Source organism: Peptoniphilus ovalis, from assembly GCF_018919265.1.
Classification (GTDB): domain Bacteria; phylum Bacillota; class Clostridia; order Tissierellales; family Peptoniphilaceae; genus Peptoniphilus_A; species Peptoniphilus_A ovalis.
Genome location: NZ_JAHLQO010000006.1, coordinates 57,672 through 173,014, shown reverse-complemented (window position 1 = coordinate 173,014; position 115,343 = coordinate 57,672). Strand labels below are relative to the sequence as shown.

The window sequence follows — 115,343 nt, the reverse complement described above, 5'->3', positions numbered from 1 at the left end:
CCCTAGAAGAATTAGATATTAAAAAAACACTAGAAGATATTTCAAATCTCCCAGTGCATGAAGGCGCAAAAAAATATTATAGAGAAGTTGGTATATTAAATTAAAAAGGCTTAGCAGAATTAACTGCTAAGTCTTTTTTAACTCATATATTTTTTTACAGTATATCTCTTTGCAATATAAATTGAGATGATAATTAAAACTAATCCAATTGGAACTGTTAGAAGTGGTTTACCAATTACTCCTTGAATTAAAAATGCAAGTGCAGAACATAATCCAGCTAAAAGTGCGTAAGGAAGCTGACTTGATACATGGGCTATGTGATCGCATCCTGCTCCTGCTGATGAAAGTATTGTCGTATCAGATATTGGTGAGCAGTGGTCTCCAAATACTGAGCCTGAGAAAATTGCCGCAAGAACTATTGGTAAGAAGTGCATGTGGTCTGTGTGCTGTAAAATTGGTACCATAATTGGAATTAGTATTCCAAATGTTCCCCAAGCTGTTCCAGTTGAGAAAGATAAAAACGCACCGACTACAAAAATAATTGCAGGAAGTATCCACATTGGCATTGTAGAATTTGTAATAAGTGATGCAATATAAGATCCAGTGTTAAGATATTCATCACTTGTTATTCCACCAATTGTCCAAGCAAGAGTAAGAATTACAATTGCAGAAAGCATTGTCTTCATTCCTTCAACTATTCCCTTCATAAAAGCATCAAAAGTTAAAAGCTTTCTAGGAATGTAAAGTACAAAAGAAATTATAATTCCAGCAAAAGATCCAATAACTAGAGATAAATTTACATTCGCATCTCCAAAAGCAGTTGCTGCATTAACTCCTTCAAAGAATCCACCAGTCTTAAGCATCATTGTAATAGTAACTCCAATAAGAACTACTATTGGAATAATTAAATCAAATACCTTACCATTTTTTGAATACTCATATCCTACTTCTTCACTTTCAATTATTTTTGAAGTATCGTTAAGTTCATATTTTTCCATAACTCCAATTTCAATATCAGAAAAGGAAAAATATAAAATCATAAATAAAGTTAAAAGTACATAAGCATTCATTGGAATAGTACTTAAAAATACATTCATTGGATTTGCAACGCCTGTGTCTCCAATTACTGCAACAACTGAAGCAGCCCACGAAGAAACTGGTGCTATAATACAAACTGGAGCAGCAGTAGAGTCAATGATGTGTGCAAGCTTTGCTCTAGAAACTTTATTTTCATCAATAATTGGCTTCATTACAGCACCAACTGTTAAACAGTTAAAATAATCGTCTATAAATATAATCATTCCTAAGAATGCTGTTGCTAGCTTAGCAGATTTTTTACTTTTTATTCTCTTACTTGCCCACTTACCATAGGCAAATGATCCTCCTGCCATATTCATAACCATAACAAGCGAACCAAGCATTGCCAGAAACACTATCATTAAAGCATTATCGCCTAGTTTTGTCCCCATTAGTTCAAAAACAGTTTCAAGTGCTGCGATAATATTTCCGCCTGTGAAAATTAGTCCTCCGGATATAATTCCAATTAAAAGTGAAGTTATTACTTCTTTAGTTATAAGTGCCAGAGCAATTGCAACTATTGGAGGAACTATTGTCAAAATTCCAAATTCCATTAAAAACTCCTTAAAATATATTTAATTAAGAATTGCGCATGTCAATTCTATAATCATCCATAACTTCTGAAAAAATTTCTGCACTTGAAAGAGGTGTATAAGTAATAGTATTGGCACCTGCTTCAATTGTCTCTAAAATATGTTCATCAGTGTGACCACCTGTTGCAATTATTGGAAATTCATTTCCAACAATACTTCTTGCATATTTTACAAGTTCAGCAGTTTTCTTGCCGCCGGCAATGTTTAATACCTTTGCTCCTGCCTCAACTTTTCCTTCAATATCATCGTATTTTGTAATAACAGAAGCGATTACTGCAACATCTAAACTTTCTGAAATAAGTTTAATATTTTCATTAGTCATTGGCGCATTTACTACAACTCCTGCAGCTCCCATAAGCTCTGCTTGAAGTCCAATGTTTACTGCACGAATGCCTGATGTAGTGCCACCACCAATTCCTACAAAAACTGGCACTGATGCCACTTCCATTATTGCAGAAATAATTTTTAGCTGAGGTGTGAAGGGATATACAGACATAATTCCTTGAGCATTATTGTTAACTATTATTGGAATGTCATTTGTAAAAAGAAGCGATTTAATTCTCTTTCCCATAAAATTAATTCCACTTGCTCTATAAGTTACTTCGGGCACAGAAACTTGTCTCTTTCTAAGATTTGTCTCAATAGTTGGAACAAATTTCTTTTTCTTTTCTAAATTTTCATTTCCCATATAATGCCTCCCTAATCTCTAATTTTAATATACTCTATTATATATATAATTTTTAATTTTTCAAATTAATTATACATTTAAATATAATTTATCTTTTTTGTAGTAAACTTGCAATATAAAATTATATATGTTATAGTTGTAATCAATTAAATGAAAATTTCAGTTTTTAGAGAGGCTGCGACTTTTATCAGTAGGTTTCGAAAGGAAGAGTCGCCGAAGGTTTAGTACCTGGGTATGCAGAGAATATCTGTATAACTGTCACAGAAAAATGCCCAATTTTTTGTTGTGTGCTCTAGATTCTGAGGGCAAGAGATAGTTTTTTATAACCATGAGTCTTTTGCTCATGGTTTTTTTGTATATAAGGAGTTTTTAATGAAATTATTTGGAAATTTAAAAGTTAGTGATTCTAATTTAAAAATCCACGACTATTCAATGAATGAGTTAAAGGAAAAGTTTGGCACTCCCCTTTACATAATCGATGAAGATTATTTTAGAGAGAGAATTAAAGCTTACAGAGATACTTTCAAATCTGAAAAATTTGAGACAAATATTTTATACGCTTCTAAAGCAAATTTAAATATTTACATTTCAAATATCTGTGCAGATGAAAATATCTCAATGGATGCAGTATCAGGCGGAGAAATTTTTACAATTTCTAAATCAAATATGGATTTAGATAAAATTTACTTCCACGGAAATAATAAGCTTAAAAAGGAAATCGAACTGGCAGTAGAAGTTGGAGTTGGGACAATTGTAATTGATAATGTATCTGAAATTACTAGACTTGAAGATGTTTTAAAAGAAAAAAATAAAACTCAAAAAGTTTTATTAAGAGTAAATCCTGGAATTGATGCTCATACTCACGAATACATCTCAACTTCTAAAAATGATTCAAAGTTTGGGCTTTCAATTTTCTCAGATGATATTTTTGAAATTATTAAAAGAATTGACGACTCAGAATTTTTAGATTTTAAAGGAATTCATGCACATATTGGATCTCAAGTATTTAGAGAAGATTCCTTCTTTGACGAGGCAAAGGTGATGATAGACTTTGCAAAAGAAGTTTGCGATAAGGGAATTGATATCTCAGAAATTAATCTCGGCGGAGGGTTTGGAATTTACTACACAGAAGAAGACACTCCATTTAATTTAGAAAAATTCCTTAAAAACTATATTGAATTTTTAGAAAATTATTTAGAAGAAGTTAATCTTGAAATAGAAAAAGTTACAATTGAGCCTGGAAGAAGCTTAATTGCAAACTGCGGCCACACACTTTATACAATAGACACTATAAAGAAAACTTATGGTGGCAAAAACTTTTTATTTATAGATGGCGGCATGACAGATAATATTAGGCCTGCACTGTATGGTGCAAAATATGAGGGAGCAATTACTTCTAAAGTTGATAATGACAAAGAAGAAGTTTATACAGTTGCTGGTAAATGCTGTGAAAGTGGAGACATAATAATTAAAGACATAAAGCTTCCAGTAGCAGATGAAGGAGATTTATTCTTAGTATCTTCAACTGGTGCCTATGGATATTCAATGTCATCAAATTACAATAGAGTTGAAAAACCTGCAATGATTTCTGTTACAAAAGATGAAGTCAAGGAAATTGTTAAGAGAGAAACTTACGAAGATTTAATTAGAAATGATTTAAGGGAGGATAAATGAACAATGTTGTCATGAAGTTTGGCGGATCATCTGTTGCTGATGCTGAAAAAATTAAAAAAGTCGCCAAAATTCTTGTTAAGAAAAAGAATAATTTAAAAAATGTAGTCTGCGTTGTCTCAGCAATGGGAGATACAACTGATGAGCTAATCGAAAAGGCAAAGACAATTTCAGAAAATCCTTCTACGAGAGAACTGGATATGATTTTATCCACTGGAGAGCTTATTTCCTCTTCCCTACTTGCAATGGCAGTTCAAGAACTTGGAGAAAAAGCAATTGCCCTAACTGGAGAACAAGCAGGATTTAAAACTTATGGAAGACATGGATTTTCAAAAATCTTAGATGTTGACACTACGCTAATCGAAGAAAAATTAAAACATGGATACATTGTAATTGTCGCAGGATTCCAAGGAAGAAATGAATCGGGAGACATTACAACTCTAGGCAGAGGCGGCTCTGATACATCAGCTGTTGCCCTTGCAGCGAAACTTTCTTGCGATGCTGAAATTTATACAGATGTTGAAGGAATATATTCAGTTGACCCAAGATTTTATAAAGATGCAAAAAAACTCGACCACATCTCCTATGAAGAGACAATGGAGATGGCTCATTTAGGAGCGAAGGTAATCGACCCAAGAGCAGTAGAGCTTGCTCAAAAGTATGGAGTGAGAATGTATATTGCACTTAATACTGCCGATGTGCTTGGAACAATAATTGATAAGGAGGATCTTGTGGAACAAAGTATTATTAGATCAGTTTCTGCAGTTGATGGAATTCTACTTGTAACTAAAAAACTTGTAGACCAAAGTATTGCAGACTTATTTTCAGAACTTGCAAACGAAGAAATTAACATAGATGTCATAAATGAGACATTAATTGACGGAGAGAAATATGTTTCCTTTACTTCCCTAGTTGAGGAGAAAAATAAAATAGAAAATATTTCAGAAGATTTTTCATTTATTGAAAATGTGTCAAAAGTTTCTCTTATTGGAAATGCAATGAGAAACGAAAGCGGTGTAGCTGCAAGAATATTTAATGTACTAAATGCGAATAATGTAAAATTTTATCAAGTCTCCACCTCAGAAATTTCTGTATCAATAATTGTGGACACTCAAGATAAAAATAAAGTAATGGAACTTTTCATTAGAGAATTTAATTTATAGGAGGAATAAAAATGACTGTATTTACTGGAAGCGGAGTTGCTATTGTAACACCATTTTTTGAAAATGGAGATATTAATTACGAAAACTTTGGAAAGATTATTGATTTTCAGTTAGAAAATAAAACAGATGCACTTATAGTTGCTGGTACAACTGGCGAAGCATCAACTATGACTGACGAAGAGCAAAGAGATGTCATTAAATACGCTGTAGAGCGTGTCAATGGAAGAGTTCCTGTAATTGCTGGAGCTGGTTCAAATAACACTGATCACGGTATAAATCTTTCTAAGATGTGTGAAGAAGCTGGAGCCGATGCACTTCTTCAAGTTACACCTTACTATAACAAGACTTCTCAAAGAGGACTAATTGAGCACTATAAGAAAATTGCTGAAAATGTAAATATTCCAATTATTCTTTATGCAGTGCCTGGTAGAACGGCAATGCCAATTGCACCAGAAACTGTTTTAGAACTTTCAAAAATCAAAAACATTGTAGGACTTAAAGATGCAACTGGAGATTTGTCCTATGCTGCAAAAGTTCGTTCATTAGTTGGGTTTGACTTTGACATTTATTCAGGTAATGATGATGTAACTATTCCTTTAATGAGTATTGGTGCTAAGGGAGTTATCTCTGTAATAGCAAATATTTATCCAGAAGAAGTTCACAATATGGTAACTGATTATTTAAATGGTGAAACTGAAAAAGCTGCAAGAACTCAAATCGAACTTAAAGAATTAAATGACGCACTTTTTGTTGAACCAAATCCAATTCCAGTTAAGGCAGCAATGAATATTATGGGAATGGACGAAGGTCATTTGAGACTTCCACTTTTTGAAGCATCTGATGAAACTAAGAAAAGACTTGAAAAAATTATAGGTGAAAGAAAATGAAAGTTTTTATAGTTGGAATAACTGGCGCAATGGGCAAAACTATTTGCAACTCAGCTGATGATTATGAAGTTGTAGGTGGTTATTCAATTGAGGAAGATTTAGAAAATAATATTTACAATGACTTTAATAAAGTTGATGTTGATTTTGATGTAATAATTGATTTTTCAAATAAAAATGTAGTCGATGACACAATTAACTTTGCAGTTAAAAATAAAAAGCCACTTGTCGAAGCTACTACAGGACTAAGCGATGAGACTTTTAAAAAATTAGAAGAAGCTTCAAAGGAAATTGCAATTATTCAATCAGGCAATTATTCCATTGGAGTTAACGCAATGGAAAGTATTGCAGAAATTATGGCAAAAATGCTAAAAGATTTTGACATTGAAATTATTGAATCACATCACAATCAAAAAGTCGATGCCCCTTCTGGTACTGCGAGAATGCTAATTGATGCAGTTAAAAAAGAAAGAGATTTAAATGAAGTTTATGACAGACATGATCTTCATGAAAAGAGAAAGCCTAATGATATCGGCGTTCACACAATTAGAGCAGGCTCCATTGTTGGAGAACATACTTTAATTTTTGCAAAAGATGATGAAGTTTTAGAACTAACTCACAGAGCAGGTTCAAAAAATATTTTTGCCAAGGGAGCAATTAAAGCTGCAAGATTTTTAATTGGCAAAGAACCTGGTCGCTATGATTTTAAAGAGTTATTGAAATAATCATGGAGGAAAAAAGATGAATATAGGAATTGTAGGATATGGAAATTTAGGAAAAGCAGTCAGAGGTCTTTTAGAAAAAGAAAATAAAAATATTGTAAAAATATTTACAAGAAGAGATCCAGCAAGTTTTGGAGACAAAGTTTTTGAATCTCTTGATAATTTATTAGACTATAAAGACAAAATTGATGTACTATTTTTAACACTTGGATCAGCAACTGATATTCCTGAGCTTGCTCCACAAATAATTGAAAATTTTAACACAATTGATGCCTACGACAATCACGCACATATTCCTGAATACTTTGAAAAAATGAATGAAATTGCAAAAAATAATAATAAAGTTGCATTTATCTCAACAGGTTGGGACCCAGGTTTGTTCTCACTTAATAGACTTATGGGAGAAGCTGTACTAAGAGATGGATACACTAATACTTTCTGGGGCAAAGGCGTGAGCCAAGGCCACTCCGATGCTGTTAGAAGAATTAAAGGCGTTAAAAAAGCTGTTCAATACACAATTTCAAAAGAAGAAATTATTGAAAATATTAAAGATGCCGACAAATCATATGCATCCTATGAAGGACACGACAGACTTTGCTATGTAGTTTGCGACAAAGATGATGAAGAAAGAATTAGAGATGAAATAGTTAATATGGAAGATTATTTCAAACCATATCACACTGATGTTAAATTTATCTCTGATGAAGAATTTGAAAAAAATCATAGAGCAATGCCTCACGGAGGTCATGTAATTAGAACTGGAAATACATTAAATGGCAACAGGGAAATGTATAAATTTACACTTGAACTTGATTCAAATCCTGAATTTACAGCTTCAGTTATGATAATGGCAGCAAATGCAGTTGCTAATTATGTTGTAAACAAAAATTACGGAGCTCACACAAATCTTGACACTCCACCATATTATTATCTAGGATGTGCTCACGAAGAAGCAATTTCAAAATATCTATAAATTTCTAGCCTTAATCAATTTAGATTAGGGCTTTTTATTTTGATTTTACAAATTTGTGCTATACTTAAATTAAATATTTGTGGAGGGTGAAAAGATGCTTCCTAATTTAAAAAGATTTGGTTTTGAGTTTGAAGATTGTAATGATAAAAAGGCTTATTCCATTTATCATAAAGATAAACCTTTAAAACTAAGTTCAGATATGATAAAAATTTTAGAATACCTTCTTTGGTATGTGCCAAATATTAATTCCATTCAGTCACCAAAAAATGAGCTGACATCTTCAATTAATTTTGATAACTTTGTCTTTGGGATTATAAAAAATTATATGAATTTAAAAAATATTGATATTGCTTTTTTAGATTATATAGACAGTGATATTGTGAAGTTTTACGAAGATGAAATTTGCACTTATTCACAGAAATTAATTCTAACAAGACAAGAAAATGAAAGTAAAACTGATTCTCTTCTTCGCCATATTAGAAATTCCATTGCACATGGACATTTTAATGTTGTGGAAGATATGTTAATTGGATTTGATTATAAGACTGTTAAAAATAATGCAGAAGAATGCACTGCAATATTTAAAATCTTTCCACAGAATTTACTTAGAGGCCTATCAAGTTTAAATGATGAAGTAACTGCAGAAAAACTTGCACAAATTGCCCTTCAAAGAACTGGATACGAAGTGGAAAGTTTTAGAAATACAAATTTAGATTATCACTTTGATTATTATGTAAAAAAGAAAAACAAGAGATACGCACTAGAAATTAAAAAATATAACGACCTTGAAGTGCTGCCTGAAAAAGAAGTCGAAGAACTTGTTGAGAAATTTTCAGGAGTATATGAAAACATCACTCCAGTATTATTTATCAACACTTCCCTTCTTAAGAAAGAAACTAAGATGAAATTAAAAGATGAAAATGTAATTATCTTAGATGTTAAAAATATAATGAAGATGCTAGATAATAGAGATATTTTGGCAGAAATTGATGAGTAAGGGATTTTTTAATCCCTTATATTTTTGTCATTAAATAAATTGAAACTGCCATTCCTATAAAATTTGCAAGATAAAAAATACTCTTTCTAGTTTTGTGTCTAAAGATTTGCATTCCAGCAAAGCCACCAAAACCTGCTATGAGAGAAAATGTCAAAAGAGTTTTCTCTGAAATTCTATAAAAATCAAACTTAGCTTTAAATTTATCAAGTCCATAGGCTAAAAAATTAATCACATTTAATATTATAACTGTAAAAAATATACTATCTTCCATAAAATCACCATGTTTATTATACAATATTTAGAAATATTTTTCCTAGCTATGGTATTATATTTTAAAAGGAGTAAATATGTTTGTTTTAAAAAATGTTAAATTCAAGGAAATTTTAGATATTGATTATTTAGAAATTCCAGATGATAAAATCACTTTGATTATTGGACAAAGTGGAAGCGGAAAGTCCACTCTTCTTAAACTTTTAAATATTTTAATAAGTCCTGATGATGGAGAAATTTTTTATAATAAAAAAAATTTAAATGATGTAGATGTAATAAGACACAGAAGAGAAGTTTTAATGCTTCCACAAAATCCCACAATATTTAATGGGAGTATCTTGGATAATTTTAAACTTGCCTTTAATTATCAAGGTAAAAAAATTCCATGGGAAGAAGAGATAAGTAAAGAACTTTTAAATTTAAATTTAGATAAAAGCCTTTCAGAAGATGCCACAAAATTATCTGGCGGAGAAAAGCAAAAGCTTCAAGCTGCAAGAGGTCTTTTATTAAAACCCAAAGTAATTCTTTTAGATGAGCCAACTTCAGCATTAGATAGAGAAAACGAAGATGAAGTTATTGAAAAGATAATAGAAAATGCAAATAAAAATAATATCAAGCTAATAATGGTCACTCATTCAAATTATTTGCAAGAAAAGTATTGCGATAATATTATTAGGCTTAGTAATGGGAGGGTTGTAAAGTGAGAGGAATAATTAATTTATCCATAGTTCAGCTTCTTTGTGCTTATTTCTTTATACTTCTAGTCTTAGGTCTTGTTAGATATAAGGGAATTAATCGTGAAAAGGACATTTTAATTTCCTGCTTTCGAATGACTATTCAACTTAGTCTCGTTGGATATATTTTAATTTATATTTTTGATAATCCATTTCCCTTCATTACACTTGTGATAATTTTAGTGATGGAGATATTTTCAATTTATACTATTATAAAAAGATTGAAGCATAAAGTTTCAAGAGAGTTTAAAAATATTATTGCACTCTCAGTTCTTCTAGGTACTACAACTTGTTTGTTTTATTTCTTGTTTATTGTAATAAGAATAAAGCCATGGTATGATCCGCAGTACTTTATTCCAATTTCAGGAATGCTACTTGGAAACTCCATGACTGCCATTGCCCTTGGAGCAAATAATCTTCTTGAACAAATGAATTCCAAAAGAGATTTTATTGAAGGTGCATTAATCTTAGGTGCAACGCCTAAAGAAGCTTCAAAGGAAATTGTAGGTTCAAGTTTTGATTCGGCACTAACTCCTACTATTAATTCAATGCTTGGTATGGGCATTGTATTTCTTCCTGGAATGATGACAGGACAAATATTATCAGGCACTTCTCCAGTTACGGCAATCTCATATCAAATTGCAGTTATGCTTGGAATACTTGGATCAGTTTCACTTTCATCATTTATAATAATTGAATTTGGTTACAGGACATTTTTTAACGATAAAGCACAATTAAAATAAAAAATCTTCCCAATTAAATTTTGGGAAGAATTATTTTTACTATACTACCTTGAGGGCTATTGTCTAATATTTCAATACTGCCCTCTAATTTTTTTACAATATTTTTTGTAAGATTAAGTCCTATTCCATATCCTCCAGTTTTTCTGTTCCTTGATGGATCAACTCTATAAAATAATTCAAAGACTTTTTTCTTATCTTCATCTGAAAGTCCAATTCCAGTATCTTTTACCTGGAATACATAATATTTGTCATCTTCATTAAAATCAAATTCAACACTTCCACCGCATACATTATATAAAATTGCATTCTTACCAATGTTGTATAATATTCTTTGAAGGAGTATGTCGTTAGATTTTATTATTTTTGAAGGAATATTTGAATTAATCTCGATATTTTTATCATCTGCCATATCTTCTAAATCAAAAACTATTTCATCAACAAGATCAGCAATATCAAATTCAGAAAGCCTTAAGTTCTCTCTCCTGTTTAAGAATAATAATGATTCAATAATTTTTGAAATCCTATCGATACTTTCATCAAAATTATTTAAAAGAGCATTTAAATTTTCATCATCACCCTTAGATTTCATCTTATATAAATCAAGCTGCGATTTCATTATAGAGATTGGAGTGTTTAGCTCGTGAGCAATACTTGATGAAAGAGATTTTTCTCTCTCATATCCAAGATAAATCTTGTCAATGGAATTTTGAAATGCTCTAGAGAGTTCTTCAATTTCCACAGATTCACCTTCCATGTATATACTTTCGAAGCTTTTTAAGTTATCAATGTCAATTTCCATAGCTCTGTTTTTTAATTCTTGAAGTGGTTTTAAAATTCTCCAAATTATATATAGATAAATTAAAGATCCTATTATAATCGTGCAAGTTATTACTATAAGAGAGAAATTTCTCATCTCTTTAGTTGATTTTAACTTTGCATCTTCAATTATTACTAGAAAATTTTCGTCATCTCCATAGGTCTCTTTTTCCATGACAAAATCTTCGCCAAGTTCAAAAATCATCTTTTCTTGATATTTTCCAATTATAAAATTTGATGTGGCAGTCATTATAACAAAAATTAAAATAACTGAAAATAAAAGTTTAAAAATTATAGTATTCTTTATTTTATTCATCTTTGTCGCTTAATATATAGCCCTTACCTATTTCATTTAGAATAATATTTTTACCAAGTTTACTTTTTAATTTCTTGCGTAGAGCTGACATATGGACTCTTACAACATTGGAAAATGAATCTATTTCATCTCCCCACACATGCTCCATCAGCTCCTCTGACGATATAAATCTATTGTTGTTTAAAAATAAATATTCTAAAATTCCACTTTCCTTTGAAGTGAGTTTTAACTCTTCACCATCAATATAAAAACTTCTCTTAGTGCTGTCAAAGGTAACTCCATTTATTTCCATGATGTTATCAGTTATAGTAGTCTTTCTTCTTAAAAGAGATCTAATTCTTGCTTTTAATTCTTGGAAGTGAAATGGCTTTAAGACATAATCATTTGCTCCCAAATCAAGACCTTTCACTCTATTTTCAACATCAGAAATTGCAGTAAGCATTATAATATTTACGCTACTATTTACTTCTCTGATTTCTTTTAAAATTTCAAAGCCATCTTTATTTGGAAGATTAATATCCAAGATTATTAAATCATAATCATTTGTGCATGCCATAAAGCTTCCCTCTTCTCCATCATTTGCGGTGTCTACGACATAGCCAGAGATTTCCAATCCTTCTTTAATTGATTTTAAGAGTTTTTCTTCATCTTCAACAACTAAAATTCTCATTTAACTCGCTTCCATATTTCATGATAAACTTTGAAGTCTTTATCTTTTATCTCAGTTTTATCTATAAGTTCAAATTCATCAAATTTAGGGATGAATGTATCTGCTCCTTCAACAACTGTGTCAACTCTTGTGACGATTAACTCATCTAATCTATCCCAAAGTATATTTACAATTGCCGCTCCACCAATTACAAAAATTTCTTTGTCTTCAAAGTTTTCAAGCAGCTCATCTAATTGTTCTTCAGAATTTACATAATATAAATCTTTTTTATTTTCTTTTTTACTTCTTGTAAAGACAACAGAAATTCTGTCTGGAAGTTGTCTTCCTATTGCTTCAAAAGTAATTCTTCCCATTATAACTACATTTCCAGTAGTGTATTCTCTAAACATGGAAAGGTCATTATCAATATATAGAATCTGATCTCCATCCTTTGCAATTGCATTATTATTATCCACCAAAATTAATAATTTCATAATTCACCTCATAAAAAAGTGCACTATATAAATTATTTTACAATTTATCATAGTGCACATACTGGTACTAAAGAGGGGACTTGAACCCCTATGGTGTTGCCACCGCCAGATTTTGAGTCTGGTGCGTCTGCCAATTCCGCCACTCTAGCATAAAGAAAAAAAGAAGTGTCATAAGACACTTCAAAATATTGTGGGGTGGATAGTGGGAATCGAACCCACGATCTTCAGGACCACAATCTGACGCCTTAACCAGCTAGGCCATACCCACCACGAACAATAAATATATCTTATCAGATTTAAAAATTATTGTCAATAATATTTTACATTTCTTCTAGCATTTTTTTAAGATTAACAAGTGCACGAGATCTGTGACTAATGGCATTTTTTTCTTCTGAATTCATTTCTGCAAAGGTCTTGTCATATCCCTTTGGCATAAAGATTGAGTCATAACCAAAGCCATTGTCTCCTCTTTCTTCTTCGATAATTTCTCCTTCACAAACTCCTTCTATAGGAATTATGTTTTTCTTTGAATCAATTAATACAATTTGTGTCTTAAAGTAAGCTGATCTATCTTCTTTATCCTTTAAATTATTTAGAAGTTTTTCTCTATTTTTTGCATCATCATGCTCTGATGCATATCTTGCTGAATGAACTCCTGGATCGCCATTAAGTGCATTTACAAAGAGTCCAGTATCATCAGCTAAAACTGCGATGTCAACTTTTTCTGCAATTGCCTCTGCCTTTTTAAGTGCATTTCCATATAATGTGTCTGCATCTTCTACAACTTCAAAGTCCAGTCCTTCTACATCAGATTTTGCAAGAATTTCTACATCTAAATCCTTAAGTATTTCTCTTATTTCTTTTAATTTATTTTTGTTGTCAGTGGATAATAATATTTTTTTCATATAGACCTCAAATATAATCTTCTACAATTTCATAATATTTAAAAATGTCAGAAATTCCTACTTTTGCATCTTCTAAGAACTTATTTAATTCATCAATTGAAAATGTATCTCTCTCGCCTGTTCCTTGAATTTCAATAATTTCAAAATTGTCATTCATTACTACATTTAAGTCAACATCGGCATTGGAATCTTCTTTAAAGTCCAAATCAACTAAATTTATTCCTCCAACTTTTCCAACGCTAATTGCTCCAACTTTACAGATAAGAGGATTTTCTTCTATCTTTTTGTCTTTTAAATATTTTTTAATCGCAATTTCAAGTGCAATGTATGAACCTGTAATTGAAGTAGTTCTAGTTCCTCCATCGGCAGAAATTACATCGCAGTCAATCCAGATTGTCCTCTCGCCAATTTTATCTAAATCAATACATGCTCTTAGTGATCTTCCTATTAATCTTGAAATCTCGCTGCTTCTTCCATCAAGTTTTCCCCTAGATATATCTCTAACTTTTCTAGTAGGAGTTGATCCTGGAAGCATAGAGTATTCACAAGAAAGCCATCCCTTATTCTTTCCTCTTAAAAAAAGTGGGACTTTATTTTCAATCATTACAGTGCATATAACTTTTGTATTTCCACATTCAATTAACACCGAACCATCTGGATGATCCAGATAATTTGGTGTTATTTTAATTTCCCTTATTTCGTTATTTTGTCTATCTTCTCTCATACTACCCTTCTCACTTAACTACATAATTGTCAATATAATTATCTATTCCATTATATAATCCATTGACTAATTTATCAATGTAATCAGGGTCTTTTAATTTTTCAAGCTCAGCTCTATTAGACACGAATCCAAGCTCAACAAGAGCAGATACATTTTTTGTTTTATTTAAAACTATAAGAGCAGGTCTATTTTTAATTCCTCTATTAGATGCCCCAGTTTCTTTTATAAGTGCATTTTGAAGACATTGTGCAAAACTCTTTTGCACAGTTTCCTTAATCTGAATATTTTTTTCAGATGCGTAAAGTACCTCTATACCATTTGGGCTTTCTTTGTTAGAACTGTTAAAATGAATTGATAAGAATATATCAGCTTCATTGTCGTTTGAAAGTGCAGCTCTATCAAGAAGTTTAACATATTCATCTCTATTTCTAGTGATTATTACATCTAAATCTTCTCTTGATTTAAGTTTTTCATATAATTTTTCTCCAACTTGAAGATTTAAATCTTTCTCGTAAGTTTTATTATCAACTGCAATGGCTCCTGAATCCTTTCCGCCATGACCAGGGTCAATTACAATTTTTAATTTGCCATCGCTATAAATTTTATCTTTTATAACTCTTTTTTCTTTAACTTTTACATCATCTAAATCAAGTTCAGCTTCATCAAAAACGCTTTTGACATTTCCCTTTTGAATCTTGTTATTGATTTTTTCAGTTTCTTTTTCTTCTACATTTGATTGATAGTAGTTTTGTTTTGAATTAGTTGGCTCGTTAATAATAGATTGAATTTTCTTTTCTTCTGCAACAGTTTTTGCTTGATTCTTTGTATTACTATTTGAATTTTTTGTATTATCTTCTGTTATAGATTTAGCCTTAACAGTTGTTATTTCTGCTCTTACTGCATCATTATTCCAATCTACATCATATCCAAAAGTTTCTGAAATAAATCTAAGTGGAACCATTGTCTTAGTTTCTTTTCTTGGAGAGCTGTAAAGTGTAAGTTGAGGCACTTGATCCTTGTCAACTTTAGTATTTTTGCCATCAATTTTTACATCTTTACTATTTATTTTCATTTGAATAGCTTTGCCATTTAATGTAATAGTGACGCTCTTATCCTTATTATTCCAGTCAACTTTAGCTCCAATACTTTCAGTTACTTCACGAATAGGAACAAAAGTCCTTCCTTCTTTTATATATGGTTTGAATTCTGATTTTATTTCTTTTCTGTCAACTGTAACTCCAGCTTCTCTTACTTTATAAGTATTATTATTAATTCGCACATTAAAAAAATCTTTTGCAAAAACTGGCTGTAATAGCAAAATCATTGATAATGGAATTATTTTTAATAGTTTTTTCATATTTTCACCCAAGTAGAGTTTATAGTTTTTTAATAAAATTGTCAATATTGTAACTAATTTGTAACAATTATATAACACTATAAAGTTCATCAGATCCTGGCTCTTCTAGAATTATCTCTTCTCCGCCCTTAAATACAATTGCTTTTTTGTCTTCAATGACTTCACCAACTCTTGTAACTTTGATATTTTCTCTTTCCATTTCTTCTTTAAATCTTTCAAAGTCATCTTTATCAAAAACCATTAGCATACTTCCACTGGAAATTAATTTGCAACAGTCAATGTTATAGAAGTCTTCAATTTTTTTTGTTAAGTTTAAAATTGGAAAGTCTTTGTAATTTGATTTAATACCATGATTAATGGCAATGGAAGTTTCCCAAAGTGCTCCATAAATTCCGCCTTCTGTAATATCGTGCATATGCCTTACATTGTATTTCGAAGCAATTTTTGATTCTTTTAAAACAGAAATCTCTTCGTGAAGTTCTAAAGCAATTTTTCTTTCCTCTTCATTTAAATGATTTCTAAATTCTTCCACATCTGATGCGATAATGCTTGTTCCTTCAAGTCCAATGTATTTAGAAACTGCCACTACATCTCCTGGTTTTATCTCTTCAATCTTAGGTCTATTTTCTTCTTTTACCCTTCCAATTACAGTAGTAGAAAGTAAAATTTTTGTAACTGCATCAGTTACTTCAGTGTGCCCACCAACAATATCTATACTTAATCTATTGCAAGTTTCATTGGCATCTCTAATAATCTCATCAAGCTCATCTATTGTAGTGCTTGGAGGTAAAAGGATTGTAAGCAGAACTCCCACAGGATCTGCACATTGACAAGCCACATCATTCACTGAAACATTTATTGCAATTGAGCCAATATTTTTTGAAGCACCTGTGATTGGGTCTGTTGAAGTAACTATTAAGTCTCCACCAAAGTCTAGAACTGCATTGTCTATTCCCGTTCCACCATTTATTAAAACTTCATCTCTATTCGAAGTAATATTATCAAATACATATTTTTCTAAATCTTTACTTTTTATTTTGCCTATTTCCATTGTGCACCCCTTTGTAAAAATTTTACTATCATTTGATTTGTATTTCAAATTTATTAAATCCATTTTCCATGTACATATTCTTTGATAAAATTTTATAGTCCTTAAATTTTTTCTTTAGATAATTTTCATCAATTACAATTCCTCTAACAATCATCCTTCCATTTTCAAAGGAATAATTTGTAAAGACTAAATCTTTGTCTTCTAGTTTTTGAATTTCATTTACATAATCTAAGAAGATTTTATTTTTATCTTGATAAATATCACTGGAATTATCTTTTACTTCTGAGACTTCACTTTGAACTTCTGGAATTAAATTTATTTTATTATTTATTTCATTGATTCTAAAAAAGCTAAAAATTAAAATTACCAAAATTCCTATTGGAAATATGAAATTTATATAATTTAATTTTTTCTTCTCTTTCTTTTTATTGCTTTTATATTTAAAAATAGATTTTTCATCAATTATTTTGTAATTTATATTAGTGTAGTTTTCTATTAAATCTTTAATAATACTTGAATCAGAAATTTTTCCATATATTTTAATTTCATCTTCTCCTGCAAAGTTTTCAATTTTATATAAATCATCCATAAAGAAATTTTCAAATTTAAGGAAAAAGTCATCCTCTATTTTGTTTTCTTCTAGATCATATTTTCTATTTATAATATTTGACGCATTTTTCTCTTCAAGATTATTATCAATAATTAAATTTTCTGTATTTTTATTATAATTTTTTTCAAATTCATAAATCTGGCCATCTCTTATTTCTGTTAGAATTACATAATAAGCAGCAATTTCTGCAAATTTTCCATCTTGTGAAATTAGAAATGGCTCTGGAATTATTTCATAATTTTTAAAATCTTGTTTTTCTAAAATTTCTTTAAATTCTCTTATAAATAATAAAGGCATTAAATCAATGGAAATCTCGAGACCATTTTCTTTTTCATTTTCTCTGTGAAAAATCTCATAATCATCTAAATTAAAATCTCCATAGTCTTCTAATTCTAACTTTAAAAAATCATTTATTTCCTCTGATTTAATTTTTGGAATCTTGTAATTAATATGTATAATCTCAGATGAGTCCAATGTCAAAACCACTTTATCATCTTTTTTAATCTCTAGATCATCAACTGCTTTTTTAAATTTATAATAAAAATGATGATAATCTAAAATATTACCATCTCTAAAAATTTTAAAAGGCATGGAATATTTATTGGAGTTTGAATCACTGATAATTTCCATATATCCGTCTTTTATTCTAATTATATATTTATTTTTCTCAAACATAACTCACCTGTAAAAAATCAAAAAATATAAAATTGACATACTCATATAAGGTCCAAAGGCAATCTCATCTTTTGGAGTTTTTCTTTTCATTAGAATCAAAATTATTGAAATAATTGCTGCAAATATAAAAGAGTTTTTAAAAATTATAAAAGCTTCGAGATTGTTTATTGCAAAAAGTCCCAAGATGAAGCCAAAGAAAACATCTCCTAAACCCATCATTTTTGTCACAAAATAAATAATAAAAAATATTGCAAATAATATAGCTCCATATTTTAATGTAGTTACTATGTTAATTCCAAGAAATAGATTGTATAAAACCGCAAAAATTAATAAAATTATTAAATCAATATTGTGAATATATCCAGTTTTTAAATCAACAAGACCGATAAATATTAGAACAACCGAAATTAAAATTGCAAAAATTGTTAAAATAGAAAATCCATATTTATAGAAAAATACTAACGCCAATGTTGATGACAAAAGTTCAGTTATAAATTTATCTAAACCAATTTTAGATTTGCAATTTGAACATCTTCCTTTTAAAAATAAATAAGAAAAAACTGGAATCATTTCATAACATTTTAAAACTTTATTGCAATTATCACATTTTGATCTTGATATTAAAAAGTTTTCACCCTTTTCTCTTCTAGTTACAAAAACATGATAGAAAGAAGAAATACTTCCTCCTATCATGAATATGCAAAAAAATATTAAAATTTCTATTAAATTATTGCTCATTGTCAGAAACCAATGAATCGCCAGAAACTTTAACAAGTCCAGGAGAAACTGTTACATCTCCACTTTGATCAACACTTACAGAAAAACTACTTCCTTGTCCAAGTGCTCTTGCAGGCTTTGGCATTTTCTTACCTTCAAGATAAGGTGTTATGTTCTCTGTAGAAACAGAAGTAGCCTCAGGATTATCAATTAAATATAAAATTGCTGCATTTTTAATTACCTTGACATTTGAATTATGAGTGGCCGCTTGTGCTGCAAGATTGGTATTGCTGTATCTCATAGCTGCAATAGAAATTAATATTGCAATAATCGCAATTACAATAACTAATTCGAGTAGGGTAAAACCCCTGTGTTTCTTTGTTTTCATTTCTCCTCCTAAAATTGATTTACCATGTCAAAAATTGGCAGTGCAATTGACAGAACTATAAAACCTACAAAAATGGACAATATTATAATTAATATAGGTCCCAATATTCCAAGAAATCTTTTATTTTGATTTTCCAATTCATCTTCATAGAATTTAGACATCTCTTTAAAGATTTCTCGTAAACTTGATGATTCTTCTCCCACCCGAATCATTGAAATTAAAATTTGTGGGAAAATTTCAGTTTCTTTTAAACTTTTCCAAAAGGCTTCTCCTGATTTGATTTTCTGAAGTACATTTTTATATTTATCCTTTAATATTAAATTTTTCTCCATGGAGCTTAATATTTCTAAACTCCTATCAACAGTAAGTCCTGAATTTAACAATAAATTCATATTAAAAGTAAAGTTAAGTGTCTCAATCATTTTATAATAATTAGATTTTAGTAGAATTTTATGATAATTTTCAGTCTTCTTTTTATAAAGATAATAAAATATTATAAGAAATATGAGTAAAAATAAAATCAAAAAAATATAATTTTCATATATAAAATTTGATAGTGCAATAATTATCCTAGTAGGGAATGGCAAAATATTGTCATTGTACTGAAAAATTTCTGTAAAGCTAGGTATTACATTTATTATCAGAAAATTTATTATAAGTATCGAAGTGATGAGTAGGATTATTGGATAAGAAAGTGCATTTATAATTTTGCTCCTATTATCTCTACTCCTAAAATAATAATTTGATAGGTTTTCAAAAATTTTATCTAAGCTTGAGGTATTCTCTCCCACATAAACCATTTTTGTAACTAGATTTGGAAAGGCACCAGAAATTTCCATAGAAGCTGAAAGAGCCATTCCACTTCTTAAATTTTCAAGCACTTCTTTTAAAACTCTACTCTTATCTTTTTTAAACTGAGAGCTTAAAATGTCAAAGGATTTTTCAACATTTATTCCAGATCCAATAAGTAGGCTTAGCTGCTTAAATAATAAAAATAAATCTTTGTAATTAAATTTAGTTCTTACTTTAAAAGAATTTGTGGATTCAATATTTTCTTCAATTTTTATAGGCCTTAGGCCTTGTCTTTTAATTTTATCCTTGGCATCTTCGAGTTTTTCTGCATCAATATTATTTACAATTACCTTGTCACCACTTAGAGCTTTGTATTTAAAAATCATATTTCACCTACTGTGTGAATGTTTTTGTAAAATTCTTCGAAAGTAGTTTCACCTACTTCAATTAATTTAAGAATTTCAGAAGATAGTGTATTCATCCCCTTATCTATTGCAACTTTTTTAATTTTATTAATGCTAGATTTATTTGTAATCATCTCTTTTATTTCACTATCAACAATCATTATTTCAAAAACTGCAATTCTTCCAAGATAACCGCTGTTGCAATGTGAGCATCCAACCGCTCTATAGACATATTCACTACCTAAAATTGGATTTGTATTTTTAATCTTTTCTTTGCAATGGGGACATAATTTTCTTATCAGTCTTTGAGAAATTACTCCAATTAGCCCTGCTGAAACTAAATACGGCTCAATCCCCATATCCACAAGTCTTCCAATTGATGCAGGTGAACTTTCTGTATGTAATGTAGATAAAACTAAGTGGCCTGTTATAGATGAAGAAATTGCAATATGAGCTGTGTCTTTATTTCTAATTTCTCCAATCATTATCTTGTCTGGATCCATTCTTAAAATTGCCTTTAGACCTTTCTCAAAACTAAGTCCAGTGTTAGGATTAACCTCGATTTGATTAATTCCATCAATTTTGTATTCTATAGGATCTTCAATTGTCATTATGTTAATATTTTTATTTTGGATTTTTCTAAGAATAGTATAAAGTGTTGAAGTTTTTCCTGAACTTGTCGGTCCACAAATTAAAATTAAACCAGATGGCTGACTTATTAAGTTAATAACTTTATCCAAGTTATCTCCATAAAGTCCAATTCCTTCAGGTGTGTAAGAAATTCTCTGAATATCTAAAATCCTAAGGACAATTTTCTCTCCACTTCCCGTTGGAGTAGTTGCAACTCTTATGTCGATGTCATCATCATTAAATTTAAATGTAAACCTACCATCTTGAGGTAGTCTCTTTTCAGAAATATCTAGTCCTGATAGAATTTTAACTCTAGTAACAAGATGTGGAAATATGGATAGTGGCAGCTCAAATAATTCTTCTAGAGAACCGTCAACTCTAATTCTAACCCTAATATTTGAAAATCGGGGTTCAATATGTATATCACTAGCTGATTTTTCAATGCTTTCAGATAAAATGAGATTGAGAACTCTAACTGCAGGTGAGTCCTCTTTCTCTTCATCATAATCTGAGGTTTCAATATCACTGTATTTGGAATTAATATCAGTGATAATGCTACTTCTCAAATCATTTTTATAAATCTCATCTAAAGAATTGTTAATTTCATCAGCTGTTGAAATTTTAAATTTAATATCTTTCTTTAATTTATTTCTAAGATTATATCTAAGCAATTCATCATCTCTTAGTGATAAAAATAAAATATAATCTGAAGTCTCAGAAATTGGGGCGATGAAATTTTTCCTGCAATAATTTTCGCCTAATTTTTCTATATTTAAAGAAAGTTTATTCATTGTCTTCTCTCCTATAATCGCATGTGTTGTTGCTACATTTGATTATTTTTTTATTTCTTGAATTAGTTTCTGTTAAAATTTCGCCGCATTTTGGACATTTTTCGGCAATCGGCTTGTTCCATGACACAAAATCACAATCTGGATAATTGCTGCAGCCAAAAAACTTTCTTCCTTTTTTACTTCTCTTGACAACAATTTCTCCGTCTTTACATTTTGGACATTTAACATCTATTTTTTCCACTAAAGGTTTTGTGTTTCTACATTCTGGAAAACCTGGGCAAGCTAAGAATTTTCCATATCTTCCCATTTTTATAACCATGTTTCTGCCACATTTGTCGCAAATCACATCTGTTACTGGGTCGGATATTTCAACCTTTTCAATATTTTCATAGGCCTTATCTAAATCTTCTTTTAAATTTCCGTAGAAAGATCTTACAAGATTTTTCCAAGGTTTTTCTCCAGCTGCAATTTTATCCAGTTCGTCTTCCATGTGCGCAGTGAAATCTTTATCCACTAAATCGTCAAAGTTTTCAACTAGTAATTCATTTACTGTGAGTCCAAGCTCAGTTGGAACAAATTTCTTTTCTTCAAGTACTACATAATATCTACTTTGAAGAGTTGAAATAGTTGGTGAATAAGTTGAAGGTCTGCCAATTCCAAGGTCTTCAAGTTCTTTAATAAGCGAAGCTTCGTTATATCTTGGAGGTGGATTTGTAAAGTGTTGCTCTTTTACAATATCTTTAAATTTTAAGACTTGACCCTTCTCTAGTTCAGGAATTTCATTTTGTTTTTCATAATTATAATCATAAACTTTTAAAAATCCATCAAAGATAAGAGTTGAACCTGAAATTCTAAAATATTCAATATTAGATAAAATATCTGCAGAAATTGTATCGTATTCTGCATTAGCCATAAGTGATGCTACGAATCTGCTCCATATTAGTGAATAAAGTTTGAATTGATCCTTTGAAAGTGAATCCTTAATTGAATAAGGAGTTTTGAAAACATCTGTAGGTCTAATACATTCGTGAGCGTCTTGAATTTTTTCATTTTTCTTAGCACTGCTTTTCTTAGCACTTCCAAGATATTTTTCCCCATAAGATTTTTCAATAAAGTTAAGAGCTGCATTTTTTGCATCAGCAGAAATTCTAGTAGAGTCAGTTCTCATGTAAGTTATAAGACCTACAGAGCCTTCTTTAGGAATATTTACACCTTCGTATAAACTTTGCGCAACCATCATAGTCTTTTTTGTAGAGAAATTGATTCTTCTTGATCCCTCTTGTTGCATAGTTGAAGTTGTAAAAGGTTTAGGAGCTTTTCTGCTTCTCTTTCCCTTTTTTATTTCATCTACAATGAATTTATCCCTATCTATATTTGAAATAACTTCATCTGCTTCTTTTTCAGATTTAAGTTCATTCTTTTTTAATTTTCCATTTTCTTTTCTACCGTAATAGTTAACTAAGACTTTTCTTCTTCCAGCCCTTAAGTCTGCATCAATTGTCCAGTATTCTTCAGGGACAAAGTCGTTTATTTCTTCTTCTCTATCGCAAATTAGTTTAAGAACAACAGATTGCACACGACCTGCTGAAAGTCCGGCCTTTACCTTTTTCCAAAGAAGTGGCGAAATCTTATACCCTGCAAGTCTATCGAGCTCACGCCTAGCTTGCTGAGCATCAACTAAATCCATGTCAATTTCCCTAGGATTTTTAATTTCTCTTTTAACAGTATCCTTTGTAATTTCATTAAAAGTTACTCTAATTTTATCATCAGGATCCATTTGAAGAATGTGAGCCAAATGCCATGATATGGCTTCTCCTTCTCTATCGGGGTCGGTTGCTAGTATTACATTATCAGCTTTTTTTGCTTCTTTTTTTATTTCATTGATTAGTGGACCTTTCCCATATATATTCATATATTGCGGTTCAAAATCATTTTCTATATCAATACCTAATTTAGATTTTGGTAAATCCCTAACATGGCCAACAGAAGCAATTACATTGTAATTTCTTCCGAGCATCTTTTTTATTGTCTTTGCCTTAGTCGGCGACTCAACAATCACAAGATTCTTTGCCAAATTTACATCTCCTTCTATTTTAAAATTTGAAATTCATTCATAGAAATCTTTTCAATTATTCCCTTTAATTCAAGTTTGGTCAGTGTCTTATTTATATAAAATACATCATTATTTAAATTATTGCAAATATCATTGGCTGAATTTATACCCTTTTGAATGAGATTATAAATCACAAGCTCATCTGCATCTAAATTTATTATCTCATTTTCCTTATTATCTTCAGTTATATCTGGATAAAATGTCAAAATATCTTCTATATCAATTAGTGGCATTGCTCCATCTCTTATTAATTTATTTGTACCCACAGAATAAATTGAGTTTATATTTCCTGGAATTGCAAAAACTTCCTTGCCCTGTTCTGCAGCAAGTCTTGCAGTTATTAAACTTCCGCTCTTATCTTTTGCTTCTGCAATTACAACGGCTTTTGATAAACCCGAGATAATTCTATTTCTCATGGGGAAAGTATATGTATTTGCTTGCTTTCCAAGTGGAAACTCACTTATTACTGCTCCCTTTTCAATAATTTCTTCATAGAGCCTTTGATTGCTCTTAGGATAAGGCACATCAACTCCAGTCCCTAAAACTGCGACAGTGTATAAATTATTATCAAGAGCTCTTCTGTGAGAAATTGAATCAATACCATAGGCCATTCCACTGACAATAGTAAAATCATAAGCACTTAAATCGTCAATAATTTTATTAACTGCAACTTTTCCATAGGATGAGTGAGATCTTGCGCCCACAAAGGCTATGGGATTGTGAAGTTTTAATTCGCCCCTAATGTATAAAACTGAAGGTGGATCTTCGATTAGTCTTAAACTTTCAGGATATTCTTCATCTAGCACAGTGATAATATTAATATCTTTTTTTATACATTCTTCACTTACTTTTTCAATTATTAACTCAAATTTATCCATACATTCTTCTAATTTTTTTTGACTTCTAGGCACAAGCACCTTCTCTTCATGAAAATCTATTTTAGAAAAATCTTCAAGAGGAATTTCATTGTCTAGCAAATGATCTAAAATCTTTAGAGAATTCTCGCTGCTAAAGCCTATGGAATTTAGAAAAATTAAAAAATTTCTTTCATTCATATTAATTACCCCAGTATTTTGAGCCCATAGTTCTGTATTGAATACTTTCAAGCAAGTGATCTTCTTTTATTTTATCTGAATTATCCATATCAGCAATTGTCCTAGCAATCTTTAAAATTTTATTGTAAGTTCTTGCAGACATGGAGTATTTTTTATAAGCCATTTCTAAAATTTTCTTAGAGCTTGAATCTAGCTCGCAGTATTTTTTAATTTCCTTTTCTGGAATTTCAGAATTGTATTTATAGGATTTTTCTTTAAATCTGTCCTTTTGAATTTCACGCACATGTTTAACTCTTTCTCTAATAACTGCTGAACTTTCTCCAACCCTATCAGAAGAAATATCGTCGTATTGAACTTCTTCAACTTCAAGATGGATGTCAATTCTATCTAAAAGTGGATGTGAAATTTTAGATAAGTATCTTTGAATTTCGTATGGACTGCAATTGCATTCATGTATTTTAGAGTTGTGATATCCGCAAGGACATGGATTAAGAGCAACTATTAAAATAAAATCACAAGGATACTTAACATTTGCGTTAGCGCGAGATATAGTAATTTCCTTAGATTCCATAGGTTGTCTTAAAACTTCTAAGACTGATTTAGAAAATTCTGGCAGTTCATCTAAAAACAGCACTCCCTTATTTGCAAGTGAAATTTCTCCAGGTCTTGGAATTTTTCCTCCTCCAATTAATGAAACTGCTGATGCAGTGTGATGTGGTGCTCTAAATGGAGGCTTTGTTATTAGAGATTTGTCATCTAAAATTCCTGAAATTGAATAAATCTTTGTAACTTCTATTGCTTCTTCAAAGTCAAGTTCTGGAAGTATTGTTGGAAATCTCTTGGCAGCCATAGTCTTGCCTGAACCAGGCGAGCCTAAAATTAAAATATTTGATTTCGCACAGGCAGATATTTCCATTGCTCTTTTTAAATTTTCCTGTCCCTTAATGTCTGAAAAATCTATATCAAAAGAAACTTTCTCTCTCTTTAAATTTCCAAAGCATCTTTCTATTTGGCTTTCACCCTTAATAAATGAGATAACTTGTTCAAGAGTGTTTGCAGGATATATTTCAACATCTGAAATTATTGAACATTCATGCCTATTTTCGTAAGGAACTATAAATTTTCTATATCCCCTTTCCCTCATGGAAATAATCATTGGCAATGCCCCTTGAATTTTATTAATCTTTCCATCAAGTGTTAGCTCGCCTAAAAATACATAGGAAGAATAATCCATGTCAAGGTTTTCATCGCAGCTTAAAATAGCAACTGCTATGGGAAGGTCTAAATGGGACCCATCTTTTCTAAGATTTGCAGGAGCTAAATTTATAGTTATATTTTTATTTGGAAATGTGTATCCGGAATTTCTTATTGCCGATTTGACTCTTTCTGTAGATTCTCTAACTGCAGTTTCTGCAAGACCTACAAGACTAATTCTCGGCATTCCATTTGAAAGGTCAACTTCAACATCAACTGGATATCCTTCAAGCCCAGTGAGTGTACATGTTTTTGTGCAAGAATACATAAGTCCTCCTATAATTAAGTGTTAATTATATTCTAACATGAATTATGAAAATATTTTCATAAATTTTATATTTCTTTAATTTATTTGTTTTATTATGATAAAATTGTTTTGAGATGATTTTATGAATTTTAAAAGATATTTTAAAGATGTTGGTTTTATATTAATATTATCTGTAATTATTTTCTCTATTACTCATATTTTATTAAATCTTACTTCAGAAAAAGAAATTTTTACAAAAAACTTTAAAAGATTTGGAATCGATATTGAAGAGATTGAGCCTAATAAGATAATAGAAATAGAAAATAAAGAAGATAAGTATCATATTTATAAATATATTTTAGATGAATATAAATCTAAAGATATAAAAAATCAAATGGAAAATAATATGAATTTAATTTCTTATAGCTTTAAGGAATTTGAAAACAAAGTTGAATTTAAAAACTTTTCAGAACTGTTAATTTCAAAAGATAAATATGAATGGAATTTAATTTTTAATAACTCACCTAGATTTTATATTTTATTTCTTTCTAATGAAAATTCATATTACTATAATCTCGCCATTTTAATAGAAGATAAAAATATTATTTATTTTGTAAACTGATTTTAACTCTTCTTTAAGTTGTACTTTTACTTATTGTAAATAAATATAAATTTTTTAAACTATACTTGACAGATGTACTTTAAAAGAGTAAATATTATATATAATAAGTTTATTGATAATCATTATTTAAAGGAGAATAAATATGTCAAAAATAATAGTAATCGGAGCTAATCATGCAGGTACTGCTGCTATTAACACTCTGTTAGCAAATTATAAAGAAAATAACGAAATTATTGTATTTGATAAGAATTCAAATATAAGCTTTTTAGGTTGTGGGATGGCATTATGGATAGGTCATCAAATCGATGGGCCTGAGGGACTTTTCTACTCAAGTAAAGAGAAGCTTGAAGAGGCTGGAGCTAAAATACATATGAATAGTCCAGTTGATAGAATTGATTTTGAAAATAAAATAGTCTATGCAACTTTAGATGATGGTACTAAGGTAGAAGAATCTTATGACAAAATTATTTTAGCTACTGGTTCTCTTCCAATAATTCCTAATATTCCAGGAAAAGATTTAGAAAATGTAATGCAAGTTAAATTATATCAAAATGCTCAAGCAGTTATTGAAAAATTAAAAAATCCACACATTCAAAACATAACTGTTGTAGGTGCAGGTTATATTGGAGTAGAATTAGCAGAGGCTTTCCAAAGATGTGGCAAAACTGTAAGAGTAATTGATCAAGCTGACACTTGCTTATCAAGTTATTATGATCATGAATTTACAAATCTTATGAGGGATAATTTAGCATCTCATAATATTGAACTTCAATTTGGTCAAAGAGTAACAGAAATAAGAGGCAATGGAAAGGTTGAAAAAATTATCACTGATAAGGGCGAATATTATACTGATATGGTAATACTATCAATTGGATTTAGACCTAATAATGCTCTTGGAAAAGATGATATAGAATTATTTAAAAATGGTGCCTACCTTGTAAATAATAGACAAGAAACAAATTTAAAAGATGTTTATGCAGTTGGAGATTGTGCTACTATTTATAACAATGCAATTGATGAAACTTCTTATATTGCTTTGGCTACTAATGCAGTTAGAACTGGTATAGTTGCTGCTCATAATGCTGGTGGAACAAAGCTAGAATTAAATGGTGTTCAAGGATCAAATGGTATTTGTATTTATGATTTAAAAATGATTTCAACTGGTATTACTTTAGAAAAAGCTAAAAGTTTAGGTATAGATGCAGAATCTACTGACTTTGAAGATTTACAAAAACCTGCATTTATTAAAGCTGATAATTCTAAAGTTAAAATAAGAATTGTATATGATAAGAAGACAAGAGTTGTTTTAGGTGCACAAATGGCTTCTAACTATGATATATCTATGGGAATTCACATGTTCTCACTTGCTATTCAAGAAAAAGTAACTATTGATAAACTTGCACTTACAGATATTTTCTTCTTACCACATTTTAATCAACCATATAATTATATAACTATGGCTGCTGTGCAAGCTACAACAAAGAAAATCCAAAGTGATGCAAATACAGAATATATCATGAATATTTTTCAAAAATATACTGATGTAAAAGATTTGGATTTAGAGAAAATTAAAAATATAATAACTAAATATATTTAAGAGAAATCCAGCAACTAATATTGCTGGATTTTTTATGCAAATTTATGCTTATTTTTAATTAATACTACTCCACCAATAAGAACAAGAGTCTAACATTTATCATACTAGACTCTTTTTCCTTATTTATCCTTATATATCTCTGTCAAGAAATTATCTTCTTTTTCTATAAATTCTCTTTTCACAAGCTCTTCTAAATTATTTTTCATATCGTCATAACTTAAATTGTCGCCTGTCTTTGTATTGTAATTAATAAGAGAAGCGTTAATATTTGAAGTGTCAATTGGCAAGAATTCTTTCACCTTTAAATAAAAATCTTCATACTGCTCATCGTCATGACTTGTAAGCTCATCAAATGGGTTTTCAGTGTGAGGTGATACTGTATTTGCAGCTCTAATTCTTACAAAGGAAGTCCTTCCCTTCTTAGATGATGAAATAAAAACATCTCCAGAGCTTAAATAAGGTAGTCTTTTAGTTTCATCAACAGAAAGGTCTGTTTCTTCTTTTATGGTATCAATATCTGATGCTCTAACTGTTCTAAAAATAAGTTTTGTGTTTAGCTGAGCAGTTATTGTCTCATCAAGAAGTGTAGGCCTTTGTGTAGCCAAAATTAAAAATACTCCATACTTTCTTCCTTCTTGTGATACTTCACGAAGTATGCTCTTTGACGGCGTGTCATATCCTTTAGGTGCAAAGTTGTGCGCTTCATCTGTAATAATTACAAATGGCGGGAAATAATCTGCTTTTACATTATTTCTATTTAGTTCATCTCTATATTCTTTTCTCAAATAATATAATTTTGAAAGAAGATAAGTTGAAAATACATTTATAATTCTCGTTGAGCCTTGAAGCACAACTAATTTTCTTCTCTTTAGTAAATCTAAAATCTCATCAATGTTTCTTGAGAAAATTCCTTCATTGGAAAGATTGATAAGCCTCCACAAAACTCCTCTAACAGACATTGAGTTGCAAGTTTTGTCGTATCTTTCGTAGACATCAAGTACCATTTCAAGTCTTTGTGCTCTTTCAGGCTCTGGCTCCATTGCAATTTCCTGCTCAATTTTTTCCTTTGATCCAATTTCTTGACCCTCAAGAAGCATTTCAAGTCTATTTTTAAAACTGTCAAAACTTGATCCTTTCTTAAGCATTAGGTCGATTACATTTTTCATTGAATCTGTAAGAGGAGATGCTGCATTTAATAAATTTTTAAGGTCTGATTTTTGCAAATCTTGAAATTTAATTCCGCAGTCAATTCCAATTTCTAGACATTTGAAATAATCCTTGTAATCAAATTCTGAAATTTCTGAATTAGTTGAAAAATCCATTTCATAATGAGGATCCATTACAACTGCAGGAACTCCTTTTTCCATTAACTCTTCTAAAATTACTCTAAGACCAAAACTCTTACCACTACCACTTCCTCCAAAAACTCCTATATGAGGATAGTTGTGCATTGAGCGGTAATCAAATAAATATGGCAGCTCTCTTTGATTTATAAAACTCTCATTTTCAAAAGTATAGAAAATATCTTTAAAAACATCTTCCATATCTTCTGCAATATTATCAGTATTTTTAATTGAGCCAAGCACAAGAGATTTAGAAGGAAGTGAATCAATTAAAAAGCTTTTAATCTCATGAAATTTTGGAGTTCTAAGATCACTTCCAGTAATTGGAGGATATAAAAGCTCTTCAAAAAATCTAAGCTTTCCTATATAAACTGTCTCATCAGAAACATCGTATCCCATATTTCCAAGAGATGCCAGCACATCGGAGTCAATGAAATCTCCTCCCATATCAAGGGGAATAAATCTGTTAAAAGTCTTCGCATCAACAATTTCTCCAATTATATCTCCTTGAACTGGATCTTCAACTATTAAAAATTCATTGTTTCTAAAATTTTTATCCTTTGAACCCACATAGACTTCTCTAGTAGTTGTTATTCCAAGTACTTTCATTTTTCCTCCTATAATGTTCTCTTATCTCTTTCAGAAATAAAAAATCTCTCATAAACATCTCTGTCTAAGTATTCTTCAAGCATCATCTTTAAAATCTCATCAGTAATTTTTACATCTTTGTCCACAATGTCAAGCCATAGCGGCACTCCCCTTGAATTGTGAGGAGTCAGAGTGTAGATTAAATTACAAATTTCATCAAGGTATTCCTCTTGAGTGTCTAGTATATCAATTCCCGTTGCTCCCGGAAAGCTTGAAGTCCTCATAAAAGCAGAAGAAAATCCCTCGCCCAATTCATTTTCGATATACTTTTTATTGATTTCGTTATTGATAATAATTGCCTCACCAATATTTAGTCTATTAAATAAAATTTCTCTGTCATAAATTCCTGTGTCAAGCTCTAACTTTCTTGAAATTACATTGGTTTTAATGTCCTTGATAACTCCAAATAAAATAATATTTTTCCTCTCGCAAACTTCTCTTAACTCTCTAAATAAATCCAAGCAGTTAATTTTATATCTAATAAATCCGCCATCCATCATTAGATAATCTAAATCATAAGTGTCAATGAATTCCAAAGCAGTTTGGATTTCTATACTTGCAAGAAGTCTTTGAGACATATTTTTGTCCTCTTCTGAGGGCATAAGTGTTGGCGTGTAGACATCAGTTTTATAAAGCTCACTTCCGTCAGTGGACTTTGCAAGGCCTTGAAAAATTTCTATAAAGTGAGGAAATGCTCCTCCTGCTCTATTGTTAGACCCATCTACTCCTACAGTTTTTTTATACTTATTCATTTCACACTTATCAAGTTTTCTAAGCTTTATAAGTCTTCCTATTTCAAATTTTAATTTATTTCTAAAATCTTCTTTGCCAATTTTAAAAATTGGATTGTACTTTTCCTTTAAGCCAATATTTACTCCCTGAAGTTGTTCCCTAAGTTCCTGTAAATCAATCATAATTCCAAACTCTCCTTGTAAACTTCATTTTTTGAAAGTCCATATTTTTTAGAAACTTCTTTAACTGCCTTAGATTTTGTGAGTCCCTTTTCAATTTCTTCTATTAATAAGGCTTTTATGTCGTAAATCAATTCTTCATCATTGCCGCTTACTACAATTACAAATTCGCCCTTTTCTGTAATTTCTCCTTCTAAGATTTCAGAAATATTTCCACGAATTGTCTCCTCAAAAACTTTTGTAATCTCGCGGGAAATTGAAATCTTTCTGTCACCAAAAACTTCTAGCATATCTTCTAAAAAATCTCTCACTCTATGAGGTGATTCGTAGAAAATTAAAGTGAATTTTAAATCCTTTAAAGATTCGAACTCCTTTTTTCTTGATGAGGATTTGTTTCCAGTAAATCCATAAAATGTGAAGTGCTCTGTATCAAGTCCAGAAAGCACAAGTGCAGTTAGCGCCGCATTTGCACCAGGTAAAACTCTAAATTCAATATTTTCTTCAATTAATTTTTTTACAAGAACTTCTCCAGGATCGCTTATCCCTGGCATTCCCGCATCAGTTACAATTGCTATGTCTTTATCTTTAATTTCTAAAATTTTATCAGACATATAGCTTTCATTGAATTTGTGATAAGTTTCAAGCTTTGCCTTTATGTCGTAGTGGTTTAAAAGTTTAATTGTAACTCTTGTGTCCTCTGCAAAAACTATATCCACAGATTTTAAAATTTCAATTGTCCTAAGAGTTATATCTCCCAAATTTCCTATGGGAGTTGGGCAAAAATAAATCATATAAGCACCTCATTTGCATAGACTTTCTGCATCTCTTCTGTGTAATTATCTTTCTCTCTTATGTAAAAATCTAAAAACTCGTTTCCAAAGTTACCTTGCTTCTTTGCAATAATTATAGAATTTTTAGCTTCTTTTTCCCTATTTCCATGAATATTTATAATATGCTTAACTCTAAGACCTTTCTCGTTAATTTTATAAATCAGTTCTGCTAGTCTAAAGGTAGGAAAAATTATATAAAGATTTCCCGAGTTTTTAAGTAAATATTTTACAATTTCTAGGGATTTCTCAATATTGAAGTCATGTTTTGCAATTATTTTATTTTCAGAAAAAATCTCATAATTGTAATATGGCGGATTAAATACAATAGAGTCAAAAGAATTTGTCTTAAATTTATCTCTTAAATTAAAAATATCCTCATTTAGAATTTTAATTTTATATTCTAAATCATTAGCACGCACTGATTTTTCAAAATAATCTAATACTTTTTTATTAATATCAACTGAATAAATTTCTTCATATCTATTAACAAGTCTTAAACTTAAAATGCCCGTTCCACATCCTAAGTCCATTAACTTTTTATTTGGCTTTACAAAAGAAGACAAAATCAGTGAATCAGTTGTGTATTTAAATTCATCTTCTCCTTGATAAATTGTATATTCTGTACCAGGAACTTTGTCTAATTTCATATTTCTCCCTTTAAAACTTTTATAGCTTCTGTGTATTTATTTGCCGCATCTCTTCTTAATGATTCAGTTGCAGTATCTGAAAGTCTTCCGCCATCCATTAAGTCTTCAAGCTTTACAACATCATATATTAAACCTCTTCCGCCGTGATATCTATTGACCATTGTTGGATAAACTCCGTATTCAACTAATTTTGTGACATTGGAATTTAAATCTTTTTCCACAATTAATTTTACAAAAACTCCAGTCTCAACACCTTTTTTCTTTAAATTTACAACTCTTTGGTTTGAAAGTGCATTCCCCATGGAGTATATTGTGAAAAACTTTTTATTATCTCTATCCTCAACTTCATATCTTTGAAGAACATGGGGATGTGAGCCAAGAATTATATCTGCACCAGCTTGCTGCATATTGTCCTTTAAGAAAATTTGTCTTTCAGTTGGTCTAAATTGATATTCATTTCCCCAGTGAGGATAGACAATGACAATATCAGATTTTGCTTTTAAATTGGATATATCAGTCATAAAGTCTTGCCCAAAGGTGTTTACGCTGTATTCTCTTCCATTCATTAAAGAATCCATGCCATTTAAAGTGTCTGTAAAAGAAATAAATCCAATTTTTATTCCATTTTTCTCAATTACAATTCCCTTATCGACACTATCTTCTTTTAAAGTCCCGAAAACTTCCATTCCACTTTCTTTAATGTGATTTATCGTCTCATGAACACCATCGATTCCAGTGTCAAGGGCATGATTATTTGATGTTGAAAGTACATCAAAGCCTACATTTTTTAGTGAATAAATACTCTCCTTTGGAAAATTAAAAAGTGGAAAGCCTGAGAGAGCCCTGTTAGAATTTACAGAGCCTTCAAAATTTGCAACTGCAATATCTACACTTTTTATTTCCCCAGAAATATTGTTAAAAATTGGAGTGAAGTCATAAGAATTTTCCACCGCGTAATTTTTTACAATAGGTCTGTGAAAAATCATATCTCCCATAGCAAAAATTTCAACTCGAGATTTTTGTGGAATTTCTTTTTTATCTTTTTTATTTGGTGTAATCTCTTTTTTATTTTCAATAATTTCTTTCTTATTTCCCATAATATTGTTATAATTCGAACCTATTATAAAAAGTCCAGCAGTCAGAACTAAAATTACAAAGGAAATAAAAATATATTTAAAATTTTTCATCTCTCTACCTTACTAAATTCACATCCGCAATAATCTTGTCTATACATGTTAAATTCATCAGTTAGCTCAACTGATCTCTTAAAACCATTTTTCTTTTTAAAATCTGAATAAAGATATTTTACTCCAATTTTTTTTGAAATATCTTCGCCAATTTTATTTAAAATTTGAGAATCCTTGTGAGGCGAAATGGAAAGTGTAGTAGTAAAATAATCGTAATTATTTTCCTTGGAATACTCTGCTGCTCTTTCCATCCTCTGTCTGTAGCACTTAAAGCATCTTGCTCCGCCTTCTTCGTACTCTTCAAATCCCTTAATATAATCTAGAAATTCATCGTGATTGTATTTAACCACCTCTACTCCTATTTTATCATCTAAATCTAAATATTTTACCAAATCCTTCTGTTCATCAGCACGTCTGTAAAATTCAGAAGAAGAATCAATATTTGGATTGTAATAAAAAATATCCATATCAAAATACTCATTAATTCTTTCTAAGACTGCAGATGAGCATGGACCGCAACATGAGTGAAGAAGAAGTCTTGGTTTATTCTCTAAATCTATCTTTTTTATAATTTTTTCCATTTCTAGATTGTAATTAATCTTATTCACATAAATCACCTAAAAAATTAGACTAGCTAGGCTAGTCTGTAAATTTTCTTTTATTTCCAAAATAATATATTAAAGCTCCAAAAATTAAAAGTAAAATACTTACAATTTGAGAAACTCTAAAACTTCCAATGTAAAGAGAATCTGTCCTCATTCCTTCTATTATAAATCTTGCCGCTCCATAAACCATCATATAAACTGCAAATAATTGTCCTTCAAACTTTTGCTTCTTAGATAAGAAGAAATACAAAAATATAAAGAGTAAAAAGTTTACAAAAGATTCGTAGAAAAATGTAGGATGAACTTTAACTCCATCTACTACAATTGCCCAGGGCACATCGGTAGGACCACCATGAGCCTCTCCATTAAAGAAATTACCCCATCTGCCTATGGACTGAGCAAGAGCAAGTCCTGGTGCAACACAATCTGCAAGTGTTGCAAACTTAATATTTTTGATTTTACAAAACACATAGACAGTTAAAGCACCCGCAATAATTCCTCCATAAATTGCAAGTCCACCATTTCGTATGGCAAAAATTTCGTTTAAGTGCTTACTATAATAATCCCATTCAAAGGATACATAATAAAGCCTTGCACCAATTACTCCAATTAAAACTGCAATAAGACCTATATCGTAGGAAACTCCTTCATAAAGTCCATTTTTATAATTTTTCTTTTGAGCCATCTTTTCTAAAATTGTAATTGCAAGATAAACTCCAAGGGCAATTAGAATTCCATACCACCTTACTTCAATTCCAAAAATTGAAAAGGCCACAGGATTTATGTTCATAGGTTTTTACTTTCTTTAACTATTTCTACTCCTGCAGAAACACCAAGTCTGTCTGCTCCTGCATCTATCATTTCTTTAGCTTTTTTATAATCTCTAATTCCGCCACTTGCTTTAACCTTTACCTTATCTGATACTGATTTTCTCATAAGTGCTACATCGTCTACATCAGCACCTGATGTTGAAAAGCCTGTAGAAGTTTTAATAAAGTCAGCACCAGCACTTTCAGAAATTTTAGAAGCTTTTTCAACTTCTTCCTTAGTCAATAGACAGTTTTCTAAAATTACTTTAAGTAGTGCATCTCTTTCGTGGCATGCTTTTGCAATTTCTCTAATTTCTTCTTCTACTTCTGTAAATTTTCCTGATTTAATATAGCCAATATTTATAACCATATCAATTTCATCTGCGCCTTTTTCAATTGCATCAATTGCTTCAAAGACCTTAGTTTCTTTTGTGTTTGCTCCCAGTGGAAATCCAATAACTGTACAAACCTTAGTGTTTGAATTTTTAAGAAGCTCAGAGCATTTTTCTACCCAAGTTGGATTTACACATACTGAATAAAAATCATATTCCTTAGCTTCTTGGACTAATTTTTCAATTTGTTCTTCAGTTGATTCTGGCTTTAGTAGTGTATGGTCGATAATTCTATTTATTTCCATTAATCTCTCTCCCATGAAGTGTAAACATCTTGAACATCATCATTATCTTCAAGAACATCAATTAATTTTTCCATATTTTTAATATCTTCTTCATCAGTTAAGCTTGCAGTTGTTTGAGGAATATAAGTTATATCAGATTCAATGAAACTATAACCATCATCTTCAAGTGACTTTCTAACATTGTGATAATCATCAACTGAAGTTAAGATTTCAAAGGCTTCTCCTCTGTCGATTACATCTTCTGCACCATAATCAATTGCAGAAAGTGTAAACTCATCTTCATCTAGTCCTTCTTTTTCAACACCAAGTTGTCCCTTTTGATCAAACATAAAAGATACACATCCAGGTTGACCAAGATTTCCACTGTATTTATCAAAAGCGTGACGAATTTCTGGAGCAGTTCTATTTCTATTGTCTGTAAGACATTTAACCATTACTGCAACTCCACCTGGACCATAACCTTCATAAGTAATTTCTTCAAAGTTATCATCACTATCAGCACCGCCTGCTTTTGCAATTGCTCTATCAATGTTGTCATTAGGCATATTTTCTGCCTTTGCCTTATCAATTGCAACCTTAAGAGATGGATTGTAATCTGGATCAAGTCCACCTTCCTTAGCTGCTACAGTAATTTGTCTTGCAAGTTTAGTAAAAATTTTACCTCTCTTAGCATCTTCCTTGCCTTTTTTATTTTTAATATTGTTCCACTTTGAGTGTCCTGACATATAATCACCTTTCTATTTATATAAATTAATAAAATCTAATTTTTGCATATAGATTATTATATTACATAAACTTTCAAAAGGTCAATACCATGGGCTTTCAAATAAAACTGATATCTTTTACTATTGCTTAATTATATTTCTTATTTAATAAAAATGGAGTATAAAAAATTACTGATGTTAATACTGATACAATTAAGAATCCTTTAGTAAAAATAAAATCTTGATTACTACCTGTACTCAACAGATTTGCCATAAACATATTATGCATAAGATGAATAAATGTCACTATAATGACACTTCTACTTTCCATATAAATTAGTCCCAATACTATTCCAAAAGTAATACAGAATATGGTAATTTCTATACTTGCAAAAACGCTCTCTAAACCGTTATAAAATATCAGACCATACAATGGTATATGAAACAAGCCCCATATGAAACCAGTTATTAAAACTCCTCTTCTTTTTCCAAAAAGTGATTGCAACCTTGTTTGTAAAAAATACCTCCATCCATATTCTTCGCCCATCGTAAATATAAAATTAGAAATTGTACTTACTAATCCTACCGTAAATACTCCTATTACCCTGCTGAAAAGATCATTAAAATCAATTTCTGATGTATAATAATAACCCATTATACCCAATCTAAACACATCTAATATAATTACGACAATGGCCCATTTAATTAACACACCTAAATTAAATTTTCCTTTTAAGACTTTGTTATCAATTGTAAGTATATAAAGGCTAACTGCCCAACCTAAATATACAACGTAATCTATATTATTAAAAACTTTTTCAGAAAAAAATGACAATATGTAAAATGTTATAAATAATATAGAATATAATATGTATATTAAACTTAATTTATCTTTAAACAAATCTTTTAACTTAAAATTTTTTTCTAACAAAAATACAACTGCCGCAGGGATTAAGCTCCCAATAAGTGTTATAATTCCTACCTTTTCTATATTATAAAAAAACTTTCCTGTAATATCTACCAAAAGACTCAGTAAAATAACTATACTCGTGAAATAAACTGTCTCTTTTTTTATGTTCATATTAAATCCCTCTTTTTTATTACTATTAATAGATATCTTAGATATTCCCTTAAATATAATATCTATTACAAAATAAATTAAAAACCAAATTACTACTTCATAAATTAAGTTTAGGTTACAAAACTTTCCATAATTAAAACTACTATTCAAGTAATGAATGCAATTAACAGTCCACTATTTTTATTCATGTCTAGCCCCCTTTAATTATTATTGTTAAAATCTTTATTTAGCATTTTATAATTTTATTATAGTACAATGTTTTTTTTTTCAATTTTTTTATGTATTTACTTAAAAAAAATAGAGACCCGTCATTTCGAGTCTCAAAAACTTTAAATAGAATTTATCTTATATTAATTTGAATCCTTGTTCTTTAAAGGCCTTTTTTATTTCTCTTTCATGTTCTGCGTTTCTAGTTTCGCATTTTATATTTAATACGCAAGAGAATATTTCGTTAGGTTTTTCTGAAGTGTTGTAATCAACTCTAACTACATTTGCTCCATGATCTGCAATAATTTTAGAAACTGCTACAAGTTCACCTGGTTTATCTGAAAGTTCAATGTTTAAAGTTGTGTTTCTTCCAGATTTTACAAGTCCTCTTGAAATAATTCTTGATAAAATATTTACATCAATATTTCCACCTGATAGAAGTGCAACTGTCTTTTTGCCATCTACATCAACTTTGCCATGCTTAATAGCTGCAAAACTTACAGCACCTGAGCCCTCACACATTAGCTTTTGCTTTTCAAGTAGTTCAAGAACTGCAGATGCAATTTCATCTTCTGAAACTGTTACAATTTCATCTACATATTCTTTTACAAATTCAAATGTAAGCTCTCCAGGTTTTTTTACAGCAATACCATCTGCAAAGGTGTTTACAGTATCGAGGTCTGCAATTTTTCCTTCTTCTATTGATTTTTTCATTGAGGCTGCATTTTCTGCTTCTACTCCGATAATTTTTGTATCTGGCTTTAAAGACTTAATTAAAAATGCAATGCCGCTAATTAGTCCGCCGCCACCTATTGGAACAATAACAGCTTCAACATCTACAAGTTGATCAAGTATTTCAAGACCAAGTGTTGCTTGTCCTGCAATTACATCAATGTCGTCAAAGGCATGGATAAAAGTTTTGTTGTGCTTTTTGTTATACTCTTGAGAAGCTTGGAAGGCTTCATCGTAATTATTGCCTTCAAGGATGACTTCTGCACCGTAAGACCTTGTTGCTTCAACTTTTGAAAGTGGTGCATGCTCTGGCATAAAAATTGTTGCTGGTATTCCAAGTTTCTTACAAGTTAGGGCGACTCCTTGTGCGTGATTACCTGCAGAAGTTGCTACAACTCCTCTTTCTTTTTCTTCCTTGGAAAGCTTTGAAATTTTATTGTATGCTCCTCTAAGTTTAAAAGATCCAGTTCTTTGTAAGTTTTCAGTCTTAAGATAAATATTTTCTCCAAGATTTTCTGCATGGATTAAGTCTGTTTTTCTTACAATGGTCTTTAATTTAAAGGCCGCATTGTAGACAGAGTCTATTGTGAGATTTTTTGTCATTCTAGGACTGCCCCCTTGTCTGAACTTGAAACAAGTCTTCTATATCTATCAAGCCATCCGCTTACTTTATTTGTTTCCATTGGTGTGAAGTTTTCCATTCTATTTTTAAATTCTTCATCAGAAATTTTTAGATTAATGGAATAATTTGGGATATCAATTTCAATTATATCGCCTTCTTCTATTATCCCAATTGCTCCACCAAGTGCAGCTTCTGGCGAAACATGTCCTATTGAAGCACCTCTTGAAGCTCCAGAGAATCTGCCGTCTGTAATAAGAGCTACAGATTTATCAAGCTTCATACCTGCAAGTGCAGATGTAGGATTAAGCATTTCTCTCATTCCTGGTCCACCTTTAGGTCCTTCATATCTTATGACAACTACATCGCCTTCTTTTATATCTCCACCATAGATTGCCTTTATTGCATCGTCTTCAGAGTTAAATACTCTTGCTGGTCCTGAGTGAGTAAGCATTTTTTCATCGACTGCTGAACGCTTAACAACTGCACCCTTTTCTGCAATATTTCCAAATAATATTGCAAGTCCACCTACTTCTGAATAAGGATTGTCTAAAGTTCTAATTACTTCTTTATTTTTTATTTCTGCATTTTTAATATTTTCAGAAAGTTTCTTTCCAGTTACTGTAATTACATCAGTGTCTAAGAAATCTTTTTTAGTTAATTCTTTTTGAACTGCTGCAATTCCACCACTTAAATATAGGTCTTCCATGTGATGAGGTCCTGCTGGAGCAAGATGACAAAGGTTTGGCACCTTTTCACTTACTTCATTAAATAAATTTAAATCAACATCAAGTCCTGCTTCATGTGCTATTGCGAGGAGGTGAAGCACTGTATTTGTTGAACAACCAAGAGCCATATCACAAGCAAGAGCATTTCTAACTGATTTATTTGTGATGATATCTTTAATTCTTATGTCCTCTTTAAGAAGTTCCATAATTTGAAAACCTGATTCTTTTGCAAGTCTATATCTTTCAGAATAAACTGCTGGAGTCGTTCCATTTCCTGGAAGAGCAAGACCTATTGCTTCTGATAGACAGTTCATTGAATTTGCAGTATACATCCCTGCGCAAGATCCACAAGTTGGACATACTGCCTTTTCAATTTCATAAAGCTCTTCATCACTTAATAAATTTGCCTTGTTTGCACCTACTGCTTCAAAAGCAGATGATAATGAAAGTTCTCTGCCGGAAGCTTTGCCAGCAAGCATTGGTCCACCACTGACTAAAATTGTAGGAAGATTAAGTCTAAGAGCTCCCATTATCATCCCCGGAACAATTTTGTCACAATTAGGCACAAGTACTAGGGCGTCAAATCCATGTGCAATTGCCATGGATTCAACACTGTCTGCTATAAGTTCTCTACTTGGAAGTGAATATTTCATTCCAACATGTCCCATAGCAATACCATCACATACTCCAATTGAAGGAATCAGAATTGGAGTTCCACCATTCATTAAAACTCCAGTTTTAACTGCATCTGAAACCTTGTCTAAGTACATGTGACCTGGAACAATTTCGCTATAAGCAGAAACTACTCCAACAAGAGGTCTATTTAATTGTTCTTTGGTGTATCCAAGAGCGTAGAAAAGAGACCTATTAGGTGCTCTTTCCACTCCTCTAACTACATTATCACTGTTTAAGTTCATTTTTCCTCCCTAATCCTTTGATTAATTTATCTAATCTAATTGCTCAGTTTACTTTTTTAACCAAGTCATCATTCCTCTAAGTTCGCTACCTACTTCTTCTAATTGATGTTCTGATTCTCTTCTTCTAGTTGTAAGGAAGTTGATTTTTCTTCCTGATGAGAATTCTGTCATGAATTCACTTGCAAATTTACCTGACTGAATGTCTTCAAGTATTCCCTTCATATTTTCTCTAGTTTCTTTGCCGATTACTTTTTTACCTGCGTGATAGTCTCCGTATTCAGCTGTATTAGAAATTGAATTTCTCATGTTTGCAAATCCACCTTCAACTATCATATCAACGATAAGTTTCATTTCGTGAATACATTCGAAGTAAGCCATTTCTGGTTCATATCCAGCTTCAACAAGAGTTTCAAATCCTGCTTTCATAAGTTCAGTTATACCACCGCAAAGTACAGCTTGTTCTCCAAAAAGGTCTGTTTCAGTTTCTTCTTTAAAGCTTGTTTCAAGGATTCCTGCTCTACCTGCTCCAATTCCTGATGCATATGCAAGAGCAGTTTCTTTTGCCTTGCCTGATTTGTCTTGGTATACAGCAATTAGTGATGGTACTCCGTAACCTTGTTCGTATTGGCTTCTAACAGTGTGTCCTGGTCCCTTTGGAGCAACCATGATTACATCAATTCCTTCAGCTGGTTTAACAAGGTTATAATGAATGTTAAATCCGTGAGCATACATTAAAGTGTCTCCATCTTTCATGTTTGGAGCAACTTCTTTGTTGTAGATGTCAGCAGAAACTTCATCTGGTACAAGCATCATTACTATGTCAGCTTTTTTAGCAGCTTCAGCAACTGTATATACTTCAAGTCCAAATTCTTCAGCTTGTTTTCTAGAGCTTGATCCTTCTCTAAGTCCTACAATTACATTAACTCCACTTTCTTTAAGGTTCATTGCATGAGCATGTCCTTGAGAACCAAATCCCATAATAGCTACTGTCTTACCATTTAATAAACTTAAATCACAATCTTTGTCATAATATTTTTGAATCATTTTTCTTCCTCCATTATTTTCTTTTTATTCCTGTAAGTCCACTTCTGGACACGTCAACTACTTCATATTTTGAAATTATATTCAAGAAATCATTTAGTTTTTCTCTTTCTCCAGTAAGTTCTATAAATAAATCTTCTGAAGAGTAATCGATAATGTGTGCATTGTATAGATTAGTAAGTGCACTGAGTTCAAGATAATCTTTATTGCTAACTCTAAGTCTTGCTATTAACATTTCTCTAGAGATAAAATTATTATCTTCCATAATTTCAAGTTTAACAACATCTTCAAGTTTCTCAATTTGATTAATAACTTGTCTAACTAAATCTTCATCTTCTGAAATAGTCGCAATAATTGTTGTTCTATCACTATTCCAGTTAACTGCAGCATTAATACTTTCAATATTATATCCCCTTCTTGAAAAAACTGAAGATATTCTAGTAAGTATTCCTGCATTGTTTTCAACTAAAATTTTTATAGTACTCAAATCTTTCATATTATCACTCCATTATCACATCCTCTACAGAGCCACCTGATGGTATCATTGGAAGAACCAATTCATTTTTATCGATTTTAACTTCGATAATAGATGGCTTATCTGAATTTACAGCATCTTCAAAGGCCTTTTTAAATTCATCAATTTTGCTACAACTATAACCCTCTGCACCAAGTGCCTTAGAAAGTCCAACATAGTCTAGGCCTTCATCAATATTTGTACCTGAAAATCTATCATTATAAAGTAAATGCTGCCACTGTCTAACCATTCCAAGTGTGTGGTTGTTCATTACAATAGTTATAATTTTTATATTATTTCTAACAGCAGTTATTATTTCATTAAAATTCATATTAAAGGATCCATCGCCTGTTATTAATACAACTGGTCTGTCTGGGTTTCCAATTTTTGCACCCATTGCTGCTCCGTATCCAAAGCCCATAGTTCCAAGACCACCACTAGTTAAAAAGGATCTCGGTTTAGTTCTTCCGCAGTACTGGGCAGTCCACATTTGATGTTGTCCTACATCAGTTACAAAGATTAGGTCTTCACCAAGTTTTTCTGAAATGTATCTAATAACTTGATGAGGCTTTATATCAACATGAAAATCTACTGGCTTGTAATCATCTTTTCTAAGTTCGTTAATTCTATTAATCCATTTGTATCTATTTTTGCTCTCAACATGAGGAATTAGTGCTTGTAAAATATCTTTTATATTTCCAACAACTCCGTAATCAGCAAAGACATTTTTGTCGATTTCAGATTTGTCTATATCTATATGAATAACTTTTGCATTATGTGCAAATTTCTTAGTATTTAGTGCAACTCTATCAGAAAATCTTACGCCACATGCAATAAGAAGGTCACATTCATCTATTGCATAATTTGTACTGTACTTTCCATGCATCCCCAACATTCCAAGATTTAGCTCATCTTCATGACCTAAAACTCCAATACCCATAATTGTGTTACAGGCTGGAATTGATGATTTTTTAATAAGTTCTCTAAGTTCTGTAAAACTTTCAGAAGATGTAACTCCGCCACCTGAATAAATAATTGGCTTTTTGGAATTATTAATGCAATTTGCAATTCTTAAAATTTCATCTTCATTAACTTCATATTTTTTTTCTTCCTTTAAAGGTTCTTTTTTCTCATAATTTGCCATTTGACCCATTAAGTCACTTGGAATGTCTACAAGAACTGGACCCTTTCTTCCAGAATTAGCAATCATAAAAGCACGTCTAATAATATCTTGTAGATAATTAACATCTCTTACAACAAAATTGTGCTTTGTAATTGGCATTGTTATGCCCATAATGTCAATTTCTTGGAAGGAATCCTTGCCAATAAGTTTTGAATTAGCATTTCCAGTTATAACTACCATAGGAATTGAATCCATATATGCAGTAGCAATTCCCGTAACAGTATTAGTTGCTCCAGGACCTGATGTAGCAATAACTACTCCTGGTCTACCAGTAGAACGAGCATATCCATCAGCAGCATGAGTTGCGCCTTGCTCGTGACTTGTTCTTACAAGTCTTAGTTTTTCGTTGTAGTCATACAGTGCATCAAAAACCTGTATTACAGACCCTCCAGGATAACCAAATATTGTGTCAACACCCTCATCAATAAGTGTTTTTATAATAATCTCTGCCCCTCTTATCTCCATGTAACCAACTCCCCTCTACAAAATTTCCACTACAGGTCTATTATTATTTCCGTAGAAAATTTTTAAATTTAAATCATATAGTTTTGAAAGATTTTCATCAGTCAAAACATCTTCCCTTTTACCCTTTGCCAAAACTTCACCATCTTTTAAAAGTACTACATGAGTAATATTTGGCAGAGTTTCTGAAATATCATGTGTGATATAAATTAGGTTATTGTCTAAATCCTTTAGAAAATCTAAAATCTTTTCTCTTTGGTATAAATCTAAACTTGCACAAGGCTCATCAAGAATTAAAATCTCAGGATTTGAAATTAAACTCCTAAGAATCAAAGCCTTTTGCTTTTCGCCAGCTGATAAAACTGAGTATTTTTTATCCTTCATATGATAAAAATCAAACTTCTTTAAAAACTCTAAAGTCTTTTCTCTATCCTCATCACTTTCTTTTTCAAAAATACCAATTTTATTGTGAAGTCCAGAAAGAACTATTTCATAAACAGTTTCCTTATAAAAAGTGTCGTTGAATTTATTCATAGTTGATGAAACAATTCTTATTCTTTCCTTGACTTCATTCCAATTGCTCTTTCCAAAGACCTTCCCAAATACTTCCATACTCCCTTTAGTAGCCACGGTATAGACATTCAAAAGAGAAAATAAAGTAGATTTACCAGATCCATTAGGTCCAAGGACTAGCCAATTTTCATCCTTATTAATTTTTAAATTAATATCATTTAATAAAACTTTATCATCTCTAATAAAGTAAATATTTTTAAATTCAATCATCTTTAACTCCCCAAAAAAACCTATAAAAAAAGTCCCTTGTCAATATATGACAAAGGACGAATTAACCGCGGTACCACCTTTTTTCTTATAAAAAATAAGCGCTCAAGCATCTATCAATGCCGGGTAATAATAACGCCTACCAATGCGACAACTCTTACTACTATTTCAGAATTGCATAAGAAAAATGATTTTCAACCTCACTTCCATTATAAGCTTTCACCAAACACTTACTCTCTAAAAATCTCCATGAGCTTACTCTTTTTTTCTATTATTTTTTTCAAGATTTAAAATGTTAAAATATATGATAAACTCTTTTAAAAAAAATGTCAAGGCTTTTTGTATAAAATTTATACTAAAATTTATCACTTTTATTTTCTACTAAATATCTCTTATTCTTTCAACTAAAGATTCTCTATTTTGTCTTTCATAAAATAATGAAGTAAATGTAATACCAAGTAATATATTTATTAAATTTACAATAACTAAAGGTAAGATGACAAAATTATAGCTTGTCCAATTCATATTTGATAATAAACTTTTTAATACAAATTCATTTATTAAAACCATCAATACACTTGAAAAAATTAGCGATGATATTGAATAAATTAAATTTTTCTTTATTAAATATTTTCTTATGCTCTTCTTTGTCATTCCTACTGCTTCTAAAATTGATAAAGAATTTTTTTCCTTTATAATTTCTGTAGCAATAATATTTATAAAATTAAGAATAGAAATTATAAATAATATAATTGAAAGAGAATATCCCACAAATTCTATTAAATTTTTAAAATTTTTAAATGAATTTATCTGTCTATCACGTGAATCAAAGGAAAAATCAAGATTATTTTCTAAACTTTGAAGTAGATTATTAAATTCTTCTTTACTATTTTCCTCTACATCAAACCCATAACTCATTATGGACTTATCGCCAGTAAGATTTGTATAGTCATTAGGATTTAAATAAATAAATTCATTATCTGATATTTTTTCACCATCTTCTATTGAATAAAAATATCTAATTCCATTGGCAAAATTATAATCTATCTTGGCAATTACTTCTGCTTCCATTGTCTTGTTATTAAAAGTAATATTTATTTTATCCCCAACATTAAATTTAGATTTAGTCTCACCTTCTCCAATTATTACCCTGTTTCCTTCTTTAAATCCATCTATGCTTCCTTCTTTCACATTCATTTTAGACAACAGATAATTATCAATTCCAAAAATAAATGGAATTAATTTTTCATCATTTATTTTTACATTGGGATATAGAAATTCTGATCCTGTTGAATAGATGGCTCCTCCATTTTTAAATCCTTTTTTTGATTTAATTAAATCAATATATTTTTCATTTAATTTATCTTCTGTAGAAAGATACATATATCTAAAGTATCTTGGACTTGCTAAATTGTAATCTGTAATAATTATATCTGAAATCCCTGCTTTAAGATCAATATTTGAAGTATAGGACAGAACTGAATTTAAAATCACTGCAGATAATGACATTGAAAGCACAATCGACATAAATCTAAATTTCTTAGAAAAAATCTTTCTAAATGCAAGTTTATTTAGTGAAAACTCTTCACTTTTTATGTTTTTTATATTTTTATATTCATTAAATTTACTTGCATCGATTGGTGAAAATTTCGCAGCAATTTTAGCTGGTTTATTCACAGAAATTAAAATTGTAAAAATAGTAAATATTATAGAAAAAACTATAATTAAAAATAAAATATTATAAGATATATTAATATTTGCAAGCATTTCATTGTTTTCAAATATTTTATTTAGAATTAACCTTCCCATGATAAGCCCTATTATATTTCCAACTACAATTGAAGGAATGCAAAGAAAAATTCCCTGATATCTTATTAATTTTTTTGTCTGTGTTTTTGTCATTCCAATTGTTTTAAGTAGTCCATAAATTTTTATATCTTCATTAATTGATATGCTAAAAATATTATTTATAATTAAATAAGCTGCAATAAATACTAATAAAGCTAAAAATAATACTGGAGCAAATATTTTATAATCAAAATTTTCATCATTGCCAAAATATGCAAAGTTTACCCCTATTCTAATTTCTTTGTCACCAAGATTTATTGAATCATCTAAAACTTTATATCCATTTCTATTTGCAATATCAATTAATTTACCTCTAATATTTATAGAATTATTTAGCACTACCTCCATGTCACATGATTTATTGGGAAGATTTAGATTTTCTACATATTCTTTCGAAAGATAAATTTGACCAACTCCAACATTTGAATCTATTGGATTTTCATAAGTACCAGAAATTATAAATTCATCTTCTAATCTCTCAATAACAGTTGAAGAATAGGACTCCATTATATTAAAGGGTATGCGAATTTTTTCTCCAATTTTTCCTTTATATCCTAACTTTCTTATAGTATTTATTTCAACAAATACTTCTTTCTTTTCTTTAGGTAGACTGCCCCTTACATTATTTATTATTGCCCATTTAAACCCCTTCTCATCTTGATAAGATAATTCTGCCATTACTTTATCATTATCAAGAATTCCAACTCTAGTCCTTATTGAAAAGTCTTTAATATTTTTATCTTTTGATAGGATTTTTATATCTTTTTCATTTAGTTCTTTAAAAGAGCCATGACTTATTGATCCAATAGACTTCATAGTTTGAAATTCCATACTTTTTATTATTCCAAGGGTTACAGAAAAAAGAGTAGTAAATAGAACACAAGTGAGTACTATTGATATTAATAAAATATTTCTTCTTGATTTTTTATGATTTAAAATATGAAGTGCGACTTTTCTTATAGAACCTTTATTATTTACATTCATATTAATAGCCTTCCATCTTCTATTTTTAAAGTTCTACTAGCAGCTTGTGCAACATTATCATCATGTGTAATCATAAGTATAGTATTTCCAAGCTCAATATTTACTTTTTTTAATAGATATACAACTTGTGAGGAAGATTTAGAATCTAAATTACCAGTAGGCTCATCTGCTAAAATAATACTTGGCTTTGTAACTAATGCCCTTGCTATTGCAACTCTCTGCTGCTGACCTCCTGATAATTCATTAGGCATTTTATAAATTTGATCTTTTATTTCTAGAATCTCTATAACATAGTCTACATAATCTTTGTCAACCTTTTCTCCATCAAGTCCAAAGGGAATTACAATATTTTCGTAAACATTAAGCATTGGCAAGAGATTATAATTTTGAAATACAAATCCTATATTTCTCCTTCTAAAAATAGTTCTCTCGTCATCTTTTAATTCATATAAATCATTATCATCTATAAGTACAGTACCTGAAGTTGGATAATCAAGTCCACCAATTAAATGTAATAAAGTTGACTTGCCAGAGCCTGAAGCTCCAATAATAGATACAAATTCTCCCCTTTTAGCATCAAAAGAAACTCCATCAAGTGCTTTTACTTCAATATTTTTATTGTAATATTTTTTTAAATCTCTAACTTTTAACATATTTCACCTCCATTTAATAGTATCAAGAATATCTTACAAACTTCTTTCAAAACTTCTTACAATGTTGTAAGAAAAAAGACTTCTCAAAGTGGGAAGTCTAATTCAAATTTTATTTTATTATCATTGTATATTGCCTTGATCTGTGCATTTTCCTTTTCTAATATTTCTCTTGTTATAAAAAGACCTAAGCCAAGCCCGTCCTTTAAAACTGAATTTTCACCTCTATAAAATCTTGTAAATAATTTTGATAAATCACCTATATCTTCGCATTTATTAATTATGTCTAAATTATAGTTGAGGCTTGATTTATATGAATTTATTATAACTTGTGAATTTTCGGGAGAATATTTTATTGCATTATCTAAAATATTGTGAATCGCTTCTTTAGTCCATCTTAAGTCCACATTTAAATTAAAATCTTCTAGATTTTTTATAATTTTTATATTTTTTCGAATAGCCTGTGGTTCAAGTTCAGAAACTACATCGAGAATCAAATTTTTAAAATTCACATTCATCTTTTCTAGTGAAATTATATTTGATTCAAGTCTTGAAGATTTTACAAGATTTTTAATTAAGAAATCTAATTTTTCTAGTTCATATTTAATTATGTCAAAATATTCACTTTTATTTTCCTTCTCTAGCAAATTTATGTATAAATTTAAATTTGTAATAGGTGTTTTTGTCTGATGAGATATATCTGCTATTAGGTTTTGAGTTTTTTCCTTTTCACCTTTTAATTTTGACTGGCGAATCTCATTTGATTTTAAGAATTTATAGATTTTACTTTTTAATTTTGAAACTTCCTTTTCATTTAATTCTATATCACAAAGATTTCCCTTTGTTCCATAATCAATAAAATCAGAAAACTCCCTCATTTCTCTTATCAACTGAAAATATTTATAAGTTACCATTAACAGTACAATTATTAATATAAAAATTATAAATTCCATTTGTAACCAACCCCAAAAACTGTCTCAATAGGATTAAGTGGTTTTAATTTCCCTCTCAACCTAGAAATATTTACACTAATTGTATTTTCGTCTATAAAGTTTTCATCAATTCCCCAAATTTTTTCAAGTAAAACTTCCTTAGTAATTATCTTATTTTCAGACATTACTAAAAAATATAGAATTTTTTCTTCAGTTGGACTTAAACTTATATTATTTTCTTCTACTTTAAAAATATTTTCGTCAAAATTAAAGTAAATGCCATCTTTTGAATAAATTTTATTATCATATGTGTTTTTATTTAACAATCTTTCAATTTTTGCCTGAAGAATACCTAAAGAAAAGGGTTTTGTTATGTAATCATCTGCACCTAGATTAATTGCAGAAATAATGTAGCTTTCCAAATCAATTGCAGATATTACAATAATCGCTGTATTATAATTTTTTCTAATTTCTTTAATTAAGTCTAATCCATCTCCATCAGGTAAATTCATATCAAGTAAGATTAAGTCAACTTTATCTATAAAATTTTTCGCTTCACTTAAGCTAAATGTAGAATGGATAATATATTTATCTTGGAAGGCAATGGATAAGCCTTTATTTAAATTTTTATCATCTTCAACTATTAAAATATTTTGCATAAATACCAACTTTTCTTTTTTATTCTATTATATCATTCTAAGTAAACAAAAAAGAGATAGAAATCTACCTCTTTAATCTTCTTCTAATATTTTTTTCCATTTTTCTAAGTCTTTTTCTTCTTCTTTAGATAATTCTGGAAATTTTGGATCTAGCTTCTTTAATGCATCTAGTATTATTTCTGATGCCAAGTATCTTGTAAACCACTTCCTATCTGCAGGAAGGATATACCAAGGTGCGTATTCTGTGGAAGTTCTGTTAAACATATCTTCATAAGCTTCTTGATAATCATCCCAATACTGTCTTTCTGTTATGTCAGACTTTGCAAATTTCCAGTGTTTATCTTCTTTTGTTATTCTCTCCATTAATCTTTCTTTTTGTTCTTCTTTTGAAACATGAAGGAATAATTTTATGACTTTTATACCATTGTCATTTAAATACTTTTCAAAATTATTTATTTCATCAAATCTTCTGTCCCAAATTTCATCTGTCTTTAAATTCTTAGGAAGCGGTTGGTCTAAGACTAATTTATGAACTCTTGAAACTATTACATCTTCATAATGACTTCTGTTAAATATTCCAATTTCTCCTCTTGCTGGCAGTTCTTTATTTATTCTCCACAAATAATCGTGGTCAAGATCTACATATGTCGGCTCTTTAAAGGAAGCTACATGAGTTCCCTGTGGATTAATTCCTGTCATAACTTTTTTAATGAGTGAGTCCTTTCCTGCCGCATCCATTGCTTGGAGTATGATTAAAAGGCCTTTTGTGTTTTCTGCATAAAGTTTTTCTTGATATTCTCTCATTTCATGTATGTTTTCTCTAAGTAATTTATCATTAACTTCATCTTTTTTAAGTTTTCCTTCATATGATGTTGGAACTTTTTTAAGATTTATTTCTTTAAAATCTTTTTCTGTTTTTGCAATTACTCTATACTTTTCTATATTCATAAAATCCCCTCCTACTTTTATTTACCCATTTAGCAACTAATATTTTCAACTTTAAATTTTGTGATAAAATTATATTATAGGAGGCAATATGAAAAATTTACAAAATAGATTTTTAAATTATGTTTCTTTTGAAACAACAAGTGACGAAAATTCAAATACAATTCCATCTACAAAAATTCAGCTAAATCTTGCAAATTATTTAGTAGATGAATTAAAGGGACTTGGAATTGATGCTCGTGTAGATGAATATGGATATGTTTATGGAAGTATTTCTGGAAATTCAAAGTCTTCTAAGACTGTTGGATTTATTTCACACATGGACACTTCTCCTGATATGAGCGGAAAAGATGTTAAGCCAAGAATTATAGAAAATTATGATGGCGAGGACATTGTTCTTAATGATAAATTTACTTCAACTGTAGAAGATTTCCCATTTTTAAAAGACTTAAAGGGCGAAACAATTATTACAACTGATGGCAATACTCTTCTTGGTGCAGATGACAAGGCAGGAATTGCAATTATAATAACTGCAATAGAAGAACTAATGAATGACAAAGATGCAAAATATGGAGATATTAAAATTGCCTTTACTCCCGATGAAGAAATTGGAAGAGGTGCAGATAAATTTGATGTGAAAAACTTTGGAGCTGACTTTGCTTTTACAGTTGACGGTGGACCAATTGGCGAGCTAGAATACGAAACATTTAATGCAGCAAGTTGCAAAATTGAAATTGAAGGCAAAAATGTTCATCCAGGAAGTGCAAAAAATACAATGGTTAACTCTCAACTTATTGCAATGGAATTAAACTCACTTCTTCCAGTTAATGAAAGACCTGAATACACTGAAGGCTACGAAGGATTTTCTCTTTTAACTTCAATTAATGGAACTGTGGAATCCACTTCAATGAGCTATATAATTCGTGACCATTCAAGAGAAGTTTTTGAAAATAGAAAGAATTTATTTAAAGAAATAGTAAATTTTCTAAATAAGAAATATGATGACAGAATAAAAATAGAAATAAAGGATCAATACTATAATATGAGAGAAAAAATTGAAAATCATATGGAAATTATTGAGCTTGCAAAGAAGGCATTTGAAAAAGCTGGCGTTACTCCTGAAATAGGACCAGTGCGTGGAGGAACAGACGGATCTAAATTATCCTTTATGGGTCTTCCAACACCTAACCTATTTACTGGAGGCAGAAACTTCCACGGTCGTTATGAACTTGTAAGTTTAGACCAAATGAAAAAATCAAAGGAAGTTGTAAAAAATATTATTACATTACTCGCTGAATAATTTATGAGTTTATCATGAAAAGAATAATTCTATCAATCTTCATTGTTATAATCTTATTTGTTATAAATTTATTTTTTGGAAATCCTATTTCAAAATTTATAGTAAATAATTCTGAAGATAAATACATCAAAGAAAATTATGGAAATCTAAATCTTGAAAGAGATAAAATTTTTTATAATTTTAAGGATGGATACTATAATATTAGACTTCAAGATGAAAATAGTGTGGACACTACATTTCTTCTATCTTATGATAGCTCTGGTAGATTAAAATCAGATAATTTTGATGACAGATTATTTAACACTTTTTTGCGTTTTGAAAATGAGATTCGTAATTATGGAAAATTTTTAGAAAAAGAAAATAATTTTAATTATGAAATATCACTTTCAATACTAGATGATGGTAATAATTTAGATTTATTAAAATTAGATGAAAAAGTTGATTTTAAAAATTTCCCACTTAAAGTTTCAGCTGGGGTTCTAGGATTTTCAAATAATTTAACTTTTGAAGAAGCGATGAAAATATTACAAGAACTTCAAAAAATATTAGATAAAGAAAATTTTGAAATAAGAAAGTACAGCATTATTCTCATTCCAATGAAAGATAGAGCAGAAAATGGAGAAGCAAAAACTTGGGAAAATGCACTTTCTATATCTGATATACCAAGTGAAATAATCATAAATGGAGATATTAATGAATTAAGGAATTTACACAATATTCAAAATACAACAACTAAAGAATAAAAGTAAGCCGCTAAAACTAGCGGCTATTTTTATGTCTAAACCAAGGAATAATTCTATTTACATTATTTTTATAATTTATGTATTCATATCCAAACTTATCCTCTAACCATTTTTCTTCAGTATTTATCATTAAAAGGCTAAGATATATGTAAAAAACAATTGGAAAAATTAAAAGAAATAAATTGCATCTAAAAAATATTATTCCTGTTAAAATAAATGTAAAAGCAGAGTAAACTGGATTTCTCACAATACTATAAACACCATTTGTCAAAAGTTTATCTTCCCCTATTCTTATATTTATCTTTTGAAAAATTACTGCATAAATCCAAAGAAAAATTCCAAAAATAATTAATAATATTCCTATAAATTTAAATAAATTATTAAAAGCAAAAATTTTTCCAGAAACAATCTTTCCACTTTTATCAAGATATATTCCAAATAAAGTTAATATAAAAATACTTATTACATAAATTGGACCGACTCCAAATACAGGCATTTTATTTTTCATTTTGCTCCTCCTTATAAAATTTATATCACAAAACTAAATAATATTAAATATCAAAAATGCGGTTAAGATTAAACTCAACCGCATTTTTTTAATTAATTATTATAATTTAAAACTTTTACACTAGAAAGTTTCATTGCAAATTCTACACAAACTATGGCTGCTAAAGTTGGAAGTAACCATGAAAGTCCATATTGAGAAAGTGGTAATGATTTTTCTAAATTAGTTAATAAAGGTAAATTAACATTTAATGTGCTTGAAAGCACAGATATTAAAGGAAAACCTACTGAAAATAAAGCAGTTGCCTTATATGTTAATTTAGAATAATTTACAAAATCTGAAGTTATTCCCATTGCTATTAATACAAGCGCAACTGGATATATTATAGTAAGAAGTGTCACTGATAATGCAAGCAAATTATTAAGTCCAAAGTTTGCCATTAAAAATGAAAATAATGTCCATATTACAACCCATGCACTGTAAGACAATTTCTTTTTAAATAATGTATAAAAATATTCAGATCCACTTGATATAAGTCCTACACATGTTGTAAGACAAGCAAGTGTAAAAATCATTGCAAGCAGTACTAAACCTGAATTTCCTAGCACAAGTTTCACAGCTTCTGTCAAAACTACAGCCCCATTTTCTGAACCTGCAAAAGCCTTAGAAGTTACTGCTCCTATAGTTGAAAGCATTGCATATATTACAAATAATACAAATCCTGCAACTAATCCTGCCTTAACAGTATATTTAGTTACATCTTTCTTATCTTCAATTCCAAATCTTCTTATAGCAAGAGTGACAACAAAACCAAAATTAAGAGCTGCAACTGCATCCATTGTTTCATATCCTGCTAAGAAACCTTTGACTACTGGTGCCTTTAAATAATCTCCAGTAGCAACAGCAACTTCTTTTGGTAAAAACATAACTCTTACAAACATTATAGTTATAAGTAAGATAAGCACTGGTGTCAAATATTTTCCGACTCTTTCAACTAATTTATTTGGTTTTAAGCATATCCACATTGCAATTGCAAAAAATACAAAAGTATATACAAGTCGTGCTAAGTTCATATTAAAACTTGCTGGTATATATGGAGCAATTGCCATTTCAAAAGGAACTGATCCCGCTCTTGGTATTCCAAGTCCAGGTCCTATTGATAAATATATTGCAGTTGTAAATACTAATGAGAAAATTGGATTTACTCTGTTTGCAAGATTTTTAAGCCCATCTGTCTTTCCCACTGCTATTGCTCCAAATATTGGAAATAAAACGGCAGTAACTGAAAAACTAAGTAGAGAAACAAATGTATTGCTACCAGCCTGATTACCTAGTAAAGGTGGAAAAATTAGATTTCCCGCTCCAAAAAATAAACCAAATAACATTATGCTTACTTGTGAAAACTGACTTTTTGATAATTTTTTCATTTTTACCTCCTAAAATTAAATTTTATTAAATAAAAAAAGTCCCTTGTCTATAAAGACAAAGGACGAAATTCCGCGTTACCACCTTAATTCTTACAATTATGTAAGCACTCTTAACAAGCATCTATCAATGCCGAGTATAAATAACGCCTACTAAAGCGGCAACTCTTACTAAAGTTCAGAATTGCATTAAGAAAAATGATTTTCGAACTTATCTCCATTATAGGTTTTCACCAAGCACCTACTCTCTAAAAACTTTAATAAGTCTACTCTTTTTTTCCAATATTTTTTTAATAAAATTATTTTTAATAAAGCTAATTATAAAACTATTTATTTTCTTTGTCAAATAAAAATTTTATTTTTTTCTAAATTTAGTAGTAAAACATATATCATTTGATTATAATTATTATTAAGGGAGGTTGAAAATGAGTAGTAGTTTAGGACCTATACATTATTTAATGTATGAGAAAATAAAATTTCAAGATAAGATTACAGAAAGACTTTTATCAGAAGATAAGCTTAATGAGTTAAATAAAATTATGCCGCCAGTTCCACTAGATAATCTAAAAGATATTTTAGATCAAGATAATATTCACGGATTTTTATCTGCAAAGATTGATGTAGTTGAATCAAGACTTGCCTATGCAATTAATAATGGTGAAAATATTTACGAAAAGGCATATGAATTTGGAAGAGAAATAGCTCCAGATAAATTAGAAAGTAATGAAGAAATTTTCGACTTCGTAAACAAAATTATCTTAGATGGAATGCCATGCGATCATGCACTAACTGCAGCAGTTGATGCTAATGGAGATTTAAATTTAATTTTAAATGTAAATACTCATAAGAAGTATGAAGATAATCCACTTGAAATTAATCCAGAAGATAGCCTTGATAATTCTTGTGCAGGGGAACATGATCATGATGACCATGAAAGTTTTCATGTTCAAGAAAATGTAGAGATTAATGCAAATAATAGCGATAGCAAATACTTAAAACTTCGAGAAGAACTTTTAAAAGGATTCTTGGAAAATTCAAATCATGATGTTAAAAGACATGGCAGCAACTTTATAATAAAGTAAATATGTAATTTAAAAACCCGCAACTTAATGTTGTGGGTTTTGTCTTAATTATTTAATTTCCAGGACTCAGCCTTAGATTTTGCATTTATTAAATCTGAATATATGCCATTGTTTTTAATAAGTTCATCGTGATTTCCTCTTTCGACAATTTCTCCATCTTTTAAAACTAAAATTTGATCTGCATTTCTAATTGTCTTTAGCCTATGGGCAATCATTATTACTGTTTTATCTTTTGTTAGTGACTCTATTGCTTCTTTTAATTTGTCTTCATTTTCTGGGTCAATATTTGCTGTTGCTTCATCAAAAATAATTATTGGAGCATCTTTTAGCATAGCTCTTGCTATGGAAATTCTTTGTTTTTCTCCTCCTGAAAGGCTCGCTCCTCCTTCTCCGATTAAAGTGTCGTAGCCTTCTGGCAGACTTTCTATAAATTCATGACATCTTGCTTTTTTAGCAGCTTCTATTACTTCTTCATGGCTTGCATTTTGTTTTCCAAATTTTATGTTGTTTTCAATTGTATCTTCAAATAAATAGACATCTTGAAATACCATGGAAATTGAATTCATAAGATTTTCTATCTTATAATTTTTAATATTTTCTCCACCTATTAAAATTTCGCCAGAATTTACATCCCAAAATCTCGCTATGAGATTACAAAATGTTGTCTTACCAGATCCCGATGGACCAACTATGGCAGTCATGGTATTTTCTTTTATCTCAGCTGAAACATTTTTTAAAATTGGTCTGTCATCATAAGAAAATCTCACATTTTTAAATTCTATATTGTGATTTTTTATTGGTTCTGTAATACTTCCTTCTTTCATATCAGGCATAGAGTCTATAAAACCAACTGAATCTATGGCATTTTCGCAAGCTCTTAGGATTGCCATGTTTGATCCTGCCCCGATTAATCCTTCAAAGATAATAAAGGATGCCATAATCATAAGAATTGTTTCAGCAAGTGGAAGTTCACCAGATAAATTTAATTTTAATGATACATAGACCATAAATATTGTTGTTATTCCCATTACAATTCTTTGAATAACTGTGTATGGTGCAACAGATTTTTCTAGGTCAAAGAGTATTCTTGATGTATCTTTTATAGACTTTCTCAAAGCTCTGTTATTTTCTCCACCAAGATTATAGGATTTTATAACCTGCATACCTTGTAAAGTTGCTAATACTTCTTTTGTAAGTCTTGTTTGTGTTTCTGTCATCTTGTCTGCATTGGCTGATGATTTTTTCTCCATCATTGACGTAACTATAAAGAAAACTATTACACCTGCTACTGCAACAAGCCCTATCTTTACATTAAAAATTAAAGTTCCAAGGACAAAAACTAAAGTATTTAAAACTCCACCAAGTACAAGAACCAAAAGCATAGGCACCCACATTTCCGCTTGGGAAAGTGAAGATGTGGAAATAGTAGTTAATCTTCCTAGTGAAAAGCTTGAAAAGAAACCCATAGGAACTCTTTTTATCTTTTCTCCTATTTCTATCCTCTTATGGGCTGCCATAAAATATCCTGCATGAGTCTGTGCCATTTGAGATATTTTTTGAGTAAGAATTTTGCCAATTAAAGATACTAATAATATCCCTAGGCTAACAAATATACTCTTGTAGTTTATGCTTTTATTAAAAATACTTACTAGCATATAATAAATTGCTCCAAACTCAAGAGCATTAAAGATTGCGTGGAGTAGTCCTGCAATAATAGATTTTTTTATATTTCCTTGTTCCTCTTTAGAAAAATTCCATATCTTTTTAAAAACTTTAAGCATTTTCTTCACCCCTTAAGCTTGACTCATACATTTCTTTATATAAGCTAGATGATTTGAGAAGTTCTTCATGACTTCCTTCTGCATCTAATTTTCCATTATTAATTACAAATATTTTATCTGCGTCTGTAACTGTCTTTAACCTGTGAGCTATAATAAGCAAAGTTTTTCCTGCGACTAGATTTGCCAAGGCATTTTGAATTAATGCTTCATTTTCAGGGTCGATGTATGAAGTTGCTTCATCTAAAATTATAATTGGAGCATCTTTAAGCATGGCTCTTGCAATAGATATTCTCTGTCTTTCTCCACCTGATAGATGTCCACCTCCTTCACCAACTTTTGTATCATATCCATCTGATAGATTCATTATAAAATCATGGCAGGCTGATTTTTTGCACACTTCTATTATTTCTTCATCGCTTGCATCTTTTTTACCTATTCTAATATTTTCTTTTATTGACATATCAAACAAGAAATTATCTTGAGAAACAAAGGATATTAGTGATGATAATTTCTCAAGGGACATATGGCGAGTATCAACTCCCCCAATCTTTATATTTCCCTTATCCACATTCCAAAAACCTGCAATAAGTTTTGCAAGAGTAGATTTCCCAGATCCTGATGGACCAACTAAGGCTGAAACTGAATTAGGATTAATATCAAAACTTATATCATCAATAACCTTTTTATCCTCTTCATAAGAAAATTCAATATTTTCAAGTTTTATGCTATAATCTTTTTCACTTATACCTTTTTCTTCATTTTCAAGCTCTCTTGAATCTAAAATTTTTCCTATTTCAGAAGTTATAGTTGATATTCTTGACATATCATCCATATAGTTCATGATTTTTAAAATGCTAGAAACCGTAGCAAAGGATAATACGATTAAGGTAATTAAATTTCCTAAATCAATACTTCCATTTATATAAAATAAAATCCCAAAGGGTATGATTGTAATAATTCCCATAGGAGAAAGAAGTCTTCCTATTGCAACCCTATTCATAGATTCACCCATCCAGTTATAATAAAAACTTGCATTGTTATAAACTGCATCAGCGTATTTTTTATAAGATGATTCGCTTTGATTAAAGGTCTTTATTACTTCTATCCCATTGATATACTCAACAATGGAATTATTCATATGTTGACCAATGGCAACTGACTTTCCAAACATTTCCTTATAATGAGCATTCATAACAGACATCATGGTAGCCATTCCTACCACAAAAGGAATTAGTGATAGCAAGGTCAATCGCCAATCTAAGGTAAACATATAAATAAATAATAGAACAGGTCCTACTAAGTTTGCCGTAAATTCTGGTACTAGGTGGGCAAGTGATGTTTCCATGCTATCAACTTGTTCTATTATAATATTTTTAAGTTCTCCAGATGATCTTGATAGCACATCACCCAATGGCATCTTAAATAATTTTTTTGAAATATCATTTCTAATTTCTCCTAATGAATTAAAGGTTGCCGTATGAGAAATACTTGTTGATATTCCTGCTGCAATTTCTTTTATAACAAATAAGAGTAAAATCATCAAGCAAAGTGATTTATATATACTTATATCACTTATGCCCTCAAGTATATTCACAATAATTTTTGCCATATAAACATATGAAAAAAGACCAGCCACAACTCCAATTATTGCTAAAATAACAGATAAAAAGTATGATCCCTTTCTTTTATTTACATATTGTTTTATTAAATCCATAAAATCCTTCCTTTTGTTAATTTATTTTAATAAGATTTTTAAAATTTTATCTTTATCTTTTTCCGAATTAAATTCCTTAAAATTATTTTGATCTAAGTGCAAAATTATATTACAAGTATTCATTAAAAATTCATAATCGTGTGAAATTAATAAAATTAATTTTTGTTTTTCTTGTAATTCTTTTAATTTTCGAGAAATAATTCTCATATTATTTCCATCTAATCCGCTTGTTGGCTCATCAAATAAATATACATTTCTTTCTAAAAGTTCAGATACAGCAATTGTTAACCTTTGCTTCTGCCCGCCTGATAAAATTTGTGGATGTAAGTCTTTTACACTTTCCAACTTAAAATCTTTTAAAATTTTATCTACATCGGCCTCAGGATCATTTAGCTTTAATTCATCTTCCAAAGAAGCTTCAAATAAATTACTATCTGCATTATTAGACAAATAAAATATTTTCTTTAGTCTTTTTCTTTTATTTAAAACATTTCCATTAATTGAAATTTTCCCACTCTTTTCTTTTAAAAGCCCTGATAATAACTTAAACAATGTGCTTTTACCAGCACCATTATCTCCAATAATTCCATAAATATTCCCACTCTTAAAAGAATAAGATAAATTTTTAAAAACTTGTTTTTTATTATATGAAAATGAAATTTTATCCAAGTCCAATGAGTTAACTTCATTTAATTTTTGAGTGTTGGTAATAACTTTATCAAGTGAATAAAATCTAAGTCCCTTATCTATAAAAAACTCATCTGCAAATGAATTTAGTTCATCTCCTGTAAAGGAATCTATTATCTCACCATCTTCTAAATAATAAAATCTATCTACAATATCTTTTAAATAATAAATTCTGTGCTCTGAAACAATTATTGTCTTCCCTTCATTTTTTAAAGAGAGCATTAAATTTCTCAAAACTTCAACGCTTTTCATATCTAGATTAGATGATGGCTCGTCAAATACATAAATTGGTGGATCAAGTGCATTAATTGAAGCAATGGCAACCTTCTGCCTTTCTCCGCTTGATAGATGAAATAAATTTTCATGTATCAAATCATATCCATTAATTGAAGAGAGAGCTTTTTTTATTCTCCTATCTATTTCCTCTCTTTCAAGTCCATAATTTTCAAGACCAAAGGCAATTTCATCTTCTACATTATCAGCAAAAAATTGACTTTTTGGATTTTGAAAGATTGATCCTACTTTTTTTCCAATATCATATAATTCTTTTTCCAAAAGATTCTCGCCATCAATTTTTATTTCTCCATTTACTACTCCGTCATAAAATTTATAAGCAAGACCATTTATAAGTCTAGTAAGAGTAGTTTTCCCCTACAATGTCAAGCAATTGTTACATAAAATTAGACGATATTTCTATCGCCTAATTTATATACAAAACTTTTATTTTAACTTTTTTATACGTTCACTTTCTGTTAGAATCCTCATTTGTTCAATAGCAATTGCATTTAATTTTTCTATCCTATCAGTTGCATCCATTCCCTCATTTATAAAAACAGCATTTAAGTTCTCAAGATTTGATAAACACACTAATTGTGATATATCAGCATAGTCTCTCATATTTCCTTTTAACTCCGGATTATTTTCACGCCATTCTTTTGCTGTCATTCCAAACAAAGCTACATTTAATATATCTGCTTCACTTGCATAGATATAGTTTATTCTTTCCTTTGATAATTTTTCAGGGACAAGTTTATTCTTAATTGCATCTGTATGAATTTTGTAATTTATCTTAGCTAAATTCCTCTTGATATCCCAACCTAATTGTTTTTGTTCTTCTTCTTTTAAGCGCTCAAACTCTTTAATAAGATAGAGCTTAAAATAAGGTGATACCCAAGACGCAAATTCAAAAGCTATGTCTTTATGTGCATATGTTCCACCATATCTTCCTGCTTTGGCAATAATTCCGATAGAATTCGTCTTATTGACCCATTGTTTAACCGATAAAATAAAACGATTAAAACCTGCTTCATTTTTAATTCCCTCGAATTCGGTGGAATTAAAATTCGCATTATACATTTCTTCCCATATTCCTAAAAATTCAATTGTATTTTTATTCCTTAGCCATTTTTCTATCAGTGCCACACCATTTTCAACATTTCTAACCATGTCGGTTAAAGAAATATAATCTCTATTATCTATGGCAATAATGCTAATTTCTGATCCTTCTACATTTATTTTAGACACAAAAATCACCTCACAATATCTCATTTTAACTATAATTATATCATTTTTTTGTTTGTTCCTAAAGATTTACCCTATCAACTCATAGTAAACAGTACTATTTATTTCCGCAAATTTTCTCGCCATTATTTACATTTTGGCGTATTAAAATTAAAGTTGGCGAGATTATGAGTTACTTTTAATACTATCCATCTATATTTCTACAATTTCTATTTCTTCACTTCTTGATACAATTATCTTATCAATTTTATTGTCTAAATAAGCCTTCAATAAACTTTCTTCGTCTAAGACTGTAATATCCGTTTCTTTCCTTGAATCAATCTTCTCTGACTTCAATTCTTCCAATTTACTCTCCAATAATATCTTTTTATCTTGGATAAAAGTTTTTTCCTTTAAATAGTCCTCTTTTGAAATATTTTTCTTTTTATAGTTTTCATAGATGATTTGTAAATTACTGTTTAATATGGATATTTCCTTTAGAATCTCTTCTTTCACATTCTTGTGTTCTATGACTTTCTCTTCATTTAATGTGTTTTGAATCTTAAAATCTTTTAATTTGGGTTTTATAAGTTCAATAATATCTTTCTCTTTGATATTGTTTGGTGTTTTCTCAGCTTTACATAAATTACAATAATAACTTTTATACTTGTATATTTTATCTGAATTTTTCTTTTGTCTAATATCACTGCGAAAACTCATATGTCTACCACATTCTTTACAAAAAATCTTATCAGAAAAAATAGAACGATTTTTATTTCCTGTATATCCTCCAAAACTTCTTTTTTCTTTTATTTTCTTTACCTCATCAAATACTTCTCTTGAAATAATCGCTTCATGGGTATTTGGAAGAATTTTCCACTCCTCTTCAGGAAGTAAAATTCTTTTTCTTCCACCTATTTTTGTTTCTTTGAATTTATTATATACATAATCTCCTGTATATAGTTCGTTCCTTGTAATCTGTGAGATAGCTGCGTTTGTCCAAACTCTTTTCTTTACCTCACTTCCAGTAATTAAATTTCCAGTATAATCAGAAAGTTTCAGTTCTTCTTTTCGTTCAGAGCGTGTAATATAACCTTTTTCATTAAATATATTAGCCACTTGAATACACGAATATCCTTTTAGCAATAAATCAAAAGCTTCTTTAACTATAAAAGCTGTTTTTTCATCAATGATAATACTATGTTTATCTTTAGGATCTTTAATATATCCAAAAGGTGCTGCCCAATTTATATTTTTCCCCTGCGATTTAATTTGCCTAATAGAACTTCTTACCTTTTCAGATAATTCCTTACTGAATAAATCATAATACAATGTCTTAAACTGTGTATCTGTATCTAAGCCATTGCCTTGTTCTTTTAAAGAATCATAGTTGTCATTAATAGCAATAAATCGTATTTTTAGAAATGGTAATATATTGCTTAAGTAATCCCCAAGCAAAATATAATCTCTTGAAAACCTAGACATATCTTTTACAATTATAGTTCCTACTTTACCACTCTTTATATCCTCAATAAGCCTTAAAAATGAAGGTCTATTTGTATTAGTAGCAGAATATCCATCATCTACATATTCTTCTATTTCACAACTTTTTAAAGAGGTTTCATTTTCAATGTAGCTTTTTATATAATCTCTTTGATTTACTATACTTACACTTTCATCTACTTTGTGATAATCTTCTTCAGAAAGTCTTAAATATATAGCTATCTTATTCATGCTCTACCTCCAACTGCTTTCCCATATCTTTATCAAGATTAAACTTAAAATATATGGTAACCTGCTTATACTCTGATATTTCTATATGGCTAATTAATGTATCGACCAATTCTTTATCAACTTCTATGCTTTTATCATCCAAGCAGCAAAATAGTGCATCTATAAATTCTATAATTTCTCTTTTTTTATTTTTTATATTTCTTATTCTTTCATCAAAAACTTTTAACTCATTTTTTAAGGTTTTTATTTGATTATTTATTTTTTTACTTTCTATTTTAAAATCACTTAAAAGAACCTCTCCTTTAACATAGTTTTCATATTGTTCTTGTAGATTGATCCTAAGAGAAGCAATCTTTTTATTATTTACATCTGTTTTTATAGAAACTTGATTTATCTTTTCAGCACTTATATTTTCTAAATATATTTTTAGTTGTAATCTTTTATCCTTTTTATAAAAGCTTGAAAACAGTCTTTTAAAGGTATCTACTAAAATTTTGTCTAGGTCTGTTTCATATATTCTGACATGAGATTTTTCTAGTTTTAATCTGTCTCCACCTTTACAATAATAACAATAGCAAATCTCATCATTATATTTCAGTCCTCGTGGTCCATATTGTTTTTTCAAATATCTGCCACAAACACTGCACTGTATGAGGTCGTCATACTTTCCTTCTTTTTTATGATCTCTTTGAATTTTTACTCCAACATTTTCTTTTCCGTCTTTTATTATGTTTTTCAGTGAATGGTAAGGTAGATAGTTTTGTTTTTTCTCCTTTATCTCTCTGATATTTTCAAATGTAGTTTTGTCTATTAACCCTTTGTGGGTGTTCTCTGTTATAATCCACTCTTCTTTATCACGAAACTTACTTTTCCTACTTGGATCATGTCTATTTGAGTATACTCTTTGAATCAAATTCCCAATATATACTTCATCAGAAAGCATTTTTGATATATAAGAAATATCCCATTGTTTTGTATCTTCTTTATCCTTAAAAATTTTACCTGTTCTTTTATATTCATCAGGTGTCGTATATGTTTTAGTCAATTCTCTTGCTATTTGCATATTGGATTTACCTTGACTTGCCATATAAAAGATAAGTCTTACTACATCTGCTGCCTTTTCGTCCATCATCAGAACTCTTTTTCCATCAATTTTATCAACCTTATAGCCATACGGAGCCATTGCTCCTATAAAAGACCCTTGTTTCATTTTTATTTCTTTAGAGGCTTTTATTTTCTTTGAAATATCTTTTGCGTATAAATCATTGAAGATATTTTTTATTGCTATTTCATAACTCTGATCTGATTTTATACCGTCTTTGGTATCCAGATTATCATTTACGGAAATAAATCGAACTCCCAAAAATGGAAATACTTTTTCGATATAGTTTGCGATTTCTAAATACTCTCTACCAAACCTTGACATATCTTTTACTATGATACAATTTATCCTACCTGTTCGGATATCTTCCATCATTTCAATAAATGCAGGTCTTTTAAAATTTGTTCCAGAATATTCATAGTCCTTGTATACTCTTAAAATCTTTATATCTTTTTCTTTTGCAGCATTTATACAAAGTTCTTCCTGCATTTCAAGTGAATTACTTTTATCCCTGTAAGCTTCCTTTCTTTCCTGTGATAACCTAGCATAAATACCGGCAATGTATATTTTTTCAATCACCTTTCCAACTTCTGTTTCTGATTGTGATATATGCCTATTTTTTGTTCTAGCCATAGCATACCTCACTTTCAGCACTTACAAGACTTTTATTCATAACAGTGGGGATAGTTTTTGACTTCCTGCTTATATCGATACTTTTCTTTTTTATGGTGTTAGATTTAATGTCTGACTTATCCATTTTTGTCATTTCTTCAAGTAAAGACAATTCTTCGGTATGATTAAACCTAACATCTATCGTCTTATCTTCAGAAATAAAAATTTTATCAATGAGCATCACAACAGACAATCTATCTATTTCCGATAAATTTTTATACTTGTTAATGTCGATGATCCAACTCTTATTTTTGTCAATCTTATCCTTAGTATATTCCTGTTTTTTCAATCTATACTCGATACTTTCATCTAATTTAGTCAGTTTCTCTGTATAGTTTTTTCTAAAAAGTTGATATTCTTCTTTACTAATAACATCTTCTTTTAGGTCAAGGTATAGGGAAGATAAGAGTTCTTCTGTCATTGCTTTTTCTCGTTTTAGTATAGGAATTTGATTGTCTTTCAAATTTTTATTTATATCTATACGCTGAACTTTAGAATATAGATTTTCATTAAATTCAATGTAGGACTTCATTATTTTAGATACTGCTTTTATCAAGGTTTCTTCTTTTATGCTGTGTCTTGTGCAAGATTTTTCCTTGTTGTACTTTGAGCATATATAAAAAACCTCTTCTCTTTTTTTATACTTTACAGTCCTTCTAATCAAAGAACTTCCACATTCTTTACAAAAAAGCATTCCTGTAAAAATATCAATTTTGTCCTTTCCACGAGAATTATTCAAATCTCTTTTTAACATAGTATTTGCAATAGTAAAAACTTCTTTACTTATAATTGCTTCATGGGTATTTTCTACTCTTATCCATTCTTCTTTCTCTTTTTCTATCTGCTTTTTATTTTTATAACTTAAAGTAACACTCTTTCCCTGCAATGTATTACCAATATATACTTCATTTTCTATAATTCTATTTACTGTCTTTGCTGACCAAGTTCCACCTTTTGTATTTTGAAATCCATTACACTTAAATCCTTGACTTTCTTTATATTTTCTTGGAGTTAAAACTCCTAAATGATTTAGTTCATCTGCAATTGCCTTTGAGGAATATCCCAAGAGTTTCATATCAAATATATTTTTGATAATATCCGATATCTCTTTATCAATCACTAACTTGTTTTTATTCTCCTCAGACTTTTTATATCCATAAGGTGCAAAAGCACTGATAAAGTCTCCTTTTTCTCTTTTTATCTTTTGAGAGCTTTTTACCTTATTGGAAATATCTCGGCAATAACTGTCATTGATGAAGTTTTTTATAGGAAGTATAAGATGTGTATCGTTTATATCTGCACTTTTACTATCGTAATTGTCATTTACTGATATAAATCTTATACCATTTTCCGGAAATATTCTTTGAATATATTTTCCAGCTTCTATATAATCTCTTCCGAATCTTGATAAGTCCTTTACAATAATTGTATTGAACTTTCTATCATAGGCAGCCTTTATCATTTCTTTAAAATTGGGACGATCAAAATTTGCACCTGAATATCCATCATCTACATACTCTTTGACTATTGGAATTTGATTTCTTCTTGCATAAGAGTTTATAATTTCTCTTTGATTGGATATAGAGTTACTTTCTGTTTTTTCGCCATCTTCTTTTGATAATCTTAAATACATAACTGCCAAATTTTCTTTTGCTAAATTGTTTTTAAACATAAAAAAGCCTCCTTTAATTCAATTTACATACAATAAATCGAACCAAGGTTAGGCTTCCACAAAAATATTATAACGCTCCTTATATTTTTTGTCAGCCCCTAATAGACAGAAATTTTTTCTTTGATGTATTCCTCTACTAAATTTTCTAAACTAAATCCATTTTCATTAAATTTAACTTCTATATTCCAACCATCAATTTGATTTATCATATGTTTATCTTTTTTATCTGTTTTCATTTCTGTATTTATATTATGTTCATCACACATAATATCTTCTCCTTATCTTTAATTTTTTTAAGTTTTTTGACATTAACAGGCGTGTAGGTCACGACATTGGAATTTCACCACCGCCCCTTTTCAAGATGAGCCGGCAACAACTGTAGAAGTATCATTATCCCCATTTGCTTCAATGCATCAGTTTCCTAAGCTGAATATATAATTTCTTTTTGTCGCTCGTTTTCTTTTATCCTTCTTTTAACTAGAGTATTTATTTAAACCGAAATCCTTATCAGCAGAAATGTCATGGCGAAGAAATTATAAAGCTCCACAAATGGTTAATGTCCTGTCTTGGTCTATTCAGTTGTCAAGGTTCAAATTTCTATTAATTTCTTTTTTTATATAAAAGAGGACAAAATTCCCCTTCACTTTATAAAGGAAAATTTGCCCTCTTTGGTAACCAGAATTTATAGTTCTTCTATAAATTTCTTTAGTTTTTCTAAAATTTTATCTCGTCTTTTAATTAAAGTTGGATGTGAGATATTTTTAGTCTTTGCTACTGCACGAAGTGTTTCATCATTGAAATATAATCTTTCTATGATTTCCCGTTCATCCTTATTTAACTTTGACATTGCATTTCTTAGTGCTTCAATCATCATTTGTGTAGCTACAACTTTTTCAACATCAACATTTCTATCTTCTAGATTATCTTCAAAATTCCCATCGTGATTTAGAGACGAAAAAAATAGCAAGTGGTTTTTCTTGTCCACCTGCTCTAAATATTTTTCGTGTTCTCTTTCTTGCCAGTAGACTTTGTATATCTGCTCACTTACTTTGATTTTTTGCCCACCGACATAAAGGTAATATTCTTTTGTCATTTATATTTCCTCCATTCTTTTTTTGTCTTTATGTTTTCAGACAAAAAAAGGAGGACTCCTGCTCTTGGGCATGGTTAGTCCTCTAGAATGAAAGAAACTCTTTCTAATAGTAATTGTATTTAATTTTTTAACTGAGTTATCTAACTTGTAAACAGCATAAACCAAAGAAAAAAGGTAAATTTACTTTAATTATATTTTTTTGCATATTTTACCTCCATTCTTTTAAATCAATCCACTCATTATTCATTACTTGAATTTTTCAAACCAATTTTATCCATCCTATTTAGTTCCCCAAACATCATTACTACACCAACTATTATCATAATTAAATCTACAAGGGGTTCAGCAAACCATACTGCTTTAACGCCAAATATCATTGGTAAAACAATCATGGCAGGTACGAACAAAAATAACTGTCTTAGCATTACTATTATGCCGGCTTTTTTAGCGTTTCCTATTGATTGGAAGAATGTTATAGTCATTACCATTACTCCATATAGGATAAAGATAGAATAAAATAGTCTAAAGTTTTCTATTCCCTGAGTTATAATACTTTCTTCTACTCCAAATAAAGACAGAATATTCTTTGAAAATGCTAATGCTGGTATCCAAAATATTGATGCAAGAACTAATCCTCCGATAGAAAATACTTTCATAGCTTCTTTTACTCTGTCGTATTTTTTCGCTCCAAAATTTGTACCAACTACAGGTTGTAAACCTTGACTCATTCCCCAAAGTGGAATGAATGAAAAGGCATATATTCTAAGTGTTGCTGCCATCAAGATAGCATTTGTATCTCCGCCATATTTAAATGACATTTTATATAGCATTGTTTGTTGAATCATAAATAAAATTTGCATCATCATAGCAGATGACCCTACGCCAAACATTTCTTTTTTTATTTCCTGATCAGGTTTAATTTTATTTATTTTTACTGCTTTACTTTTATATTTGAAGTAATGGAGTGTTATTATTGCTTGAACAAATTGTGCTGTAATAGTTGCAAGTGCAGCCCCTTCAATTGCATATTTTCCCATTAATTTCATTAGAATGGGATCAAGAATTATGTTTAAAAAAGCCCCTAGCCCCATAATGAGCATTGCTTTTTTCATTAATCCTTCTCCACGCATAACCATGTTTGCTGATTGAGTAAAGTTTACAAATAAAGAACCAATGAAAATTACTCGTAAATATCTGATACCATATTCTTTAATTTCTCCACTTGCTCCAACCATATCTAAAAAATGTGGTGCAAGTAAAATTCCGCCTATTGTAATAATTGATGAGAATAGAATAACCCAAAAGATTAAATTCCCCATAATTTTATCAACTGTTTTTTGGTCACCCTTTCCTATAGCTCTTGATAAAACTGATGCTGAACCTACACCTATGAGTGTAGATACTCCACTATTAAAAAAGGTAAGTGGCATAGCTACACCACAAGCTGTCATTGCAGTTTGTCCTATAATATTTCCTGCAAAAATTCCATCCATTAGTGGATAAAGACCTATTACTATCATTCCTATTACAGCAGGGACAGATAATTGAAAAAGTAAATCTATGGGTCTTTTTGTTAATAATTGTTCTTTCATATCTTGTTTCATAAAATCATCCTCTATTAAATTTTATTCAATTTTCCAACCAGTAGCTTTTTCTCTTTTCTCAATAAAACTCTTGTATATGTGTGATTTTTCCATAAGCTCTTTATGTTTACCAATACTTTCAATATTTCCTTTATCCATAACAACAATTTGATCAGCATTTTTAATAGTTTCAAGTTTATGTGCAATCACAATTACAGTTTTATCTTTTAACAAATTGTTTAAAGCAGTTATAAGTTGTTGTTCATTTTCTGGATCTACACTTGAAGTAGCTTCGTCAAGAATAACAATTCTGCTTGGTTTTAGCATAGCTCTTGCTATAGATATTCTCTGACGCTCTCCTCCAGATAAATTTGAACCACCCTCTTGTAAAACTGTGTCATAACCATCTGACAACTTCATAATAAATTCATGACACTGTGCTTGCTTAGCAACATTAATAACTTCCTCATCACTAGCTTCTGGATTTCCGAACTTAATGTTGTTTTTTATAGTGTCATCAAATAAATAGACGTCTTGAAAAACAAAAGTGAAATTAGATAACAGATTGTCATACCTAAAATCTTTTATGTTATTATCATCAATCAATATTTCTCCAGAATCTACATCCCAAAATCTAGCTATCAAATTACAAAGTGTTGTTTTTCCACTTCCAGAACCACCTACAATTGCTGTAGTCTTACCTTTTGGAATATCTAAATTTAAACAGTTAAATAAGTTTTGTTCGTCATATGAGAAGTCAACGTCCTTTAGATTTATATCTCCTTTTTCAAAGCTTGTTCTTATGCCTTCTGAAATTGTTGGTAGATTCCTAAGTTTAGCAATTGAATCCAAGTTTTGTATAGCTATTCCTCTAACGTTTTGCATACTTCCAGCCATTTCAAAACCAGAAAAAACAATAAAACTAGACACTACAAGCATTACAGCTTTATAGTGATCAATTTCTCCTATACAAAATCTATAAATAGCTGAAAATATAATAAGACAAATCCCTAATTTAAATATAATTAGAAATATCAAAGCAGCAGGTGCTACAGTTTTTTCAACATTTATAAAGCCTCTTCTATTTTTATAAATCTCTCTGTCCAATTCTTTAGTCATTTCACCACTTTTTCCAAACGACTTAATGACGCTAATACCTTTAACATACTCTAAAGTAGATGCGTTTAGATTTATTTTCAACGCTTGTAATTTTTTAGTCAACTCATCTGATTTCTTTTGAAAGATAACATTGCATAACATTCCTAAGAATAAAGTTCCTAAAATTATAGAACCTGTAACTATATCAAACGGAATCATAAATATCGCCATTATTATAGTTTGAATTACTCCCACAAATAAAGTTTCTATTATATTAACTCCTACGGTTTCAAGTTCACCTATAACTGTGGTTAATCCGCCTGAAATGTTTCCAAGGCGATTACTGCTAAAATATCCCATATTCACTTTTTTTAGCTGATCACCTATATATAGCCTATTTTCTGCTCCCATATTGTAAGTTGCGATGTATTTATTTCTATCAGCCATATAACTAGATAATATTTTCCCTACTACACTTAGTAGAGCTATTGCAAATACGACATAGATGTCTTCTTGTGTAATATTTCTTCCTTCAAATATATTTTGAAATATTTTAAGTAAAAGCAACATTGTAGCTCCAAGGGATATTCCTTCAAATATACTTTTTAATACTTCAAAGAAAAACATCTTGCTAATTTTGGAAGATTCTTTTCCAGCGACCCAATATAACTTGTGAATTAATTCTTTCATTTACTCACCCCTATCGTTTGATAAACTTATGTGTGATTTCCACATTTTTGCATATGTTTCACTTTTTCCAAGAAGTTCTTTATGAGTTCCTTCTGCTTCAATTTCCCCATTGTTTAATACTATGATCTTATCGGCTCCTATTATTGTAGAAAGCCTATGAGCAATCATAATAACCGTTTTATTTTCAACTAATGCATCTATAGATTTTTGAATTTCAGCTTCATTATCTGGATCAGAATATGCTGTAGCTTCGTCTAATAAAACTATTGGGCTATCTTTAAGCAAAGCTCTTGCTATTGTAAGTCTTTGTCTCTCTCCTCCAGACAAGTTGCTCCCAGATTCTCCAATTATGGTTTCATATCCATTAGGAAGACTCATAATAAAGTCATGACAAGAAGCTTTTTTACAAGCGTCTTTTATCTCTTCAATACTAGCATTTTGATTTGCCATTATCATATTATCTATAATACTTTTTCTAAATAGATAATTTTCTTGTGATACATAGGTTACAAGTTCCATGTTCTTTTCAAGAGAAACATCTTTAAGATTTACATTTCCTACGGATATTTTTCCTTTATTAATATTCCAATATCCCGCAATTAGCTTAGCAATAGTGGATTTTCCACCGCCAGAATAACCAACAATAGCTGTAAGTTTATTTTCTTTTGCACTAAAGGATAAGTTATCAAAAACTTTTTTCTTATCATTATAGGCAAAACATACATTTTCAAAATTAATATCGTATGATCTTATTTTTTCCTCTCCATTACCTCGTTCTAACTCTGGTAACTCCATAACATTTTTTATTTCATCTATTACAACTCTTACATTCGCCATAGTATCCATATGACTCATAGCTTTAATCAAAGGTTTGTAGCAGGCATAAGATAATAAAACACACATTATTAGATTGCCTACTTCAATACTTCCATTCATATACAAGTATAAAGAAGTTGGTAAAACAAATAATAAAGTTGATGGTAAAACTTCCATTGCTGCTGTCATATAGAAACAAACACTTAAATACCAATTTAGCATACTGTCTCTATTACTATTTACAGCATCTACAAATTTTCCATATGATGATGCAGATTTATTGAATGCCTTTATAACTTGAATACCTCTAATATATTCAACAGCTGTTGTATTCATGTTTTTTGCGGCTTCTTGATAATTTCGTGATTTTTCTTCATATCCACCCATCATTAGAATTGAAAATAACACCCCTAGTGGTAATGTAATAAGATTTGCAATTCCAATCCTCCAATCCATTATAAAAATAATAACTACTAAAGCGATTGGAATGATAAGATTAGCTATTACTTCAGGAATAACATGAGCTATCGGTTGCTCAATTTTATTCAAAGTTTCTACCATAAACTGAGTCCATTCTCCACTAGATCGTTTTTCAATCTCTCCCATTGATAATCTATTAATTTTTCTTACAAGTTTCTTCCTCTCATCCTCTATTATGCGAAATGCTAAATTGTGAGAAATTAAAGTTGAAATCTCATGAAAAATAACACTTCCTATTAACCCACCTAAAATAAGCAAAATTGGTCTTATATAGAATTCTAAATCTGTATTACTAATTGCTATATTTTGAGTAATCTTAGCTAAAGCAAAATATGGTACAACACTACAAAAAACACCAATTACTGCAATAATAACTGATGATAAAATTTGTCCTATATGCTTTTTTAAAACTTCCATTACGCACCTCCTAAATTATTTAGCCTCCATAGCTCTTAACAGCTGTCCTATATTATCAATATAAAAATCTTCTGTTATTATCCCATTCTCTAGTTTTACAAGTCTATCACATGTCTTTGCTATAAATTCAATATCATGAGAAATTATCAAAAATTTTGTTCCTTTTTTTTGTTCCTCTTTGATTAATCTCCCCACCTTATCCATACTCCTGAAATCAAGCCCTGATGTCGGCTCATCCAATATAATAAAAGGTGTTTCTCTCAACATAGCTACGCATAGAACCAATCTCTGTTTTTGACCACCTGATAAAGTTGCTGGATGCTTATCTCTTATATCAAATAATCCAACTTTTTTTAAAAGTTCCTCTGCTTTCGTGATATAACCTTCTCTATTTTTTAACCCAGTTAATAATTCATCCATCAAATCTTCCCCAAATAATTGAGAGTCTAAATCTTGAGGAATATACCACACTTTGCTTAACCTCATCTTTTTATTAGCTTTGAGTCCATTTATCTTTATTTCTCCATCAGTCTGATTTTGAATCCCAGAATAAATTTTACCGAGTGTACTTTTACCTGTTCCATTTATTCCTACTAAAGCAATAGTCTCATTGCTATCAAATTTAAGTGACACATCTTTTAGTACGAAATTATTTTTATATTTTTTACTAATATTTTTCACCTCAAAATCAAAAGAATTGTCACTACTAATTTCTTTTTCTTTAACTTTGTGGTCATCTACAACAATATCATTAAGATTTATTGAGCGTAAGCCCAATGCATTTAAGTCTTTTGAACTGATTTTTTCAAATTCTTCTGCTTTATAACTATTTATTAAAGATCCATTTTGTATCAATAAATACCTATCAGCTATTCCTTTTAAATAAAATAACCTATGCTCAACAATTACTATAGTTTTTCCTTCTTTTTTTAAGTCCATTACAAGTTTTGAAAATTTATATATTGATTGTAAATCAAGATTTGCAGATGGTTCATCAAATACATAAATAGATGGTTCAATGGCTCTTGCTGAACAAATTGCTACTTTTTGCCTAATTCCATAGGATAAATTGTATATCCTATTATTTAGCAATTTATCAATATTCATTTTCTCAGTTGATTCATTTACTCTTCTTATTATTTCATCACGCTTATATCCCAAATTTTCCGGTCCAAATGCAATTTCTCCATTAACTTCATTGGCAAAAAATTGGCTTCTAGGATCTTGAAATACATTACCGACTAACTTTGCTATTTCCCAGGATTTTAAATTTCTGATAGATTTGCCATCAATAAATACTTCTCCATCTAAATTTCCTTCGTAAAAATTTGGAATTAATCCATTTATAGCCCTTGTCAAAGTAGACTTGCCACATCCCGACTCCCCTATAATTACACAACATTCACCATCTTTAATGTCTAAATTTATATCTTTCAACTGTTCATCTTTATTGCTATTATATGAAAAAGATAATTTCCTAATTTCCAGTTTATTATTCAATGATGCACCTCTCATATAAGACATAATATAAATAAAACAAAGCTTGCAGTTATTATAATTATGTCTAATTTACACAACTTGTTACTATAATATGAATCCCTTTTTATTGGGTTTTCAATTCCTCTAACAATCGCTGCTGCTGATAATTCATCTCCTACTTTTATAGAACGAAAAATTAAAGGAACTATAGCATATTCAAGAGTCCTCAAAGGATTTGATAAAATATGAAAAAAGTTACCTGTAAATCCCCTTACTTTCATAGCTTCTTTTATTGTTCTAAATTCCCCAGCAATTGTTGGTACAAATCGAATAATTACCGTTAATATAAGTACAAAATTTCGTGGCAACATTAATTTGTGAAATATTGAAATTAATTTTCCTGATGGTATCTTAAAAGTTAAAAATCCTGCCATGATTGGAACTATGAATTTATACAACATTCCCAAAAGCATTGGTGAAATTATAACTACACCACTAGGTATCATTTTTAATAACCAAAATGTAGTAAAACTATATATCATAAAATAAATTATGCTCTGTTTGATAAAACCAAAATATGCTAAAAGCATACAAAGCCATCCTACAAACAGAGCATGCATATAGTAACTTTTTGTAAATATTGACACCATACAGGAAATAATAGTTAAAAAAAGACAAGTTATTCCACTTATTTTTTCTATTTTCATTTCCCATATATCTCCATTTACTCTAAAATACCCGCCTTTTTAAAGTGCTTTTTAAGAATTTTTTGTGCAAACAAAACACCTAAAGCAGATAATATAACGGTTATTGTTACACCTAATAATAGTAGTTTTGGTGAAGATACCAAATTATATTGCAATGTTAATGTCTTATCTGCAAACCCACTCTCTAAAGCTTGCTTTTGATAAGATTCCCAAGCTATCCAACATGGAACTCCTATTCCCATGAACATACCAGCACCATAAACACTCCAGCCAATCATATTTCTTATTGGATTTATATAAGTATCTTTGCCTATCATTACTATTTCACACAAAATAGCAAGTCCAATAAAATATGGAAGCATAAACACATAACCCATAGCTGCTGTGATAAGACCATAAATTAATATCCATATAAATAATAGCCCGTGTTTATTAAGTCTGTTAGCTGCTACTAAGTAGAAAATAGCTCCTATAAACATTTCAATTCCAGCAGTACCATAAATATATACAACTGGAACAGCAACCATACTCATTCCAATAACAATAGAAATTGCATAAAATAAAGCAATCATAATAGCTACTGTTACTACATCTTTTGTAGTCATTTTTTTATTGTTCATAAAACACCTCCGTTAATTAATAAAATGTACATAGAATGTGTATAGAGAATATTTACAAAAAAATATCCATCTCAACTTTATTATAAAGTAAGATGGATATTTTCTTTATAACCTGACAGCTCTTTATTTGCTCTAAAAAGGTCAGATGGATTTTTTTCTATATTCTTGAGGAGTTTGCCCAAAATGTTTTTTGAATGACTCAGAAAATTTACTAGGATTCAAATATCCTGACAAATCAGAAATCTCTCCTATCGACATTAAGGGTTTATGAATTAATAATTTAGCAGCGGCTTCTAAACAATTTTCCCTAATAAAATTACCTATTGAGCTTCCAGTTATGTATATAAAACATCTCTTCAAACTGGATTCTGAAATAGCATATTTTTTTGATAAATCAGAAATAGAATATCTTTCAAAAGGATTATTTAAAATCGTCTTATATGATTCTACAGTTGCTTTATATACTGGTTCTGAAAAAGACGTTAACTTAAATGTATCTGAACTTTCAACTAAATTTAAAAATAATAACAACTCTATTGTTTTTATAATTGAATAAGAAAGTCTTATTCTAGAATCTACTCTATAAAGTTCACTAATAACATGGTCTATCTCATGACGTGAATGAATAATTAAAGCTGCACCATTTTTACATAAACGGTCTTTTATTTCTAACAAATCAATTTTTGCGTACGGAAAGTATTTATCAATAGATTTTTGTGCCTTTTCAATATCAATAAATATTGAAAGTCCCACATATTTTTTTGTTGGTATGCATGAATCTTCAAAAGGAACTTTACCTATTTCGATTACACTTAGATCGCCTTTACCTATCAGAGCGCGTTCATTATTTTCAAGTTTAAACTCATAACATCCCTCTAAACAATGATCTATTTCTAAAACCCCGCTTTTAGGATTTATTTTTTGATATGCTGTCTCCATATTTAGGATATTATAAGATAATTGAATACCTTCAAATAAATTGTAGCAGCGCATTTCGCCACAGCCAGTAGAATTTTCAATTGTATAAATTTTACATTCATCAGTAACCTTTTTTTCAGAAAACATATATCCTTCAAGGACATTTTCTATTATATCAATTTTATTTAATCTCAGAATTATCCCCTCCAATATATTAATGTATCCTATAAGACTTTTTCAATTTCATTTATAATTAGCTCTGGATTTAATCCTAATACTTCAGCATGTCCTACATTATCAAAACTAACAACTCTTACATCACTTATGGATTTACTCCTGATTAAATCGACATATTTGCTTGCATAAGTTTCTTTTTTGCCAAACATTATACAAACAGGCATTGTAAGCTTTTCAACTTTATTTTTAATATCATATTTATATGCCATCTTAAAAGCTTGGTATAATGTATCTCTTGTAATAAAAGGATACATCATATGTTTCAAAGTTATAACATCATTGTCTCCATAACCCATTCCTTTTCTCACATCTTCTATTAAATGAATTCCGTTTTTTAAATTATCAAATTGTTCTGCCATAACTTTTGAAAATGGTTCAATCATTTCTCCCATGCTCTCATACTGACCACCATCGATAATTAAGTTATTAACATTTATTTTCTTATTCAAAGAAATTTGTAATGCAATACTTGCTCCTAATGAAATCCCATATGCACATTCTATATTTACTATATCTTCAAGCATCAATGATTTTTCTAAATCTTCAGCAACATCCTCTACTGAACTTAACCTTCCAAGTGTATTGTTTCCATGTCCAGGTAATTCTGGGGATATAATACAATATGTTTTACTGAGTTTAGCAATAATACTCTTAAAACAATTTGCATAACTAAATCCCACACCATGAATAAGCAAAATCTTTTTGTTTGTTTTGTCTCCAACAATATTTAAATTATAATTCACTTTCATAATAATTTTCCCCTTCAAATTTTTCATTTATACTGTAATTGATATTTAAACTGTCAATGTCTTGTATAATTCTATCAATTTTTATGATATCCATAGCATAATATATACCGTTTTTAAATGTATTCTCTAAAATTGACATTGCTGTATAACCCAACACAATAGCACTCATTTCACTACTTGATGAGCTATCAATACTTATTTCAACTGATGAAGTTCTCCCATTTATTCTCCCCCTTCCACAAATATTTAAATAGCTGTATGTTTTACCTATTCCGACCTCTTTCTTAAAGTAATTTAAAATTTCATCTATGTCTTTCTTGTTATCAATATAAATATTTTGTTGCATTTTTTGTACAATCATTTGCATTTTACTTAAAATTTCACTTGAAAATGAACAATTGTACCAATTAGCTTGTTTTAAATTATATTTTTTAGCTACTCTTAATATCTCATTGGTTAAATAGTTATACATTTTATATTTTTTGTTTTTATATTCTTCTGTCTTATAACAATTATTATTAATTACTTCCCCATCAATATAACTACTTAAAGATTTTCCGAAACCAGATAAATTAGTTAATATGAAATCCTCAATCGCTGAATAACTCGGTACTTCATTGCTTATATTAAATCCCTCAATCATTAAGGGAACTTCGAAATGCTCTGCAACATATTTTAACATTAATCCCGTTAAGCCAGGAAAATACCCAGCAGACAAAATAAATAGATTTTTATTTTTAATATCTTCCAGTCTATCTTCTAAAAAAGATTCTCCTGATGGATCTATATAAGGAACGCCAAAATCACTAGCAATTCTTGCTATATTTTCTCCATTAATAAATGAAGCTCCCGCACAATTTAAAATAATATCGCATTTTTTTATGAATTCCCTTAAAGCATCTATATCACTAACTTCTAATTTCATATATCTACAATTTTTATCATCTGGGACGTAATTTTGATTATAGGTGGCAAGAATTGAATAATTTTTTTGCTTCAATATATCAATGCATCTTTTACCAATTTGTCCACTTCCACCCAAAATACCTATAATTTTTTCCAATTTAACCTCCTAACTTAAAGCTTATTTTTATATTATTATTTAAATAGACTATTTATATGCATTAAAGTCTAATATTCTGCTTAAGTTTTTCTTTAAGTTTTCTCCATTCAAGCAATCAAAATGTTGCCCTACTATTTCGTCGTAAAATATTTCTCCATTCAAATATTCTTCCCAAGTTTCTCTATCCTCAGCAAAGAATTCTCCATAAAAACTCTTTTCCTGTTCCTTACAATAAAAAACTCTGACATTTCCATAATACTGTTTAGGTATATATGTTGATATACAACCGAAATTTTGGGAGAATATGTTAAAAAGCGTATTAAGCATACGTATTTCTGAATCTTGAAGATTCAAAGACTCCCTTTTTATTGTTGAATATAAATTATTAAGCCTTTCAGATAAAGGTGTGTCTTTTAACTTTTTAAACTGTTGTCCAATATATTTATATTCATTTGACAATTGAATAAAGGAGTTAACATTCAAATCTCCATCACCATTAATTACCATATCATAAATGCAATCATTTAATTCATGATCCTTTATCTCATGCCCAGCGTTAGAAATATCTGCATTTATTAGTCTTGCAAAAGTTCGTTCTAACAGAATTTCATTTTTTAAATTAGAGTGCAAAGCTTTTTTATATTTTGTTGGTGAAATATCTCTAAATAGTGTTCTTTCCTGAGCTTTAGGTATAGTCGTACTTATCAAAGTAACATCAATAACCTTTTTATTATTAGCATTTAAAAATTCAGCAGTTTCTAATGCAATTAACCCTCCAACACAATGTCCTATTAATATATATTTTGAGTAATTCAAATCTCTTAAGATTTTACCGTATTTTAATCCTAATAACTTAAAAGTATCTTCTGTTTTCATAGAAATATATTCGGCTTCATCACCGAAAGTAAATCCTAACACAGCTTCATTTGCTTTACTATCTTCCTTTATATAATTAATTATTTCAGTATACGCAGAAAGAGTTCCTGTTCCAGCATGAAAAATAACTTTAGCTACCGATTTATTATTATCTATAGTGGATTTCTTGATAGTTAGCAGTGATGAATCATGATATTCCTCCCCTTTTTCAAACTTGTCTTGTATCCTTTTAGATATTTCTCTAACCGTTTGAAATTGCATCATTTCAGATAACAAGGCACTCCATTCCCAATCCTTAGCCTCTGGAACTTCCTCTAATATCTTTGTGACTATTTGTGCAATCAGTAAAGAATCTCCACCAACAGAATAAAAGTTATCATCTAGCCTTAAGTTTGTTATTCCAAGTTCTCTTGTCCAAATTTTTTCTATTTTTTCTTCAATTGCAGTTTTTGTCTCCTCTATAACATGTTTTTCATTTTTCACGGTATTTTCGAATAATTTTTTTAATGATTTAATATCAATTTTTCCATTAATTGTTGTAGGAATTTTAGATATTATTTTAACATCATTAGGTATCATATAAGAAACCAATTTATTTTTAAGTTCATTGATAACTGCATTCTCTGTTATTGGTTTATATGAATCTTTAAATCTTACTACATATATAGTTTGTCCAAAATCATCTAGTGGACTATCTTCTTTAGGAAATTCATATATTATTTGACCATTATGGTTTTCAAAATTATCCTTCCATTGATTTCTATTAAAAAAAGTTTGTTCATTTAAACTTCTAATATCCGAAAATCCTGTCAATCCATCTTTAAATTCCATAGATGTTAGTAACATATAACTCATTCTAGTTTCATCTAATATGATTAATGAACCGTTTGGTGCTAACAAATTTTTAATATTATTCATAACAAAGTCTATATTTTTTGAGTTATGCAATACATTAGCGCACAATATTATGTCAAATGAAGATATGTCATAATTTTGTTCGTAAAAAACTTGATTTATATCAAAAATACCATAATTAACCCAATTATATTCTTTAAAATTACTTTTAGCTTTATTTAAAAAGAACGTAGATATGTCTGTAAAATAATATTCAACTTGTTCTCCATCTAGTATAGGTATTACTTCTAAGCTTGTCCCTCCAACTCCCGCACCGATTTCAAGTATCTTGATTTTTTTATCTTTATTTCTTTTTACAATAAATTCTATTTCTTTAGCTATAAAATAATTACATATTTTATTTATTTTATTTGTATTATATGAGGCTAGTGCAGGCTTTATATCACCTTTTGGAAATAATAAATTTAATGGATCTTCATCCCCTTTTATAAGCGCTACCAAATTTTGGCTAGATTTCTTTAAATAGTCAACAAAATCTTTACCATAATTAAATTCTTCTTCAATTTTATAGAACTCTTCCCATTGTTTGTCTGAATTTAGACAATTAACTTCTCCTACTAAATAATAAAGTTCATTTTCTCTATTAATAATTTTTTCATTTTCTAATACTTGAAGCCATCTTTTTGTTAATTTTTGTAGTTTTTCAGGTATTCCCATCCCATATATAATTTCTTCAAAAGTGTACTTTTCTGCATTATTAATAAAGAAACCACATTTTTGAAATGTATTCAAAATATCACTTATAACTACTTTTTCAGATGCTTTAATCCATTTTTCAATAAGTTCATCTTTAATATTTTCATTTATACTATTTTCTAACTCTTTTAATTTATTTACCTCTTCATTTCTATCCAATAAATCATCATTGATTATTATCTTTTTTGGTAAAATGGCTGCGCAAATTTTCTTTTCTAAACTATCTACATCAATTGTAAACACTTCAGCTGAATCAATATCTTTGTTTTCCAATAAAGCAGATTTAATTTCGGATAACTCAATTCTATGACCATGTATTTTTATTTGTGAATCTCCATCCTCTCTACCACAAAAAATAATGTCACCATTAGGCAAATAATAACCAATGTCTCCTGTTCTATAAATTCGCTCTCCATCATTGCCTAAAGTCTTGAATTTTTCAGCATTAAGTTTCTCATCATTTAAGTAACCTACAGAAAGCCCTGTTCCTGATATATACAAACTTCCTACAACATAATCTGGACAATCTTCCATTGCTTCGTTTAATATATAAAACTTTTGATTAGCTAAAGGTGTGCCATATGGAACACTATTTAGGAATGTTTCTTGTTTGCTAACCACATGATAGATAGACCATATCGAAGCTTCAGTAGCACCTCCCATACTTATTACTTGTGCATTAGGAAACTCACTATATATTTTTTCAGGAAGATCGATCGGAATCCAATCACCTGATAGTATTATAGTTCTTAAAAACTCACTTCTCCTTAAATTCTTAGACATAGCTAAGAAGTTAGTTATAAGTTGCATTTGAGCTGGTACTGAATTCCAAACGCTAACTCTATATAACAACATTTGATTGTATATAATATTTGGATCTTTTAATGTTTTTGAGTCTGGTAATACTAAAGTCCCACCCGCAAGAAATGAACCAAAAATATCATATACTGATAGATCAAAAGAAAGATTTGCTAGACCTAAAAATACATCATTTTCGTTAATTTTATATTTTTTATTAACATCAATTATAGTGTTAATAGCCGCTCTATGTGTAATCACAACTCCTTTTGGGTCTCCAGTTGTCCCTGATGTAAAAATTATATAAGCTTCATCATCATATGATTTTCTCTTGTTTTTCCAATATTCATATTCTACGTTTTGATAAATTATGCATTCTCTCAAATCTATAATCTTTGTATTAAATTCATTTAAATTTGTGCTATTAAACGATAAAATTATTTTAGCATCAGAATTTTCAATTATTCTTTCTTTTCTTTTTATTGGTTGCGAAGTGTTAATAGGAATATACACAGCGCCAATAGCCAAAGTTGCTATTACAGATGCAACTTGCCAAACGCTTTTAGGGATATCAATAATGACTCTATCTCCCTTAGTTATTCCATTTTTTTCTAAATTTTTAAAAATTGAGTATACATATTTATTAAACTCTTCGTATGTGTATTCTTTGTTGTCGCAAATCAATGCCGTTTTATTTTTATGCTCTTTCAATGAGTCAAAATAACAATCTTCTAATCTTTTTATATTAAAGCTTTCAAATGTATCATTTACTGTTTTTCTTGTATCTAAACTGCTTTTACTTAATTTAGTAACAATCTTGTTATCTAAAATATTTTTATCTGATTTAAAATTTTCAATTATGTTAGTAAAGCATTCAAACATATCATCAATAATTTTCTTTTTAAATACACCATCCCTAATATCCCAATTAATTTTAACTCCATTATTTTCTTCCATAATTTGACAATCTAAATATACCTGTGGAGTTTGACTTATTCTGTAAATAATCTTTCTATTCGAAAGTATTGTGTTGCTATTTGATAACCCTATTGTGCTAGTAAAAACTACTGGTATAATGATGTTTTGTTTTCTTTTTTTACTCAATTTTCTCAAAACTTCAACACCTGAAACTTCTTTGTGTTCTAAATCAGTCCATAAATCATCTTGTAAAATCTTTGTTCTTTCTAAAAATGTCTTACTATAATCCATATTTATAGATGTTATATTAACATCCGTAAAATCGCCTACTACAGAATCAATATCATCTACTATTTGGGGTCTGTTAAAGAAAGTAGTATTTATACTAAATTTTTTATTTGTCGACCAATATGCTATCGTTTCAGTTAGCACTGACATTATTAAAACTGATGGGGTAATATTATTTATCTTAGAAATTGCACATATTTTATCCCATTCAAAATTATTTAGTTGTATTGATTTTTGGCTAAAAGTTTTTACACCATTATTCTGTGAAAGTATGGGTAAATTAGGAGCTTCATAAATAACATCTAATTTTTTAGACCAGTATTCTTCATCTTGATTTTTATTTTTAGAACTAGTTATTGCTTTTTCTTGATACTTAAATACATCTCTATACTTGCTTGGAAAATTGACATAGCTGTTAGGATTTTTATAAAAATATTCTAAATCACTTAATATAATATTTATGCTATTATAATCTGCTATTAACATATCCAATGAAAAATGTATAACTGATACATTAGGTTTTAGAGTAATAGCAATTTCACACATCGGCCATTGCCCCAGTTTATATTGTTTAAATTCTAAGTCTTTTCTAAACTTACTAACCTCTCCATCACCAATTTTTATACTTTCAACTAAAATATTTGGCACATGTTCCTGAACAATTTGAGTTCCATCTTCAAAAACTACAGCCCTAAGCATATCATGTTTTTTTATTACCAAATTCCATGCTTTGTTTATTTTATCAATATCTAAGATGCTATCATATTCTATTTCTATATATGCGTGGCAACCAATTCCACCCAACTCAAAGTACTCATTTCTACCCATTACATAAGATGATTGTATATTTGTCAATGCAAATCTTTCGTATCTATTTTTTGTATCTTCATAATATAAAACTTCCTTATTGTCTAAATAGTCCAAAATTTCTTTCTTATTATTTTTAAGCCAAGATAAAATTTTGTTATTCATACTATCTTTAGGAGCACTAAACTTAAGTTTTTCACCATCTTTCCACACAGTTATCCCTTTTATTTTTAAATTTTTCAGTTTTTCTTCAATATTCATGTTATCCTCCAATATATAATTAAATTTCGTAGATTTCTACATCTTGAATCAAGGTGTCAATTTCCTTTGATAATTGTTTAATAGTTGGAAATTTAAAAATCTTATTTATAGAAATCTTTTCCTTCAACATAAAATCCGAATTTATTTCACTAATAATAGATATTGCTGCTAAACTATCCCCTCCCAATTTAAAAAAATTGTCCTCTACCCTTATATCTGTTATACTTAATTTATTTTTAAATAAATTTATTAAGTAAACTTCTGTATCGGTTAATTTGGGGTTTAAGTTGTTTTGGACAACTTTTTCAACTTTTAACGATTCGTTTACTATTATTTTTTTAATCTCTTCTCGATCAAGTTTGCCATTTTTTGTAATTTTTCTGCTATTACAAATATAATATTCCTCTGGAATCATAAACCTTGGAAGAATTCTATCTAATCTTTCTTTTAAATTATTTATATTGAAGTTATTGCTATTACATACAATATATAATCCAATTTTCATTGAATTATGACAATTTATAACGCTCGCACAGCAATCAATGATATCAGGAAATCCTTTAAGTACAGACTCAACCTCACCAAGTTCAATTCTATGTCCTTTAATTTTTACTTGAGTATCTTTCCTTCCAAGAAATTCAATAGTACCATCATTCCAAAATCTTCCATTATCTCCAGTTCTATACCATCTAAGTCCATCTTCTTCAAAATACTTTCTATTAGTTAGTTCTTCATCTCCATGGTAGCATTTAGCAACACCAACTCCACCAATTAGAAGTTCTCCCTTAACATAATTAGGGCATATTCTACCTAATTCATCTACTACTCTATAGACTTGGTTTTTAAGTGGTCTTCCATAAGGAATGGAAATCCAATCTTTAGGTATTTGTCTCGGCACATTTAAATAATTTGACCAGATTGAAGCTTCCGTTGCACCACCCATAGCAACAACTATAGAATTTTCTTTTTCGCTTATCTTATAAAATCTTCCTGGTAAGTCTTTTGCTATCCAATCTCCCGATAACATAACAATTCTAAGTGGTAAGTTTTTCTTTTCACTCTCTGCCATAGTTACGAGCATGTCAAAAAGTATAGGTACAGAGTCCCACACACTTACCTTATATTTTTCAATAATTCTAATCCACTCATCAGGATTACGATAATTATCTTCATTAGTTGTTATTAGAGTTCCACCTACACCAAGTATTCCAAAAATATCATATACTGATAAGTCAAAGTCTATTGCTGATACCATAAGTAACGTATCATTTGAATTAATAGAATATTTTTCATTTAAATCATTAATAGTATTAATGGCACTTGTATGCATAATCTCAACACCCTTTGGCACTCCTGTAGTACCTGATGTCATTATTATATAGGCTGAGTCAAAAGGACTTACTTCTATAGGCTTATCAAGACCTAAGGATTTGTCTATAGCTTTGTCTAAGTCAATTAAAGAAACTTCTCCCGTATCTAGTTTGCAATTTTCTATTGTTTTATTTTCACTGATGACAAACTTTATACCAATTTGTTCGTATATTTTAGTTCGTCTTTCGCTAGGCTGATTTATTCCAACAGCAACATATGCCGCTCCAGAAAAAAGTATTCCAAATATAGCGTAAATTTGCTTGCTTGATCTTGGGAGAGTAATGCCTACATAGTCTCCCTTTTTTATTCCATTTTCCTTTAAATATCCTGCTACATTTAAGGATTTTTCATATAAGTCTATATAAGATATTTCTTCTTTAGATTCTGAATCTATAATTGCAATTTTGTTTGGATTTTCTTTTACATTTTTTATAAATCCATCATATAATCTCTCATCAGGAAAGTTTAATGGAAGAATTGATTTAAGCTCTTTTTCTCTTGCTAGTTTTTGATTTTCTGATAGTACATCAAATTTGCTTTCCCAATTTTCCTTTTCTGTTAGTCTTAAAAGTTGTTCTTCTAAAGAATTTAACATGTCATCTAACATATTTTCAGGGAAAAGTTCATCTACACTGTCCCAGCATAATACTAAATCTCCATCTTTTATATATGATTGGAAATCTAACCATACTCCTGGAGTTTGTGATACCATATATGTAATTTTGCCCAAAGCTTTCCTTGAAATTTCAGTTTCTATTGGATAGTCTATGTTGCACGCAAAAACTACAGGTGCTACATTAAGGCTTGTACCCTGTGATTTTGATATATCTCTTTGAACTTGAACTCCACTATAATATGAATGGCTGGCATTTTCTATAAAGGTTTTGCTTATTCTATTCAAAGTTTCTAGAAAAGAAGTATCATTTTTTCTTTCATGCTCTACTAATAAGATATTTGTAAAATCTGCTACCATAGCTTTTAAGTTTTCATTTGAAAGATCTCTATTAAATAATGGTAAGTTTATAAAAAACTTATCTTGGTTAGTCCATCTTTCTAGAATTAAAGCATACGCAGTTAATAAAACCATTGATGGTGTAGATTTATAGCTTGCTGCAAGCTCTTTTATTTTGCTCCATTTATCTTTTTCAATAACTCGTTTCCTTCTAGTAAATCTCGTTTCTTTAATTTGTTCAGGAGCTTTCTTTAATGGTAAATTAGGTCTTTCTATCTCAAATGAGTCTATTTTTTCTTTCCAAAACTGTTGGTCTTTTTTATAAATTTCAGAGTCTACTTCAAGATTGTTTATATAATCTTTAAAGGTATAATTGTTTAGATTGTCTAATTCTTTTCCTAAATACGATTCTCCTAATTCTTTCAAAAGAATACTCATACTCATGACATCGGCAACAAGTAAATCTAAATCAAAGAAAATTTTATTTCTATTCTGTGACAGATTTGCAAGTTTTAATCCTGCGACTTCTCCCATTTTTACTCTGAGTTTTCTATGAGATAAATTTTCTCGTATTTCATCTAGTCTAATTTTGGTATCTTCTTCATCTAAATTAGATAAATCAAAAACTTCAATTTCTTCGCCAAAAGGTTTATCTAATATTTCTTGTTTTCCATCCTCTGTGAACCTTGCTCTAAGCATTGGATGTCTATATTGAAGTTTATTCCATGCATCATTCAATCTTTTACAATCTATTTCTTTTCCATCTATTTCAATATAGGCGTGGCAACCTACTCCTCCTTGTATTTGATTATCATGACCACCTACAAGATAAGCATACTGAATATCAGTTAATTCAAACAGTTTGTTTCCTATGACTTTTTTATTAGAATTATTTGGATTATTTAATTTACGAGCATTTTTTATTGCAACTTCCCATTCAGCAAAACATGGCTTTTCCATTAATTTAGAAAACGATACATTAATATTGTGCCTTCTTAATTTACTTATTATTCCCATAACATTTACTGAAGTTATTCCCAACTCTATTAAATTATCATGATTTTTTATATCATCTTTATTTATATAACTTTTAACTTGAATTTTAATTTCATTTAATAAATCGTATAAATCAGGCATTCTTTCTTCTCCTCTCAAATATTCTAATTTCCATAATTCTCTATTAGCCTTTTTCTATCTATTTTTCCCGTAGCAGTTAGCGGCCAATTATCAATTATCTTCATACAATCTGGAATCTTAAATTCTGCTATACCAGTTTCTTTAAGTGTTTGAACGATTTCAGAAAACATCAAATTTTTGTCTTTTTCTAGTATACATACGCAAATTTTTTCTCCTAATATTTCATCAGGAACTCCGACTACTTGAACTTCTGATATCTTTTTATTCTTTAGCAATAGGTTTTCTAATTCAGAAGGAATAATTTTTTCTCCGCCTTTAATTATCATTTCTTTAACCCTACCAGCTATTTGATAGTTTTCGTTTGATAACTTTCTAGCTCTATCTCCAGTTCTAAAGTATAATTCTTTGTCTAATATAGAGTTATTAACATCATTCATTCCACCGTAATACTCATACATTGTATACGGCCCCCTTATTAATAATTCACCATAATCACCAGTATTTACTTCTTCTCCAAACTCATCTACTATTTTTACACTATCACCAATAGATACAGGTTTGCCCTGAGTATTAAGCCTGGTGTCCATGTTATCATCAAATCTCGTACACATAACTAGTCCTTCAGTCATTCCATATAATTGTGAAATAATACACCCAAAACTCTTTTCGATTTCAAATGCTTTGTTATATTCTAAAACTGATCCACCTACTTGTATAATTTTTAAAGATGAAATATTAATTTTTTCGAACTCTAAAAAATCCATACATAAACTTGCTAAAGCTGGAACTAAAGCCATTGTACTAATATTATGCTCTTCTATATTGTAAATTATTTCGTCAGGACTTGGTGTCATAGATATTACACACTTAGCTCCATGATAAAATACTCCTATTATCCCTGGATAAGATAAAACAAATTTATGAGATAGAGATAATGCCATCAAGTATATTGTAGCATCTGAATAATTTAGGGCACTTCCTATTGCTATAGCCGAACAAATTAATTCGCAATGTTTCATTGGTATCATTTTAGGACTTCCCGTTGTTCCACTCGATAGCATGAGTAGAGCCATCTCTTTATAATCAATATCTATATACTGAGATGAATAATCTTTATCATTGAGTTTGTAAAAATTTTTATATCCTTGATTATCTCCAAGAATATAAACTTCAAAATCTATATTTAATTCTTCTCTTACTTCTCTTATCATATCAACATATGAAAAGCCAAGATATTTATCCTTAGCTATATATGCTTTTGCCCCTGATTTTTCTAATATTCCCTTTATTTCATTTTTCCTATGAGCTGGAAGTGATAATACTGGAATCACACCAATCTTAAACATGGCAAAAAGGATAATAACAAATTCGTGACAATTAGGAAGTTGAAGAACGATTCTATCCCCCTTTTTAAATCCAGCTTTCAATAAACCATTGGCATAATGGCAAGCTTTTCTATTTAATTCTTGATATGAAAGTTCAACGACTCCATCTACTAAGGCAATCTTATCCCTATATTTTTTAGCACAATCTTCAATAAATTCTCCTAAAGTCATATGCGGCCATACTTGTTCATCATAAAATTTTTCCAATTTTTCTTTTAATTCAATGTTCATTAATTCTCCTCCAAGCATATTGCCCCGACATATTTGTCGTCATGGTTCAATGACTTTAATCTGCTTATTGTATTCCTTTTACTATCATTAATTTTTATAAATTCATTTTCAAAAGAAATTATTTCAATCTCTTTTAAATTTCTTATAAGACCAATCCCATCACATTTAAGATAGGCTTCTTTTGCAGTCCAATACCTATAGAAATTTATTATATTGTTATCTATATTTGTTATTTCATCTTTAGTAAAACAGTTTTCTAATATATCCTTAAACTCAAATTTATAATTTATTTTTTCAATATCTACCCCTACTTCTCTTTTAGAAAAAGCTAACAAGACTAAGCCTTCAGTGTGTGAGATGTTAAACTTTATTCCTAGAGTATTTTCTAAATAAGGTTTATTATTTTTATCTCTTTTGACTGTTAAATCATCAATTTCTTTTTCTAGTAAACCTTTTAGGGCTAAATTAAGTATTGCCCTTGATACTAGATAATTAATTTTTGCTATTTCTGATTTATAATCCTTTGATTTTATTATCTCCTCTTCAGTTAAATAAGAAAGTAATTTTTCTTCTAATAATTTGTCTGTATAAGCATTAATTAGTATTAAATCATTATTAGATAATTTAGCTTTTAAATTTTCTAAAGTAAGAAAATCTTTAGTATTTCTTATCTCATATTCTTCAATTTTCATTTACTTTTATAAACTCTTTTATCTCTTTAATGACACTTTCAGGAGATGTATTGACAAACATATGCTTGCCATCGATATATCTATAAGTGAATTCTTTTGTGGTATAATCTTGCCATTTTATAAGTTCATCTAAGGTCATTTCTTGATCTTTATCTCCCATAAAACCTAGTATAGGTGATTCTAATTTCTCAAACTTTGTGTCTTGATAGTCTTCATCTATTACAAAATCTGCCCTAAGCGTTGGTAAGAAAATGGAAATTAAATCCTTATTAGTTAGAATTTCTTTTGGTGTTCCTTCATATCTTCTCAAGCCTTCTATAAATCCGTCATCGTCAAGATGATAAATTGGATGAGGTTCTTTATATAATGGAGCACGCCCTCCCGATATAATTATTCCTCTTGGATTTATGTAATCCGAATTTTTAATTCTTAATGCTAATTCATAGACTATTTTTGTTCCCATACTGTGTCCAAATAAATGATAAGGTTTTCTAAAATCAAAATTTTCTTTCATGTCTTCAAATAAACTATCCACTAAGATGTTAATGTCACTTATAGCCTTTTCAGAAAACCTGTTTTCTCTTCCTGGATACTGGGCAACAAATAATTTTATATCTTCAAACTCATCTTTCCATTTTCTAAAGGCAGACACTCCACCACCTGCAAATGGAAATATAAAAAGATTTGCTATTATATTATTTTCATTAATTTCTTTATTTAGTATTTCAAAGTTTTTTGACATAAATTCACCTTTTTATTTGTTTTCTGTTAGTATCGGCTAACTCAAAATTATTATATACTATTTGATAGCTTTTATCAATAGCTTTAAGATGCTTTTGAAAAAATAATTTTAAAGATAAAAATAGCATAGATATCTCATTATGCGAGCCATCTATGCTATTTATTATAAATTGTAATCAAAATGTTTTTTTAATTTTTCAAAAGTTTCATCAGAAATAACATGCTCTATAAGACAAGCTTCATTTTCAGCTTTTTCTGCATCTATTCCAAGTCTTATAAATACATCCGTCAAATATTTATGCCTTGTATACATTTTTTTGCAAAATGTTTTTGACTCCTCTGTTAAACGAATTATTTTATCTTCACCATAAATAATCAGCCCTTTATTTTCAAGTTTTTTTAACATTCTTGTAACAGTAGGTCTTTTATACTCTAAGTAATTAGCAAGATCCATGTTTCTTACTTCATCTTTTCCCAAAGATAAAATATATATAGCTTCTAAATAATTTTCCTCTGCAAATTCTCTGTGTAGAATGGATTACCCCTCCCTTAAAAATAAAAATAATTACATCCAAATTTAGTAAATACGAAATTAAAGAACTTAAAAAATGATTTCCTTAATTTTTATACTATCTCATTATACTTATAAAAATCCCTATTTAAAAGTAAATTTTGCAATATTCCTCTAGGTTTGTCATATATTGTTTATTAACTTCAATAGATGCGGTAACTTAATAAAATTTAATAAACACTTAGCGCTTATAACTCTAATAGACCAAGCACATAAAACAATCCATTTCATCCCTAATATCTATAATTTTATCATAGATGATTAGGTTTATTTTTAAGAACTATGCTTAAAGCTGTTCTTATACTATTAGTATATGAGCAAGCACAGTAAGTGCATATGCACTTACTAAAAATGGAATAAGAATACTACTATTATATCGCTTATTTTTTCCGTTTTACTTGTTGGGGAATATCCCCAAACCCCTAAATTTATAATAATTAAATTCATCAACTAACTCTTATAATAGCCCCAACTCAAACTTGAATATTATCTCAAAAAATGATAAAATATAAGCAATAAAAAATTAAATCAGGAGATTTCCAGACGAAATATATAGAATAAATTAAACCTGTAAGTCAAGTAATCCTACTTGAATTTACAGGTTTTTCTTTTTTATTTCGATTAATAAATTTATTAGGAAGAGGAACTTCAAGAAAGTTTACTACGAGCTCTATCTATATAATTATTATCACATAAGAAAGAGGGATTGAGAACAAAATGTAGTATTTATTATTACAACTACAATATACGAGGAGGTTAAATTATGACAAGTAGATTTAGAAATAACGGAATCTATTTAATGTTATCTGATGAGGAGTTAGAATTGCTAAATGAAAAATATAAAGCATCTAAGTGTAAAACTCTTAGGCAATTTATTATGAAATGTATTTTAGAAAAAGATATTTATGTATTAGATATGGATGTCTTTCGTGAAATGTCAACAAATATAAGTCGTACTTCAAATAATATAAATCAAATTGCTAAAAGGGTAAATATTACATCAATCATATATAAAGATGATGTAGAAGATTTAAAAATCTTATTAGAAAATCAAGCAAAAGATATTTTCTCTATGCGTAAAAAAATATACTCTCTTACTAATTCTAATAGCATAAATACTGAGAAAGAATAATGGCAATTACTAAAATTCATCCTATAAAATCCACTTTAAAAGTAGCACTTGATTATATTATGAATAGTGATAAAACAGATGAAAAAATTCTAATTTCCTCCCTAAACTGTAACCCTATAACTGCTCATTTAGAATTTGAACAAACAAAAATAGAATGTAATTCTAAAGCAAAAGTTTTAGCAAGACATTTAATTCAATCTTTTTTTCCTGGAGAAACTACTGCTGAAGAGGCTCATCAAATAGGCATAGAACTATGCGATAAAATCTTAAAAGGAAAATATGAATATGTTCTTACTACCCATATAGATAAGGGTCATATTCACAACCATATACTATTTAATAATGTTTCTTTTGAAACTGGTAAAGCATATCAAAGTAACAAAAAAACTTACCACCAAATTAGAAATCATAGTGATGATTTATGTAGAAAATATAAGCTCTCTGTTATAGATGAAGATTATGTAAAATTTAAAGAAAAGTATAAAACCAATGGTAAATCCTACAAAGAATATATTGAATTTAATAAAGGAAAATCTTGGAAACATAAACTTCAAATTTCTATTGATTATGCTATTAATAAAGCAAATAGCTATGAGAATTTCTTAAAGCTTATGGAAGAATATGGCTATGAAATTAAACTTGGAAAATATCTTTCTTTCAGACATAAAAAACAAGGAGAAAAGGGGCGATTCATTCGTGCGAAGGAAACTACTCTTGGAAAAGATTATACAAAAGAGAAAATAAAAGAAAGAATTGAAAATAAGGTAAATGAAAATTACAAAAATAGTGAAGTATATTATGCTAAGAAATCTTATAAGAAATTTGATAATATAATAGACATAGAAAGCAATGAAAAGGTTAAATCTTCTAAAGGTTATGAAATATGGGCTAGAAAACATAATATGAATACTATGGCGAATACCTTAAATCAGCTTAGAAAATACGGTCTATCATCTAGTATGGATTTGGAAAATAAACTCCAAGAAGAGGCTGTTAATAGGCAAGAAATCCTAAATAAAATTAAGGATATAGAAAAAGTTATGAGCGAAATTTACGCAGCTATTGAAGACATTAACACTATAAAAATAAATAAGGTTATCTTTAAAACCTATAAAGAAAATCCAAATGATAAAAATTTTTATAGTGAATATAAGCCTCAAATTATCGCATATGAAAAAGCAATAAATACTTTAGAAAAGTGTCAATATAAAAATCTAAGTATAAAAGAGTTGTCAAAATTATATGATGAATACAAAAATAAAAAAGATATTCTTATGGATGACTACGCCAACGAGAATATCTTGATAAATGAATTGACTCAATTAAGAAAGAATACTGATAAGTATATTTATAATGAATTGTATAAGTAAGGATCTGGTGTATCAGCTTCTCCGGTAGTGTGAAAAGTTTTGTTTAGGGGAGACTGTGTAAAATTTTGTGTATCAGCCCTCCTAATAGGATGTGGCTGATATTTTTTCAATATAACCCATCATTTTCCCTTAAAGACAACCAATAAAAAAATACAGGAGGCAGACTAAAAACTGCCCCCTATAATCTTTTACCTTTCTATGCTATTATCCTTTTTCTTCTTTTCATCCACTTTCATATTCCCTTTGGTCTTAAATTCCTTTAATTTCCCTATTGTTGATGCTTTTGCTTTAGTATGCTCTTTAGCTTTTAATAACTTTGCAGAGTATACTTTTAGACTTGTGTATTCCTTATTATCCTTTCCCATACTTTTCTTTTCTTTTCCAAATAGGTGTACAAAATCTCCTTTTTTCAAATTTTTTACTTGATTGATTTTGTCATTATAGGCGTAGCAACTGATGAATTTTGCATTTCCTTCCTTGTCATTTTCAGCAATAGAAAAGGAGGCTACTTTAAAGTCCCTCCCATCTTTTGATTTTAAATCTTTAATTTCTATATCAGTTGCTATATTTCCATCTATATTTAATGTATCCTTCTCTTTATTATCTATATCTTTCATTTCTTTATCTCCTTGTTCTTGATTAGCTTCTAAGTTTTCTTTTAACTCTTCTTCGTCTATATATTCAATAAACTTTTCATCAATAAAACCCATAACTGAATCGTTCATATAATTATCATAGGCATTATTAAGAACATTTTCATTTTCTACTCCTGTTTCAAGAGATATAATACCTTTTACAAATTCTTTATGATTATATTCTGCTAAGAAATCTATTGTATTTTTCATGCTTTCAAAATTTGTATTTTCCATGTTTGCTATTGTTTTAATATCACTTGCGTATCTAACAGAATCCCATTCATACTTTCCACTTTCTTTATTAAACTCCACTCCTGTGGCTAAAATAAATTGATTCCCGTCAAATAAGGTCGCTTGATTATCTTTCACATCCAGTACCATAGTGTCTCCAAATTCAGTTTCAATTACATTTCCCTTTTTTATATTCATTGCTATTCCTCCTTTTATTTTTTTATCCATCTCATCTGTGAAATCTTTTATTTCTTCTTCCTTCTCATCACTAATAATAAATTGTTTTATTTCTTCAACTGTTGGATCATCAATTGTAGTCTGAATAAATTCAACTAATTTATCTTCTGAAGTGGCAAAATTTTTAATTCCATATTCAACTATATTGTTAATTATTCTCTGAGTAGCACCATCAAAAGAAAAATTTTCTTGAATAAATTCATTAAATCTATCTCTATCAAATTCCATATTCTTTTTCCTCTAATAATATCATTTAAAGTTTTATCTGCCACATGGTTCACTATTATTTATTTCTTTTATATTATTATTTACTGCTAAATTCTCCCTATATCCCTTTAATTTATCCATAATAGATGTTTTTTCTTTCATTTCAAAATCTCCTATTTCCTGCACTTTACTATCTCTAAAATCAGCATCATTTCTATCTATTATTCCGTCTAAATCCATATCTTTAGATAATGGATCATAGAAGTTGCCATCATCATCTATCTCAAGTCCCATTACTTCTCTCAGTTTTTCTTCATTTACTGATACAAGCTCACTAAAATCCCAAAATCCAATAGATGTCTTTATCTGTACTAGCTCTTTTAAATCACTTGCATCTAATGGATCATAGGTGTATTGAAAGCTGTCAATTAGGTTCTTATCTACATAGGTGTTCATCTTGTAATTTATCAAATCTAAACTGATTTGTATCTCATGTTTTTCATCTGGTGTAGTTGTATAAGCTATTCCTATATCTGTTAAGTCAGGAAATATAGTATCAAAGTCCTCTAACCTGTTTTCTTCATCATATTCTCTGTTAAGGAAGTCTATCAATTCTTCCTTTACTTCCTCTAGTAATGGATTATCTTGGCGTATATCTTCAGTTTTTCCCATATCTAGTAAATTATTAACTTCTGCAAGTCTTAATGTCTTATCCTTTAAAAGTTCAGCTTGTGGAAATGTCTTTTGTATTTCAATTTTGGCTGTTTGAAATTGCTCTTCTGTATCTTTTAGTTTTGAAATTGTATTTTCTAATCTTTCTGGTAATTTATCTAATACATTATCCATTCTTGTTATATTACCTATTTCATCTGTTCCAAACTCTCCTCTATATTCTCCCTTACCTTTTAATATAAAGTTATATTTATTGAAAAAAGAATCATATTTTATGGATAAATCAAAATTTCTATATTCACCTATTTTTTCTCCATCTTTATCCATTTCCCTATATATTTTAACTCCCTTAATTTTGTTCAACAAAAACTCTCCAGCTATTTTCTTATCTATATACTTCTTTCCGTCAATAATTAGAGAGGTAAATTTATTATCTTCTTTTAAATTTTTATCTACTTCTCCATAAGGCTCAACATTTTTAATATCTTCCTTTAAGTTCTCTATCCTTTCTTTTAATCTTTCTATTTCCTTTGGATAAAATTTAACTACTTTATCTTCCAGCTTGTAAAGATTTGATTTAAAATTGGACTCTAGCATTTTAAGTTTAGAAACTTCAACATCAAGGTCCATCTTCTCCTTTATTAATGGATTTCCTGTTGCAAGAGCTTTGATTTCGGCATAGTTTAATGTGGCTTCGTCTACATCTTCTGCAACTCTTACAGGAGTCTTTGACGTCATAATTTGGGAAATATATTTTTGTTTATTCTCTAAGGTTTGGAATAGGTAGGCATCAAAAGTATTTTCTGTTACATATCTAAATATATGGACTTCCTTATTCTCATTTCCCTGCCTCACAATCCTGCCTGCCCTTTGAGAAAGATCAGCAGGTCTCCATGGTATATCAAGATCGTGAATTGCAATTAGTTTGTCTTGGGCATTAGTACCTGCTCCCATTTTCTGTGTTGAACCAAGTAAGACTCTTATTTCTCCCTTTCTTACCTTATCAAAGATAGCGTCTTTTTCCATATTGTTTTTTGCCTTATGAATAAATTCTATTTCATTTTCAGGTACTCCCATATCTATAAGTTTTGTTTTAATATCATCATAGATATTAAAATCACTACTTGGTGTAGACATATCACAAAATATTAATTGAGCAGATTTTTTATCTTTATATTTATCCCAAATGCTAAATACATTTTTTATACAGGTATTCACCTTACTATTAGGATCATCAGGAAGTAAAGGATTGATTAATCTTTGATCTAATGCCATCTTCTTTCCATCATTTGTTATTAATAGCATATTATCAACACTTGAATCTACCTGCTTATCACGAACCTTATCTGCTCTCTCGGAAAAAGTTTCAAGAATTTCTTTTTGTTCTTCGGTAGGCTTTGTTTTTATAGTTTCATAATGGGCAATTGGTGTAGGAAGATTTAAAACATCAGCTGTTTTAATATCCATAAATCCTTTTACAGTATTCATAAGTTCAGGAAGATTATAAAATTTTGCAAATCTGGTTTTGCTCCTATAACCATTACCCTCAGGATTTAATTCTATTGCCGTTATTGTTTCTCCAAAAGTAGACGCCCAAGAATCGAAATGTTGCAATTTCATCTTTTTTAATTCATCATACTGTAAATATCTCTGCATGGTATAAAGTTCAGCCATACTGTTGCTTACTGGTGTACCTGTGGCAAATACTAATCCTTTATTATTAGTAATTTCATCCATATAGCGGCATTTCATAAGCATATCTGATGATTTTTGTGAATCTGTAGAAGTAATTCCTGCTACATTCCTCATTTTAGAAAATAGATAGAGGTTTTTGTATGCGTGGGCTTCATCTACAAATAACTTATCTACTCCCAGTTCCTCAAAGGTTACAACGTCATCTTTCTTATAATCAGCATTTAATTTTTCTAACTTTGTCTCTAATTTTTTCTTTGTTTTTTCTAATTGCTTTACAGTAAATCTTTGATCCCTTTCTCTTTTATATTCATCTATATAGTCAATTATTTCATCAATTTGACCTTGCAATTCATATTCTTGTCTTTCTTTTGATATAGGAATTTTTTCAAATTGACTGTGCCCTATAATAACAGCATCAAAACTTCCTGTAGCAATACGACTACAAAATCTTTTTCGTCTATCTGGTGTGAAGTCTTTTTCTGTAGCACATAATACATTAGCTCCTGGATAAAGTTCATTAAATTCTCTTCCAAATTGCTCTACAATGTGGTTAGGAACAACAAACATTGACTTATTACTCATTCCAAGTCTTTTTGACTCCATGGCTATACCTATCATTTCAAAGGTTTTTCCTGCTCCTACTTCATGGGCAAGTAAAGTATTTCCACCAAACAAACCTCTTGCTATGGCATCTTTTTGATGTGCTCTTAATTCTATTTCAGGATTCATTCCTTCAAAAGTAAGATTAGATCCATCATATTCCCTTTGTCTTATGGAATTGAATCTTTCGTTATAATCTTCTACTAATCTATTTCTTCTTTCCACATCATCAAATATCCAGCTTTTAAATTCTTCTTTTATAATCTCTTGCTTACTTCTTGCAAGCATTGTTTCTTTTTGATTAAGCACAGATTTTTTCTTTCCATCACTGTCTTCTACTTGGTCAAATACCTTAGTATCTCTTAAATTTAAAGTATCTTCTATCAATTTGTAGGCATTTACCCTATTTGTACCATAGGTAAAAGAAGCAAGGTCATTGTCCCTATCAGAGCTTTTTCCTTCAACTCTATATTCTCCTGTAAAGTCAGAATACTTAATATCTATATTCCACCTTGATGAAACTGGTGTTTTCAACAAATCAAACATAAATTTTTTGTAATCTTGTTCCGGTATCCATGTTGCACCCATTCTAACTGTAATCTCACTTGCATCTAGTGCTTTAGGCATAACTTCCACTAGCTTTGCTTTTTGAAAATGTAACTCTTCTAATTCTTTTTTTAAGAGTTTACTATCCTCTAGATTTACTTCCTTTCCTAACTCTTTTTCGATGTTTTTAATATAAGAGTCTACAACTTCAATTTTATCTCTTATATTTCCTGACAAATATTCATCAGCACTTACATAAGGTCTTGAAAAATCTCCTAACTCTTTAGCAGACTTAAATGGATTTATATCATTAGGTTCAAAGGAATCTAAATTTAAAAATATTTCTCCCTTTAATTCTTCTATTAATTTATCTCTTGTTTTTCCTGTCAATTCTTCCATATAATCTAAATTTATTTTCCCTTTTTGACTAATAGAGAGTACCAGAGCATCTATTGCCCTATCTGTATGGTCTATTATGACAGCTTTTTTTATAGTTCTCTTGTTAAAGATATCAGATTTTCCTATAAAATTGCCTTCTTTATCTAATTTTTCCAAAGTCGAAATTAAAGAAAAATTGGCATCTTCTCTAAATAACTTTTTATTGGTTTTTGAATTTAGTCTTCCATGTTTGCTATTGAAATCATCGTAGAATTTATTTAGATTTTCTTGTTCTTTTTTTATCTCTTCATCTGAATAGTCTTCTCTTTGATAGGTTATAACTTTCCTTAGACTTTCATTTAATCTTAAATATTCTTTTACCTTATCTTTATCCTTTTCATTTAAGGATATTTTTTGCATAATTGAATTTTCTCTAAAATATATTTCATCATCCACTAAAGCAAAAGAATAGTTTTTAACTCTATCATCAGCTGGTATTGTTTCTTCTCCTAAATCATCATTTATTTGAGCTTCTTCATACCTACCTTGAATATTTTTAATGGCTTTTTTTAGTCCTTCTTCTAAAGAAATATCTTTATTTTCAATACATGCAAGGCTTGTCCCAAATCTTGACGGTATTTCTTCCATAGTCCCTATTACCATCTGAGGATTATCTACAAAGTATTTATTATATATTAGTCCTTTTGCATCTTTGTCTAGCTTTATCCAGTCTTCATCTATCTTTAATAGCCTATCTCTCTTTTTTAAAAAGATTATATCTGAAGTTACTTCTGTACCTGCTACTCCTTTAAATGTTCTATTAGGTAGTCGTATTGCTCCTAAGAACTCCGCCCTTTCTGATATATATCTTCTAACATCTTCACTTTTTTTATCCATTGTTCCTGAAGATGTTATAAATGCAATGATGCCGCCATCTCTAACCTTATCTAAAGTTTTAGCAAAAAAATAATCGTGAATTAGAAAGTTATTTCTTTCATACTCACGATCTGCTACTTTAAATTCTCCAAAAGGAATATTTCCTATGGCCACATCAAATAGGTTATTAGAAAAATTGGTTTCTTCAAATCCTTTTATTTGTATATTGGCATTAGGGTAAAGTTCTTTAGCAATTTGTCCACTAATCCTATCTAATTCAACTCCATAAAAGTTTGACTCTTTCATTTCTTCAGGTAGATTTCCTATAAATCTACCTGTCCCAGCACTTGGTTCTAATATATTTCCTTTTTCAAAGCCAAGATTAGAAAGACTTTCATAGATAGAGTCTATAACTACTTTCGGCGTATAAAAAGCCGTTAAGGTTGATTCTCTTGCCCTATTATATTCTTCCCCAGTTAGATTTTCTTTTAAAAAGTTTCTTGCATCAAGCCATTGACCTTCCTTTTCTTCATCAAATACATCAGAAAGTCCTCCCCAGCCTATATACTTTGCTAAAATTTCCTGTTCATCTTTTCTTGCACTTCTATTTTCTTTTTCTAAAGCTTTTAAGACATTTATAGCTTCAATGTTGTTTTTTAATCTCTGTGAAGGTGGTAGGTTTTCTTCTTCATTAATAATTTTATAGTTTTCTAAAGAAACTTCAGAAACCCCTTCTATATTTTCTCTATCAGTCCTTATTAAATCATTATTTTCTTTCCATTCCTTATATTCTTCTAACTTCTTATCAATAGTTTCTTTTCTATGAGTGGTTAATTTTAATGCATTACCATCTCCGTCAATTTTGTCAATTCCTTTGAGGTAAGAAAAAGGTAGAGTAAATTCCCTATGATTTTTTGGATTAGATGAACTATATACTAAAAATTCTTCCTTTTCATTATCAACACTTACTATAAACTGATCAGCAACAAGAGAAGATTTATTATTTATTACATCAAGGCTTTTATATAAGAGCCTTGAATTTTCTTTTTTAACTTTTTCTTCGTTATTATTATCAATATCTTCAAAGCTAATTTGTTCTACTAATTCCTCTTTATCGATAGATTGTTTTTTGCTTAATTTATCTTTTTCACTAGATTTATATTCTTCTAAATCTTCCTTTCTTACAAAGATATTAGAAACAGGTCTTTCTCTACTATATATTACTTCAGTAATAACATTCTTATCTATTGTACTTAAAGCTAATCTACCCATTCCAGCTTCATTAAATTCATTTTCTTTAATTAAATATTCCTTATTTCTAAATTGAACTGGTAATCCTAAAAGACTATAATCTTCTATTTCTAACGGAATTAATTCCTCTTTTTTTATAACTTCTAAATCAAGATCTTTGTAGTCATAAAAAAGAATTGTTTCGCTTCCGGTAATAAAACCATTCATTAGTCCTGTGCTATCTTCTAGTTCTATAGTTTTAGGACTTGTAGCATCGTTAATGGCGGTTATAGTGTATTCTTTTCCTTTGTATCTAACACTCATACCTTCTTTAAATGGATTTTCTTCTTGCCTTGTTCTATCATTTTCTATCTGCTGATTTAAATATCCATTTAAAAGCACTTCTCTATGTTTGTCATCGAGTAAATAAGGTAAGTTATTTAATATGTCCTTATAACTTTTATATTTTATAGCTTGATTAGAATTTAAAATATATCCATTGTATCGTAAATTTTGTCTTAGAGTTTTTTCTTTTATATCTAAGATTAGCTCTACATCAAAGCCTCCTTTTCCATCGATTGTCTCCTTAATACTATCTGGGATTTTTAATAGTCCTTCTTCTATTTTCTTTGATAGTAGTAAGTATTCTTCATTTTGAGGATCAAAATAGTATTCTCTTTTTTCTTTAATATCCTTATCTATTAACTTGGAAAGAACTTCTTTTTTATCTCTTATTTCTTCAATTTTTGATTTTTCTTCTTGCGATAAATTTATATTAAAAGTAATTTTATTTTCTTCATTTATATGTGCTAAATTTTGATATGCTCCACTGATTTCAAGATTTTTATTAAAAACATATATATCATTATAATAATCTGGAAATTGCTGATTAAAGCTTTGAACATCTATATCATAGCCTTCCTCAAATTTTGTAACTTTATCATCAGTAATTTCAAATAAACCTTCCCTTTCCAATTCTAATACATCATTTAAATTTGTAAGGTTTGATTCTTTCATTTTGGCAGTAATTTCATCAAACAAACTGTCTATTTTTTTGCTATCTTCAAAAGATTTCCCTTTATATAAAGTATAGACCTTTCCTTGTGAGTTTTCCTTTCTTGGATAAACTCTAATTCCTGTCTCTTCTAGTTCTATATCCTTTGTTTTCTCTTTATTTACTAAAGCGTAATAAATTCCTACTTTTACTGCTATTTTATCTTCTACAATCTCTTTTGTTAATTTTTCTTCTACTTCATTTCTTAATACTTCTAAAGCTTTTAAATCGCTTTCTTTAAAGGAATGTGAGAATAGTTTTAAGTCCTTATCAAAATAGGCATCATATGAATAATATGTTATTTGATTATGGTTATTATCATATCCACTGGAAATATTTTTTATTTTTAAATATTTATTATCCTCTGTTTTAACTATATCTCCCACTTTTATAGAGAGTATCTCCTTATCATCTTCTATATTGTTTTCAAGTGAATTATTTAAATATTCTCTATATCTATGTTCTATTCTAATGCCTAATTCTTTAACCTTATCTATTGACTTCATATCATCTGGAAGATTTCCCTGCTCATCGGCAACTTCTCTCATGATTTTTGCATATTCTCTTTGGAATACAGAGTTAAAACTTGCTAAGGTATTATTTCCTAAGTTTTCTCTTGCCTTTATAATTTCATTTTCTAAAACTTTATCCTTAACTAATACATCAAAAATTCTATCTTCAATTTGATTTATTGAAATTATTTTTTCATCTATCTTATTTCCTTCTATAGTTTGATTAAGTTCTATCTGACTTTTTCCTATTTGTTCATAAAGAAATTCAAAGTCTCTTTGGTTGATCTCATTTCCATCACCTATGTCTATCTTATAGTGATCAACTATTTTCCCATCTACTATATGGTTAAAATAGAATTTGGAATACCCCTCCCACTTATCAGTCATCTGCCCATATTCATCTTCTCCTAAGGTCTTATTATGAAGTCTTATCTTTTCATCTATTTCCCTTATTTCATCTAATAGTTCTTTAGTCAGCCTTTGTCCTGCATAATCTTTTTCTATTAGACTTGAACCCTCATTAAACTCAATTATCCAATAATCATCTTTTCTATGGCTATCTAAATCAAAACCTATATTCTCTTTATTTTTATTAGGATAAAATTCCTTAAATTCTTCAAAACCATTTACTATATCATCATCTATAACTTCTTTGTTAGAATTAACTACAATATTTGGAATATCATCATATCGACTTTGACTTTCTAAAAGGTAATATTCTCTTCCTTCTATTTCTTCCTTTTCTTTAATATAAAAAGTGTCATATATTCCCTCAAGAATAATTCCATCGTCTAACTGGTCTAAGGGTATATCTAATTGTTTTTCAAAGGCTATGGAATATAGTTCTTCTTTTAAAAAGTTTGGTATAAATTCATCATAAATGATAAGTTTTCCATCATCACCTATACTTGCTACAGACTGTCCTTGATAATAATATATAGAACTATTATTTGTTCTTTCTATATATACATCATTATCAGTTGGAGGCAAATCATCTTGATAATTTATATACTCCTGGCTTTCTTTTTCTGTTTTATTTATTTCCTGATCTGTTTTTTTCTCCCTATTTTCTTCAAAACTTTCTTCATCTATATATATATTCTTTTTAATAAGGTCATTAATTCTTCTTGCAACATTAGACCAAGATAGTAGTATTTCTTTTGCATTACCTTTATTATATTTTATTCCCTTCGCATCGTGCCACTCACCACTTTCTCTTGCAGCAGATAGTGCATGAGAACTTCCACCTACGCCATATTCATTTTTCAAGAAATCTGCTTGTTCTTTTAAATCATGCTTTTCAGTAAAAAATTCATATATTCTTTTCTTTCCATCAGAAAACCCGCTTCCTCTTTTTAGGCTTTCATCTATTTCATCTTGTGTTATAAAACTCTGAATAGGTGCAATATCCTTTAAATTTGACCTATATAATTTTCTTTCTATTTCTAAATCATTGATATCATTATAGATTCTAGATAATTTATAATGATGAAATCTTAAAATATCAGGATTAATCTTATATTCTTCTAAAAATACCTCGTATTCTTTTCTGAGTTTATTTATAAAATTTTTATCTTCAAGTTTTTTCCCGAGATTTTCTTTTTCATCTGGGAAGCCTCTTCCTTTTATATCATTAAGAATTGCTAAATATCTGTCCTTAGTTTCATCAGAAAGATCTCTCTTTAAATACAATAATTTTTCTGCTATTTTTTCTCTTTCATATGTGGCACTTTCTATAACCTCCACGTTGCTAGCAAATTCTCCTCTATTTAATAAATCATTAATATTATTAGCTAAATGTTTCCAAGAAACTATTTGCCCTTTTCTATATCTTGCCTCATCTCCATCTTTAAAAATTGCTCCTTCCTTTCCAAACCATGCAGATATCTTTCTTCCTTCAATTTCAAGACCATTGGCTCCCCTATATATTTCTTTCAAAAAGTTTGCCTGTTCTTCTAAAGATTTACCCTTAGAAAATTCTGCTATTACTGCCAATCTTCCATCTTCATGGTTTCCTCCATGAATTAAAAATGTATCTATTTCTCTTTGACTTATTGGATTTGAGAAGGATATTTGCTCTCCCTGATTTTTAGCAGAAAAAAAGGAAGTAGACTCTACTTCCTCATTTTTTAGATTAAGATTATCTCCCTTTCCCCTATTTCTTGCAGGGTCATATCCATGTTCTTCTTCAATCTCAGATATTTCAGATAGTCCTCTTCTTTCAGTTCTTCTGTCAGCCCCCAAGTTTCCATCATTTTGACTTCTTCCCTCGTGATAAAGTCCTCTATCTCTTTTTCCTTTGATAAAAGATGATCCATCAATATCCCTTGCAAATACATTATCTGATAATCCTCTTCTTTGTTCTCCTTGAGAAAGTTCAATCTCATCCTTCCCCATCTGTTGAGTTTCTTTAAATCTATTTCCTTGGGAATTGCCATATTGGGTATTAGGACTTCCATGCCTTCCTCCAATTCTTCCATCTTGTATGTCCCTCCCTGTCTCTCGAAGGAATTCTCCTTGACGATTGGTGTGTAAATCCCCTCCTCCATGAGGTATTCCTTGCCTGCCAATGTTAATTTCTCTTTCATCTTCCAAGCCTCCTTTAAAATTTATTTCACCGTTTATATCAGAACTTAATTTATTATAACGCTCCTTAAGCTCTTTTGTCTGCTCCAAATCTTTTCTTTCTTGAATTTTCTCTAAAATTTCTAATCTTTTTATTTCACTTCCCAAATCAAGTAAGATATTTTTACTTATATTAGCACTTATATTTAATACTTTGTCTATGTCCGAACTTGATATTTTAGACAGTAAAGATAAGTTTTCTTCTTTTAGCTGATATGAGACCTCCATTCTCTCGCTTATGGAAATTTTTACGGATTCTTTTAACAAATTAAAAAGGTCTACCTTTTGAATGCTTTTTAAACTTTCATCAGATAGACTTTCTAAAATTTTATTGAATTTTCCTCTAACATTACTTTCTACTAAGGCATCAATTTTATCTTCTTGGCTTAATAGAAGCTTACTATCTTTTTCTTTAAACTTATCTATCAGTTCATCTAGTAAGTTTAAATGCTTTTTGCTATCATATTTCCATAACTTTACCTCAGAAATATTATGATTAATACTTACTGTTTGCCTTATGTCGAAGATATATTTTATCCTTCCACTATCTATATCTAAAAGTGGTATTCCTTTTTCGCCTCTTTTAACGCTTCTACCTATACTTTTCCAATAATCAAATTCTGCACAGGCTGTTGCTTTTGGATCCATATTGTATATAGATATTTGATGTATATATGGATACTTATAATTATTGCCTGATACCTTTAAATATTCCTCATATTTTTTTATATCTTTCTTAAATTCTTCTTTTGCAAGATAGATTGATCTGCTTAAATCTACTATATCATATCTTGGCATTTTATCCCTCCTCTTTATAGTGATAAAAATGTACTATATTTTATACCTTTATTTATTAAACTTTATTTCTTTCTATTTTTTTAATTTCTGTAAGCAAAAGATAACTTTAAAATGTCATTTACGCTATCTTTTTATTGCATTAAAAAAACGATTAGAATTTTTTTCTTTTCTAATCGCTTTAACTGCCTTTATCCTATTGCTTCCAGTCCAACATTGCTTTTTCTAGCTCTGAAAAATTACAATTTGCTCTTCTTATAATTCCTGTTTTCTTTTGCTTTTGGTATATTTTTTCTACCTTTATCAAGACCTTTGTTTTTACCTTTAAACAAAAAGCGTATTCTTTTTGAAATAAGTCTTTATATCTGATATCCTCAAGCTCATTAAATTCAATTCTTTCATAACAATCAGCCGGTACAGGAATCATTTTCTTAATATCCAATATAGATAATATGTGCATTTTTTCTTTATCAGAATAATATCTGTAAATATCTCCATCTATAGTAATACTATCATCGATCACTTCATAAATTAAAAAATGCTCATCAGAAACATTCTTTCATTTTTTGCGTTTTCCTTTGCAGAAGAAATTGGAATAAAAAAATAGAAAGGTTTTAACCTCTCTGTTTGCTTTAATATTTTACCTTTGGGATGTAGGTAGTGATACACCTTCTTTAATGCTCCACCTTTAACGGTAGCGGGACACCATCTTTATCTGATAAGAGTATAACGTATATTTATAGTAATGTCAAATAAGCAAATTTCCTAATGCCTACTCTTTTATCACTTATATTATATCCTATTTCTTTCATAAATCATTCCTTTCTTCATTCCTATAATTATATTCAAGTTTTTATAATCAATTTACTTATAATATTTACCTATAGTATTTTCTATTTCTTCTTCAATTTCTTTTAAAAAATTCTCTTTATATTCCTTACCCTTTGCTATATCACTTAATCTCATTTCCCATTTTGCTGTTGTCTTTGGAGATTTAAACTCATCTATAACTATAGTCACTAGGTTTAATCCCTTTCTAGTTGATATTAGGTTTTTCTTTTCTCTTTTTATATAACCTTTGTATATCAAATTTTCTATTATTCCCGCTCTTGTAGCAGGAGTACCAAGTCCTTTTCTCTCAACTTCAACATTCTTAACTAATTCATCATTCCCAGCTATTTCCATTGCTTTTAAGAGTGTGTCTTCAGTGAAGTGTTTAGGTGGATTTGTATACTTCTCTTTTATATCTTTATTTTCAATATATAAAAAATCTCCTATTTTTACATCAGGAAGTTGTATATCTTCTTTCTTCTTTGATTTATATTCTTCTAAATATTTTGTAAATCCTTCTTCAGCAATTATTTTATAAGTGTTTATAAATTCAAACCCGTCAAATTCAGCCACTATCTTTGTTGTATTTTCTACAAGAGGATATCCAAAACTTGCATAGAGTTTATTTGTTATAAGTCTATATACTTTGGCTTCACTTTCCGGGAGATTTGAAATATCCTTATTTAATGAACTTATCGTTGGAATTATTGCATGATGATCTGTAACTTTTTCAGAATTAAAAACTACCTTAATTCTTTCTGTGTCAAAATCATTTTTCCCTATAATATTATTTACAGTGCTTTCTATCATGTCTACTGTCAAATATCTTGAATCTGTTCGTGGATAGGTAATATACTTCTTTTCATACAGGCTTTGGGCATAATCTAGGGTTTGTTTTGCACTGTATCCAAAATACTTATTACATTCTCTTTGAAGTGTTGTTAGATCAAAGGGCAGATTAGGCTTTGTAATCTTTTCTTTTTTAATTACATCGGTTATTTCAATTTTTTCTCCGATTAAATTTTTAAGCTGCTCTGCCACTATCTTGTCATCAATTCTATCTGTCGACAGTGTAAATCCATTCATAGAAATCTCCACTGTATAATATTTTTCTTTTTTAAAACTATTTATCTCATCATCTCTATTCACAATCATTGATAAAGTTGGTGTTTGTACTCTGCCTACACTATAATTTTCATTATATAGACAGGAGTAAAGTCTACTTATGTTCATTCCAACAAGCCAATCAGCTATGGCACGAGCCTTAGCTGAATCAAAAAGATTATCATAATTACTTCCATCTTTTAAGTTGCTAAATCCTTCTTTTATGGAAGAGTCTTCCATTGAGGAAATCCAAAGACGTTTCATTTTCTTCTTACAATTTGCCATCATATATACAAGTCTAAAGATAGCTTCTCCTTCTCTACCAGCATCACAAGCATTAATAATGGTGTCAACTTCATTACTATTCATTAGCCTTTTAAGAATATTAAACTGTTTTTTAGTTGTCTTCGTTACCTCATACTTGTATTCTTTTGGGATAATAGGTAAATCTTCAATTCTCCACTTCTTATATCTTTCATCATACACATCAGGATTTGCCATTTGTACTAAATGTCCAACACACCATGAAACAATATATCCGTTTCCCTCATAATATCCATTATTTCTATTTTTTGCTCCTATAACTTTTGCTATTGATGCTGCAACACTTGGTTTTTCTGCGATTACTAATTTCATTTTTCCTCCTTTAATTTTTTAATAAAAAAATGAGAGATTAAATTTTCAATCCCTCATCTTTTTATAGCTCTACTGATTTTTTATTTTTTCTATAATATTTATTCCATTATCTATTACATCTTCAAACTTTATGTCTCTAACATAAAGATTTTTCTTCGAATAAGAATTCCATCTGTATAAAAAAGCTTGATCCGTTTTTAGCATTCTCATTAAACTTATGATTTTATCTATATCAAATTCTTAATTATACAATCAATCATTTCAACTTAGCTTTACTTATATATTAAGTTTGTGCTGTCGTTTTGTTCATCGTTTTTTATTAAAGTTCCAGAATTCTAATTGTACTTTTTTTATAAATTTACACGATAATTGAGTTTATTGTTGTCCTTAATCTACTGCTTAAATCATTGAGAAGATTAAAATTCATCTTCATCTGGAATAATTTCTGTATCTTCCTTATCTTCAAGATCATAATCCTCCCCTTCAGATTCATAATCATCTTCTAATTCATTATAATCTTGCTCCTCTTCAAAACTTTCCTCTTCATTTTTTTTATAGATTTTGAAGTAATATCCCGCACCCATTACACCAACAATAATTAAACCCATAAATAAATAAAGTCCTACCCCTGATTTCTTTTCTTCTTTCTCCTCTTTCTTCGGTTTTTCCTCCACCAGTTCTTCTTTTTTCACTACTTCTTCTTTTGGCTTTACTTCACTTTCTCCTTCAATCATATTTAGTAGATCTTGTTCTCCAACTTCTGTTAGTAATTGTACATTTTCTTGATTTTCCGAATGATCTACAATGAGGTGCATAGTTTTTCCACTCTTTGTTTGAAAGGTTAAAAATTGTCTAACATCTATTGGATTTTCCTTTTTTTCATCTCTTGATGTTTGATCTTCTACTTTCGGTGTAATATCCTGTCCATTTTTATCTACATTTTCTATAACTGTTCCTCTTGCCTTATTTTCTTTTGTAGCTAATGGATTAATTGCTTTAGTATTGCCACCTTTAACAAGTTTAGATGGCTTTTCTTTTTTATCTACTTGCTCATTTTTTATGTTATTTTCTTGTATTTTCGGCACTTCCTGATAAGGAATTTTTTGACTCTCATTAGATGGTTCATATATATCTTCATCAAATAAGCTTTCTAATTCTTTACTTTTTTCTGGCAAATAAATATCATTTGACTGATTTTTTATTTCATTTTCATTGCTCTTAGCTATGGATATGCTTGGCATACTGAATAGTAAAAGGAGTAGCACTAAGGCTACCCCTAATCTTTTTTTCTTCATAATTCTCTCCTTTTCTTACTTTATATTCTTGAAGACATAAACTGCCTTTCTGCTATTATCCCATTCTATACTTTGATCTTTTTCATCTCTTATATCCCCACAGCTTGCATTAAAAGCTTTAGCTATATTGGAAATAGATGCGTGAATTCTTCCATTTATAATTACAGGTTTAGTGTCAGAATGATAAATGTTTCCTTGACTATCTTTCATAACACCAGTATCTATATTTAATCTTAGAGTTTTTTTAGGTAAGGCTGTATTTTCTTTATTTGAAAAGATAGCCTCTCTCTTACTATCATCATATTCTACATTAAACCCAAGAGTATAAGCTGCATATCTAACAGGTAGCATAATGCGATTATCCTTAATATATGCTTTTACATCCATATACACAGTAGTTTTCTTTCCATCTTTTATAATGTTATAAAAGTTTTTGTCTACTTGGAAAACTGCAAATTCTTTTTCATTTTTAACTTGTTTTTTACCTTGTTGTTCCTCTTGCTTTTTCATCTTGTTAAGATCAAATTGATTTAGGATATTCTTGTCATCAGCTTTCAAAAGTTCGTCCCACTTCTTATCTTGAGATTTCTTATCTTCTTTCTTCTCTTTGTTTTCTCTTTGGAGTTTTAAAAGTTCATCTAATTTCTTAGATAAGTCTTGATTTAGATTTTTATCTTTTTCATCTTTAGCTTGTTTTTCAAGTTCTTCTTTCGATTTTTTATTTGCTTCCTCGATTAACTTCTTTGCTTCTTCGATTTTCTTATCTAATTCTTCTTTTAGCTTTTTAATTTCTTCTTCAGAAGCTTTTTGTTTTTCTTCTAGTTCTTTAATCTTATCTTCTAATTCTTTTTTTGTATTTTCAGAAGATTCTTTTAAACTATCAATAGCCTTTTGAAGCTCTTCAATTTTCTTGCAGCATTCTGACTTAGAATTTTCTATTTCTTTCTTTTTAGACTCAAGTTCTTTTATCTTAGCATCTTTTTCATCAAGAGCTTTTTCTAAGTCCTTAATTCTATTATCTTTATCTTCAATTTCTTTAGTCTTCTTTGCAAGTTTCTCTTCTAAAGACTCGAGCTTTTCTTGCATTTCTTTAATTTTATTTTCGTTTTTATCGGTCTTTTCTTTCTCAGCTTCTAACTCCCATTTTGTAGATGAATAATCTTCTTTTAGTTTTGCATTTTCATATTGTAATCTTTTTAATTCATCTTTAAGCTGAGTAATTTCTGCTATTAGTTCATCATTATTGGAGTTTTTAAGATCCTCAATTTCTTTATTCAATTGATCAATCTTATTGTCTTTATCTCTGATTTCTTCTTCTAGCCTAGCTTTTTCTTGTTTTAGTTTCTCTCCATTATCTTTGCAAGATTCTAACTTTTCCTTTAACTCATCTATCTTTGATTGATCTTCTTGTTTCTTATCATTTAAGTCTTTGATCTGATTTTCTAAGTCCTTAATGTTTTTAGTTAAATCATCAATCTTATTGTCCTTTTCATCAATATCTTGCTCTGTTAGATCTGTTTGAGTATCAATCGAATATTTATTTGGATTGTAAATAGTCATCTTTCCTTGATACATATCATTGTTATAATCAAATTCAAGTTCTACACTATCTACGTTCTTATCAAAGACAAACTCTCCATTTTCAAACCTTAATCCATTAGGAATAGATTTAAATCCTTGATTTCCCTTGAAACCAAAATGATTTTCGTAAAATGGATTTTGTTTTGGTCTATACTCAACTTCTTGATTATGGAATACTCCCTTACTGTTAATATTTGGATTGCCTAAAACTTTTATAGTGTGTAATTTATTTCTTGAAAAAGCATATTGTTCAATTGTCTTCACAGACTTAGGTATAATTATTTCTTGAAGATTATTTCTTTCAAAAGCATTATGTTCAATATTTACCAGAGTATCAGGTAAAGTCACTTCCCTAAGTCCACAGTTGAAAAATGCTAAACCACCAAGATAAGTTAGACTATTTGATAGTTTTACTTCATTTATACTTGCTTCGTAAAAGGCAGCATAACCTAAATGCTTAACAGAATCAGGAATAATTACTTTATCCCAATGTTTACCACGTCCAAATTCTCTTTTATATCTAAGTTCATCGTTTGAATGACTTAAAGAATAATTTCCACTTATAGATTTCGTTCCTTCAGGAAATACTAGAATATTTGTCTTCTCTTTCTTTTCTAAGCCTTTATCACTAAAGGCAATTATATTTCCCTCAGAGGAATACATAAAATCATCTTCCGTCCACTCCACCTTATCATCTGTTTTTGCATATACAGGACTTACAGCAACTATATTCACTAGACTTACAAGTAGCATTATCACAGCTAAAATCCCACTGGTTATTTTTTTCATAAATTTTCCTCACTTTCATTTGTATCTTTTCTTTTAAGTTCTTGTCTTTCTCTATTTTCTTCTTCCTTATTTTTTCTAACAATAAATAAAAATTCATCAAGAGATATTTTTTGACTTCGAAATTCCTTGATGACCTCTAAATTTTCTATTTCTTCTTGTTCCTCTGCTAATAACTGAAGTTCTATTTCAATTTCTTCTTTTTTCTTTCTTAAATTCTTCTGTTTTTCTATGTTTCTAATTAATTTTTTATTCATAGATTTTTACTCCTTCCCCCTTATTTTGGTCTACCAAAGGAATAAAAGTGATTTTTCCAATACCTTGAGTTTATACTGGCATATTGGATAGGATCTCCTGCATGGAGCATCATTCCATTTCCGGCATATATCCCTACGTGAGAAATTGGCGTACCAGAATTATATGTGCCTTTAAAGAAAATAATATCCCCAGGTTTTGCCTCGCTTGGAGATATTGGATTACAATAGTTTTTATAAATAAGCCAAGCTGTAGTTCTTGGCATTCTCTTTACACCAGACTTTGTAAATGACCAACATACAAAACCTGAACAGTCAAAGTTAGATGGTCCACTTGCTCCAAACACATATCTTTTGCCTATATGTTTTTCTGCTTCATTAAATAAGGCTTTGGCAGTTTCAGAATCAAAAGCAAGACCGGGATTTCCAAAGTTTGGATTGTCTATAATCTCTCCCAAGTTCCCATAGCTTGATCCAAAATATCCACTCATATTTCCCTGACTATCAAGTAATGCTAAATAATGAGCCATATTTGTTTCATAGTTTGCAAATTCTTCTCTTGCTATTTCATCAATACTTTTCTTTTTTATAGTTAATGTTAGAATTCTATAGGTATATGGATTTCCTTCACTGTCATATTTTGTAATAGACTTTGAAGTATATTTTTTCTCATACATTTGATTAAATAGTTTTTTTAATTCCTTTTGTATCGCTTCAGCTGACTTAATCTCTCCATATCTTGCTGTTAAATAGCTAAAAAGCTCGTGTAGATCATGACCAACAGAATCTCCTTTTATATGATATTCATCATAATTTGGATAATTTTCTTTAATACTATCTATTTCATCTTGTAATGCATATTCATAACTTGTAAATTCATTATTAATATCCATTAAAACTTCTTCTTTTGATAGATAGCTTGTAGCTATAACATTACTTGTTAATCCTGAAGTAAGACTGCCAACATTGCTAATTCCTTGAAATAGCATAAAAAAAAGTCCTAAAATACAAAGGGCAATTAAAATTTGCTTATATCCTTTGTTTTTTAAAACTTCCAATGTTTTCTTTCCAATATTAGCGAAAGATTTCTTTATTCTATTTACTAAACCTTCCCCGTGTTTCTTCCTAAAATCTCTCTGAAACTTCTTTTTCATAAAAAATCGATTCAATTTATTAGAGTTTTGATAAGCTTTAGTCTTCTTCAATTCTTCAAAATTTCTTTGAAAGAGGAGTTTACTTTCTTTCTTATAAATTTTTCCTTCTAAAGATTTTATTTTCCTTTGAGTTTTTAAAGGTTTTTTTCTTCTAAAATGGCTAATTTCTCTACCTACAACTTCGGTAGTTCTACTAAGCTTATAAGCAGCGTTAACGCCTGCATTATCATCTTTCCCACTATATAGATAGTTTGCCGTCATAGCACTCGCAAAAGTAATAGGTTTTTCTAAACCCGCTTTTTTTGACTTTTTCTTATCCTTAATTAACTCTTTTTCTTTTTTATTCTTTTTCTCATATAGTTTTGATATTTTATCTTCCTTTTTATAAAACTTATCTTTTTCACTTTTGTTATCTTTTTTAGAATGGAATTTAGTTTTATTTTTTGTATCTACCTTATTTTCTTCAGATACATTTTTAGAATCCTGTACTTCTTTTTTTGTCCTGGTGTATTCTTTCTTTGGATCAAAGTTGCTTTTCTTTATAGTATTATCAAAAGCGTCTTTTATTTGTCTTTTCTTTCCCTTGTTTTTATTAGAAATTCCACTATGATTTAAATCAAGTTCATCTACTTCAAGATTCTCATTTTTTATTACGTTTTTTTCCTGTTTGAAGATTTCTTTTTTCGTGCCTATTTTTTCTTGATTCTTTTTATTTATATTATATTTATCTTTATTTTTTTCAGATTCACTTTTAAATCCTTCAGATAGGCTATCCTGTCTAAATTTCCCACTAGAAACCCTACCCATTAGCATATTTTTTTCTTCTAAATTTCTAACTTTGCCTTTGAAATATTTGCTATTTTGTTTTTTATTAGTATTCAGGTCTTGAATTATTTTTTTATCTTCTTCATTTGCCTTATATGATAGATCTTTTCTTCTAAACTTCCCATTTAAAGATTTTAATTCTGCTTTTTCCCCTTTATCCTTAAACTGACTTTGAGATTGATAAAGTTTTTTAAAGGTGTTTTTTTGAAAGCTTTCTTTCCCTTTCTCACCAAGAATAAAATAACCATCCCA

General features: G+C 29.4%; 91 protein-coding genes, 2 tRNA genes, 1 pseudogene, 1 riboswitch and 2 other annotated features (2 of these 97 cut by a window edge). Of the genes and pseudogenes, 16 read left to right on the top strand and 78 right to left on the bottom strand.

All coding sequences use genetic code 11. From position 1 onward, the window contains the following. Nucleotides 1–104: the end of a TAXI family TRAP transporter solute-binding subunit gene (locus KQI68_RS09570; RefSeq protein WP_216549898.1), read on the top strand. It extends 841 nt beyond the left edge of the window; the window shows 104 of its 945 coding nt (coding positions 842–945); the start codon falls outside the window, past its left edge; its stop codon occupies nt 102–104. A 33-nt stretch (nt 105–137) separates the two neighbouring features. Here the strand turns inward: KQI68_RS09570 and KQI68_RS09565 are convergent, their stop codons facing one another. Together KQI68_RS09565 and KQI68_RS09560 are read right to left on the bottom strand one after the other, a co-directional pair. Then, nucleotides 138–1,631 (bottom strand): Na+/H+ antiporter NhaC family protein, encoded by a 1,494-nt coding sequence (locus KQI68_RS09565; RefSeq protein ID WP_216549897.1) that lies wholly within the window; start codon nt 1,629–1,631, stop codon nt 138–140. Between the two features lie 25 nt (nt 1,632–1,656). Next, a complete protein-coding gene (locus KQI68_RS09560; RefSeq protein WP_216549896.1) occupies nt 1,657–2,358 on the bottom strand; it encodes a beta/alpha barrel domain-containing protein in 702 nt (233 codons plus the stop codon). Between the two features lie 161 nt (nt 2,359–2,519). Further along, nucleotides 2,520–2,659: riboswitch (Lysine riboswitch) on the top strand. Nucleotides 2,660–2,730: 71 nt separating this feature from the next. Between KQI68_RS09560 and lysA the strand changes: the two genes are divergently transcribed. From lysA to KQI68_RS09530, 6 genes are all read left to right on the top strand, one after another. Further along, nucleotides 2,731–4,032: a diaminopimelate decarboxylase gene (lysA, locus tag KQI68_RS09555; protein ID WP_216549895.1), complete on the top strand. Its 1,302-nt coding sequence runs from the start codon at nt 2,731–2,733 to the stop codon at nt 4,030–4,032. Further along, nucleotides 4,029–5,192, top strand: a complete 1,164-nt coding sequence (locus tag KQI68_RS09550; RefSeq protein ID WP_216549894.1) for an aspartate kinase — start codon at nt 4,029–4,031, stop codon at nt 5,190–5,192. The genes lysA and KQI68_RS09550 overlap by 4 nt, the downstream gene beginning before the upstream one ends. A gap of 11 nt (nt 5,193–5,203) precedes the next feature. Beyond that, on the top strand, nt 5,204–6,079 hold the full coding sequence (gene dapA / locus KQI68_RS09545; RefSeq protein ID WP_216549893.1) for a 4-hydroxy-tetrahydrodipicolinate synthase: 876 nt from the start codon (nt 5,204–5,206) through the stop codon (nt 6,077–6,079). Then, the gene (gene dapB / locus KQI68_RS09540; protein ID WP_216549892.1) at nt 6,076–6,801 is read left to right on the top strand and encodes a 4-hydroxy-tetrahydrodipicolinate reductase; all 726 of its coding nucleotides are present in this window, start codon (nt 6,076–6,078) and stop codon (nt 6,799–6,801) included. The genes dapA and dapB overlap by 4 nt, the downstream gene beginning before the upstream one ends. A gap of 16 nt (nt 6,802–6,817) precedes the next feature. Then, nucleotides 6,818–7,771: a diaminopimelate dehydrogenase gene (locus KQI68_RS09535; RefSeq protein WP_216549891.1), complete on the top strand. Its 954-nt coding sequence runs from the start codon at nt 6,818–6,820 to the stop codon at nt 7,769–7,771. A 94-nt stretch (nt 7,772–7,865) separates the two neighbouring features. Next, a complete protein-coding gene (locus tag KQI68_RS09530; protein WP_216549890.1) occupies nt 7,866–8,768 on the top strand; it encodes a restriction endonuclease in 903 nt (300 codons plus the stop codon). Nucleotides 8,769–8,784: 16 nt separating this feature from the next. On the opposite strand, the gene KQI68_RS09525 is transcribed toward KQI68_RS09530, so the two are convergent. Then, the gene (locus tag KQI68_RS09525; protein ID WP_216549889.1) at nt 8,785–9,039 is read right to left on the bottom strand and encodes a DUF1294 domain-containing protein; all 255 of its coding nucleotides are present in this window, start codon (nt 9,037–9,039) and stop codon (nt 8,785–8,787) included. A gap of 76 nt (nt 9,040–9,115) precedes the next feature. Here KQI68_RS09525 and KQI68_RS09520 point away from each other — a divergent pair, with 76 nt between their 5' ends. Further along, nucleotides 9,116–9,742: an ABC transporter ATP-binding protein gene (locus KQI68_RS09520; protein ID WP_216549888.1), complete on the top strand. Its 627-nt coding sequence runs from the start codon at nt 9,116–9,118 to the stop codon at nt 9,740–9,742. Beyond that, complete coding sequence (locus KQI68_RS09515) at nt 9,739–10,515, top strand: ABC transporter permease (RefSeq protein WP_216549887.1); 777 nt, start codon at nt 9,739–9,741, stop codon at nt 10,513–10,515. Before KQI68_RS09520 ends, KQI68_RS09515 begins: the two co-directional genes overlap by 4 nt. Nucleotides 10,516–10,528: 13 nt before the next feature. Here KQI68_RS09515 and KQI68_RS09510 read toward each other — a convergent pair whose 3' ends face one another. From KQI68_RS09510 to KQI68_RS09430, 17 genes are all read right to left on the bottom strand, one after another. Next, complete coding sequence (locus tag KQI68_RS09510; protein ID WP_216549886.1) at nt 10,529–11,647, bottom strand: sensor histidine kinase; 1,119 nt, start codon at nt 11,645–11,647, stop codon at nt 10,529–10,531. Then, nucleotides 11,640–12,317 (bottom strand): response regulator transcription factor, encoded by a 678-nt coding sequence (locus KQI68_RS09505; RefSeq protein WP_216549885.1) that lies wholly within the window; start codon nt 12,315–12,317, stop codon nt 11,640–11,642. Before KQI68_RS09505 ends, KQI68_RS09510 begins: the two co-directional genes overlap by 8 nt. Then, nucleotides 12,314–12,790 (bottom strand): dihydrofolate reductase, encoded by a 477-nt coding sequence (locus tag KQI68_RS09500; RefSeq protein ID WP_216549884.1) that lies wholly within the window; start codon nt 12,788–12,790, stop codon nt 12,314–12,316. Before KQI68_RS09500 ends, KQI68_RS09505 begins: the two co-directional genes overlap by 4 nt. Nucleotides 12,791–12,852: 62 nt before the next feature. Then, nucleotides 12,853–12,939 (bottom strand) — tRNA-Leu (locus KQI68_RS09495). A 42-nt stretch (nt 12,940–12,981) separates the two neighbouring features. Continuing rightward, nucleotides 12,982–13,058: transfer RNA gene (locus tag KQI68_RS09490), tRNA-His, on the bottom strand. Nucleotides 13,059–13,110: 52 nt separating this feature from the next. Next, nucleotides 13,111–13,695 (bottom strand): RdgB/HAM1 family non-canonical purine NTP pyrophosphatase, encoded by a 585-nt coding sequence (rdgB, locus tag KQI68_RS09485; protein WP_216549883.1) that lies wholly within the window; start codon nt 13,693–13,695, stop codon nt 13,111–13,113. Between the two features lie 7 nt (nt 13,696–13,702). Next, nucleotides 13,703–14,419 (bottom strand): ribonuclease PH, encoded by a 717-nt coding sequence (gene rph / locus KQI68_RS09480; protein ID WP_216549882.1) that lies wholly within the window; start codon nt 14,417–14,419, stop codon nt 13,703–13,705. 10 nt (nt 14,420–14,429) lie between these two features. After that, a complete protein-coding gene (locus KQI68_RS09475) occupies nt 14,430–15,776 on the bottom strand; it encodes an N-acetylmuramoyl-L-alanine amidase (RefSeq protein ID WP_216549881.1) in 1,347 nt (448 codons plus the stop codon). Between the two features lie 67 nt (nt 15,777–15,843). Next, nucleotides 15,844–16,827, bottom strand: a complete 984-nt coding sequence (locus KQI68_RS09470; RefSeq protein ID WP_216549880.1) for an AIR synthase related protein — start codon at nt 16,825–16,827, stop codon at nt 15,844–15,846. A gap of 28 nt (nt 16,828–16,855) precedes the next feature. Further along, on the bottom strand, nt 16,856–18,112 hold the full coding sequence (locus KQI68_RS09465) for a type IV pilus biogenesis protein PilM (protein ID WP_216549879.1): 1,257 nt from the start codon (nt 18,110–18,112) through the stop codon (nt 16,856–16,858). A 3-nt stretch (nt 18,113–18,115) separates the two neighbouring features. Further along, nucleotides 18,116–18,805 (bottom strand): prepilin peptidase, encoded by a 690-nt coding sequence (locus tag KQI68_RS09460; protein ID WP_246541302.1) that lies wholly within the window; start codon nt 18,803–18,805, stop codon nt 18,116–18,118. A 34-nt stretch (nt 18,806–18,839) separates the two neighbouring features. After that, nucleotides 18,840–19,217, bottom strand: coding sequence for a prepilin-type N-terminal cleavage/methylation domain-containing protein (locus KQI68_RS09455; RefSeq protein WP_216549877.1), 378 nt, complete (start codon nt 19,215–19,217; stop codon nt 18,840–18,842). A gap of 8 nt (nt 19,218–19,225) precedes the next feature. Further along, nucleotides 19,226–20,395, bottom strand: coding sequence for a type II secretion system F family protein (locus tag KQI68_RS09450; RefSeq protein WP_216549876.1), 1,170 nt, complete (start codon nt 20,393–20,395; stop codon nt 19,226–19,228). After that, nucleotides 20,392–21,834 carry a GspE/PulE family protein gene (locus KQI68_RS09445; RefSeq protein WP_216549875.1) on the bottom strand — a complete coding sequence of 481 codons (1,443 nt, stop codon included), beginning with the start codon at nt 21,832–21,834 and terminating at the stop codon, nt 20,392–20,394. The genes KQI68_RS09450 and KQI68_RS09445 overlap by 4 nt, the downstream gene beginning before the upstream one ends. Then, a complete protein-coding gene (gene topA / locus KQI68_RS09440; RefSeq protein ID WP_216549874.1) occupies nt 21,827–23,908 on the bottom strand; it encodes a type I DNA topoisomerase in 2,082 nt (693 codons plus the stop codon). Before topA ends, KQI68_RS09445 begins: the two co-directional genes overlap by 8 nt. 14 nt (nt 23,909–23,922) lie before the next feature. Continuing rightward, nucleotides 23,923–25,002, bottom strand: a complete 1,080-nt coding sequence (gene dprA, locus KQI68_RS09435; protein ID WP_216549873.1) for a DNA-processing protein DprA — start codon at nt 25,000–25,002, stop codon at nt 23,923–23,925. A gap of 1 nt (nt 25,003) precedes the next feature. Next, nucleotides 25,004–26,524: a YifB family Mg chelatase-like AAA ATPase gene (locus KQI68_RS09430; RefSeq protein ID WP_216549872.1), complete on the bottom strand. Its 1,521-nt coding sequence runs from the start codon at nt 26,522–26,524 to the stop codon at nt 25,004–25,006. Between the two features lie 121 nt (nt 26,525–26,645). On the opposite strand from KQI68_RS09430, the gene KQI68_RS09425 reads away from it, so the two are divergent. Next, complete coding sequence (locus KQI68_RS09425) at nt 26,646–27,125, top strand: hypothetical protein (protein ID WP_216549871.1); 480 nt, start codon at nt 26,646–26,648, stop codon at nt 27,123–27,125. A gap of 142 nt (nt 27,126–27,267) precedes the next feature. Next, nucleotides 27,268–28,722: a H2O-forming NADH oxidase gene (gene nox, locus KQI68_RS09420; RefSeq protein WP_216549870.1), complete on the top strand. Its 1,455-nt coding sequence runs from the start codon at nt 27,268–27,270 to the stop codon at nt 28,720–28,722. A gap of 119 nt (nt 28,723–28,841) precedes the next feature. Here nox and KQI68_RS09415 read toward each other — a convergent pair whose 3' ends face one another. From KQI68_RS09415 to KQI68_RS09315, 21 genes are all read right to left on the bottom strand, one after another. Further along, nucleotides 28,842–30,674, bottom strand: a complete 1,833-nt coding sequence (locus KQI68_RS09415) for an ATP-binding protein (protein WP_216549869.1) — start codon at nt 30,672–30,674, stop codon at nt 28,842–28,844. Nucleotides 30,675–30,682: 8 nt separating this feature from the next. Next, on the bottom strand, nt 30,683–31,627 hold the full coding sequence (locus tag KQI68_RS09410; RefSeq protein ID WP_216549868.1) for a DNA double-strand break repair nuclease NurA: 945 nt from the start codon (nt 31,625–31,627) through the stop codon (nt 30,683–30,685). Next, on the bottom strand, nt 31,624–32,415 hold the full coding sequence (rsmI, locus tag KQI68_RS09405) for a 16S rRNA (cytidine(1402)-2'-O)-methyltransferase (protein WP_216549867.1): 792 nt from the start codon (nt 32,413–32,415) through the stop codon (nt 31,624–31,626). Before rsmI ends, KQI68_RS09410 begins: the two co-directional genes overlap by 4 nt. Next, a complete protein-coding gene (locus KQI68_RS09400) occupies nt 32,412–33,101 on the bottom strand; it encodes a tRNA1(Val) (adenine(37)-N6)-methyltransferase (protein WP_216549866.1) in 690 nt (229 codons plus the stop codon). The genes rsmI and KQI68_RS09400 overlap by 4 nt, the downstream gene beginning before the upstream one ends. Further along, nucleotides 33,098–34,288: a CapA family protein gene (locus KQI68_RS09395; RefSeq protein WP_216549865.1), complete on the bottom strand. Its 1,191-nt coding sequence runs from the start codon at nt 34,286–34,288 to the stop codon at nt 33,098–33,100. The genes KQI68_RS09400 and KQI68_RS09395 overlap by 4 nt, the downstream gene beginning before the upstream one ends. Beyond that, nucleotides 34,285–34,896: an epoxyqueuosine reductase QueH gene (locus tag KQI68_RS09390; RefSeq protein ID WP_216549864.1), complete on the bottom strand. Its 612-nt coding sequence runs from the start codon at nt 34,894–34,896 to the stop codon at nt 34,285–34,287. Before KQI68_RS09390 ends, KQI68_RS09395 begins: the two co-directional genes overlap by 4 nt. Nucleotides 34,897–34,927: 31 nt before the next feature. Beyond that, nucleotides 34,928–35,683, bottom strand: a complete 756-nt coding sequence (gene lgt, locus KQI68_RS09385) for a prolipoprotein diacylglyceryl transferase (RefSeq protein ID WP_216549863.1) — start codon at nt 35,681–35,683, stop codon at nt 34,928–34,930. Then, nucleotides 35,680–36,339 (bottom strand): deoxyribose-phosphate aldolase, encoded by a 660-nt coding sequence (deoC, locus tag KQI68_RS09380; protein WP_216549862.1) that lies wholly within the window; start codon nt 36,337–36,339, stop codon nt 35,680–35,682. Before deoC ends, lgt begins: the two co-directional genes overlap by 4 nt. Further along, the gene (locus KQI68_RS09375) at nt 36,339–37,064 is read right to left on the bottom strand and encodes a YebC/PmpR family DNA-binding transcriptional regulator (protein ID WP_216549861.1); all 726 of its coding nucleotides are present in this window, start codon (nt 37,062–37,064) and stop codon (nt 36,339–36,341) included. Before KQI68_RS09375 ends, deoC begins: the two co-directional genes overlap by 1 nt. Before the next feature lie 127 nt (nt 37,065–37,191). Then, nucleotides 37,192–38,124: a CPBP family intramembrane glutamic endopeptidase gene (locus tag KQI68_RS09370; RefSeq protein ID WP_216549860.1), complete on the bottom strand. Its 933-nt coding sequence runs from the start codon at nt 38,122–38,124 to the stop codon at nt 37,192–37,194. 345 nt (nt 38,125–38,469) lie between these two features. Then, entirely contained in the window at nt 38,470–39,666 is a 1,197-nt protein-coding gene (gene ilvA, locus KQI68_RS09365) for a threonine ammonia-lyase (RefSeq protein ID WP_216549859.1), read from the bottom strand. Beyond that, nucleotides 39,663–41,327 (bottom strand): dihydroxy-acid dehydratase, encoded by a 1,665-nt coding sequence (gene ilvD / locus KQI68_RS09360; RefSeq protein ID WP_216549858.1) that lies wholly within the window; start codon nt 41,325–41,327, stop codon nt 39,663–39,665. The genes ilvA and ilvD overlap by 4 nt, the downstream gene beginning before the upstream one ends. A gap of 48 nt (nt 41,328–41,375) precedes the next feature. Beyond that, nucleotides 41,376–42,371 (bottom strand): ketol-acid reductoisomerase, encoded by a 996-nt coding sequence (gene ilvC, locus KQI68_RS09355; RefSeq protein WP_246541301.1) that lies wholly within the window; start codon nt 42,369–42,371, stop codon nt 41,376–41,378. Between the two features lie 13 nt (nt 42,372–42,384). Continuing rightward, nucleotides 42,385–42,864 (bottom strand): acetolactate synthase small subunit, encoded by a 480-nt coding sequence (ilvN, locus tag KQI68_RS09350; RefSeq protein ID WP_216549857.1) that lies wholly within the window; start codon nt 42,862–42,864, stop codon nt 42,385–42,387. A gap of 4 nt (nt 42,865–42,868) precedes the next feature. Further along, nucleotides 42,869–44,530, bottom strand: coding sequence for a biosynthetic-type acetolactate synthase large subunit (ilvB, locus tag KQI68_RS09345; RefSeq protein ID WP_216549856.1), 1,662 nt, complete (start codon nt 44,528–44,530; stop codon nt 42,869–42,871). Between the two features lie 15 nt (nt 44,531–44,545). Continuing rightward, complete coding sequence (locus tag KQI68_RS09340; protein ID WP_216549855.1) at nt 44,546–45,310, bottom strand: ABC transporter ATP-binding protein; 765 nt, start codon at nt 45,308–45,310, stop codon at nt 44,546–44,548. A 49-nt stretch (nt 45,311–45,359) separates the two neighbouring features. Next, nucleotides 45,360–45,587 (bottom strand) — a binding site (T-box leader). Nucleotides 45,588–45,688: 101 nt separating this feature from the next. Then, nucleotides 45,689–48,139: an FtsX-like permease family protein gene (locus KQI68_RS09335; protein WP_216549854.1), complete on the bottom strand. Its 2,451-nt coding sequence runs from the start codon at nt 48,137–48,139 to the stop codon at nt 45,689–45,691. Further along, nucleotides 48,136–48,792 (bottom strand): ABC transporter ATP-binding protein, encoded by a 657-nt coding sequence (locus tag KQI68_RS09330; RefSeq protein ID WP_216549853.1) that lies wholly within the window; start codon nt 48,790–48,792, stop codon nt 48,136–48,138. The genes KQI68_RS09335 and KQI68_RS09330 overlap by 4 nt, the downstream gene beginning before the upstream one ends. Before the next feature lie 83 nt (nt 48,793–48,875). After that, entirely contained in the window at nt 48,876–49,742 is an 867-nt protein-coding gene (locus tag KQI68_RS09325) for a sensor histidine kinase (RefSeq protein ID WP_216549852.1), read from the bottom strand. Continuing rightward, nucleotides 49,730–50,380 carry a response regulator transcription factor gene (locus KQI68_RS09320; RefSeq protein ID WP_216549851.1) on the bottom strand — a complete coding sequence of 217 codons (651 nt, stop codon included), beginning with the start codon at nt 50,378–50,380 and terminating at the stop codon, nt 49,730–49,732. The genes KQI68_RS09325 and KQI68_RS09320 overlap by 13 nt, the downstream gene beginning before the upstream one ends. Before the next feature lie 72 nt (nt 50,381–50,452). Continuing rightward, on the bottom strand, nt 50,453–51,328 hold the full coding sequence (locus KQI68_RS09315) for a polyphosphate kinase 2 family protein (RefSeq protein WP_216549850.1): 876 nt from the start codon (nt 51,326–51,328) through the stop codon (nt 50,453–50,455). An 88-nt stretch (nt 51,329–51,416) separates the two neighbouring features. Between KQI68_RS09315 and pepT the strand changes: the two genes are divergently transcribed. Then, complete coding sequence (pepT, locus tag KQI68_RS09310) at nt 51,417–52,625, top strand: peptidase T (RefSeq protein WP_216549849.1); 1,209 nt, start codon at nt 51,417–51,419, stop codon at nt 52,623–52,625. Between the two features lie 14 nt (nt 52,626–52,639). Then, nucleotides 52,640–53,368, top strand: a complete 729-nt coding sequence (locus KQI68_RS09305; protein ID WP_216549848.1) for a YfjL-like protein — start codon at nt 52,640–52,642, stop codon at nt 53,366–53,368. 16 nt (nt 53,369–53,384) lie between these two features. On the opposite strand, the gene KQI68_RS09300 is transcribed toward KQI68_RS09305, so the two are convergent. Continuing rightward, nucleotides 53,385–53,876 carry a methyltransferase family protein gene (locus KQI68_RS09300; protein WP_216549847.1) on the bottom strand — a complete coding sequence of 164 codons (492 nt, stop codon included), beginning with the start codon at nt 53,874–53,876 and terminating at the stop codon, nt 53,385–53,387. A gap of 92 nt (nt 53,877–53,968) precedes the next feature. Further along, nucleotides 53,969–55,300, bottom strand: coding sequence for a branched-chain amino acid transport system II carrier protein (gene brnQ, locus KQI68_RS09295; RefSeq protein WP_216549846.1), 1,332 nt, complete (start codon nt 55,298–55,300; stop codon nt 53,969–53,971). A 55-nt stretch (nt 55,301–55,355) separates the two neighbouring features. Beyond that, nucleotides 55,356–55,589, bottom strand: a binding site (T-box leader). Nucleotides 55,590–55,722: 133 nt separating this feature from the next. On the opposite strand from brnQ, the gene KQI68_RS09290 reads away from it, so the two are divergent. Continuing rightward, nucleotides 55,723–56,379 carry a hypothetical protein gene (locus KQI68_RS09290; RefSeq protein ID WP_216549845.1) on the top strand — a complete coding sequence of 219 codons (657 nt, stop codon included), beginning with the start codon at nt 55,723–55,725 and terminating at the stop codon, nt 56,377–56,379. 44 nt (nt 56,380–56,423) lie between these two features. Here the strand turns inward: KQI68_RS09290 and KQI68_RS09285 are convergent, their stop codons facing one another. From KQI68_RS09285 to KQI68_RS10515, 25 genes and pseudogenes are all read right to left on the bottom strand, one after another. Beyond that, nucleotides 56,424–58,160, bottom strand: coding sequence for an ABC transporter ATP-binding protein (locus tag KQI68_RS09285; protein ID WP_216549844.1), 1,737 nt, complete (start codon nt 58,158–58,160; stop codon nt 56,424–56,426). Further along, nucleotides 58,153–59,874, bottom strand: coding sequence for an ABC transporter ATP-binding protein (locus KQI68_RS09280; RefSeq protein ID WP_216549843.1), 1,722 nt, complete (start codon nt 59,872–59,874; stop codon nt 58,153–58,155). Before KQI68_RS09280 ends, KQI68_RS09285 begins: the two co-directional genes overlap by 8 nt. A 21-nt stretch (nt 59,875–59,895) precedes the next feature. Then, nucleotides 59,896–60,849 carry an ATP-binding cassette domain-containing protein gene (locus tag KQI68_RS09275; protein WP_343221718.1) on the bottom strand — a complete coding sequence of 318 codons (954 nt, stop codon included), beginning with the start codon at nt 60,847–60,849 and terminating at the stop codon, nt 59,896–59,898. Continuing rightward, nucleotides 60,838–61,200, bottom strand: a pseudogene (locus tag KQI68_RS10380) (ABC transporter ATP-binding protein); the annotation flags it as partial. The pseudogene KQI68_RS10380 and the gene KQI68_RS09275, both read right to left, overlap by 12 nt. A gap of 81 nt (nt 61,201–61,281) precedes the next feature. Next, a complete protein-coding gene (locus tag KQI68_RS09270; protein WP_216549842.1) occupies nt 61,282–62,085 on the bottom strand; it encodes a KilA-N domain-containing protein in 804 nt (267 codons plus the stop codon). Between the two features lie 189 nt (nt 62,086–62,274). Then, on the bottom strand, nt 62,275–63,795 hold the full coding sequence (locus tag KQI68_RS09265) for a recombinase family protein (RefSeq protein WP_216549841.1): 1,521 nt from the start codon (nt 63,793–63,795) through the stop codon (nt 62,275–62,277). Next, the gene (locus KQI68_RS09260) at nt 63,788–65,530 is read right to left on the bottom strand and encodes a recombinase family protein (RefSeq protein WP_216549840.1); all 1,743 of its coding nucleotides are present in this window, start codon (nt 65,528–65,530) and stop codon (nt 63,788–63,790) included. The genes KQI68_RS09265 and KQI68_RS09260 overlap by 8 nt, the downstream gene beginning before the upstream one ends. After that, on the bottom strand, nt 65,523–67,241 hold the full coding sequence (locus KQI68_RS09255; RefSeq protein ID WP_216549839.1) for a recombinase family protein: 1,719 nt from the start codon (nt 67,239–67,241) through the stop codon (nt 65,523–65,525). Before KQI68_RS09255 ends, KQI68_RS09260 begins: the two co-directional genes overlap by 8 nt. A 98-nt stretch (nt 67,242–67,339) precedes the next feature. Then, the gene (locus KQI68_RS09250) at nt 67,340–67,507 is read right to left on the bottom strand and encodes an aminoacyl-tRNA hydrolase (protein ID WP_216549838.1); all 168 of its coding nucleotides are present in this window, start codon (nt 67,505–67,507) and stop codon (nt 67,340–67,342) included. Nucleotides 67,508–67,923: 416 nt separating this feature from the next. After that, complete coding sequence (locus KQI68_RS09245) at nt 67,924–68,334, bottom strand: sigma-70 RNA polymerase sigma factor region 4 domain-containing protein (protein WP_216549837.1); 411 nt, start codon at nt 68,332–68,334, stop codon at nt 67,924–67,926. Between the two features lie 239 nt (nt 68,335–68,573). Then, the gene (locus tag KQI68_RS09240; RefSeq protein ID WP_216549836.1) at nt 68,574–69,938 is read right to left on the bottom strand and encodes an MATE family efflux transporter; all 1,365 of its coding nucleotides are present in this window, start codon (nt 69,936–69,938) and stop codon (nt 68,574–68,576) included. Between the two features lie 21 nt (nt 69,939–69,959). Then, a complete protein-coding gene (locus tag KQI68_RS09235) occupies nt 69,960–71,705 on the bottom strand; it encodes an ABC transporter ATP-binding protein (RefSeq protein ID WP_216549835.1) in 1,746 nt (581 codons plus the stop codon). Continuing rightward, a complete protein-coding gene (locus KQI68_RS09230; RefSeq protein WP_216549834.1) occupies nt 71,706–73,418 on the bottom strand; it encodes an ABC transporter ATP-binding protein in 1,713 nt (570 codons plus the stop codon). 15 nt (nt 73,419–73,433) lie between these two features. Further along, entirely contained in the window at nt 73,434–74,942 is a 1,509-nt protein-coding gene (locus tag KQI68_RS09225) for an ABC transporter ATP-binding protein (RefSeq protein ID WP_216549833.1), read from the bottom strand. Next, entirely contained in the window at nt 74,930–75,604 is a 675-nt protein-coding gene (locus KQI68_RS09220; RefSeq protein WP_000687642.1) for an energy-coupling factor transporter transmembrane component T family protein, read from the bottom strand. The genes KQI68_RS09225 and KQI68_RS09220 overlap by 13 nt, the downstream gene beginning before the upstream one ends. Before the next feature lie 17 nt (nt 75,605–75,621). Further along, nucleotides 75,622–76,224, bottom strand: coding sequence for an MptD family putative ECF transporter S component (locus tag KQI68_RS09215; protein ID WP_001060382.1), 603 nt, complete (start codon nt 76,222–76,224; stop codon nt 75,622–75,624). Nucleotides 76,225–76,365: 141 nt separating this feature from the next. Beyond that, nucleotides 76,366–77,337 carry a helix-turn-helix domain-containing protein gene (locus KQI68_RS09210; protein WP_036738595.1) on the bottom strand — a complete coding sequence of 324 codons (972 nt, stop codon included), beginning with the start codon at nt 77,335–77,337 and terminating at the stop codon, nt 76,366–76,368. 29 nt (nt 77,338–77,366) lie between these two features. Then, nucleotides 77,367–78,128, bottom strand: coding sequence for an alpha/beta fold hydrolase (locus KQI68_RS09205; protein WP_019117148.1), 762 nt, complete (start codon nt 78,126–78,128; stop codon nt 77,367–77,369). Then, entirely contained in the window at nt 78,112–79,191 is a 1,080-nt protein-coding gene (locus tag KQI68_RS09200; RefSeq protein WP_216549832.1) for an NAD-dependent epimerase/dehydratase family protein, read from the bottom strand. Before KQI68_RS09200 ends, KQI68_RS09205 begins: the two co-directional genes overlap by 17 nt. A 48-nt stretch (nt 79,192–79,239) precedes the next feature. Next, nucleotides 79,240–84,750, bottom strand: a complete 5,511-nt coding sequence (locus KQI68_RS09195) for a non-ribosomal peptide synthetase (protein ID WP_216549831.1) — start codon at nt 84,748–84,750, stop codon at nt 79,240–79,242. Between the two features lie 19 nt (nt 84,751–84,769). Continuing rightward, entirely contained in the window at nt 84,770–88,210 is a 3,441-nt protein-coding gene (locus KQI68_RS09190) for a non-ribosomal peptide synthetase (protein ID WP_216549830.1), read from the bottom strand. A 23-nt stretch (nt 88,211–88,233) separates the two neighbouring features. After that, on the bottom strand, nt 88,234–89,826 hold the full coding sequence (locus tag KQI68_RS09185) for an AMP-binding protein (protein ID WP_216549829.1): 1,593 nt from the start codon (nt 89,824–89,826) through the stop codon (nt 88,234–88,236). Beyond that, the gene (locus KQI68_RS09180) at nt 89,826–90,518 is read right to left on the bottom strand and encodes a 4'-phosphopantetheinyl transferase family protein (RefSeq protein ID WP_216549828.1); all 693 of its coding nucleotides are present in this window, start codon (nt 90,516–90,518) and stop codon (nt 89,826–89,828) included. Before KQI68_RS09180 ends, KQI68_RS09185 begins: the two co-directional genes overlap by 1 nt. After that, the gene (locus KQI68_RS09175) at nt 90,508–91,260 is read right to left on the bottom strand and encodes a thioesterase II family protein (protein WP_216549827.1); all 753 of its coding nucleotides are present in this window, start codon (nt 91,258–91,260) and stop codon (nt 90,508–90,510) included. The genes KQI68_RS09180 and KQI68_RS09175 overlap by 11 nt, the downstream gene beginning before the upstream one ends. 162 nt (nt 91,261–91,422) lie before the next feature. Then, nucleotides 91,423–91,794 (bottom strand): metal-dependent transcriptional regulator, encoded by a 372-nt coding sequence (locus KQI68_RS10515; protein WP_144398998.1) that lies wholly within the window; start codon nt 91,792–91,794, stop codon nt 91,423–91,425. Nucleotides 91,795–92,593: 799 nt separating this feature from the next. Between KQI68_RS10515 and KQI68_RS09165 the strand changes: the two genes are divergently transcribed. Then, nucleotides 92,594–92,962, top strand: a complete 369-nt coding sequence (locus KQI68_RS09165) for a plasmid mobilization protein (RefSeq protein WP_142959425.1) — start codon at nt 92,594–92,596, stop codon at nt 92,960–92,962. Next, nucleotides 92,962–94,332: a relaxase/mobilization nuclease domain-containing protein gene (locus tag KQI68_RS09160; RefSeq protein WP_216549826.1), complete on the top strand. Its 1,371-nt coding sequence runs from the start codon at nt 92,962–92,964 to the stop codon at nt 94,330–94,332. Before KQI68_RS09165 ends, KQI68_RS09160 begins: the two co-directional genes overlap by 1 nt. A gap of 188 nt (nt 94,333–94,520) precedes the next feature. On the opposite strand, the gene KQI68_RS09155 is transcribed toward KQI68_RS09160, so the two are convergent. The 10 genes from KQI68_RS09155 to KQI68_RS09115 all read right to left on the bottom strand — a co-directional run. Further along, nucleotides 94,521–95,663 carry a single-stranded DNA-binding protein gene (locus KQI68_RS09155; protein WP_216549825.1) on the bottom strand — a complete coding sequence of 381 codons (1,143 nt, stop codon included), beginning with the start codon at nt 95,661–95,663 and terminating at the stop codon, nt 94,521–94,523. Between the two features lie 33 nt (nt 95,664–95,696). Next, a complete protein-coding gene (locus tag KQI68_RS09150) occupies nt 95,697–104,951 on the bottom strand; it encodes an SNF2-related protein (RefSeq protein ID WP_425516618.1) in 9,255 nt (3,084 codons plus the stop codon). 383 nt (nt 104,952–105,334) lie between these two features. Continuing rightward, on the bottom strand, nt 105,335–105,643 hold the full coding sequence (locus KQI68_RS10560; protein ID WP_353963049.1) for a TnpV protein: 309 nt from the start codon (nt 105,641–105,643) through the stop codon (nt 105,335–105,337). 1,178 nt (nt 105,644–106,821) lie between these two features. After that, complete coding sequence (locus KQI68_RS10510) at nt 106,822–107,148, bottom strand: type III toxin-antitoxin system ToxN/AbiQ family toxin (RefSeq protein ID WP_425516613.1); 327 nt, start codon at nt 107,146–107,148, stop codon at nt 106,822–106,824. Nucleotides 107,149–107,489: 341 nt separating this feature from the next. Further along, nucleotides 107,490–109,196: a DNA topoisomerase 3 gene (locus KQI68_RS09140; protein WP_216549823.1), complete on the bottom strand. Its 1,707-nt coding sequence runs from the start codon at nt 109,194–109,196 to the stop codon at nt 107,490–107,492. A 69-nt stretch (nt 109,197–109,265) separates the two neighbouring features. Then, nucleotides 109,266–109,406, bottom strand: a complete 141-nt coding sequence (locus tag KQI68_RS09135; RefSeq protein WP_004838438.1) for a hypothetical protein — start codon at nt 109,404–109,406, stop codon at nt 109,266–109,268. Nucleotides 109,407–109,612: 206 nt separating this feature from the next. After that, complete coding sequence (locus KQI68_RS09130; RefSeq protein WP_216549822.1) at nt 109,613–110,491, bottom strand: CD1107 family mobile element protein; 879 nt, start codon at nt 110,489–110,491, stop codon at nt 109,613–109,615. Nucleotides 110,492–110,506: 15 nt separating this feature from the next. Continuing rightward, entirely contained in the window at nt 110,507–112,825 is a 2,319-nt protein-coding gene (locus KQI68_RS09125) for a leucine-rich repeat protein (RefSeq protein WP_425516617.1), read from the bottom strand. Nucleotides 112,826–112,857: 32 nt separating this feature from the next. After that, on the bottom strand, nt 112,858–113,115 hold the full coding sequence (locus tag KQI68_RS09120) for a hypothetical protein (protein ID WP_216549820.1): 258 nt from the start codon (nt 113,113–113,115) through the stop codon (nt 112,858–112,860). 20 nt (nt 113,116–113,135) lie between these two features. Continuing rightward, nucleotides 113,136–115,343, bottom strand: partial view of a C40 family peptidase gene (locus KQI68_RS09115; RefSeq protein ID WP_048949712.1) — the 3' portion only. 756 nt of this gene lie beyond the right edge of the window; only the last 2,208 of its 2,964 coding nucleotides appear in the window; its start codon lies off the right edge, out of view; the stop codon is at nt 113,136–113,138.

Bases quoted from the DNA above. Each gene is read 5' to 3' on its own strand.
- brnQ (WP_216549846.1), bottom strand. From the start codon at position 55,300: ATGAAAAAATTATCAAAAAGTCAGTTTTCACAAGTAAGCATAATGTTA.
- lysA (WP_216549895.1), top strand. From the start codon at position 2,731: ATGAAATTATTTGGAAATTTAAAAGTTAGTGATTCTAATTTAAAAATC.
- KQI68_RS09455 (WP_216549877.1), bottom strand. From the start codon at position 19,217: ATGAAAACAAAGAAACACAGGGGTTTTACCCTACTCGAATTAGTTATT.
- KQI68_RS09120 (WP_216549820.1), bottom strand. From the start codon at position 113,115: ATGAATAAAAAATTAATTAGAAACATAGAAAAACAGAAGAATTTAAGA.
- KQI68_RS09130 (WP_216549822.1), bottom strand. From the start codon at position 110,491: ATGAAGAAAAAAAGATTAGGGGTAGCCTTAGTGCTACTCCTTTTACTA.
- deoC (WP_216549862.1), bottom strand. From the start codon at position 36,339: ATGGAAATAAATAGAATTATCGACCATACACTACTAAAGCCAGAATCA.
- KQI68_RS09255 (WP_216549839.1), bottom strand. From the start codon at position 67,241: ATGTTTAAAAACAATTTAGCAAAAGAAAATTTGGCAGTTATGTATTTA.
- KQI68_RS09175 (WP_216549827.1), bottom strand. From the start codon at position 91,260: ATGTCAAAAAACTTTGAAATACTAAATAAAGAAATTAATGAAAATAAT.
- KQI68_RS09565 (WP_216549897.1), bottom strand. From the start codon at position 1,631: ATGGAATTTGGAATTTTGACAATAGTTCCTCCAATAGTTGCAATTGCT.
- KQI68_RS09325 (WP_216549852.1), bottom strand. From the start codon at position 49,742: ATGGAATTTATAATTTTTATATTAATAATTGTACTGTTAATGGTAACT.
- KQI68_RS09300 (WP_216549847.1), bottom strand. From the start codon at position 53,876: ATGAAAAATAAAATGCCTGTATTTGGAGTCGGTCCAATTTATGTAATA.
- KQI68_RS09185 (WP_216549829.1), bottom strand. From the start codon at position 89,826: ATGAACATTGAATTAAAAGAAAAATTGGAAAAATTTTATGATGAACAA.
- KQI68_RS09305 (WP_216549848.1), top strand. From the start codon at position 52,640: ATGAAAAGAATAATTCTATCAATCTTCATTGTTATAATCTTATTTGTT.
- KQI68_RS09510 (WP_216549886.1), bottom strand. From the start codon at position 11,647: ATGAATAAAATAAAGAATACTATAATTTTTAAACTTTTATTTTCAGTT.
- KQI68_RS09395 (WP_216549865.1), bottom strand. From the start codon at position 34,288: ATGAAAAATTTTAAATATATTTTTATTTCCTTTGTAATTTTAGTTCTG.
- KQI68_RS09250 (WP_216549838.1), bottom strand. From the start codon at position 67,507: ATGTGTGATGAACATAATATAAATACAGAAATGAAAACAGATAAAAAA.
- KQI68_RS09215 (WP_001060382.1), bottom strand. From the start codon at position 76,224: ATGAACAATAAAAAAATGACTACAAAAGATGTAGTAACAGTAGCTATT.
- KQI68_RS09155 (WP_216549825.1), bottom strand. From the start codon at position 95,663: ATGGAATTTGATAGAGATAGATTTAATGAATTTATTCAAGAAAATTTT.
- KQI68_RS09475 (WP_216549881.1), bottom strand. From the start codon at position 15,776: ATGAAAAAACTATTAAAAATAATTCCATTATCAATGATTTTGCTATTA.
- KQI68_RS09340 (WP_216549855.1), bottom strand. From the start codon at position 45,310: ATGATTGAATTTAAAAATATTTACTTTATTAGAGATGATAAAGTTTTA.
- ilvC (WP_246541301.1), bottom strand. From the start codon at position 42,371: ATGATTCAAAAATATTATGACAAAGATTGTGATTTAAGTTTATTAAAT.
- KQI68_RS09290 (WP_216549845.1), top strand. From the start codon at position 55,723: ATGAGTAGTAGTTTAGGACCTATACATTATTTAATGTATGAGAAAATA.
- KQI68_RS09165 (WP_142959425.1), top strand. From the start codon at position 92,594: ATGACAAGTAGATTTAGAAATAACGGAATCTATTTAATGTTATCTGAT.
- KQI68_RS09535 (WP_216549891.1), top strand. From the start codon at position 6,818: ATGAATATAGGAATTGTAGGATATGGAAATTTAGGAAAAGCAGTCAGA.
- KQI68_RS09460 (WP_246541302.1), bottom strand. From the start codon at position 18,805: ATGATAGGAGGAAGTATTTCTTCTTTCTATCATGTTTTTGTAACTAGA.
- KQI68_RS09260 (WP_216549840.1), bottom strand. From the start codon at position 65,530: ATGGCTAGAACAAAAAATAGGCATATATCACAATCAGAAACAGAAGTT.
- KQI68_RS09520 (WP_216549888.1), top strand. From the start codon at position 9,116: ATGTTTGTTTTAAAAAATGTTAAATTCAAGGAAATTTTAGATATTGAT.
- ilvD (WP_216549858.1), bottom strand. From the start codon at position 41,327: ATGAACTTAAACAGTGATAATGTAGTTAGAGGAGTGGAAAGAGCACCT.
- KQI68_RS09530 (WP_216549890.1), top strand. From the start codon at position 7,866: ATGCTTCCTAATTTAAAAAGATTTGGTTTTGAGTTTGAAGATTGTAAT.
- KQI68_RS09525 (WP_216549889.1), bottom strand. From the start codon at position 9,039: ATGGAAGATAGTATATTTTTTACAGTTATAATATTAAATGTGATTAAT.
- KQI68_RS09430 (WP_216549872.1), bottom strand. From the start codon at position 26,524: ATGTATTCTTGCACAAAAACATGTACACTCACTGGGCTTGAAGGATAT.
- KQI68_RS09140 (WP_216549823.1), bottom strand. From the start codon at position 109,196: ATGAAATTAGTAATCGCAGAAAAACCAAGTGTTGCAGCATCAATAGCA.
- dprA (WP_216549873.1), bottom strand. From the start codon at position 25,002: ATGAATGAAAGAAATTTTTTAATTTTTCTAAATTCCATAGGCTTTAGC.
- KQI68_RS09410 (WP_216549868.1), bottom strand. From the start codon at position 31,627: ATGATTGATTTACAGGAACTTAGGGAACAACTTCAGGGAGTAAATATT.
- ilvA (WP_216549859.1), bottom strand. From the start codon at position 39,666: ATGACAAAAAATCTCACAATAGACTCTGTCTACAATGCGGCCTTTAAA.
- ilvB (WP_216549856.1), bottom strand. From the start codon at position 44,530: ATGGAGATAAGAGGGGCAGAGATTATTATAAAAACACTTATTGATGAG.
- KQI68_RS09220 (WP_000687642.1), bottom strand. From the start codon at position 75,604: ATGAAAATAGAAAAAATAAGTGGAATAACTTGTCTTTTTTTAACTATT.
- lgt (WP_216549863.1), bottom strand. From the start codon at position 35,683: ATGAACATAAATCCTGTGGCCTTTTCAATTTTTGGAATTGAAGTAAGG.
- KQI68_RS09235 (WP_216549835.1), bottom strand. From the start codon at position 71,705: ATGAAAGAATTAATTCACAAGTTATATTGGGTCGCTGGAAAAGAATCT.
- KQI68_RS09470 (WP_216549880.1), bottom strand. From the start codon at position 16,827: ATGGAAATAGGCAAAATAAAAAGTAAAGATTTAGAAAAATATGTATTT.
- KQI68_RS09330 (WP_216549853.1), bottom strand. From the start codon at position 48,792: ATGTTAAAAGTTAGAGATTTAAAAAAATATTACAATAAAAATATTGAA.
- KQI68_RS09465 (WP_216549879.1), bottom strand. From the start codon at position 18,112: ATGTTTGAGAAAAATAAATATATAATTAGAATAAAAGACGGATATATG.
- rsmI (WP_216549867.1), bottom strand. From the start codon at position 32,415: ATGATTTATTTTTGCCCAACTCCCATAGGAAATTTGGGAGATATAACT.
- KQI68_RS09285 (WP_216549844.1), bottom strand. From the start codon at position 58,160: ATGCTTAAAGTTTTTAAAAAGATATGGAATTTTTCTAAAGAGGAACAA.
- KQI68_RS09400 (WP_216549866.1), bottom strand. From the start codon at position 33,101: ATGAAATTAGACAAAGTTCCTGGTACAGAATATACAATTTATCAAGGA.
- KQI68_RS09205 (WP_019117148.1), bottom strand. From the start codon at position 78,128: ATGAAAGTGAATTATAATTTAAATATTGTTGGAGACAAAACAAACAAA.
- KQI68_RS09245 (WP_216549837.1), bottom strand. From the start codon at position 68,334: ATGACAAAAGAATATTACCTTTATGTCGGTGGGCAAAAAATCAAAGTA.
- KQI68_RS09190 (WP_216549830.1), bottom strand. From the start codon at position 88,210: ATGCCTGATTTATACGATTTATTAAATGAAATTAAAATTCAAGTTAAA.
- rdgB (WP_216549883.1), bottom strand. From the start codon at position 13,695: ATGAAAAAAATATTATTATCCACTGACAACAAAAATAAATTAAAAGAA.
- KQI68_RS09375 (WP_216549861.1), bottom strand. From the start codon at position 37,064: ATGTCAGGACACTCAAAGTGGAACAATATTAAAAATAAAAAAGGCAAG.
- KQI68_RS09195 (WP_216549831.1), bottom strand. From the start codon at position 84,750: ATGAATATTGAAGAAAAACTGAAAAATTTAAAAATAAAAGGGATAACT.
- KQI68_RS09230 (WP_216549834.1), bottom strand. From the start codon at position 73,418: ATGGAAGTTTTAAAAAAGCATATAGGACAAATTTTATCATCAGTTATT.
- KQI68_RS09315 (WP_216549850.1), bottom strand. From the start codon at position 51,328: ATGAATATAGAAAAGTATAGAGTAATTGCAAAAACAGAAAAAGATTTT.
- KQI68_RS09445 (WP_216549875.1), bottom strand. From the start codon at position 21,834: ATGAATAAACTTTCTTTAAATATAGAAAAATTAGGCGAAAATTATTGC.
- ilvN (WP_216549857.1), bottom strand. From the start codon at position 42,864: ATGAAAGATTTGAGTACTATAAAAATTTTAGTTGAAAACAATGCAGGA.
- nox (WP_216549870.1), top strand. From the start codon at position 27,268: ATGTCAAAAATAATAGTAATCGGAGCTAATCATGCAGGTACTGCTGCT.
- KQI68_RS09370 (WP_216549860.1), bottom strand. From the start codon at position 38,124: ATGAACATAAAAAAAGAGACAGTTTATTTCACGAGTATAGTTATTTTA.
- KQI68_RS09160 (WP_216549826.1), top strand. From the start codon at position 92,962: ATGGCAATTACTAAAATTCATCCTATAAAATCCACTTTAAAAGTAGCA.
- KQI68_RS10560 (WP_353963049.1), bottom strand. From the start codon at position 105,643: ATGGCAATTCCCAAGGAAATAGATTTAAAGAAACTCAACAGATGGGGA.
- KQI68_RS09265 (WP_216549841.1), bottom strand. From the start codon at position 63,795: ATGAATAAGATAGCTATATATTTAAGACTTTCTGAAGAAGATTATCAC.
- KQI68_RS09550 (WP_216549894.1), top strand. From the start codon at position 4,029: ATGAACAATGTTGTCATGAAGTTTGGCGGATCATCTGTTGCTGATGCT.
- dapA (WP_216549893.1), top strand. From the start codon at position 5,204: ATGACTGTATTTACTGGAAGCGGAGTTGCTATTGTAACACCATTTTTT.
- KQI68_RS09240 (WP_216549836.1), bottom strand. From the start codon at position 69,938: ATGAAACAAGATATGAAAGAACAATTATTAACAAAAAGACCCATAGAT.
- KQI68_RS09335 (WP_216549854.1), bottom strand. From the start codon at position 48,139: ATGAATGTAAATAATAAAGGTTCTATAAGAAAAGTCGCACTTCATATT.
- KQI68_RS09320 (WP_216549851.1), bottom strand. From the start codon at position 50,380: ATGCAAAATATTTTAATAGTTGAAGATGATAAAAATTTAAATAAAGGC.
- pepT (WP_216549849.1), top strand. From the start codon at position 51,417: ATGAAAAATTTACAAAATAGATTTTTAAATTATGTTTCTTTTGAAACA.
- KQI68_RS09425 (WP_216549871.1), top strand. From the start codon at position 26,646: ATGAATTTTAAAAGATATTTTAAAGATGTTGGTTTTATATTAATATTA.
- KQI68_RS09450 (WP_216549876.1), bottom strand. From the start codon at position 20,395: ATGATTTTTAAATACAAAGCTCTAAGTGGTGACAAGGTAATTGTAAAT.
- KQI68_RS09280 (WP_216549843.1), bottom strand. From the start codon at position 59,874: ATGGATTTAATAAAACAATATGTAAATAAAAGAAAGGGATCATACTTT.
- KQI68_RS09225 (WP_216549833.1), bottom strand. From the start codon at position 74,942: ATGTCTTATATGAGAGGTGCATCATTGAATAATAAACTGGAAATTAGG.
- KQI68_RS09135 (WP_004838438.1), bottom strand. From the start codon at position 109,406: ATGAGAATGCTAAAAACGGATCAAGCTTTTTTATACAGATGGAATTCT.
- KQI68_RS09415 (WP_216549869.1), bottom strand. From the start codon at position 30,674: ATGAAAGTACTTGGAATAACAACTACTAGAGAAGTCTATGTGGGTTCA.
- rph (WP_216549882.1), bottom strand. From the start codon at position 14,419: ATGAGAGAAGATAGACAAAATAACGAAATAAGGGAAATTAAAATAACA.
- KQI68_RS09505 (WP_216549885.1), bottom strand. From the start codon at position 12,317: ATGAGAATTTTAGTTGTTGAAGATGAAGAAAAACTCTTAAAATCAATT.
- KQI68_RS09500 (WP_216549884.1), bottom strand. From the start codon at position 12,790: ATGAAATTATTAATTTTGGTGGATAATAATAATGCAATTGCAAAGGAT.
- KQI68_RS09560 (WP_216549896.1), bottom strand. From the start codon at position 2,358: ATGGGAAATGAAAATTTAGAAAAGAAAAAGAAATTTGTTCCAACTATT.
- KQI68_RS09125 (WP_425516617.1), bottom strand. From the start codon at position 112,825: ATGCTACTTGTAAGTCTAGTGAATATAGTTGCTGTAAGTCCTGTATAT.
- KQI68_RS09180 (WP_216549828.1), bottom strand. From the start codon at position 90,518: ATGAAAATTGAAGAATATGAGATAAGAAATACTAAAGATTTTCTTACT.
- dapB (WP_216549892.1), top strand. From the start codon at position 6,076: ATGAAAGTTTTTATAGTTGGAATAACTGGCGCAATGGGCAAAACTATT.